Origin of the sequence: Phytomonospora sp. NPDC050363 (assembly GCF_040655735.1) — a bacterium.
GTDB lineage: Bacteria > Actinomycetota > Actinomycetes > Mycobacteriales > Micromonosporaceae > Phytomonospora.
On record NZ_JBFAKK010000006.1, the window covers coordinates 57084 to 169818 of the forward strand.

At 70.5% G+C, this 112735-nt stretch carries 107 protein-coding genes (2 of these 107 only partly in view); 33 read left to right on the top strand and 74 right to left on the bottom strand.

Features of this window, described 5'->3' with window-relative positions; translation table 11 throughout:
* Both AB0I28_RS17575 and AB0I28_RS17580 read right to left on the bottom strand, forming a co-directional pair.
* A protein-coding gene (locus tag AB0I28_RS17575) for an enoyl-CoA hydratase/isomerase family protein (RefSeq protein ID WP_357494383.1) crosses the window boundary here: on the bottom strand, positions 1 to 249 show its beginning. The gene continues 504 nt to the left of window position 1, outside the view; the window shows 249 of its 753 coding nt (coding positions 1–249); the start codon lies at positions 247 to 249; its stop codon lies beyond the left edge, outside the window.
* Between the two features lie 154 nt (positions 250 to 403).
* Entirely contained in the window at positions 404 to 631 is a 228-nt protein-coding gene (locus AB0I28_RS17580; protein WP_184786735.1) for a helix-turn-helix domain-containing protein, read from the bottom strand.
* Between the two features lie 135 nt (positions 632 to 766).
* Between AB0I28_RS17580 and AB0I28_RS17585 the strand changes: the two genes are divergently transcribed.
* Together AB0I28_RS17585 and AB0I28_RS17590 are read left to right on the top strand one after the other, a co-directional pair.
* Positions 767 to 2104, top strand: coding sequence for a hypothetical protein (locus AB0I28_RS17585; RefSeq protein WP_357494385.1), 1338 nt, complete (start codon positions 767 to 769; stop codon positions 2102 to 2104).
* A gap of 17 nt (positions 2105 to 2121) precedes the next feature.
* A complete protein-coding gene (locus AB0I28_RS17590) occupies positions 2122 to 2898 on the top strand; it encodes an endonuclease/exonuclease/phosphatase family protein (protein ID WP_357494387.1) in 777 nt (258 codons plus the stop codon).
* Between the two features lie 10 nt (positions 2899 to 2908).
* Here AB0I28_RS17590 and AB0I28_RS17595 read toward each other — a convergent pair whose 3' ends face one another.
* From AB0I28_RS17595 to AB0I28_RS17605, 3 genes are all read right to left on the bottom strand, one after another.
* The gene (locus tag AB0I28_RS17595; RefSeq protein ID WP_357494389.1) at positions 2909 to 3544 is read right to left on the bottom strand and encodes a hypothetical protein; all 636 of its coding nucleotides are present in this window, start codon (positions 3542 to 3544) and stop codon (positions 2909 to 2911) included.
* Positions 3498 to 3896 (bottom strand): hypothetical protein, encoded by a 399-nt coding sequence (locus AB0I28_RS17600; protein WP_357494391.1) that lies wholly within the window; start codon positions 3894 to 3896, stop codon positions 3498 to 3500. The genes AB0I28_RS17595 and AB0I28_RS17600 overlap by 47 nt, the downstream gene beginning before the upstream one ends.
* Positions 3897 to 4890: 994 nt before the next feature.
* Complete coding sequence (locus AB0I28_RS17605) at positions 4891 to 6516, bottom strand: ABC-F family ATP-binding cassette domain-containing protein (RefSeq protein ID WP_357494393.1); 1626 nt, start codon at positions 6514 to 6516, stop codon at positions 4891 to 4893.
* A gap of 304 nt (positions 6517 to 6820) precedes the next feature.
* On the opposite strand from AB0I28_RS17605, the gene AB0I28_RS17610 reads away from it, so the two are divergent.
* Entirely contained in the window at positions 6821 to 7678 is an 858-nt protein-coding gene (locus AB0I28_RS17610) for a M23 family metallopeptidase (protein ID WP_357494395.1), read from the top strand.
* Positions 7679 to 8305: 627 nt separating this feature from the next.
* Here the strand turns inward: AB0I28_RS17610 and AB0I28_RS17615 are convergent.
* Positions 8306 to 9109 (bottom strand): amidohydrolase family protein, encoded by an 804-nt coding sequence (locus AB0I28_RS17615; protein WP_357494397.1) that lies wholly within the window; start codon positions 9107 to 9109, stop codon positions 8306 to 8308.
* A gap of 5 nt (positions 9110 to 9114) precedes the next feature.
* A complete protein-coding gene (locus AB0I28_RS17620; RefSeq protein ID WP_357494399.1) occupies positions 9115 to 9840 on the bottom strand; it encodes an acVLRF1 family peptidyl-tRNA hydrolase in 726 nt (241 codons plus the stop codon).
* Positions 9841 to 9900: 60 nt separating this feature from the next.
* Here AB0I28_RS17620 and AB0I28_RS17625 point away from each other — a divergent pair, with 60 nt between their 5' ends.
* Positions 9901 to 10584, top strand: coding sequence for a DNA alkylation repair protein (locus AB0I28_RS17625; RefSeq protein ID WP_357494401.1), 684 nt, complete (start codon positions 9901 to 9903; stop codon positions 10582 to 10584).
* A 54-nt stretch (positions 10585 to 10638) separates the two neighbouring features.
* Here the strand turns inward: AB0I28_RS17625 and AB0I28_RS17630 are convergent, their stop codons facing one another.
* The 8 genes from AB0I28_RS17630 to AB0I28_RS17665 are packed head-to-tail and all read right to left on the bottom strand — an operon-like array spanning position 10639 to position 17350.
* A complete protein-coding gene (locus AB0I28_RS17630) occupies positions 10639 to 11022 on the bottom strand; it encodes a metal-sulfur cluster assembly factor (RefSeq protein ID WP_357494403.1) in 384 nt (127 codons plus the stop codon).
* On the bottom strand, positions 11019 to 11477 hold the full coding sequence (gene sufU / locus AB0I28_RS17635) for a Fe-S cluster assembly sulfur transfer protein SufU (protein WP_357494405.1): 459 nt from the start codon (positions 11475 to 11477) through the stop codon (positions 11019 to 11021). The genes AB0I28_RS17630 and sufU overlap by 4 nt, the downstream gene beginning before the upstream one ends.
* A complete protein-coding gene (locus AB0I28_RS17640; protein WP_357494407.1) occupies positions 11477 to 12781 on the bottom strand; it encodes a cysteine desulfurase in 1305 nt (434 codons plus the stop codon). Before AB0I28_RS17640 ends, sufU begins: the two co-directional genes overlap by 1 nt.
* A 2-nt stretch (positions 12782 to 12783) precedes the next feature.
* Positions 12784 to 13560 (bottom strand): Fe-S cluster assembly ATPase SufC, encoded by a 777-nt coding sequence (gene sufC / locus AB0I28_RS17645; protein WP_357494408.1) that lies wholly within the window; start codon positions 13558 to 13560, stop codon positions 12784 to 12786.
* 19 nt (positions 13561 to 13579) lie between these two features.
* Entirely contained in the window at positions 13580 to 13942 is a 363-nt protein-coding gene (locus AB0I28_RS17650) for a non-heme iron oxygenase ferredoxin subunit (protein WP_357494410.1), read from the bottom strand.
* Entirely contained in the window at positions 13942 to 15120 is a 1179-nt protein-coding gene (gene sufD / locus AB0I28_RS17655; RefSeq protein ID WP_357494412.1) for a Fe-S cluster assembly protein SufD, read from the bottom strand. The genes AB0I28_RS17650 and sufD overlap by 1 nt, the downstream gene beginning before the upstream one ends.
* Positions 15121 to 15179: 59 nt before the next feature.
* Positions 15180 to 16613 carry a Fe-S cluster assembly protein SufB gene (gene sufB / locus AB0I28_RS17660; RefSeq protein ID WP_357494414.1) on the bottom strand — a complete coding sequence of 478 codons (1434 nt, stop codon included), beginning with the start codon at positions 16611 to 16613 and terminating at the stop codon, positions 15180 to 15182.
* A complete protein-coding gene (locus tag AB0I28_RS17665; RefSeq protein WP_357494416.1) occupies positions 16610 to 17350 on the bottom strand; it encodes a metalloregulator ArsR/SmtB family transcription factor in 741 nt (246 codons plus the stop codon). Before AB0I28_RS17665 ends, sufB begins: the two co-directional genes overlap by 4 nt.
* A gap of 171 nt (positions 17351 to 17521) precedes the next feature.
* Between AB0I28_RS17665 and AB0I28_RS17670 the strand changes: the two genes are divergently transcribed.
* Positions 17522 to 18460: a COX15/CtaA family protein gene (locus AB0I28_RS17670; RefSeq protein ID WP_357494418.1), complete on the top strand. Its 939-nt coding sequence runs from the start codon at positions 17522 to 17524 to the stop codon at positions 18458 to 18460.
* Between the two features lie 445 nt (positions 18461 to 18905).
* Here AB0I28_RS17670 and AB0I28_RS17675 read toward each other — a convergent pair whose 3' ends face one another.
* Complete coding sequence (locus AB0I28_RS17675) at positions 18906 to 19547, bottom strand: DsbA family protein (protein WP_357494419.1); 642 nt, start codon at positions 19545 to 19547, stop codon at positions 18906 to 18908.
* 255 nt (positions 19548 to 19802) lie between these two features.
* On the opposite strand from AB0I28_RS17675, the gene AB0I28_RS17680 reads away from it, so the two are divergent.
* Positions 19803 to 20801: a hypothetical protein gene (locus AB0I28_RS17680; RefSeq protein WP_357494421.1), complete on the top strand. Its 999-nt coding sequence runs from the start codon at positions 19803 to 19805 to the stop codon at positions 20799 to 20801.
* 44 nt (positions 20802 to 20845) lie between these two features.
* Here AB0I28_RS17680 and AB0I28_RS17685 read toward each other — a convergent pair whose 3' ends face one another.
* The 14 genes from AB0I28_RS17685 to AB0I28_RS17750 form a co-directional block, all read right to left on the bottom strand.
* Positions 20846 to 22354, bottom strand: coding sequence for a DUF4246 domain-containing protein (locus AB0I28_RS17685; protein ID WP_357494423.1), 1509 nt, complete (start codon positions 22352 to 22354; stop codon positions 20846 to 20848).
* A 194-nt stretch (positions 22355 to 22548) separates the two neighbouring features.
* The gene (locus AB0I28_RS17690; RefSeq protein ID WP_357494425.1) at positions 22549 to 24444 is read right to left on the bottom strand and encodes an RICIN domain-containing protein; all 1896 of its coding nucleotides are present in this window, start codon (positions 24442 to 24444) and stop codon (positions 22549 to 22551) included.
* A 43-nt stretch (positions 24445 to 24487) separates the two neighbouring features.
* Positions 24488 to 25474, bottom strand: a complete 987-nt coding sequence (locus tag AB0I28_RS17695) for an arabinan endo-1,5-alpha-L-arabinosidase (RefSeq protein WP_357494427.1) — start codon at positions 25472 to 25474, stop codon at positions 24488 to 24490.
* Between the two features lie 44 nt (positions 25475 to 25518).
* Entirely contained in the window at positions 25519 to 26388 is an 870-nt protein-coding gene (locus AB0I28_RS17700) for a carbohydrate ABC transporter permease (RefSeq protein WP_357494429.1), read from the bottom strand.
* A 2-nt stretch (positions 26389 to 26390) separates the two neighbouring features.
* Positions 26391 to 27353 carry a sugar ABC transporter permease gene (locus AB0I28_RS17705; protein ID WP_357494431.1) on the bottom strand — a complete coding sequence of 321 codons (963 nt, stop codon included), beginning with the start codon at positions 27351 to 27353 and terminating at the stop codon, positions 26391 to 26393.
* 31 nt (positions 27354 to 27384) lie between these two features.
* Positions 27385 to 28692 (bottom strand): extracellular solute-binding protein, encoded by a 1308-nt coding sequence (locus AB0I28_RS17710; RefSeq protein WP_357494433.1) that lies wholly within the window; start codon positions 28690 to 28692, stop codon positions 27385 to 27387.
* Between the two features lie 135 nt (positions 28693 to 28827).
* Positions 28828 to 30069, bottom strand: a complete 1242-nt coding sequence (locus AB0I28_RS17715; protein WP_357494435.1) for an ROK family transcriptional regulator — start codon at positions 30067 to 30069, stop codon at positions 28828 to 28830.
* Positions 30066 to 30968 carry a PmoA family protein gene (locus AB0I28_RS17720; RefSeq protein ID WP_357494437.1) on the bottom strand — a complete coding sequence of 301 codons (903 nt, stop codon included), beginning with the start codon at positions 30966 to 30968 and terminating at the stop codon, positions 30066 to 30068. The genes AB0I28_RS17715 and AB0I28_RS17720 overlap by 4 nt, the downstream gene beginning before the upstream one ends.
* 17 nt (positions 30969 to 30985) lie before the next feature.
* Positions 30986 to 31933 carry a PmoA family protein gene (locus tag AB0I28_RS17725; RefSeq protein ID WP_357494439.1) on the bottom strand — a complete coding sequence of 316 codons (948 nt, stop codon included), beginning with the start codon at positions 31931 to 31933 and terminating at the stop codon, positions 30986 to 30988.
* Position 31934: 1 nt separating this feature from the next.
* On the bottom strand, positions 31935 to 33542 hold the full coding sequence (locus AB0I28_RS17730) for a family 43 glycosylhydrolase (protein ID WP_357494441.1): 1608 nt from the start codon (positions 33540 to 33542) through the stop codon (positions 31935 to 31937).
* 49 nt (positions 33543 to 33591) lie between these two features.
* A complete protein-coding gene (locus AB0I28_RS17735; protein ID WP_357494443.1) occupies positions 33592 to 34938 on the bottom strand; it encodes a Gfo/Idh/MocA family oxidoreductase in 1347 nt (448 codons plus the stop codon).
* A complete protein-coding gene (locus tag AB0I28_RS17740) occupies positions 34935 to 35840 on the bottom strand; it encodes a carbohydrate ABC transporter permease (protein ID WP_357494445.1) in 906 nt (301 codons plus the stop codon). The genes AB0I28_RS17735 and AB0I28_RS17740 overlap by 4 nt, the downstream gene beginning before the upstream one ends.
* Positions 35841 to 35849: 9 nt before the next feature.
* Complete coding sequence (locus AB0I28_RS17745) at positions 35850 to 36806, bottom strand: sugar ABC transporter permease (protein ID WP_357494447.1); 957 nt, start codon at positions 36804 to 36806, stop codon at positions 35850 to 35852.
* A complete protein-coding gene (locus tag AB0I28_RS17750; protein WP_357494448.1) occupies positions 36803 to 38128 on the bottom strand; it encodes an ABC transporter substrate-binding protein in 1326 nt (441 codons plus the stop codon). Before AB0I28_RS17750 ends, AB0I28_RS17745 begins: the two co-directional genes overlap by 4 nt.
* A gap of 477 nt (positions 38129 to 38605) precedes the next feature.
* Here AB0I28_RS17750 and AB0I28_RS17755 point away from each other — a divergent pair, with 477 nt between their 5' ends.
* On the top strand, positions 38606 to 39646 hold the full coding sequence (locus AB0I28_RS17755; RefSeq protein ID WP_357494450.1) for a pectinesterase family protein: 1041 nt from the start codon (positions 38606 to 38608) through the stop codon (positions 39644 to 39646).
* A gap of 47 nt (positions 39647 to 39693) precedes the next feature.
* On the top strand, positions 39694 to 41181 hold the full coding sequence (locus AB0I28_RS17760) for an RICIN domain-containing protein (RefSeq protein WP_357494452.1): 1488 nt from the start codon (positions 39694 to 39696) through the stop codon (positions 41179 to 41181).
* A gap of 86 nt (positions 41182 to 41267) precedes the next feature.
* On the opposite strand, the gene AB0I28_RS17765 is transcribed toward AB0I28_RS17760, so the two are convergent.
* Together AB0I28_RS17765 and AB0I28_RS17770 are read right to left on the bottom strand one after the other, a co-directional pair.
* Positions 41268 to 41657 carry a DUF6220 domain-containing protein gene (locus AB0I28_RS17765; RefSeq protein ID WP_357494454.1) on the bottom strand — a complete coding sequence of 130 codons (390 nt, stop codon included), beginning with the start codon at positions 41655 to 41657 and terminating at the stop codon, positions 41268 to 41270.
* A 50-nt stretch (positions 41658 to 41707) separates the two neighbouring features.
* On the bottom strand, positions 41708 to 42208 hold the full coding sequence (locus AB0I28_RS17770; protein WP_357494456.1) for a carboxymuconolactone decarboxylase family protein: 501 nt from the start codon (positions 42206 to 42208) through the stop codon (positions 41708 to 41710).
* 153 nt (positions 42209 to 42361) lie between these two features.
* Between AB0I28_RS17770 and sigJ the strand changes: the two genes are divergently transcribed.
* On the top strand, positions 42362 to 43306 hold the full coding sequence (gene sigJ / locus AB0I28_RS17775; protein ID WP_357494458.1) for an RNA polymerase sigma factor SigJ: 945 nt from the start codon (positions 42362 to 42364) through the stop codon (positions 43304 to 43306).
* 160 nt (positions 43307 to 43466) lie between these two features.
* Here the strand turns inward: sigJ and AB0I28_RS17780 are convergent, their stop codons facing one another.
* Entirely contained in the window at positions 43467 to 44246 is a 780-nt protein-coding gene (locus AB0I28_RS17780; RefSeq protein ID WP_357494460.1) for a hypothetical protein, read from the bottom strand.
* A 285-nt stretch (positions 44247 to 44531) separates the two neighbouring features.
* Between AB0I28_RS17780 and AB0I28_RS17785 the strand changes: the two genes are divergently transcribed.
* A complete protein-coding gene (locus AB0I28_RS17785; RefSeq protein WP_357494462.1) occupies positions 44532 to 45521 on the top strand; it encodes a serine hydrolase in 990 nt (329 codons plus the stop codon).
* Between the two features lie 85 nt (positions 45522 to 45606).
* Here the strand turns inward: AB0I28_RS17785 and AB0I28_RS17790 are convergent, their stop codons facing one another.
* Both AB0I28_RS17790 and AB0I28_RS17795 read right to left on the bottom strand, forming a co-directional pair.
* Positions 45607 to 46224: a cysteine hydrolase family protein gene (locus AB0I28_RS17790; protein WP_357494463.1), complete on the bottom strand. Its 618-nt coding sequence runs from the start codon at positions 46222 to 46224 to the stop codon at positions 45607 to 45609.
* Positions 46225 to 46310: 86 nt separating this feature from the next.
* Positions 46311 to 47303 (bottom strand): helix-turn-helix domain-containing protein, encoded by a 993-nt coding sequence (locus AB0I28_RS17795; RefSeq protein ID WP_357494464.1) that lies wholly within the window; start codon positions 47301 to 47303, stop codon positions 46311 to 46313.
* Between the two features lie 122 nt (positions 47304 to 47425).
* Between AB0I28_RS17795 and AB0I28_RS17800 the strand changes: the two genes are divergently transcribed.
* Genes AB0I28_RS17800 through AB0I28_RS17820 form a run of 5 tightly spaced genes read left to right on the top strand, consistent with a single transcriptional unit; the run spans position 47426 to position 50641 of the window.
* The gene (locus AB0I28_RS17800) at positions 47426 to 47797 is read left to right on the top strand and encodes an MmcQ/YjbR family DNA-binding protein (protein WP_357494466.1); all 372 of its coding nucleotides are present in this window, start codon (positions 47426 to 47428) and stop codon (positions 47795 to 47797) included.
* A gap of 51 nt (positions 47798 to 47848) precedes the next feature.
* Positions 47849 to 48943: a zinc-binding dehydrogenase gene (locus tag AB0I28_RS17805; RefSeq protein ID WP_357494468.1), complete on the top strand. Its 1095-nt coding sequence runs from the start codon at positions 47849 to 47851 to the stop codon at positions 48941 to 48943.
* A gap of 31 nt (positions 48944 to 48974) precedes the next feature.
* Complete coding sequence (fabG, locus tag AB0I28_RS17810) at positions 48975 to 49727, top strand: 3-oxoacyl-ACP reductase FabG (protein WP_357494470.1); 753 nt, start codon at positions 48975 to 48977, stop codon at positions 49725 to 49727.
* Positions 49724 to 50191: a MaoC family dehydratase gene (locus tag AB0I28_RS17815; RefSeq protein WP_357494471.1), complete on the top strand. Its 468-nt coding sequence runs from the start codon at positions 49724 to 49726 to the stop codon at positions 50189 to 50191. Before fabG ends, AB0I28_RS17815 begins: the two co-directional genes overlap by 4 nt.
* A gap of 6 nt (positions 50192 to 50197) precedes the next feature.
* Positions 50198 to 50641: a thioesterase family protein gene (locus AB0I28_RS17820; protein ID WP_357494473.1), complete on the top strand. Its 444-nt coding sequence runs from the start codon at positions 50198 to 50200 to the stop codon at positions 50639 to 50641.
* Here the strand turns inward: AB0I28_RS17820 and AB0I28_RS17825 are convergent.
* The 13 genes from AB0I28_RS17825 to AB0I28_RS17885 form a co-directional block, all read right to left on the bottom strand.
* Positions 50628 to 52217: an AMP-binding protein gene (locus AB0I28_RS17825; RefSeq protein WP_357494475.1), complete on the bottom strand. Its 1590-nt coding sequence runs from the start codon at positions 52215 to 52217 to the stop codon at positions 50628 to 50630. The two genes, AB0I28_RS17820 and AB0I28_RS17825, sit on opposite strands and share 14 nt — an antisense overlap.
* Before the next feature lie 22 nt (positions 52218 to 52239).
* Positions 52240 to 53451: an acyl-CoA dehydrogenase family protein gene (locus tag AB0I28_RS17830; RefSeq protein WP_357494477.1), complete on the bottom strand. Its 1212-nt coding sequence runs from the start codon at positions 53449 to 53451 to the stop codon at positions 52240 to 52242.
* Positions 53427 to 54491 carry a phosphotransferase family protein gene (locus AB0I28_RS17835; RefSeq protein ID WP_357494479.1) on the bottom strand — a complete coding sequence of 355 codons (1065 nt, stop codon included), beginning with the start codon at positions 54489 to 54491 and terminating at the stop codon, positions 53427 to 53429. The genes AB0I28_RS17830 and AB0I28_RS17835 overlap by 25 nt, the downstream gene beginning before the upstream one ends.
* A 37-nt stretch (positions 54492 to 54528) precedes the next feature.
* Positions 54529 to 55794, bottom strand: coding sequence for an ABC transporter substrate-binding protein (locus AB0I28_RS17840; protein WP_357494481.1), 1266 nt, complete (start codon positions 55792 to 55794; stop codon positions 54529 to 54531).
* Between the two features lie 5 nt (positions 55795 to 55799).
* Positions 55800 to 56855, bottom strand: coding sequence for a branched-chain amino acid ABC transporter permease (locus AB0I28_RS17845; RefSeq protein WP_357494483.1), 1056 nt, complete (start codon positions 56853 to 56855; stop codon positions 55800 to 55802).
* Entirely contained in the window at positions 56852 to 57730 is an 879-nt protein-coding gene (locus tag AB0I28_RS17850; protein WP_357494485.1) for a branched-chain amino acid ABC transporter permease, read from the bottom strand. Before AB0I28_RS17850 ends, AB0I28_RS17845 begins: the two co-directional genes overlap by 4 nt.
* Positions 57730 to 58446 carry an ABC transporter ATP-binding protein gene (locus AB0I28_RS17855; protein ID WP_357494487.1) on the bottom strand — a complete coding sequence of 239 codons (717 nt, stop codon included), beginning with the start codon at positions 58444 to 58446 and terminating at the stop codon, positions 57730 to 57732. The genes AB0I28_RS17850 and AB0I28_RS17855 overlap by 1 nt, the downstream gene beginning before the upstream one ends.
* On the bottom strand, positions 58443 to 59189 hold the full coding sequence (locus tag AB0I28_RS17860) for an ABC transporter ATP-binding protein (RefSeq protein WP_357494488.1): 747 nt from the start codon (positions 59187 to 59189) through the stop codon (positions 58443 to 58445). Before AB0I28_RS17860 ends, AB0I28_RS17855 begins: the two co-directional genes overlap by 4 nt.
* 112 nt (positions 59190 to 59301) lie before the next feature.
* Positions 59302 to 60027: a glucose 1-dehydrogenase gene (locus AB0I28_RS17865; protein ID WP_357495126.1), complete on the bottom strand. Its 726-nt coding sequence runs from the start codon at positions 60025 to 60027 to the stop codon at positions 59302 to 59304.
* Between the two features lie 5 nt (positions 60028 to 60032).
* Positions 60033 to 61016: an NADPH:quinone oxidoreductase family protein gene (locus tag AB0I28_RS17870; RefSeq protein ID WP_357494490.1), complete on the bottom strand. Its 984-nt coding sequence runs from the start codon at positions 61014 to 61016 to the stop codon at positions 60033 to 60035.
* Positions 61013 to 61594, bottom strand: coding sequence for a TetR/AcrR family transcriptional regulator (locus tag AB0I28_RS17875; protein ID WP_357494491.1), 582 nt, complete (start codon positions 61592 to 61594; stop codon positions 61013 to 61015). The genes AB0I28_RS17870 and AB0I28_RS17875 overlap by 4 nt, the downstream gene beginning before the upstream one ends.
* Positions 61595 to 61606: 12 nt before the next feature.
* Positions 61607 to 62347: an SDR family oxidoreductase gene (locus tag AB0I28_RS17880; protein ID WP_357494493.1), complete on the bottom strand. Its 741-nt coding sequence runs from the start codon at positions 62345 to 62347 to the stop codon at positions 61607 to 61609.
* A gap of 89 nt (positions 62348 to 62436) precedes the next feature.
* Positions 62437 to 63237 (bottom strand): metallophosphoesterase family protein, encoded by an 801-nt coding sequence (locus tag AB0I28_RS17885; protein WP_357494494.1) that lies wholly within the window; start codon positions 63235 to 63237, stop codon positions 62437 to 62439.
* A gap of 306 nt (positions 63238 to 63543) precedes the next feature.
* Between AB0I28_RS17885 and AB0I28_RS17890 the strand changes: the two genes are divergently transcribed.
* Positions 63544 to 64449 (top strand): nitroreductase/quinone reductase family protein, encoded by a 906-nt coding sequence (locus AB0I28_RS17890; protein ID WP_357494495.1) that lies wholly within the window; start codon positions 63544 to 63546, stop codon positions 64447 to 64449.
* Between the two features lie 224 nt (positions 64450 to 64673).
* Here the strand turns inward: AB0I28_RS17890 and AB0I28_RS17895 are convergent, their stop codons facing one another.
* Together AB0I28_RS17895 and AB0I28_RS17900 are read right to left on the bottom strand one after the other, a co-directional pair.
* The gene (locus AB0I28_RS17895; protein ID WP_357494496.1) at positions 64674 to 65612 is read right to left on the bottom strand and encodes a superoxide dismutase; all 939 of its coding nucleotides are present in this window, start codon (positions 65610 to 65612) and stop codon (positions 64674 to 64676) included.
* 31 nt (positions 65613 to 65643) lie between these two features.
* A complete protein-coding gene (locus AB0I28_RS17900; protein ID WP_357494498.1) occupies positions 65644 to 67644 on the bottom strand; it encodes a hypothetical protein in 2001 nt (666 codons plus the stop codon).
* A gap of 128 nt (positions 67645 to 67772) precedes the next feature.
* Between AB0I28_RS17900 and AB0I28_RS17905 the strand changes: the two genes are divergently transcribed.
* Positions 67773 to 68924 (top strand): low temperature requirement protein A, encoded by a 1152-nt coding sequence (locus AB0I28_RS17905; RefSeq protein ID WP_357494500.1) that lies wholly within the window; start codon positions 67773 to 67775, stop codon positions 68922 to 68924.
* On the opposite strand, the gene AB0I28_RS17910 is transcribed toward AB0I28_RS17905, so the two are convergent.
* Complete coding sequence (locus AB0I28_RS17910; protein WP_357494501.1) at positions 68921 to 69793, bottom strand: hypothetical protein; 873 nt, start codon at positions 69791 to 69793, stop codon at positions 68921 to 68923. The two genes, AB0I28_RS17905 and AB0I28_RS17910, sit on opposite strands and share 4 nt — an antisense overlap.
* 18 nt (positions 69794 to 69811) lie before the next feature.
* Positions 69812 to 70843: a heme o synthase gene (locus AB0I28_RS17915; RefSeq protein WP_357494503.1), complete on the bottom strand. Its 1032-nt coding sequence runs from the start codon at positions 70841 to 70843 to the stop codon at positions 69812 to 69814.
* Between the two features lie 265 nt (positions 70844 to 71108).
* On the opposite strand from AB0I28_RS17915, the gene tkt reads away from it, so the two are divergent.
* The 6 genes from tkt to pgl are packed head-to-tail and all read left to right on the top strand — an operon-like array spanning position 71109 to position 79265.
* Entirely contained in the window at positions 71109 to 73196 is a 2088-nt protein-coding gene (tkt, locus tag AB0I28_RS17920) for a transketolase (protein ID WP_357494504.1), read from the top strand.
* 30 nt (positions 73197 to 73226) lie between these two features.
* Positions 73227 to 74345 (top strand): transaldolase, encoded by a 1119-nt coding sequence (tal, locus tag AB0I28_RS17925; protein WP_357494505.1) that lies wholly within the window; start codon positions 73227 to 73229, stop codon positions 74343 to 74345.
* 41 nt (positions 74346 to 74386) lie between these two features.
* Positions 74387 to 75997: a glucose-6-phosphate isomerase gene (locus AB0I28_RS17930; protein ID WP_357494507.1), complete on the top strand. Its 1611-nt coding sequence runs from the start codon at positions 74387 to 74389 to the stop codon at positions 75995 to 75997.
* A complete protein-coding gene (gene zwf / locus AB0I28_RS17935) occupies positions 75994 to 77517 on the top strand; it encodes a glucose-6-phosphate dehydrogenase (protein ID WP_357494509.1) in 1524 nt (507 codons plus the stop codon). Before AB0I28_RS17930 ends, zwf begins: the two co-directional genes overlap by 4 nt.
* Before the next feature lie 18 nt (positions 77518 to 77535).
* A complete protein-coding gene (locus AB0I28_RS17940; RefSeq protein ID WP_357494511.1) occupies positions 77536 to 78498 on the top strand; it encodes a glucose-6-phosphate dehydrogenase assembly protein OpcA in 963 nt (320 codons plus the stop codon).
* Positions 78495 to 79265 (top strand): 6-phosphogluconolactonase, encoded by a 771-nt coding sequence (pgl, locus tag AB0I28_RS17945; RefSeq protein ID WP_357494513.1) that lies wholly within the window; start codon positions 78495 to 78497, stop codon positions 79263 to 79265. Before AB0I28_RS17940 ends, pgl begins: the two co-directional genes overlap by 4 nt.
* 25 nt (positions 79266 to 79290) lie before the next feature.
* Here the strand turns inward: pgl and AB0I28_RS17950 are convergent, their stop codons facing one another.
* The 4 genes from AB0I28_RS17950 to AB0I28_RS17965 all read right to left on the bottom strand — a co-directional run bounded on the left by AB0I28_RS17950 (position 79291) and on the right by AB0I28_RS17965 (position 82532).
* On the bottom strand, positions 79291 to 80331 hold the full coding sequence (locus AB0I28_RS17950; protein ID WP_357494515.1) for a tetratricopeptide repeat protein: 1041 nt from the start codon (positions 80329 to 80331) through the stop codon (positions 79291 to 79293).
* Positions 80332 to 80356: 25 nt separating this feature from the next.
* Positions 80357 to 81577: a tetratricopeptide repeat protein gene (locus AB0I28_RS17955; protein WP_357494517.1), complete on the bottom strand. Its 1221-nt coding sequence runs from the start codon at positions 81575 to 81577 to the stop codon at positions 80357 to 80359.
* 89 nt (positions 81578 to 81666) lie between these two features.
* The gene (locus AB0I28_RS17960) at positions 81667 to 82113 is read right to left on the bottom strand and encodes a MarR family transcriptional regulator (protein WP_357494519.1); all 447 of its coding nucleotides are present in this window, start codon (positions 82111 to 82113) and stop codon (positions 81667 to 81669) included.
* On the bottom strand, positions 82110 to 82532 hold the full coding sequence (locus AB0I28_RS17965) for an SRPBCC family protein (RefSeq protein WP_357494521.1): 423 nt from the start codon (positions 82530 to 82532) through the stop codon (positions 82110 to 82112). The genes AB0I28_RS17960 and AB0I28_RS17965 overlap by 4 nt, the downstream gene beginning before the upstream one ends.
* A 186-nt stretch (positions 82533 to 82718) precedes the next feature.
* Between AB0I28_RS17965 and AB0I28_RS17970 the strand changes: the two genes are divergently transcribed.
* Positions 82719 to 83669, top strand: a complete 951-nt coding sequence (locus tag AB0I28_RS17970; protein ID WP_357494523.1) for a peptidase — start codon at positions 82719 to 82721, stop codon at positions 83667 to 83669.
* 49 nt (positions 83670 to 83718) lie between these two features.
* On the opposite strand, the gene AB0I28_RS17975 is transcribed toward AB0I28_RS17970, so the two are convergent.
* Both AB0I28_RS17975 and AB0I28_RS17980 read right to left on the bottom strand, forming a co-directional pair.
* Complete coding sequence (locus AB0I28_RS17975; RefSeq protein ID WP_357494525.1) at positions 83719 to 83949, bottom strand: helix-turn-helix transcriptional regulator; 231 nt, start codon at positions 83947 to 83949, stop codon at positions 83719 to 83721.
* On the bottom strand, positions 83949 to 84626 hold the full coding sequence (locus AB0I28_RS17980) for a DUF2975 domain-containing protein (protein ID WP_357494527.1): 678 nt from the start codon (positions 84624 to 84626) through the stop codon (positions 83949 to 83951). Before AB0I28_RS17980 ends, AB0I28_RS17975 begins: the two co-directional genes overlap by 1 nt.
* Before the next feature lie 106 nt (positions 84627 to 84732).
* On the opposite strand from AB0I28_RS17980, the gene AB0I28_RS17985 reads away from it, so the two are divergent.
* Positions 84733 to 85176 carry an SRPBCC family protein gene (locus AB0I28_RS17985; protein ID WP_357494529.1) on the top strand — a complete coding sequence of 148 codons (444 nt, stop codon included), beginning with the start codon at positions 84733 to 84735 and terminating at the stop codon, positions 85174 to 85176.
* A gap of 66 nt (positions 85177 to 85242) precedes the next feature.
* Here AB0I28_RS17985 and AB0I28_RS17990 read toward each other — a convergent pair whose 3' ends face one another.
* The 6 genes from AB0I28_RS17990 to gap form a co-directional block, all read right to left on the bottom strand.
* Positions 85243 to 85584: an RNA polymerase-binding protein RbpA gene (locus AB0I28_RS17990; RefSeq protein ID WP_357494531.1), complete on the bottom strand. Its 342-nt coding sequence runs from the start codon at positions 85582 to 85584 to the stop codon at positions 85243 to 85245.
* Between the two features lie 139 nt (positions 85585 to 85723).
* Positions 85724 to 85966, bottom strand: coding sequence for a preprotein translocase subunit SecG (secG, locus tag AB0I28_RS17995; protein WP_357494533.1), 243 nt, complete (start codon positions 85964 to 85966; stop codon positions 85724 to 85726).
* A gap of 217 nt (positions 85967 to 86183) precedes the next feature.
* A complete protein-coding gene (locus tag AB0I28_RS18000; RefSeq protein ID WP_357494535.1) occupies positions 86184 to 87944 on the bottom strand; it encodes an ABC transporter substrate-binding protein in 1761 nt (586 codons plus the stop codon).
* Positions 87945 to 88248: 304 nt separating this feature from the next.
* Positions 88249 to 89043, bottom strand: a complete 795-nt coding sequence (tpiA, locus tag AB0I28_RS18005) for a triose-phosphate isomerase (protein ID WP_357494537.1) — start codon at positions 89041 to 89043, stop codon at positions 88249 to 88251.
* Between the two features lie 98 nt (positions 89044 to 89141).
* Positions 89142 to 90344: a phosphoglycerate kinase gene (locus AB0I28_RS18010; protein WP_357494539.1), complete on the bottom strand. Its 1203-nt coding sequence runs from the start codon at positions 90342 to 90344 to the stop codon at positions 89142 to 89144.
* Positions 90345 to 90356: 12 nt separating this feature from the next.
* On the bottom strand, positions 90357 to 91379 hold the full coding sequence (gene gap, locus AB0I28_RS18015) for a type I glyceraldehyde-3-phosphate dehydrogenase (RefSeq protein ID WP_357494541.1): 1023 nt from the start codon (positions 91377 to 91379) through the stop codon (positions 90357 to 90359).
* A gap of 501 nt (positions 91380 to 91880) precedes the next feature.
* On the opposite strand from gap, the gene AB0I28_RS18020 reads away from it, so the two are divergent.
* Together AB0I28_RS18020 and AB0I28_RS18025 are read left to right on the top strand one after the other, a co-directional pair.
* A complete protein-coding gene (locus AB0I28_RS18020; RefSeq protein ID WP_357494543.1) occupies positions 91881 to 92720 on the top strand; it encodes a helix-turn-helix domain-containing protein in 840 nt (279 codons plus the stop codon).
* 66 nt (positions 92721 to 92786) lie between these two features.
* Positions 92787 to 93368, top strand: a complete 582-nt coding sequence (locus tag AB0I28_RS18025) for a dihydrofolate reductase family protein (protein ID WP_357494544.1) — start codon at positions 92787 to 92789, stop codon at positions 93366 to 93368.
* 59 nt (positions 93369 to 93427) lie between these two features.
* Here AB0I28_RS18025 and whiA read toward each other — a convergent pair whose 3' ends face one another.
* From whiA to uvrC, 5 genes are all read right to left on the bottom strand, one after another.
* A complete protein-coding gene (gene whiA, locus AB0I28_RS18030) occupies positions 93428 to 94408 on the bottom strand; it encodes a DNA-binding protein WhiA (RefSeq protein WP_184788507.1) in 981 nt (326 codons plus the stop codon).
* Positions 94408 to 95388: a uridine diphosphate-N-acetylglucosamine-binding protein YvcK gene (gene yvcK / locus AB0I28_RS18035; protein ID WP_357494547.1), complete on the bottom strand. Its 981-nt coding sequence runs from the start codon at positions 95386 to 95388 to the stop codon at positions 94408 to 94410. Before yvcK ends, whiA begins: the two co-directional genes overlap by 1 nt.
* Positions 95385 to 96308, bottom strand: coding sequence for an RNase adapter RapZ (gene rapZ / locus AB0I28_RS18040; protein ID WP_357494549.1), 924 nt, complete (start codon positions 96306 to 96308; stop codon positions 95385 to 95387). Before rapZ ends, yvcK begins: the two co-directional genes overlap by 4 nt.
* A gap of 109 nt (positions 96309 to 96417) precedes the next feature.
* Positions 96418 to 96891, bottom strand: a complete 474-nt coding sequence (locus AB0I28_RS18045; protein WP_357494551.1) for a hypothetical protein — start codon at positions 96889 to 96891, stop codon at positions 96418 to 96420.
* 45 nt (positions 96892 to 96936) lie between these two features.
* Positions 96937 to 98868, bottom strand: coding sequence for an excinuclease ABC subunit UvrC (uvrC, locus tag AB0I28_RS18050; RefSeq protein WP_357494553.1), 1932 nt, complete (start codon positions 98866 to 98868; stop codon positions 96937 to 96939).
* Positions 98869 to 99043: 175 nt separating this feature from the next.
* Here uvrC and AB0I28_RS18055 point away from each other — a divergent pair, with 175 nt between their 5' ends.
* A complete protein-coding gene (locus AB0I28_RS18055) occupies positions 99044 to 99706 on the top strand; it encodes a TRIC cation channel family protein (RefSeq protein WP_357494554.1) in 663 nt (220 codons plus the stop codon).
* Positions 99707 to 99713: 7 nt separating this feature from the next.
* Here AB0I28_RS18055 and AB0I28_RS18060 read toward each other — a convergent pair whose 3' ends face one another.
* The 3 genes from AB0I28_RS18060 to rsgA all read right to left on the bottom strand — a co-directional run bounded on the left by AB0I28_RS18060 (position 99714) and on the right by rsgA (position 104724).
* On the bottom strand, positions 99714 to 100400 hold the full coding sequence (locus AB0I28_RS18060) for a DNA alkylation repair protein (protein WP_357494556.1): 687 nt from the start codon (positions 100398 to 100400) through the stop codon (positions 99714 to 99716).
* Between the two features lie 82 nt (positions 100401 to 100482).
* Entirely contained in the window at positions 100483 to 103434 is a 2952-nt protein-coding gene (gene uvrA, locus AB0I28_RS18065; protein WP_357495128.1) for an excinuclease ABC subunit UvrA, read from the bottom strand.
* A gap of 216 nt (positions 103435 to 103650) precedes the next feature.
* The gene (rsgA, locus tag AB0I28_RS18070; RefSeq protein WP_357494558.1) at positions 103651 to 104724 is read right to left on the bottom strand and encodes a ribosome small subunit-dependent GTPase A; all 1074 of its coding nucleotides are present in this window, start codon (positions 104722 to 104724) and stop codon (positions 103651 to 103653) included.
* A 232-nt stretch (positions 104725 to 104956) separates the two neighbouring features.
* Between rsgA and AB0I28_RS18075 the strand changes: the two genes are divergently transcribed.
* Together AB0I28_RS18075 and typA are read left to right on the top strand one after the other, a co-directional pair.
* Positions 104957 to 105607 carry an MBL fold metallo-hydrolase gene (locus tag AB0I28_RS18075; RefSeq protein ID WP_357494560.1) on the top strand — a complete coding sequence of 217 codons (651 nt, stop codon included), beginning with the start codon at positions 104957 to 104959 and terminating at the stop codon, positions 105605 to 105607.
* Between the two features lie 197 nt (positions 105608 to 105804).
* The gene (gene typA / locus AB0I28_RS18080; protein WP_357494562.1) at positions 105805 to 107664 is read left to right on the top strand and encodes a translational GTPase TypA; all 1860 of its coding nucleotides are present in this window, start codon (positions 105805 to 105807) and stop codon (positions 107662 to 107664) included.
* Positions 107665 to 107718: 54 nt separating this feature from the next.
* Here the strand turns inward: typA and AB0I28_RS18085 are convergent, their stop codons facing one another.
* Positions 107719 to 108645, bottom strand: coding sequence for an aminoglycoside phosphotransferase family protein (locus AB0I28_RS18085; protein ID WP_357494564.1), 927 nt, complete (start codon positions 108643 to 108645; stop codon positions 107719 to 107721).
* A 20-nt stretch (positions 108646 to 108665) separates the two neighbouring features.
* Positions 108666 to 110852: an MMPL family transporter gene (locus AB0I28_RS18090; protein WP_357494566.1), complete on the bottom strand. Its 2187-nt coding sequence runs from the start codon at positions 110850 to 110852 to the stop codon at positions 108666 to 108668.
* A 191-nt stretch (positions 110853 to 111043) separates the two neighbouring features.
* Here AB0I28_RS18090 and AB0I28_RS18095 point away from each other — a divergent pair, with 191 nt between their 5' ends.
* The 3 genes from AB0I28_RS18095 to AB0I28_RS18105 all read left to right on the top strand — a co-directional run.
* Positions 111044 to 111604 carry a helix-turn-helix domain-containing protein gene (locus tag AB0I28_RS18095; RefSeq protein WP_357494568.1) on the top strand — a complete coding sequence of 187 codons (561 nt, stop codon included), beginning with the start codon at positions 111044 to 111046 and terminating at the stop codon, positions 111602 to 111604.
* Positions 111605 to 111638: 34 nt separating this feature from the next.
* Complete coding sequence (locus AB0I28_RS18100; RefSeq protein ID WP_357494570.1) at positions 111639 to 112484, top strand: serine hydrolase; 846 nt, start codon at positions 111639 to 111641, stop codon at positions 112482 to 112484.
* Positions 112485 to 112580: 96 nt separating this feature from the next.
* Positions 112581 to 112735 carry the beginning of an alpha/beta hydrolase gene (locus tag AB0I28_RS18105; protein WP_357494572.1) on the top strand. Its footprint extends 694 nt past the window's final position, so only the first 155 of its 849 coding nucleotides appear in the window; it begins with the start codon at positions 112581 to 112583; its stop codon lies off the right edge, out of view.

Below are 112735 nucleotides of genomic sequence, written 5' to 3' on the forward strand. Positions count from 1 at the left end.
CTCATCGGACAGTGCCGCGAGCTCGCCCGCCAGCCCTCCGGCCAGTACGGCCCGGTCGAGGCCCGCCGAGAACGACGCGCCCGCACCGGTCACCACCACACAACGAACATCACCGCGCAGCTCGCGCCCGAACTCCCGCAGACGTTCCCACATCTGCGGCGTCTGAGCGTTGAGCGACGCGGGCCGGTAGAGCTCAACTCGCGCTACCGGCCCGTCCACGGTGAAACGAACGGCCTCGATCTCAGTCACACGTAGCCTCCCCCGTAATAGAACCCGGTTTTATGCGATGACATGTAACCACACCGCAAAACCCGGGAACCAAAAAGAACACCCCAAGTTGCCACTGGGGAAAACCCCGGAAGTGCACGCTGACTGACACCAGACCGTACCGTGTGCTATCGGGCTACGCCTGCTTGCGACGGCGGGCTCCGCCGCGCTGACGCAGTTGGACACCCGACTCGGTCAGCACACGGTGCACGAACCCGTACGACCTACCGGTCGCTGACGCCAGCGCACGAATGCTTTCACCCTGGCTGTAACGCTGTACCAGGTTTCGAGCAAGGGTCGCACGCTCCGCGCCGACGATCCGGCGTCCTTTGTCGTTGGTAGTGCTGGTGTCGGTGGCTGCCATTTCTTTCCCTCACAACTCACGGTGAGCGGTTGACGGTCTCACCTATTAGACCGCGCCCGGCGATCATGCGCCAGTATTAGATTTCCGGCCAACCCATACACGGTCCTTGTCGGCAACCCGATACCGTATGAGCCCGTGACGACCGGACCGGGCGAACGTTCCCTTCCCCCAATACGCGAACAGACCGGCGCTCAGGTTCGTGACCTGGCGATCTGGCTCGGACTGGTACTCATCGGCCTACTCACCGCAGCCCTCGCCGTGGCCTACGCCGACGACCTCGGAACAGCCGCGGCCCCCTTCTTCGGCCGTTACCGAATTGCAATCAACCCGGAGAGCATTCTCGCCCCCCTCATAGCCGCCGCCGTCCTCTACGCCGCGTCACGACCCCGCCTCACCCGGGTGCGCTGGCCCGCGATCCTCACCGGCGCCTACCTCAGCGCCCTCGCCTGGACCGTCGCGCTGGCCCTCCTCGACGGCAAAGGCGGCCTCGACCACCCCCTCGCCGGCACCGACGGCTACCTCGTCAACCTCGCCGAAGTCGACGGACCCGGCGACTTCCTGGCCACCTTCACCACCCTCAACGACCAGCTCACCGCCGCCTCCGTCGGCCATCCACCCGGACCGCTGCTCCTGCTCTCCCTGCTCACGCCCCTGCTCGGCACCGGCCTCGGCCTCGGCCTCGCCCTCACCGCGCTGTCCACACTCACCATCCCCCTGGTCCTCGTCACCGCCAAGAACGCCGTCGGCGAACGGGCCGCCCGCCGCTACGCGCCCCTGATCGTGCTGGCCCCCTACGCGGTGTGGGTCGCGGTCAGCATGGACGGCATCACCGCCGCCATCCTCGCCGCCACCATGGCCGCCGGCGCCCACGCCAGCCGCCGCAGCACCCGCGGCCTGCCCGCCGTCGCGTGGGCCTTCGCGGCCGGTCTCCTCCTCGGCGCGGCCACGATGTTCTCCTACGCCGCGGCCTGGATGGGCCTGTCGCTGGTGTTCCTCAACTTCGCCAGAAGACGCCCCTTCCACAACATCGCCACCGGACTCGGCGCCCTCACCCCACTGCTGATCGCCCAGCTGTGGGGCTTCAACTGGATGACCGGCCTGCACATGGCCTACGACGACTACACCAACCGCATCGAATACCAGCGGCCCGCACTATGGTGGGCCCTCCTCAGCGTCGTCGTCCTCATCATCGTCACCGGACCGGCGATCGTGGCCAGCGCCCGCAAGATGCGCAACACCCCCGGCTGGCCCTTCCTCATCGGCGCCACCGTCGCCGTGCTGTTCTCCATCGCCGCCGGACTCACCCGCGGCGGAGTCGAACACGCCTGGCTCCCCTTCTTCCCCTGGATCACCCTGGCCGCCACCGCGCCGGCCGCACCCGGCGGACCACCCGCACGGATGCCGCTGCTCCTCGCCGCCGCCGGCGCCACCACCGGCGTAATCGTCGAAGCCGTCCTCCACTCCCCCTGGTAGCCCGCTAACCTGCGCCTATGCCCAGCCTCCGCGTCGCCACCTACAACATCCACCACGGCACCGACGACCGCGGCCGCCCCAGCCTCGACCGGATCGCCGCCGCGCTGGCCGCGCTGCGACCCGACGTCGTGGGACTCCAGGAGGTCGACTCCCGCTACGGCACCCGCTCCGCCTGGGCCGACCAGCCGGCCGAGCTCGCCGAGGTGCTCGGCGCCACCGCCTTGTTCCACCCGACCATCCCCAGCGGTGAGAACGGGTACGGCAACGCCGTCATCACCCGCTTCCCGGTCGAATCCCATCGCTTCGTCCCACTGCCCACCTTGGACACCCAGGAGGACCGCGGTGCCCTCCACGCCCTTCTGAGCACCCCGCACGGGCCGCTCCACGTCGTCAATACCCACCTCAACCACCTGCCCTGGGACGGCGCGGGCCGCTCGCGGCAACTCGCCGTGGTCAGCCGGCTGATCGAGGAAGTCCGCGCCGAGACGCCCGCGCCCCTGGTCCTCACCGGCGACTTCAACGCCCCGCCGGCGCGCTCGGAGCTCAGCGCCGTGCGCGATGTCCTCAACGACAGCTGGGCCGGTGTCCACACCGGCCCCCGCTGGCTGCGGTGGTTCACCCTCCGCGCCCCCGGCGGGACCTTCCCCTCGATCTGGCCCGTGCGCCGCATCGACTACGTCTTCGCCACCCCCGACCTGCAACCCGTCGCCACGACCATCCCCCGCGGGCGCGCCTCGGACCACCGACCCCTGGCCGTCGATCTGCGCCTCACCGGGAGCCCGAGCCCTCGGTGAGGCACCCTCGCTAGGAGACCGCCGCCGAGAACACGTGCACGGTCGAGTCGTCGGGCAGGGTCACCGCCTGCACCGTACGGCCGGGATCGACGGCGAACTCCAGGTAGTAGACCCGGTACTCCACGGTCGGGTACTGCCCCGGACCCGCCGGGGTGTTCTTGCCCTTGACCCGCACCGCCACCGGTGTCTCCCCGGTCGGCGGGCAGCACCAGTTCGGCACCGACATCGACACCGTCTCGCTAGTGCCGTCGGTGTACCGCACAGTCAGCGGCCCGCCGGCGCTGGAACCCGTCCCGGTGGCCAGCAACGCCAGGCGCGAGCCCTGACCTGGCAGCAGGATCGACTGGCCGTGACCGGTGACGTTGTCGGCCTCACCGCCGGTGGCCGCCGAGGGCCAGGTGAACACCGAACCGCCGAAGGCGAACGTCTCTCCCGGAACCAGGCCGGACGCCGCCAGGGCCTGCGCCGAGAAGCTCGACCCACCGCCGTCCAGGTCGGCCGCCGTGGTGTCGGCGTCGTCGGAGATTCCCGTCTTGTCCACCGCCGCGAGCAGGCTCGCGAACGGTAGGAGGGTGTCCGCCGAGGACTCCGCCCGGCGGTCACGCCCGCCGGGCTCGTAGTCCGCGACGGCGACCACCGTCGGCATAGCCCCTGGTCAGGCCGTGGACTCCGTAGTCGACGGTGCTCATGTAGTAGGGCGAGGCGTTGGGGACGTCGCCGTCCTCCCAGCCGTCGGGGTTGGTGATGCGGATGGTGGTGTCGCGGAAGGCGTCGTCCGTTTCGGCGTGGAAGACCGACGGGGCCGGGTAGTCGGTCTTGACCACGATGTTCGCGGCGGGTGCCTGCGGATCCCCGGGCGGGGCGTTCGCCGGGTCGGTGAAGACGCCGTCCGGCGCGACCTGCAGCCGGAACCGGTCGTCGAGGGAGAACACGACGCGGGCCTTGGCCGCACCGCTGTCGGAGGTGAAGGCCGGGCCGTCGGCGCTGAAGCAGGTCACCGCGCCGAGGGCGCCGTCATCGGGAGCCTCGGACGCCTTGGCGGCCGTCGGGAGGAGCAGTACGGCGGCACGGGCGGGGCCGCGCGCGGAGTAAACGTGCCATCGGGTACCACCGTTTCCACGTGGATGAACAGGGGTTCTTGCCGGAACGGTTGTATCGCGGCGACGGCGGGAGGCCTAGGACCGCGCGGGGAGTGCGCGCGTTGGCGAGGGGGAAGGGCATGCGGGAGTGCGCGTTCGGGACTGAACGCGCAGGGGTGGGATGGGGACGGGGGTAGGGCAGGGCGCGCGGCGGAGGTGGGAGGGAGCGTGGGGCGGTGGGGCGGTGGGAGGTGGAGCGCGCGGCGGGAGGGACTGGGCGAGGGACGGTGCGGCGGCGGGATGCCGCGGCTGGACGCTGGGTAAGAAGAGCGGGGCCGCGCGGGACGCCGGGCAGACGAGGCTGGGCGGGACTGAGCGGCCCGCACGGCCGCCAGGCCGGGCGGCGGGGAGGCCTTGCCAGGCTGAGCGGCGGCGCGCGAGGGCGGGCGGAGCTGAGCGGTGCAAACCCAAACCTCGAGATGCGGACCCGCCACGGTCCAGTAGCGCGCTGGGATAGCGGGCGGGCTGAGCAGGGCAAAGCCATGCGGCGCGCGTTCGAGCGAATCGCGCGCTCCCCCGTTCACCCCAAAGGGGCCCCAAAACGGGAGCCGCACCCAGCACCGGGACGATCTCAACGCCAAGGCCGTCGTCGCAATTCCAAGTTGGTCCCGCGCATCCTCTTTCATAGCTGCTCTGACCAGTGCTCTTACTCCCCGCCCGAGCCGTCACTGACATAACTAACCCGTTATCGCCCAACACAAACCACGCCACCATGCCTCAACCCCGATGCCCCGCCTACGTGCCCACCCATGCCCGCTTCCCCACCCCACAGCGAAGCGCCGGGGCATCCGCCCCGGCGCTTCGCTTCACCGCCTCATCAGCGCGCCCGCTCCCCGGCCGCGCCCGCCCTCGCTCAAGCCAGTTCGACGAGCTCCAGCAGATCCTCGCTCCACGTGTCCTCCACGCCTTCGGGCAGGATGATCGCGCGTTCGGGCCGCAGCGCCTGCACCGCGCCCGGGTCGTGCGTGACCAGCACGATCGCGCCCGGGAAGCGCCCGATCGCGTCGAGCACCTGCTCGCGACTGGCGGGGTCGAGGTTGTTCGTCGGCTCGTCGAGCAGCAGCACGTTCGCGCCCGAGCAGACCAGCGTCGACAACGCCAGCCGCGTCTTCTCCCCGCCCGACAGGACCCCGGCCGGCTTGTCGACGTCATCGCCGGTGAACAGGAACGCGCCGAGAATCTTCCGCAGCTCGGTGTCGGGCAGGTCGCTCCCGGCCGTCGAGGCCGCCGACCGCATCAACTGCAGCACGGTCCGGTCGACGTCGAGAGTCTCGTGCTCCTGCGCGTAGTAGCCGATCCGCAGGCCGTGCCCCGGGATGACCTTGCCGGTGTCGGGCTCGACCTGCCCCGCCAGCATCCGCAGCAGAGTCGTCTTCCCCGCACCGTTGAGGCCGAGGATCACGACCCGCGAACCCCGGTCGACGGCCAGGTCGACGTCCATGAACACCTCCAGCGAACCGTAGGACTTCGACAGTCCCTCGGCCGTCAGCGGCGTCTTTCCGCAGGGTGCGGGCTGGGGCAGGCGGACCTTCGCGACGCGGTCGGCGACGCGCACGTCCTCCAACCCCGCGGTCAGGCGCTCGGCCCGGCGCAGCATGTTCTGCGCCGCGACGGCCTTGGTCGCCTTGGCCCGCATCTTCTCGGCCTGCGCGGTCAGCGCCGACGCCTTCTTCTCGGCGTTGGCCCGTTCGCGGCGGCGACGGTGCTCGTCGGCCTCGCGCTGCTCCAGGTACTTCTTCCAGCCGACGTTGTAGATGTCGACCGTCCCCCGGTTGGCGTCGAGGTACCAGACCTTGTTGACGACGGCCTGGAGCAGGTCGCCGTCGTGGCTGATGACGATGAGCCCGCCCTTGTGGCCGGCCAAGAAGTCCCGCAGCCAGGCGATGGAGTCGGCGTCGAGGTGGTTGGTGGGTTCGTCGAGCAGGAGCGTGCCGTCGCCGTCGGCGGTGTCGGCGAACAGGATCCGGGCCAGCTCCACGCGCCGCCGCTGACCGCCCGACAGGGTGCCGAGAGGCTGGGCGAGGATCCGGTCGGGCAGGCCGAGGTTGGCGCAGATGCGCGCCGCCTGCGACTCGGCCGCGTAACCGCCGATCGCCGCGAAGCGGTCCTCCAGGTTGCCGTACTTGCGCAGGAGCTTGTCGCGCTCGCTGTCGTCGACGACCTCGGCCAGGCCGGTCTCGGCCTTCTTCATGTCGGCCATGAGGGTGTCCAGGCCGCGGGCGGACAGGACCCGGTCGCGCGCGGAGACACCGAGGTCGCCGGTGCGCGGGTCCTGCGGGAGGTAGCCGAAGGGACCGCGCCGCTCGAAGCTTCCGGCGTAGGGGGTCCCCTCCCCCGCCATCGCCTTGAGGGTGGTGGTCTTGCCGGCGCCGTTGCGGCCGACCAGGCCGATGCGGTCGCCGGGCTGCACCCGCAGGCTGACGTCTTCGAGGAGGATGCGGGCGCCGGCCCGCAGTTCTAGGCCGGTGACGGAGATCATGGAAAGTGCTCACTTTCGGACGAATGGGACTGACCGTGGACGCGAGACATCTGCCGACCGCGTGGAGCAGGGCTCAACACGTGATGACGGTCGGCTGGGGTCGGTCAGTCTTCGCAACGGTGGAGCATTCGTCGAGTGTAACCAGAGCGCCGAAGGTGCCACCAACGTCCACCGGGTCGGAGGACTTCTAAGACCCGACCGTACCGAGAATTCCCAGCGTGCGGCCCTTTGATGCCGGGTCTCGACCCTTGATCCACTTCGTGTCCGGTTCCCCGCGCCGGCCCGTCGCTACGTTCACCGGGTTATGACTTTTGATCCCGAACACCTCGCAAGGAAGCTGAGCGGTGCGCTCGGCGTCATGAAGCAGCGCGGCGAGCTCGCCCTGGCGAAACTGGGCGACGTGCTCGGCGTCGTCCGGCAGCGTGCCACCCCCGGCCTCATGAAGCTGAGCGATTCACTCCGCCACACCCCCAAGGGTCGTCTCGATGGCCGCCGGGTCACGTTCGCCGCACTCCTCGTCGCGGCGATCGTCCTCACCGGCTTCAACGTGGCCACGACGGACGGCAGCGGTACGGACGACGGTTACGACTCGACCGCTATCGACAGCACGCGCGACCTCGACGACCAGGCCGCTCGTGACAAGGAGCGGGGCCTGGACAACGCCTCCGACCAGGCCGTGGACAAGGCCGCCAAGGAGCAGGAGCAGGCGGAGAAGGAGGCGGCCGAGCGCAAGGCCGCCGAGGAGAAGGCGAAGAAGGAGGCGGCCGAGCCGAAGTGGACGCTGCCGTCGAAGGCGCTCATCAGTGACGTCTTCGGCCCGCGCGCCTGGCGCGCCGGCGTCCAGCACGACGGCACCGACTTCGCCGCCGACGAGGGTGAGGACAACTACGCGGCCTTCGACGGCACCGTGGTGCAGGCGGGCCCCAACGGCGGCTACGGCAACTTCGTGCTGATCGAGCACGGCGATGGTGTCGAGACCTGGTACGGCCACTTCTCCGACATCGACGTGGAGGTCGGCCAGAAGGTCGAGTCGGGCCAGGTCCTGGGTCAGGCCGGTTCCACCGGTGACGTGACCGGACCGCACCTGCACTTCGAGGTTCACGTTGATGGCAATCCGGTCGACCCGGTCCCCTTCCTGCAGAAGCACGGCGTCGACCTCTGACCACAGGAATTCTCGGCTTTCCCGCGATCTCGCATTGAATGAGCGGCGGCACCCAACGGGTGCCGCCGCTAATCCTTTGGCCACGAGCATTTGCGGACCATACGTCGGTTTGCGATCAACAGATACTGATTCTGCACTGTTCTAGGTAATGCCGCGAAAGGCGCGCGGCCCGGTTTCGACGATCCACTGGGGACTCCCCGGGGCCATTGCACGGAAACGAACGAGGGCTCGACCCGTCTCATGATCACCGTAAGTGATTGCGGACGGGGAAACGGTATACCGACCGTGACGCAGTGGCGAAGCGACAACAAAGTGATGGACTTCGATATGCGGTCCGGGGCGCAATTGTCGCTGCCGCGAAAATACGAGCGACCACTCCAGAGCACGCCATAGGGCCTCTTCGCAACGGATCACCCCCTCCGTAAGGCTTCAAAGGACACACGCCCCGCCCCCTCACGCCGCGCGGAGCCACTGCGCCTGATCACCGACCAGCAGCAGTGGCCTTCAGCCGCAAGCCCGGCGCCGACCCCTTCTCCGCCGGGTCCGTGGGGCGTCGAAGGCCCTGAGCATCCCGACGGGGCTGATCGGCACGGCGATGGTCCCGACGGCGGCGATGCCGGCCAGGGCTCACAGGCCGAGCAGAGCCTTGGCGTTGTCGTGGAGGATCGCCTTCTCCTCGTCCTGGGTCAGTCCGAGGGCGAGGACGGCGTCGAGGGACGCCTTCGGGTCGCAGACCGGCCAGTCGCTGCCATAGAGGATCTTGTCGACACCGACCTTGCGCATGACCCACACGAACTGCTCGGCGTAGGGGCTGCCGGCCAGCAGTTCGGCGATCGCCGAGACGTCGAAGTGGACGTTGTGCTTCCAGAAGGGGTAGCGCGCGGCGATCTCGAAGACCATCAGCTTGGCGAAGTCCAGTCCGCCGAAGTGGGCGACGATGAAGTGGCTGTGCTGGTGGGCCATGGCCAGTTTCAGGAACTTGCCGGGCTGGTCGCCGTCGAAGGGGTTCCAGCCGTCGAAGAGCGTCACGATGCCGTGGTCCCCGGCCCGGCCGACGACGGCGGCGACGCGTTCGTCGGCGACGTCGAAGGCCTGCGTGTTGGGGTGCAGCTTGAGCATCCTGGCGCCCTTGGCGGCGGCCCGGTCGAGTTCGGCGAGCGCGGCCTCGCCGTCGTGGGGGTGGACCGAGACGACGGGGATGATGAATCCGGCGGTGGCCTCGGCGGCGGCGAGGACCTGGTCGTTGCGCCGGGTGGTGGCCTCGGGCTCGCCCGCGCGGGCCATGACGATCGCGGTGCTGTGCTCGACGCGGTCGAGTCCGACTCCGGCGCGCAGCGCGTCGGCGCCGATGCCGTGGTTCTCGGTGGCCTGCTCGTCGGGTGTGAACGCGATGTGCGCGTGGATGTCGATGATCGGTCCGCTGTACGTCATGCGCGTCAGCGTAGGCCGGGTTCGTCCTGAGTGGACTCGGCTGTTTCGGGGGGCTCGTCGCGCGGTTCGGGTTCGGTCAGGTGGATCTGGACCGCGCGGAACTGCCGGGGGGTGTCCTTCAAGGTCGCCAGTCTCGGTTCGCCGACCTCCATGGTGAGCGGGACCATCTTGTGCCGCAGCGCTTCGAGCCGCTTGTCGGCGAGGACGTCGGCGACGGTGCGGCGGTCGCCGCCGGCCACGACGTGTTCGATGTCGTGGAGGTGGGGCATCAGGACGCGGGCGGCGGCGTCGGTGGCCTTCTTGAGGGCCTGCTTGGCCTGCTTCTCGCGGCGGCGGGCGTAGCGCTGCTGCGACCAGCCGCCGGCGGCGGTGCGGCCCTGGACGTAGGTGGTGTCGACTTTCGAGACGAGCAGCTTCGGGCCCTGGAAGACGCCGATGGCGAAGGCACCCTTGCGAACGACGAGGACCGCGACGGTCCGTTCGGTCTCGGCGCGTTCCATGAAGGTCTCGACGAGGTCTTCGAGTTCGGTCTCCTCCTCGAAGCGCTCGCCGAGGGGAAGCGCGCAGGCGGCGACGGCGCCGTCGGCGGCGGTCAGGGTGATGCCGTCGAGGCTCTGTTCGACGGTGCTCGGGCCGTGACGGCCGATGAAGCCGTTGAGCCAGCGCACCACGCGTTCGGGCGCGACGCTGATCACGCGCCCGCCGCCGGTGGCCGGGCGGGAGTTCGACATCGCCTGCCCGCCTTTCCGCTTCGTGGGGGTCGTGTCGTACGGCTCAGCGAGGATAGCGGTATGGGAGCACCCGGCACCAACGCATTGATCGAACGGCTCCAGGAGGTCTTCACGGCCTCGGCCGATCCCGCGCTCGGCGCCGCGATGAGGTCCTACATGCGCGACATGTTCCCCTTCCTCGGGATGAAGACCCCCGAGCGGCGCGCGGCGTCCCGGAAGGTGCTGGCCGGCGCCCCGGCCTTCGGCGAGGAAGCCCTCGCCGAGATCGCGGAGGCCTGCTGGGAGCTGCCCGAACGCGAGTACCAGTACTTCGCGTGCGATCTGCTGGTGCGGAACGCCAAGAGGCTGAGCGCGGACTTCGTCCCGGTTCTTCGGCGCCTGGTGGTCGCCAAGTCCTGGTGGGACACCGTCGACCCGCTCGCGGCGAGGGTGGCCGGGGGTCTCGTGCGGGCCGAGCCGGCGCTGGTGCGGGTCATGGACGAGTGGATCGAGGAGGAGGACCTCTGGCTGGTCCGCGTGGCGCTCCTGCACCAGCTCCTCTACCGTGCCGAGACCGACGCCGGGCGCCTGTTCCGGTACTGCGAGCGGCGGGCCGGCGAGTCGTTCTTCTTCGTCCGCAAGGCCATCGGCTGGGCGCTGCGGGAGTACGCCAAGAGCGATCCGGCGGCGGTGCGCGCCTTCGTCACCCGTACCGAGCTGTCGCCGCTGTCGAGGCGGGAGGCGCTCAAGCACCTCGGGGAGTGATGCGGAAAGGGCCTCCCGGCGAGTGCCGGGAGGCCCTTGGTGATCTCGTTCGCCTCAGACGTTGAAGCCGAGCGCGCGAAGCTGGTCGCGGCCGTCGTCGGTGATCTTGTCGGGGCCCCACGGCGGGATCCACACCCAGTTGATCCGCATGTCGTTCACCAGACCGCCGCCGGGGCCGGTGCACAGCGCCGAGCGGGTCTGGTCCTCGATCACGTCGGTCAGCGGGCAGGCCGCCGAGGTCAGCGTCATGTCCAGGGTCGCGACGTTCTCGTCGTCGATGTGGACCCCGTAGACGAGGCCCAGGTCGACGACGTTGATGCCCAGCTCGGGGTCGACGACGTCCTTCATGGCCTCGGTGACGTCCTCGGGGGACGCCTTCTTCGCGGCACCCTCCGGGGCCGGCGCCGAGGCGGTCTGGTCGAGCACTTCCTCACTCATGAACTCTCTCCGCTCTCGTCGGCCGCGGTCGCCCGGGCGGCCGCGTCTTTGAACGCCATCCAGGACAGCAGGGCGCACTTGACGCGCGCCGGGTACTTCGCCACACCGGCGAAGGCCACCGCGTCCTCCAGCACGTCCTCGTCGGGTTCGACCTCTCCCTTACCCACCATCAGCTCGGTGAACGCCTCAAGGGTCGTCATCGCCTCGGTGAGGGCCTTGCCGTTGAGCAGGTCGAACAGCACGCTCGCCGAGGCCTGCGAGATGGAGCAGCCGACCCCGTCGTAGGAGACGTCGGCGACCTTCCCGCCGTCGAGGTGCACCCGCACGGTGATCTCGTCACCGCAGGTCGGGTTGACGTGGTGCGCCTCGGCCTCGAACGGCTCGCGGAGTCCGCGGCCGTGCGGGCGCTTGTAATGGTCGAGGATGATCTCCTTGTAGAGGTCGTCGAGCAGCATCAGCCAAAGACCTTCCGTACCTTCTCCAACGCCGTGATGAGGGCGTCCACCTCGTCGGTGGTGTTGTACAGGTAGAACGACGCACGGGTGGTCGACGGTACCCCGAAACGCGAACATGTCGGCTTTGCGCAGTGATGTCCGACTCGAACCTCTACGCCCTCGGAGTCGAGGACCTGCCCGACGTCGTGCGGGTGGACGCCTTCGAGATGGAAGGAGATGCAGCCGCCGCGCCCGACGGCGACCTCCGGGCCGATCACCCGAAGACCGGGGACCGACGTCAGGGCGTCGAGGGCGTAGGCGGTCAGTTCCTTCTCGTGCCGCCGGATCGCGTCCATCCCGACGCGGTTGAGGTAGTCCACCGCCACGCCCAGGCCGTAGGCCTCGGTGATCGGCGGTGTGCCGGCCTCGAACTTCGCCGGTGGCGGCGCGTAGGTCGACCCGGTCATGGCGACCGTCTCGATCATCGAACCGCCGCCGAGGAACGGGGGCATCGCCTCGAGCAGTTCGAGCTTGGCGTAGAGCGCGCCGATCCCGGTCGGGCCGAGCATCTTGTGCCCGGTGAAGACCAGGAAGTCCACGTCGAGGTCGACCACGTCGACCGGCATGTGCGGCACCGACTGGGACGCGTCGAGCATCAGCAGCGCGCCGACCTCGCGGACCCGGTTGGCCACCGCGGCCGTCGGGTTGATCGTGCCGAGCAGGTTCGACTGGTGCACGTAGGACACCAGCTTCGTGCGCTCGGTGACCAGCTCGTCGAGGTTCGACAGGTCGAGGCGGCCGTGATCGGTGATCCCGAGCCACTTCAGGGTCGCGCCGGTCCGCTCGCACAGCAGCTGCCAGGGGACGATGTTGGAGTGGTGCTCCATCTCGGAGATCACCACCTCGTCGCCGGGGCCCAGCCGCAGTCGCGGGTCGGCCTTCGGGTCGAGGGAGGCCGCCAGCATCGCGTAGGCGACCAGGTTGACCGACTCGGTGGTGTTCTTGGTGAACACCAGCTCCTCGGGCCGGGCCGCGCCGACGAAGTCGGCGACCTTGACCCGCGCGCCCTCGTAGCCCTCGGTCGCCTCGGCGCCGAGAGTGTGCACCGAACGGGACACGTTGGCGTTGTGCGTCAACGCGAAGTCCCGCATGGCCTCGACGACCTGGAGCGGCTTCTGCGAGGTCGCGGCGGAGTCGAGGTAGACCAGCCGGTGCCCGTTGACCTCCCGATCGAGGATCGGGAAGTCCGCGCGGATCGCCGCGACGTCGAGCTGCGGCGTGTCACCGGTCCGCTCGGCCTCGACCGCCGCTCCGGAAGTGGTCATGGTCAGGCTCCGACCTTCGCGGCGCCCGCGCCCTTGACGTAGCGGTCGTAGCCTTCGGCCTCGAGCTGCTCGGCGAGCTCCGGGCCGCCCTCCTCGACGATCTTGCCGGCGACGAAGACGTGCACGAAGTCGGGCTTCACGTAGCGCAGGATGCGCGTGTAGTGCGTGATCAGCAGGACGCCGAGGTCGTTGTTCTCCTTGACCCGGTTGATGCCCTCGCTGACGATGCGCAGCGCGTCGATGTCGAGGCCGGAGTCGGTCTCGTCGAGGATCGCCATCTTCGGCTTGAGCAGTTCGAGCTGCATGATCTCGTGGCGCTTCTTCTCACCGCCGGAGAAGCCCTCGTTGACGCTGCGGGTGGCGAACTCGGGGTCCATCTCCAGGTCGCTCATGGCCTTCTGGAGGTCCTTGACCCAGGTGCGCAGCTTGGGGGCCTCGCCGTCGATGGCGGTCTTGGCGGTGCGCAGGAAGTTCGACACGGAGACGCCGGGGACCTCGACGGGGTACTGCATCGCCAGGAACAGGCCCGCGCGGGCGCGCTCGTCGACGGTCATCTCCAGGACGTCCTCGCCGTCGAGCAGGACGCTGCCGCCGGTGATGGTGTACTTCGGGTGACCGGCGATCGAGTAGGCCAGGGTCGACTTGCCCGACCCGTTGGGGCCCATGATGGCGTGGGTCTCGCCCGACCTGACCGTGAGGTTGACACCGGCCAGGATCGACTTGTCCTCTTCGCCGGTGTTGACCGACACCTGGAGGTCGCGGATCTCAAGGGTGCTCATGTGTTAGTGCTCCTGTTGACTACTTGTCGCCCGCGGCGGCGGGGCCGTTGTGTGGAACCGTGCTCAGGTAAACGTCTCCGTCGCGGATCTCCACCGGGTAAACCTGGACGGGGATCGTGGCGGGCAGGCCGGTCGGTTCACCGGTCCGCAGGTCGAAGCGGGAGCCGTGCAGCCAGCACTCGAGAGTGCAGCCTTCGACCTCCCCTTCGGACAGTGCCACCGCGGCGTGTGAGCACTCGTCGTAGATCGCGAAGACTTCTTCGGTGTCGGTGTGGACCAGCGCGATCGGCGTGTCGTCGATCTCGGCGCGCACGGCCGTCCCGACGGGGAGGTCGCTCAGGGCGCAGACCCTGATGAACTCGGTGGTGTCCGTGGTGTCCATCAGACGCCCACCTTGGACAGTCGCTCCTCGATCGTCTCGGTGAGACGGTCGCGGATCGCCACGACGGGGATCTTGTGCAGCAGTTCGGCGAAGAAGCCGCGGACGACCAGGCGCCGCGCCTCGTCCTCGGGGATGCCCCGGGACTGGAGGTAGAACAGCTGCTCGTCGTCGAAGCGGCCGGTGGCGCTGGCGTGGCCGGCGCTGACGATCTCGCCGGTCTCGATCTCGAGGTTGGGCACCGAGTCGGCGCGGGCGCCGTCGGTGAGCACCAGGTTCCGGTTGATCTCGTAGGTCTCGGTGCCGGTGGCGACGTCCTGGATGAGCACGTCGCCGACCCACACGGTGTGCGCGTCGGTGCCCTGCAGCGCGCCCTTGTAGTTGACGTTGCTGCGGCAGTCGGGGACGCCGTGGTCCATGAGCAGCCGGTGCTCAAGGTGCTGGCCGCCGTCGGCGATGTAGACGCCGTAGGCGTCGATCGAGGCGTTCGGGCCGGCGAACTCGGCGGAGACGTACTGGCGGACCAGGTCGCCGCCGACGCTCACGGAGATGTGCGTCAGGCTCGCGTCGCGGCCGAGGCGGGCCTTCTGGTGCTGGACCTGCACGGAGTCGGGCGCCCAGTCGGCGACGCTCACGACCGTGACCTTGGCGTTGGCGCCCACGGCGATCTCGACGTTGTCGGCCAGCGTGACCGAACCGACGTGGTCGAGGACGATGGTCACCTCGGCGGACTCGCCGATCTCCAGGAAGGTGTGGCCGAAGGAGACGCCATCGGCGCCGCCGCCGACCACGCGGATGACCACGGGCTCGGTGACGACGGCGTTGCGCGCCACGGAGACGACCAGCGCCTCCTCGGCGGCGGTGAACGCCTGCGCGCTGACCCGGTCGAACGGGGTCAGCACGCTGCCCAGACGCGGGTCGCCCTTGGCCACACTCGCGATGGTCACGCCCTCGGGCGCCGCGCCGTACTCGTGGGCGGGAGCCGTCCCGGCCGGACTCCAGGTCCCGTCGTGCAGGTGGCGCAGGCGCCGCAGCGGCGTGAACCGCCAGTCCTCCTCACGCCCGTTGAGCGTGGGGAAGTCGGCGACGTCGAAGGATCGCAGCAGCTGCGACTTGGTCTTCGGCGGCGCTTCGGCAACCTGGCCGTGCGAATGTGGCCGCGCAGGCGCGTTCGTGGTCATGCTCGTGTCTACTCCGGTCGGTGTTTCTTGAGACGAGGACGGGGATGGCGGTGCGGGCGTCAGCCGACCGCCCCTTCCATCTGGAGCTCGATCAGGCGGTTGAGTTCGAGGGCGTACTCCATCGGCAGCTCCTTGGCGATCGGCTCGATGAACCCGCGGACGATCATGGCCATCGCCTCGTCCTCGGTCAGGCCGCGGCTCATCAGGTAGAACAGCTGGTCGTCGCTGATCTTGGAGACGGTGGCCTCATGGCCCATCTGCACGTCGTCCTCGCGGACGTCGACGTACGGGTAGGTGTCGGAGCGCGAGATCGTGTCGACCAGGAGCGCGTCGCACTTGACGGTGCTCTTGGAGTGGTGCGCGCCCTCGTTGACCTGGACCAGGCCCCGGTATGAGGTGCGCCCGCCGCCCCGCGCGATCGACTTGGAGATGATCGAGGAGGAGGTGTGCGGCGCGGCGTGCGTCATCTTCGCGCCGGCGTCCTGGTGCTGCCCCTCGCCGGCCATCGCCACCGAGAGGACCTCGCCCTTGGCGTGCTCGCCGGTCATGACGACCGCCGGGTACTTCATGGTCACCTTGGAGCCGATGTTGCCGTCGACCCACTCCATCGTCGCGCCCGCCTCGGCGACCGCGCGCTTGGTGACCAGGTTGTAGACGTTGTTCGACCAGTTCTGGATGGTCGTGTAGCGGCAGCGGCCGCCCTTCTTCACGATGATCTCCACGACCGCCGAGTGCAGCGAGTCGGAGCTGTAGATCGGCGCGGTGCAGCCTTCGACGTAGTGCACGTAGGCGCCCTCGTCGACGATGATCAGGGTCCGCTCGAACTGGCCCATGTTCTCGGTGTTGATCCGGAAGTAGGCCTGCAGCGGGATGTCGACGTGCACGCCCGGCGGGACGTAGATGAACGAGCCGCCCGACCAGACCGAGGTGTTCAGCGCGGCGAACTTGTTGTCGCCGACCGGGATCACCGTGCCGAAGTACTCCTTGAAGAGCTCCGGGTGCTCCTTGAGGGCGGTGTCGGTGTCGAGGAAGACGACACCCTGCTCCTCAAGGTCCTCACGGATCTTGTGGTAGACCACCTCGGACTCGTACTGGGCGGCCACACCGGCCACGAGGCGCTGCTTCTCGGCCTCGGGGATGCCGAGACGGTCGTAGGTGTTCTTGATGTCCTCGGGCAGGTCCTCCCAGGACTCGGCCTGCTTCTCGGTGGAGCGCACGAAGTACTTGATGTTGTCGAAGTCGATCCCCGACAGGTCGGAGCCCCAGTTCGGCATCGGCTTGCGACCGAAGAGCTTGAGGCCCTTCAGACGCAGGTCGAGCATCCACTGCGGTTCGCTCTTCTTCGCGGAAATGTCGCGGACCACCGCTTCGGACAGGCCGCGCTGCGCCGAGGCGCCGGCGGTGTCGTTGTCGGCCCAGCCGTACTCGTAGTTACCGAGTGAGGCCAGCACCTCGTCCTGGCTCAGCGGGGCCTGGCTGGTCGTCTCCGTCATGATTCTCGCGTCCTCAAGTTGTCGACACTGGATTTGCCTGTGACCGGCCGGTTCGTCTGGCGGGCCGGTATGTGCGTGGTGCAGACGCCGTCACCGTTGGCGATCGTGGCCAGGCGCTGCACATGGGTGCCCACCAGACGGCCGATCACCTCGGTCTCGGCCTCGCACAGCTGCGGGAACTCCGCGGCGACGTGCGCGACCGGGCAGTGGTGCTGGCACAGCTGCCCGCCGGTGGCGATCGCCGAGGCGGAGGCAGCGTACCCCTCGGCCGAGAGCGCTTCGGCGAGGGCGGTGGCTCTGGCCAGGGGCTCCTCGCCGGCGCCGTCCATGGCGGTCCGGCAGCGCTCTTCGAGCCGGGCGGTCTGCTCGGCGGCGAACGCGCCGACGGCGGCGGGCCCGGCGTGCCGGGAGATCCACCGCAGGGCGTCGGCGGCGAGGTTGTCATAGGTGTGCGGGAACGTGTCGCGCGCCGCGTCGGTGAGGCGGTACGCCTTGGCGGGGCGTCCTCGGCCGCGACCGGCGGTCGCGGCGGGCTCACGCGTCTCGACGAGACCTTCGACGGCCAGCGCGTCGAGGTGCTTGCGCACCGCGTGCGTGGTCAGGCCGAGGACCGCGGCGAGTTCGGCGGCCGTGGCGTGCCCTCTTTCGAGGAGCAGCTGGGCGACACGCTGGCGCGTTCGACCGTCGGGGACGGCGCAGCCGCTCCCGGTCCGTTCGATCGCCAGGTCGAATTCCACAACCCAAGTGTTACCTATTTAGCCGGAGCGCGCCATGCAGGGGTGCCGTGAAGGCGATCACGAAGGGCACCCTTACCGGCCCTGACCTCGACCTGCGGTTTCGACCGAACGTAGAAGTTGGCCGGTACCCGCGCTCGGACCCGCGCGCGGCGCCCCGTAGCCTGTGCCCTTGTGTCACCTACGTGGGTCCGGCGGATCGCGCTGATCAACATCATCGCCAATGTCGCCATCGTCATCACCGGCGGGGCCGTTCGTCTGACCGGTTCGGGCCTCGGCTGCCCGAGCTGGCCGAACTGCTCCCCCGACTCGTTCCACACCACGGCCGCGCTCGGCATCAACGGCGCCATCGAATGGGGCAACCGGCTCTTCGGCGTCGTCGTGGGGTTCATCGCCGTCGTGGGACTGTTCGCCGCCTGGCGCAGGCGACCCCGCCGCACCTCGCTGGTGAAGATGGCCGCGCTCCTGCTGGTGGCCATCCTCGCGCAGGGCGGCATCGGCGCGATGACCGTGATCACCGGGCTCAACCCGTGGTCGGTGAGCCTGCACTTCCTCGTCAGCGTCGGCGCGCTCGCCGTGGCGGTCGCCTTCTGGGTCCGCTCCGGAGAGCCCGACGGCCCCGTCCGCGTCATCGTGCCCCGCCCCGTGCGGCTGCTGGCATGGGCGATCATCGCCGCGGCGCTCGCGACGGTCGCCATCGGCACCATGGTGACCGGCAGCGGCCCCCACGCAGGTGACCCCGAGACCCCCCGCCTCGACCTCGACGGGCACCTGATCACGCAGCTGCACGCCGACGCCGCCTTCCTGCTGATCGGCCTCACCGCGGCGATGCTGCTGACCCTGAAGGCCGTCAAGGCGCCACCCGTGACCATGCGGGCGGCGTGGTGGCTGGCCGGAGTGCTGCTGGCACAGGGCGCGATCGGGTACGTGCAGTACTTCACGAACCTGCCGGCGATCCTCGTCGGCGCGCACATGCTCGGCGCGTCGGTGCTGTGGATCGCGGCGCTGCTGGTGCTGTACCGCACCCGCGTGCGCGACCTCGCCGACGACCCGCAGGCGAAGGTCCCCGACCCGCGGCCCGCGACGACGCCGGCAGAGTTGGCGGTCGGGTAGGGAGTGGGGCGAGCCCCACGCCCCACGCCCCACGCCCCACGCCCCACGCCCCACGCCCCACGCCCCACGCCCCACGCCCCACGCCCCACGCCCCACGCCCCACGCCCGCGAGGATGCCGGTGACGTCCAGTAGCCGAGGCGTTCGCGCACGAGCCGCTCCCCCTGTTCTTTGACGCGCTGCCGCGCGCGGACCCGCCGCCCGCGGACGTATCCACCGAGCGCACTCGCCACGCCGCAGCACCACCGGTGCGTGGCGGACCGCACTGGAGCCAGCCCCGGGAGGAAGGCGACCGCTTCCCCTCCGCGAAGTCGGCGAGCGCCTGAGATCGAGTTCGGCCGGCCACCACGCCGCTGCCCGACCCCACCAAAGCGGCGGCGCGAGTGCGTTTCCGCACCCGCGCCGCCGTCGGTCGTCGGTCGCCGAGTCGGTCGGCCGCGCCGTCGATCAGTCGAAGATGGGCCCTTGCGTGCGGGTCCGCTTGATCTCGTAGAAGCCGGGAATCCCCGCCACGAGCAGCGTGCCGTCCCACAACCGCAGCGCCTCCTCGCCCTTCGGTGCCGGAGTCACGACCGGCCCGAAGAACGCGACACGCTCCCCGTCGGCGCCGGCCACGGCGATCACCGGCGTGCCGACGTCCTGCCCCACCAGCCCGATGCCCTCGGCGTGGGAGGCGCGCACCGCCTCATCGTGGGCGTCGGTGAAGGCGGCGTCGGCGAGTTCGGTGGGCAGGCCCACGTCGGAGAGGGCGCCTTCGAGCATCTCGCGGCCCAGCTCCTCCTTCTTGAGGTGGATGCGGGTGCCCATGGCGGTGTAGAGGTCGCCGAGGATCTCGTCGCCGTGCTTCTTCGCCGCCGCGATGAGGACGCGGACGGGGTACCAGCCGCGCACGAGGACGGCCTCGCGGTACTCCTCGGGGAGGTCCTTGCCCTCGTTGAGGACGGCGAGGCTCATGACGTGCCAGTTCACGGTGATCTCGGGGCGCTGGCGCTTGACCTCGTGGACCCAGCGGGAGGTCATCCACGCCCACGGGCAGAGGGGGTCGAACCAGAAGTCGGCGACTTGGTCGCGGGTTTCATGCACAGACATGGAATGGAGACTACGCCAACGGTGTGTCCGCGCTCCCGACCCGTCGTCATAGGTGGTGTTGTTCGCTCCGCTATCGGATCACCAGAATGTCCGCCGGCTCGTGCTCCGAAATGCCGGTCGGTTCGATGAGCACCTCGCGGGCCAGCCTCCGGACCCTGGCCCACCCCGGGTCCTCGGTCAGGGCGATCGTCGTCCATCGCCGAGCCTGCTCCTGCCGCTCTCTGTGAGCGTTGTGTCGACCACTAGGTTCTGGCCATGGCGTACTACGGGTCGATCGTGCTGAGTCGTTCCGACTCCCACTTGACCGTGCTCCCCGACATGGACGCGATCGGCTATCAACACCGGCGACTGCGCGAACTGGGTGAGGGCTGGCAGGTGCTGGAGACGGCCGGCTTGGACGACCCGCCCGACATGGCCGAGGCCGTCGGGCGCCTCGCCGGGCTGTGGGCGAGCCCCGTCCTGGCCGCCCACGTTTCGGGGAGCCACTGCGCTCAGCTGCACGGCGCGCTGCCCGGTGAAGCCGCGTGGTCGACGCACCTTCCCTACCCGGCCGACGCCGACTGCGGGTACCGGCACAGGCCCGTCACCGAACCCGGCGGGTCGATCCAGCAGGCGCGCGAGGCGATCACCGGCTGGGCCGAGGGGGCCGGACTTCCGGCATCGCGGGCGCGACTCGACCGGATCCTCCGGCAGGACGGGCCGCCGACCGATGTCGACCGCGCCTACAGCCCGATCTCGCCCCAGGACCTGGTCTTCGAACTACTTCGGGCGCTCGGCTTCCGCGACATGCCGGCCCCTCGCCCCTACGATTTCGACCCGGACGAGGAGCCCTACAACGCGGTCGTCGCCGGATGGTGGGGCCTGGCGGACCGGGCACGGTCCGCCGCCGCCCATCGCGTCGTCGGCGACAACGCGGAACCTCCCGTCTGGCAGACCGAGGCGATCCGGCTCCAGTGCGACATCTACTCGTCCCTCTACGGAGGAGCCCACTCCCCCGAGGAACTCGCGGCCAGGGCCGAGTGGGTCACCCAAGCCCACCGTGCGGCCGAGGAAGGCACCGAACCCCCGCCGCGCACCATCCTGCTCGGCGGCCGACCGGCGACCAACATCCAGCACGTACTCCGCACCAGCGCCGCCGGGGCCATCGGTTCGGCCCTCACCGTCCACCGCGCCAACCTGGGCGGCGACGCTCCCAACGGCGTCTACTGGGGTGACTCCGCCGAAGGCGAAGGGCGCTGGCCCGACCTCCCCTGACCAGCTCCCCCACCTCCGGACGTCCCAGCCGCCCGCTCCCGACCTCAGTGCTCGCAGAGGGAGAACTCGCGCTCGTAGAGCTGCTCGTTGTGTTCGTCGACGAAGAACTTGCGCTCCTGCATGAGCTGCTCGCGGAAGCCCTTCGCCTGCTCCAGGGTCATGGTGGAGGTGCCGGACCACGGCTGCTGCGGCGGGATGTCGGCTGTCGACACGATCTTCTCCGACGGGTCGACCAGGAAGAACGCGAGGATCTTGCGGTGTCCCGGGCGGGTGGGGTCCGCCAGACGGAACGAGCCGACGCGATGTTGCAGGACGTTCGGAAACGCCAGGCAGCGGCCCACCGAGGTCGTCACCGCTCCGAACTCCTGGTTGAGGGCGTCCTCGTTCTCCAGGCCGTAGACCTCGCGCAGACCGTTGTCGTCGCTCTGCTCGTAGTCCGGATCGTCGAGCGCCGTCCGGAAGCTCAGCGTGCTCTCGGTGATGTTCTCGCAGTCCCAGTAGTAGATGCCCGTCGAAACGATCCGCTCGTTCACCATCCCCTCGACATGCCAGGAACCGCCGCGGTACTCGGGCCGGTCGGGGGTGAGGTGGATGCTCGCGACCTTGACGATGACCTGGAGCCGGCGGCCGCGCAGGTCGACCCGCTTGGCCTCGTCGGGCGGCTCGGGCGGAGTGAAGTCCGGGGCGTCGGGCACGACGGGACTGCGGTTCTCCCACCAGTCGCGGTCGGCGTCCTCCCATGCGCTGACCGCTTCCTCGAACGCCTTATCGTCGTCGAAGGCCGCCCGGTCCGGGTGCTCCGGCTCCGAGTCGTACCATCCGTACGGGTCGGCCTCGATCCGCAGGGGCCGCGGATTCCGCAGGTCGGTCAGCACGTTCTCCCACAGCGGGAGCAGGCGCGCGAAGAGGTCCGGCAGGACGGCGGCGAGGTCGCGATGGGTCTCGGGGTGGACGTTGTTGACATACGAGGCGAAGACGGCTTCGCCCTCGGGGCTGACGTCGACGTCGGTGGGCAGCCACTGGAACTTCTCCGAGAACTCGTACCGCGAGTAGCGGTCGGTCGGGTTCTGCCAGGCGCGCTCGGGCGCTCCGCTCACCTCGCGCACCAGGCAGAACAGAGAGGGATGGACCAGGTCGAGCACCTGGCCGTCGGATCCCGGGTGCCAGTCCCGTTCGTGCTCGGGGACCTGCTCCAGAACCTGCACGGCGTCGCGCAGCCGGGTCCTGAGCTCGTCGTCGACCAGCGTGTCCGACTGCCACACCCCGTCGACGGCGGACACCTCGATGCCGGTCGGCCCGTCTCGCAGCGCGGCGTAGTGCGCGAGCTCGGCGAGCACGTAGCGGACCTGTGCCTCGGTAAGGCCCTGGGCGAGCGCTTCCCGCGTCCACCTGGCGACGATCTCGGCGTCGTTCATCTTGTCGAACCATCCCGGCTTCGCCCGGATATGGGCGCTGCACCGCATCATCTGGAGTTCCCGCAGTGTTCGGGGCGCCGCGTACCACATGGAGCGGGAGGCATGGAAGGGCAGTGGAAACGCGGACAGGGTGGTCAACTCTCGGTCCTCTCGGGTGATGTGCGGTGGCGGAAGGATACTGCGGCGGTCCGACAAGACCGCCGTCGTCCCGTCATCGCCGCAATCCTCAATGGACTGTCCGATGTCGACGCTGGGAGCCCATGAACCCCGCGGATCACCCCGGCCGACAGCGCACCGTCGGCCGGGGTGATCGGCTCCGCATGACGCCGGGATCACGCCGTGCGCAGGCGGAAACGCTGGCAGGTGTTGTCGAGCCAGGACCACTGGGCGATGTTCGTGCCGTCACCCAGTCCGCAGCCGGCCAGGTCGACGGCCTTGCCGCTGTGGCGTGCGACGAACCGCGTCGAACCGTCGGGCAGTGGCTCCGGCCTGAACTGGGAGTTGCCACCGGTACACGCGCCGAGGGCGATGTTCGCCCCATCGGCGGTGGACGAGCCCGCGACCGACAGGCACAGGCCGGTGGCGTTCTGCGGCGACAGCCGGTAGTAGCCGTTGTCGGTGTGGGTGAAGGTCCACTTCTGGCAGGCGTTGTTCAGGTAGGCCCACTGGCGGACGTTCGTGCCCGACGCGGTGGCGCAGTCGGCGACGTCGAGCACGCGTCCACTCTGGACGCTCGTGACCGTCTGCGCGCCGACGGGCTGGAACCGCCACTGCTGGCACGCCGCCCCCGACCAGGTCCACTGCCGGATCTCGGCGCCGGCCGCCGCACCGCAGTCGGCGACGTCCAGGGCCTTCCCGCTGTTGCGGTTCTGGAGCCGGAACCAGCCGTCGCCGGCCGGTATCACCTGCCACTGCTGGCAGGTGTTGTCCAGCCAGGCGAACTGGCGGACGTCGGTGCCGTCGGCCGTACCGCAGTCGGCGACGTCGAGGCTCTTGCCGCTGGAAGGGTTCACCAGCCGGTAGTAGCCGTCCCCGGTGGCATCGAGGACCCAGCCCGCCGCGCCGCCGGAGCACGCGTACTGGGCAACGTTCGCGCCGTCGGTGGTCGAACCGCCCGCGACGGCCGCGCACAGACCGCTGTTGCGGTTGACCACCTGGTAGGCCGTTCCCTCGACGGCCGCGGTGATCGGGCCGCGCTCACCGGAGGGGACGTTGAGGACCGTCGAGGTCGACACCGGCGCGCCGAAGTTCGGTGTGCCGTCGCCGTTCCAGGTGAACGGCTGCGCCCGCGTCGAACGCGTCTGCCCGCAGCCCTGGGAGGTCGAGGCGTTGCCGTGGTAGACGATCCAGCTCTGCGTCCCGTCGGGGGACGTGAAGAAGCCGTTGTGCCCGGGCCCGTACACGCCGTTGGCCGCCGAGAACACCGGGTTCGGCGACTTCGTCCACGAGGAGGCGCTGAGCGGGTCGCTCCCGGTCAGCGCGAGCAGCCCGAGCTTGTAGTACTGGGTGGAGCAGGCGCTGGCCGAGTAGACGATGAACGTGCGTCCATTACGTTGCAGTGGTTCGGGGCCCTCGTTGACGCGTCCTCCCTGTAGCTCCCAGCCCAGCGTCGGCCGGGAGATGAGGACCCGGGAACCGGTGACCGTCCACGGGTTGGTCATCCGCGCGATCCACAGACTCTGGTCGGCGCCGGAGAACTCCGACCACAGCAAGTACAGCTGGCCGTTGACGGTGAGGTAGCTGCCGTCGATGTTCCACGACGCGCCCATCGGCGAGCCCCGGTCGGTGTAGGGGCCCATCGGGTCGTCGCCGGCGCTCTCCAGGACGCTCAGGTGCTGGTAGTCGAGGGTGCCCGAGCGGCCCGAGACGTAGAGCATGTACCAGCGGGTGCCGTTGGGGCCATTGAGGCGGTGGAACTCCGGTGCCCAGTGGGTGCAGCAGCGCTCGGTGGACGTGTCCGACCAGATGGCGGCCGGGGTCGCGGAGCCCAGGCCCGCCAGTGTGGGCGACTTTCGCATGGTCACCTGCTGGTTCCAGGTCGTGACCGCGAGGTAGTAGTTCCCGTCGTGGAACTGGAGCCAGGGATCGGCGCCGTCGGCGAGAAGCGGGTTGCGGAAGGTCGTCTCGCCGACTGCCTCCGCGGCGGTCGACGGGATGGTCAGCAGCGCCAGGCACATCAGCAGCGCTGCGAGTAAGCGGGAGGCGGGTGTCCGCGTTCGGCGGCTCATGGATGTCTCCTATGTGAATGGTGGAAGCTCGGCCGGCCGATGCTCAGGAACTCAGGTACGGCCAGCCGTCGGCGGTCCACGAGACCCACTCGATCCCCAGACGGAAGCCGTAGCCCCCGTAGGAGTGGTAGCCGATCCAGCCCGCGGACAGGGACTGACCGCCCGCGGCGACATCGGAGCCCCGGCGCGCGAGGATCACCGTCCCTCCACCCTGGAGCAACTGCCGGCCACCGCGGTCGACGTAGGGACCGGTCACCGAGGTCGACCGCCCCACGGCGATCTTGTAGGTGCTGTCGGCGCCCGCGCAGCACACGTCGAAGGACGTGAAGAGGTAGTAGTACCCACCCCGCCGGACGATGTAGGGCGCCTCCACCGCGCTCGTACCGGCGGGCCTGCGGTCGGCCAGGTGCACCGGCTGCGCCCCCGCCGCCGGCTTGCCGTTCGAGCCGAGCCTGATCGCGTAGATGCCGCTCCACCAGGACCCGAAGGACATCCAGCGGACGCCGTCGGCCTCGATGATGCCCGGATCGATGGCGTTGTACGGGTTGCCGTTGAAGGACTCGAAGACCTTCCCCTGGTCGACCCAGCGGTAGGCGGGATCGGCCGGATCGAGGGTCGTGTTGGTCGCCAGCCCGATCAGCGAGCGCTGCGAGCCGAAGGTCGAGGCGCTGTAGTACATGTGGTAGACCCCGCCGGCGAGGAAGATCTCGGGCGCCCAGAGGTTGCTCACGCCCGGAATCGCCTGGGGGATCCAGGACGGCTTCGAGTTCCAGATGGTGCCGCGGTAGGTCCAGTCGCGGCCGTCGGGTGACGAGCGGACGGTTATCGTGCCGCCCCCTGCTCCCCCTCCGGTGGCGAAGACGTACCAGGGGCGGCCGGCGGTGCCCACGACGAGCGCGGGGTCGTGCGCGCCGAGGTCGCCGGTGAGCCGGAGCGGCGCGGCCGCCGCGGTGCCCGGGTTGACGAGTAAGGAGAGGGTCAGCAGCGCACAGGCGAGCAGCGCCGCCGCGGTCCGGTTGTTCTTCGGCATGACTGTTCTCTTCCGTTCCTTCGCCGGGGTGGCCTCGGCCGAGGTCAGCCCTTGATTCCGGCGCCGGCGATCCCCGTGACGATCCGGCGCTGGAAGACCATGAAGACGACCAGCAGCGGCACCGCGCTGATCACCGCGGCGGCCATGTTCTGCGCGTAGGCGATCCCGTAGACGCTCTGCACGACGCCCAGCCCGACGGGCAGGGTCATGATCGAGGGGTCGGTGGTCGCCACGAACGGCCACAGGAAGTTGTTCCAGGAGCCGATGAAGGTGAAGATGCCCACCGCGGCCAGGATCGGCCGGGACAGGGGCAGGATCACGCTCCACAGGATCCGCAGGTGCCCGGCGCCGTCGATGCGCGCGGCCTCCTCGTAATCGCGTGGGATGGCGTCGAAGAAGCGCTTGAGGATGAACACCATCACCGGTGCCACGACCTGGGGCAGGGCGATTCCCCAGTAGGTGTCCACGAGCCCGAGGGTGGACATCTGCGTGAACAGCGGCACGATCAGGACCTGCGGGGGGACGAGGATCCCGGCGATGATGATCGCGAAGAACCAGCTCCGGCCGGGGAAGCGGGTCTTGGAGAAGCCGTAGGCGGCCAGTGAGCACAGCGCGAGCGTCAGGGCCGTGACGAGCACCGAGACGATGGTGCTGTTGACGATCCAGCGCGGGATGTCCCCGACCGCCCACACCTCGCGGTACGCGGCGAAGGTCGGGTTCTCCGACAGCCACGCGAGCGGCACGAGGGTCGTCTCGGCCTCGGGTTTGATCGAGGTCGCCGCCGCCCACAGCAGCGGCGCGAGCCAGAAGACCGCCGCCCAGAACGCCGCGAAGTACACCAGTGCCGCGGCCGGGGAGATGACGAGCCTCCTGGGGCGCGCCCGGACCGCCGGCGCGTTCGCCTCAACGGACATCGCTAGACCTCCTCGCGCGAGAACAGGCGGAACTGCACGACCGAGAACACGATGATCACCGCGAACAGCAGGTAGGAGATCGCCGAGGCGTAGCCGATGCGGAAGCCGGTGAAACCGGACTCGTAGATGTACTGGATCAGTGGCCGGGTGGCGAAGTTCGGGCCGCCGCGCGTCATGAGGTAGACCTGGTCGAAGATCTTCAGGGAGGCGACGAGCTGGAGCACGAGCACCAGCACGGTGGTGCGCCGCAGCAGCGGCAGGGTGATGCTCCAGAGTTTGCGTCCACCGGAGGCGCCGTCGACGTCGGCGGCCTCGTAAATCTCGCGCGGGATCCCTTGCAGGGCCGCGAGGTAGAGCAGGTAGTTGAAGCCGACGGTCCACCACAGGGTCGTGACGACCACCGAGATCATCGCGACGCGTTCGTCGGCGAGCCAGCCGACCTCGGTGAGGCCGAGCCCGGTGAGCGTGTCGTTGACCAGCCCGAATCCCGGCTGGTACAACCAGACCCAGATCATCGTGACGACCGCGACGGGCAGTACGAACGGCGCGAAGAAGGAGAAGCGCAGAAACCAGCCGAGGCGGCGCGCCCGCGCGGTCAGCAGAGCCAGGCCGAGCCCGGCGAGGACCAGGGGCGGTGTGCTCAAACCGGTGAACACCAGCGTGTTCCACAGGGACGACCACACGGCGGGATCGGTGAGGCTCTCGGTCCAGTTCGACCAGCCGATGTAGCCGGCGGGCGCGCCGGTGAGGCTGCGGTCGGTGAAGGTGTAGGCGAAGCCGGTGATGGTGGGCCACAGCAGGAAAACGGCGAAGAGGACCGCGAACGGCAGGACGAACCACAGGCCCGCCCAGGAGACCGGCCGCGACCGGATCGCGGGCGGCGGTGCCTCCACCGGCGGATCACTGTCCTCAGTGGACGTACGGACGCCGGAGTCTTCTCGTGCTCCGGCCGTTGAGCGGGCCATGGCTGCACTCCTTGCCGAGAGGCGGGCGGACTCAGGTGGGGTCGGGGATCCGCAGCAAGGTGCGGAGGATGTCGGTGAACCCGGCGAGCGCCGTCTCGGGTGTCTGGGTGCCGGCGTAGAGGCCCTGGAACACGGCGTTGGCGTCGTCCTGCATCCGGGCGCCGGAGCCGCTGAACCAGATGTCGGGGTCGAACTGCACGTTCGCGGCGGCGTCCCGGTACTCCGACTGCGGCAGCATCGTCAGGTACTGGGCGCTCTCGGCGACGGGAAGGTAGGCGGGGATGTGGCCGCCGCCGGCCCAGGTGATGCCGTTGCGCAGCATCCACGCGATGTAGGCGAGGCTCTCGTCGAGGCGCGCCTGGTGGCGGTCGCGCCGGTGCGGCAGGACGTAGGCGTGGCTGTCGCCCTGGGTGCGGTGGTTGCCGAAGAAGTCGGGGAACTGGGCGACGCCGAAGTCGAGGCCGGCCTTCTGGTAGACCGGGATCTCCCAGTTGCCGACCTGCACGACGCCGCCGAGGCCGTTGACGAAGTTCGCCGAGGTCGCCGCCCCGTTGGAGTCGCGCGGCGCCAGGCCCTCGTCGGCCAGCCGCCGCATCACGTCGAAGGCGGCCAGCGCCTTGGACTCGTCGAGCTGGAAGTCGCCGTCGCCGAAGAGGAGTTCGCCGTCCTGCTGGCGGTAGAGGGCCCAGAAGGGGCGCCAGCCGGCGTTGGTGTCGAGCGAGGTGCCGAAGGTGCCGGTGACGGCCTTGACCTCCTTGAGCAGGGCGACGTATTCGTCGACGCCGTGCGTCTCGCGGAGGTGGCCCTCGGCGTCGAGGACGCCGGCGGCGGCGCAGATCTCGCGGTTGTAGTAGTTGACCAGGACGTGGGTGTCCATCGGAACGGCGTACAGCTCGCCGTCGACGAAGCACTTGTCCCAGACCGTTCGCTCCATGTCGCTCGCGGCGAGCCCGGCGGACGACAGGGCGCGGGCGTCGATCGCGTCGAGCAGCCTTCCTGGTGCCAGGCCCTTGAGGCGGGAGACGTGGACGGTGGCGACGGCGGCGCCTCGGCCGCCCGCGGCGCCCATCGCGAGCTTGGTGTAGAAGGGCGGGCCCCACGCGTAGGTGGTGGCGCGCAGGTCGACGCCGGGATGCTCGGCCGCGTACCGCTGGTGCATCTCGATCATCCGGGCGCCGTCGCCGCCGCCGAACAGGTTCCACTGGTCGAGTGCGACGCGCTCCCCGACGTCGTCGACCGAACCGCAGGCCGTTGCCCCGGATCCGGCGACCGCCAGTGTTATCGCTAACAGAGCGCGGCGACTGACGGTGGGCGGCTGGGGTGTCTCGTGATGCCTCATTACTGTCTTCTTCCTGCCTGTTCGGTGTTCGACACATGTCGTTTACCGGGCGGAGATCCGACCATGCACCATTGTTAGCGCTCACATGGAGGCGGGTCAAGAGGTGCGGATGAGCAAATCCGCATGGCGCGGCGGTCACGTCGCCGCCTGGATCGTCTCCTTCATCAGCCACACCGCGGGGTGCCGGCGGATCTGGTCGATGGACACCAGCGCGGCTCCGATGACCGCCGCGTCCGGGCCGAGCACCGCCGGGCGGACGGTGACCGGCGCCCAGTCGGCGCTGAGGACCCGCTGGGCGATCTCGGCCTTCGCGTTCGCCAGGAGCCACGACGAGAGGAGCGCGAAACTGCCGCCGAGCAGGACCGTGTCGATGTCGAGGACGTTGATCGCGTCCGACAGCGCGATCCCGAGCGCACGCCCCGCCGAATCCAGAGCCGCCAGCATGACCGGGTCGGAGCTCTCGGCGCGTGCGGTGACCGCCGCGTCCGGCGTGACACCCGGCCGCACCGGCTCGTCACCGAGAATCGCCTGCACGCTCGCATAGGTCTGCAGGCAACCGCGGGAGCCGCAGGAGCACGGCTTCCCGTCGGGATGGACGGTGACATGGCCGAGCTCACCGCCCCAGCCGCGCGCGCCGCGCATCAGGCGGCCGTTGAGGACGATGCCCGCGCCGATACCGAGCCCGCCCGACACGTAGATGAAGCTGTCGAGGGTGTCGCTGCCGGCGTAGAGCTCCCCGAGGGCGGCGAGGTTCGCCTCGTTGTCCACGGCCATCGGCAGATCGAGCGGGTCGGCGGTGCTTCTGAGCAGCGCCCCGGCGTCGACGTTGCGCCACCCCAGCGCCGGTGCCGACCGGATCAGGCCGTGGTCGACGGCGCCGGGAACGGCGAGGGTCGCGGTGACCACGGTGAGATCCTCGGAACCGATCGCCTCGATCGCGGCGCGGGCCATGTCCGCGACGTCGGCGAGCACGTCGGCCGCACCGCGGTCGGCGTACGCGGCGGGCGCGAAGGCCAGGTGGCGGACGGTGCCGGTGAGGTCGACGACGCACGCGGCGAGGCCGTCGGAGCGGATGTCGAGTCCGAGACCCGCCGGCCCTTTCCGCGACAGGGTCAGCGCGACGCGGGGACGCCCGGCACGCCCGTCGTGGGTGCGGCCCGCCTCGGTGATGAGCCGTCCGGCGAGCAGTTCCTCGACGATGCGGGTGATGGTCGGCCGGGTCAGCCCGGTCACGGCGGCCAGTTCGGTGCGCGAGATCGGCTGGGCGGCACCGAGTATCTGCCGGAAGACGAGTTCGAGGTTGCGGGTGCGCAGGCTCTCCTGCCGCGCGGGTTCGTCGCTCGGCCGCGGCCGGCTCGGCCGGATGGGCGGCGTCACCGCGCCGACCTGGCCGTGGCGGCGAGCTCGGCGGCTGTCGCGGCGGACACGGCGCCGTCGGCGATCACCGCTGCGATGTGCCGCTCGATCGACTCTCCGGGGGCCAGTGTCAGCGGCGACTCCCAGGTCAGCGATGAGCCGACGCCGAGGTAGTCGCGGGCTCGCACGAACCATCTGTCCCGGGCGGTGCCCTCGTCGGCTGGTGCGAACAGGACGGTCCAGTCGCCGTCTTCGCCGCCGGCGCAGGTGACCGCCGTCCAGGCGGCGGTGCGGCCGTGCACGGAGGCGACGCCGTTGCCGAGCGGGCTGAGGATCGCGATCGTTCCGGTGATCGCCGGGCCGCGCCAGAAGAACCCGCCGTAGCCGGCGCCGGGGCGGCCGAGGGCGGCGGGGCTGCGGATCGTCAGCGGTCGCTCGGTCACGTTCGTCAGGCGGCTTCGGGTGCTCAGGGTCCAGGCGGTGTCGCTGAGCGGGCGGCAGGCGAGGGATCGCGTCTCGTGGAGCAGGTCGCGCTGATCGCCGCTCACCCATCGCAGGGTGTGCGCGAGTCCGCCGGAGGTGTGGTGCAGCCAGCGCTGGTGTCGCTGGCTGCCGTGGTTGTCCAGCCACGCCGGGCCGTGGTCGGCGACGAAGGTGCGCCCGCCCCAGAAGTTGCTTCCGTCGATGTCGGGTGCGGCGATGCTGATGCCGAACTGGTGGCGGTGGGAGTCGGGGCCGGCTTCGGTCACGACGAGTCCCGCGAGCGTGCGCACGGGATGCAGGTAGGGCCGTGGGGAATTGCCAAGGGCGACCTGCGGGTTCCACACGTATTCGGCGACGTCACGGCCGGCGGCCCGAAGCGGCAGGACCTCGGGGGGATCCTCGGCGAGCGCGGGGCCCCGTGCGCCGGAAGTCGCCATGATCGCCTCGCCGCCTCTCATCGCATGGCCCGCGTGTGCCCGGCCGGCCGGCGGGCAGGGCGGCCGGACCGGGTGGCCGCTGCGGCGGGCGTCGCGGGCCGGCTGCCCGGCGTGTCCGCGGTGACGGCTCCGACGAGGCCGGCGACCTGGTCGGAGCGTAGCCTGCCGTCGGCGACCACAGTGATGATACGACGGCCGACCTCGGCGCCCGGGGCCAAGACGAGGGGCCGGTCCCAGGCGAGGGAGGAGCCGACACCGGCGTAGTCGCCGGTGCGGACGAACCATGGGTCGGTGTCGGGTCCACTGTGGATGAATATCAGTGTCCAGGGGGCGCCGTGGTTTCCGCTGATCGCCATCCAGGGCGTGTGGCGACCGTGGAGGGCCTGGGCGCCGGTCAGACCGGGGCCGAGGACCTGGATCCGGCCGCTCCCGCGCCTGGCCCGCCAGAAGAAGCCCCCGTAACCGGCTCCGGGCCGGCCGTTGGCGGCGGGGCTGGCGAGGGCCAGCGGTGCCTGGACCACATTGGACAATCTAAAGGAGAAGTCCAGTGCCCAGGCACCCGAGTCGATCGGCAGCGCGGCGATGTGGCGCCGTTCGCGCAGCAGCTCGTCCCCGCCGGGACCTGCCCAGCTCAGGTCCTGCGTGAGCGTGGACGCCGTCCGGTCGGCCCAGCCCTCGTGGCGCTGTGTCCCGTGATTGGGCAGGTGCATCGAACCGCGACCCGACACGAAGGTGCGCCCGCCCCAGAAGTTGGCACCGGCGACGTCGGCCACGGCGACGCTCACACCGAGGTGGTGCCGGTGGTCGTCCGGCATCGACTCGGTGACCTCGGTCCCGGTGAGCGTGCGGACGGGGTGCAGGAAGGGCCGCGGGGAGACCGTGCCGGGCAGACTCGGCCGCCACACGTAGTCGGCGACCTGCCGTCCGGTCACACTCAGGCTCGCCGTCCGCGAAGGCGCGGTCACGTCAACCACGGTCGGTTCCCCGCGTCGCATCCGTCCGCTGTGGACTGCGGCCGGTGACCTCGAAGGCCGACATGCGCGCGGTCGCCGCGGTTTCGCGGCCCGTCGGCGCGGTGGCGAAGACGCCGAGGGTGGCGCCGACCCAATGCCCGGCCGTCGATGTGAACGGTTCCCCGAACGGACGGGGGGCCGCACCGTCGATGGCGGCGAAGAATCCGCAGCGACCGTCGGGGTCGACGTCCACGCCGACGGCGACCGTCACGCTCGTCCCGTCCGCGTCGACGGGCACGAGAACGGGTGGTGCCGCCTCCCGCTCGGCTTCACCGGCCATCGCCGTGCGGTGCACGAGGTGGACGCCGTCCACGGTGCTCACGAGACCGATCCACGCGTAGGTGCGCCCGACGACGGCCAGCCCGGCTCGCGCGCCGATGGTGTCCGCGCCGGTCAGGCGCATCGTCGTCGCGGCACGGAAGCGGTCGGAGGGCAGACGCTGCCCGAGGAGGTTCGGCAGTCGGCGAAGATCACCGTCGACGTCGGACGCCGCGCACTTCAGCTCCGGCCCCTCCCCCGGGCGCACGCTGAGCCAGCCCGGCCGCGGGTTGGCCGCCCATGACCACTGCGGACCGACTCCGGTACCGGCGAAATCGTCACCGTCGGCCGGAGCGCCCGGCGCCGAGGGCGAGGCGACCGCGGGCTTCGCGTGCGAGGGCACGGGCGCGCCCGACGCGCCGATCACGGGCCATCCGTCGGGCTGCCAGCGCAGAGGCTGGAGATGCACCACACGACCGAACGGGCCTTTGTCCTGGAAGTGCAGGAACCAGTCCTGGCCTTCGGCCGTGGTGACCCATGCGCCCTGGTGCGGGCCGTTGACGGGAGTGTCGCCCTGCGCGAGGACGACGCGCTCCTCGTAAGGGCCGAAGACCTCGCGGGAGCGGAAGACCGATTGCCAGCCGTCGGCCACGCCGCCCGCGGGAGCGAAGATGTAGTACCAGCCGTCACGTCGGTAGAACTTCGGTCCCTCCAGAGTCCGATAGCCCGGCAGGGAGTCGCCGTCGATGACGGTGCGGCCCTCGTCGAGCAGCTCGGTGGCGTCGGAACTCATCCGGTGGCAGGTGAGCCGGTTGTTGAAGCCCGCCCGGCTCTTCGCCCAGGCGTGGACCAGGTAGGCCGAGCCGTCCTCGTCCCACAGCGGGCAGGGATCGATGAGGCCGCGGCCTCCTTTCAGCAGGGACGGCCGGCTCCACTCACCCGCGGGATCGCGCGCCGTGGTGACGAAGATGCCCCGGTCGGGGTCCGGGTAGAAGATCCAGAAGCGGTCGTCGTGGTGTCGCAGCGCCGGCGCCCACACCCCGCAGCCGGGCTGCGGAGTCCCGAAGACGTCATCGGGTTCCAGGCTCGGCAGCGCGTGGCCGAGGATCGACCAGTTCACCAGGTCGCGGCTGTGCAGCAAGGGCAGGCCCGGTGCGCGGTGGAAGCTGGAGGCCACGAGGTAGAAGTCCCGGCCGGCGCGGACGACGTCCGGATCGGACCAGTCGGCGTGCAGGACCGGGTTGCGGTAGGTGCCGTCGCCGTTGTCGGCTGCCCATGCCGGGGTCCGGGCGGTGGGGATCATCGGTGGTGCCTCTCGTTTCGGCGTCGGAACCTGCGGGGACGTGCTCGGCTCACCGGCCACCGGTCGCGGTCGGCGGCGGAAGCAGGCCGTCGAGTCGAACGGCCTCGCCGGTGCGCAGCGACTCGTTGCCGGCGATACCGACCAGGACGCTGGCGGCGCCGTCACCGAAACCGGCGCTGCGGCGCAGCGGGTCGGCGCCGGGACCGCGAAAGACGTCGTCGAGGAGCATTCCGTCGCCGCCGCCGTGCGAACCGCGGCCTTCACCGATCGCGATCTCGCGCGCCGGTTCCCAATGCCGCTGCAACGTCAGTCGCGAGCCCTGGGAACGCGACCCGGCGGCCTCGGCGCCCGAGATCCGGTCCGCGCTGGGATCGAGCACCGACGCGTTCGCCGGCCGGACCTGCCCGCGTTCGACCACGTCGAGTTCGATGCGGCCTTCGGTGCCGTTGACCGCCACCCGGTAGCCCTCCCACGGGCTGTGCGCGTGCAAGGTGTAGGACATCGAGGCACCTCGCCGGTAGCCGACCACCACGTTGAGGTTGTCCTCGATCGTGATGCCTTCGGAGAAGACGTCGCGGTCACGGATGTAGCCGTCCAGGTGCTCACCGTCGCGGTACAGCAGGCGCAGTCTCTCGTCGGCGCCCAGATCGAAGGCGAAAGGATCGCCGGCGTCGACGTTGCGGGCCCGCTCCGGCCGGTTCTCCAGGCCGCGCCGGCGCGCGTTCTGCGCGCCGTAGAAGAAGAGCCCGCCCCGGGCGAAGACGACCTCCGGCCGGTCGTCGAGCCACCAGTTGACCAGATCGAAGTGATGGGTCGACTTGTGGACCAGCAACCCGCCGGAGGTGGCCTTGTCGCGGTGCCACCGGCGGAAGTAGTCGGCGCCGTGGAGCGTGTCGAGGCACCACTCGAAGTTCACCGAGGTCACCTCGCCGACGGCGCCCTCCGCGATGAGCTCGCGCACCAGGGTGTTGCGCGGCGAATAGCGGTAGTTGAAGGTGACGACGAGCTCCCCGTCGCTCCTGCCGACGGCGTCCTGGATGCGCCGCACCCCCGCGAGGTCGGTGGTCATCGGCTTCTCGACCACCACGTCGGCGCCGTGCTCCAAGGCGCGCGCGACGTATTCGGCGTGGGTGGCGTCCGGCGAGGTGATCACGACGGTGTCGGGCCGCTCGTCGGCCAGCATCCGGCCGAAGTCGGCGGGCGCGTAGTGCCCGACCCGCAGATCCGGCCGGACCGCGGCGACCAGCCGGTCGTGGTAGGACATCCGCACCTCGTTGGTGTCGCAGAACGCGACCGGGTGCCCGACGTCGGCGTGGCCGTCGAGCAGGGAGGCGAGGTACATCTGGGCGCGGTGGCCGGTGCCGACGAAGGCGTAACGCCTCTGCTGACCGGTCATTTCAGGCCCGTGGTGGCGATGCCCTTGACCAGGTACTTCTGGCCGGCGATGAAGAATCCGATCACCGGTGCCAGCGACAGGAACGACATGGCGAACATCTGCCCCCACTGGGACTGCCCCTCGGAGTCGATGAACTGCCGCAGCGCCAGCGGCACGGTGTACAGCTCGGAGTCGGTCAGGTAGAGCAGTGGCCCGAAGAACTCGTTCCACACCGAGATGAAGGTGAAGATGGCGGTGGTGGCGAAGGCGGGCATGCACAGCGGCATGATCACGCTCCAGAAGGTGCGGAAGGGACCGGCGCCGTCGATGCGGGCCGCGTCGTCGAGTTCCTTGGGCAGGGAGCGCATGAACTGCACCATCAGGAAGATGTAGAAGGCGTTGGTGGCCAGGAAGTTCGGGACCAGCAGCGGGTAGTAGGTGTTGAGCCAGTCCAGCTTGGCGAAGACGATGTACTGCGGCACGAGCAGCACATGGCCGGGCAGCATCATGGTCCCGAGCATCAGGGTGAAGAACAGCTTGCGGCCGGTGAAGTTGAGCCGGGCGAAGCCGTAGGCGGCCAGCGAGCACGACAGGAGGTTCCCCACGATGCTCAGCACCACGATCACCGCCGAGTTGATCAGGTAGACGCTGAAAGGCTGCTCCAGGGCCGTCCAGCCCTCGGCGTAGTTGCCCCAGTCCCACTCGGAGGGCCACAGCGACAGGTCGGTGAACACCAGCCGGCTCGGCTTGAGGGAACTGGAGATCATCCACATCAAGGGGTAGAGCATGACCGCCCCGGCGACGCACAGCAGTACGTGGCGCAGGAAGCGGCGGCGGCGGGTGCTGCCCTGGCGTTCCAGGTAGCTGTCCTCGGTCTCCTTCGGTTTCACGCCGGGCGGCGGCTCTTTCACGGTGATCGACATGGCGTGACCTCAGTTGTCGTAGAAGACCCAGTACTTGGCGGTGAAGAAGTTGAGCGCGGTGAAGGCCCCGATGATCACCAGCAGGAACCAGGCCATCGCCGAGGCGTAACCCATCCGGAACTGCGAGAAGCCCTGCTGATAGAGGTAGAGGTTGTAGAACAGGGTCGACTCGGCCGGACCGCCCGTGCCGCCGCTCATGATGAAGCCCTGCGTGAAGGTCTGGAACGACGAGATCAGCGACTGGATCAGGTTGAAGAAGATGATCGGACTGAGCAGCGGCAGGGTGATCCTGCGAAACTGCTGCCACTTCGAGGCGCCGTCGAGCGCGGCGGCCTCGTAGTACATCGCGGGGATCTGCCGCAGGCCGGCCAGGAAGATGACCATCGGCGAACCGAAGGTCCAGACGTGCAGGATGATCAGCGTGGTCAGCGCGTAGTCGGGATCGGAGGTCCAGCCGGGTCCGGTGAGGCCGAACCAGCCGATGAAGCCGTTGACGATCCCGTCCAGGCCGAAGACGTACTTCCACAGCAGGACCACCGCGACGCTTCCGCCCAGCAGCGACGGCAGGTAGAACACCGCGCGGTAGACAGGCAGTCCCTTGACCCCCCGGTTGAGCAGCATCGCCACGCCGAGCGCGACCACCAGCGACAGCGGCACCGACACGAACGTGTAGACGAAGGTGACCTTCAGGGACTGGTGCAGGACCGGGTCGTCGAGCATGTCCCGGAAATTGTCCAGCCCGGTCCACTGCGGAGGGTTGATCAGGTTGTAGTCGGTGAAGGCCAGGTACAACGAGGCGAAGAAGGGGACGACGGTCAGCAGCATCCCGATGAACCACGGCAGCAGGAAGAGGTAGCCGGCGCGGTCCTGGCGCGGTTTGCCCTTCCCCCTCGGCGACGGCGGGGTGTGGGCGGCCGGGTCCGCGTGCGATACGGACCCGGCCGAGGCGGTGGTGACGGCCGTCATGCGCCGAGCGCCTTTCGGCCGGCCTCAAGGAACTCCTTGGCCGCGTCCCGCGGACTCTGCCGTTTGAACTCGACCTCGGTGGCGATGGTCGCCAGGGTCGAGGCGATCGTGCTGGAACCGGGCGGGTAGACGAAGGACGGTGGCAGCTGCTCGCCCTGAAGGCCGGTGAGGTAGTCGGTGGCGAGCTGGTCGTCGGGTGCGAGGGCCGGTTTGATCTCCTCGGCGACCTTGCCGTTGGCCGGGACGCCTCGCGTGGTGCCCGTCGCCTTCGACGCCTCTACGTCGTTGATGAGGAAGTCGAGCAGCTTCAGGGCCTCGGTCGGGTGCTTCGACTGCGACGCGATCGACCACAGCGCCGGCGTGTCGATCGACTGGCCGCGTCGCGTCTCCGTGGTCTCCCCGGGCATTCGGAGGAGGACGAGGTCGCCGCCGGCCGCGGCGTTGTAACCGAGGAGGTTGTTGGTCGGGATGATCTGGGAGGCCAGCTTGCCCTTGGCCAGGTAGGACTGGTCGGGCGAGGAACCGACGTTCTCGAAGAAGCCGGCCGGCGGGAAACCGCCGGCGGAGCGCATCGCCTCGATCATCTCGAACCACTCCACGACCGTGGCCTCGCTGATGCCCAGCGAGCCCTCGGCGGTGTAGAAGTCCTCCCCGCGCTGACGGGTGAAGACGATGACGTTGGCCAGGGTCGCCGGCTCGAAGCCGGTGCCGTAGACCTCGCCGCCGCTGGCCCGCCCGATCTCGCGGGAGAAGGCCGCCAGGTCTTCCCAGCTCCACGTGTCCCCGTCGGGGACCTCCACCCCGAACTTGTCGGTGAGGGTCTTGTTGACCACGAAGCCGATGCTGTTCAGGCCGGACGGGATGCCGTAGTTCTTGCCGTCGACGGTCGCCAGGGTCCGCGCGTTGTCGCTGAGCCCGGACACGTCGATCAGGTCAGCGTGCTCGTTGAGGTCGAGCAGCGCTCCTCGGTCGGCGTACTCGCGGAGGCTGTCCATCCGCATCGCCATCAGGTCCGGAGGGTCGCCCGCCGCGAAGCGCGTCGCGAGCTTGTCCTTGTACGGGCCGCTGTCCTGGTATTCGGTCCTGACGGTGATCCCGGGGTTCTTCGCCTGGAAGGCGTCGAGGGCGGCCTGCGTCTTCTCGGCGCGTGAGGCGTCGCCCCACCAGACCATGTTGAGCTGGATCCCGTCACCTTCGGCGTCGTCGCCGCCGAAGCCTCGACAGGCGCTTAAGCCGAATCCGAGACCGGTCAGCCCGGCCATTCTCATGATGTCGCGGCGGCTGAGTCCAGCCCGGATGCCTCTTGCGGGTCGGTCGGTCATGGCAGCGGTCGTCCTTTGTGTCGAAGCGCCGACGAGGGGCGGCGTCACGTGTGTGGAGGTGTGGGGTGGTGGGTGTCGGCTCGTGCGGCGCCTTGTGGGCGAGCGTCTCGTCGGGCTCTCGACGTGCGCGGGTCTCCGGGGCGAAACCGGCGCCGGGACGCCGCTCCCGCGAGGTCTGCGCACCTCATCGGAAGACGTCGCCACTGCGTGCGGCCCTGATGCCGGGTGAGGTTACTACTGCGAAACCAGTTAGGTCAACCCATGAAACAAATCGATTCGAGATTAGCGAAAGCCATTGACTCTAATGTGGAGCCTCCCTAGAGTGAGCCCCCACGACCGCCCCGCCGCGCCGGGCGTCCCAGGAGTTTCGCGCGGCGGCCGGGGCGACCGCGGCGGGGCATCTCGCCTCGACCACACCCGGCCCGCGTTCACGGGCCGGGGAATCCGGCCGAATCCCCACTCCCGAAGGACCATCCGATGAGACCTTCCACGCCATTCCTGCGCGGCCGCTTAGGGCTCGCCGCCTCGGCGGGGCTTCTCCCGCTGTTCGCCATGGCACCCATCGCAACGGCGAGCGCGGCCTCGCCCGACTCCGCCGTCGCCGCGACGATCACGGTCGCCGCCGACGGGTCCGGCGACTTCCGGACCGTTCAGCAGGCGATCGACGCGGTCCCGGGCGGCACCGCGACCACGATCCGGATAAAACCCGGCACCTACCGGGGCGCGATCACCGTTCCCTCGACCAAGAGCGACGTGCGCATGGAGGGGCTCGGCGCCGAACCGTCGGCGGTGACCATCGTCGAGAACCACTCGGCGGGAACCCTGAAACCCGACGGGACGACGTACGGAACCTCGGGCAGTGCGACCGCGACCGTCAACGGGCGCGGGTTCGTCGCGACGAACCTGACCATCGCCAACGACTTCGACGAGGCGGCGCACGCCGGCGAGCCCGGGCACCAGGCCGTCGCCCTCAACATCTCCTCCGACCGGTCCCAGCTGCTCAACGTGCGGCTACTGGGCAACCAGGACACGTTCTACGTCAAGGACGCGGCCCGCGTCTACGTGAAGGGCGCCCACATCGAAGGCGACGTCGACTTCATCTTCGGCGGCGGCATCGCCGTCTTCCACAACACCCGTGTCCACACGACACGGCGTTCCGGCAGCAGCATCACCGCGGCGAGCACCCCGGCCGAACGGCCTTACGGGTTCCTGTTCTTCCAGTGCCAGATCAGCGGCGACGCGCCGGCGGCGTCCACCACCCTCGGGCGTCCGTGGCGTCCCGACGGGTCGGTTGTCGTGCGCAACTCCGTGCTCGGCGCGCACATCAGGGCCGCCCAGCCGTGGACGGACATGTCGGGGAACCCGTGGACCGGGGCCCGTTTCTTCGAGTACCGCAACACCGGGGCGGGTGCCGGGAGCAACGGCAACCGGCCTCAGCTGACCAATGCCCAGGCCCTCGACCACACGGTGCAGCGCTATCTGGCCGGCGCCGACGGCTGGAACCCGGCGGCACCGTGATCCCGGCCGCCCGGCACACCGGCAACCTCGAGAAAGGGGAAAGAACCGTGCGTACCTTTCAGCCGTTACACGGCCGCGCCCGAGTCGTCTTCACCGCGACCGCGACCGCCCTGCTGGCCCTGGCCGCCGGCGCCGTGATCGCCACGGCCACACCGGCCGCCGCCGACACCACCGGGGTGACACCCGTCGTCGGCGGCACCTATCGCATCGTCGGCACGCAGAGCGGCAAGTGCTTCGACGTCAAGGACCACAGCACCGTCAACGGCGGTGTCCTGCAGCAGTGGTCGTGCGGGTCGGCCGCGACCTGGCAGCGGTTCCGGGTCAGCGCGGCCACCGGCGGCGGCGTCAATCTCGTCAACGTCAACAGCGGCCGCTGCCTCGACGTGCCCTCCGGCGCCGCCACTCTCGGTCTGGTCGTCCAGCAGTGGGGTTGCGGGACCGCGGACAAGCCGAACCAGCGCTTCACCATCACGAGTCCGGCCGCCGGGGTCCAGCAGATCAAGACGGCCAACGGCCTGTGCCTCACCCTGACCGGGGCGTCCGCCGCGGACGGGACCCCGATCAGTCAGAACACCTGCGGTTCCGGTGCCGAGCAGCGCTGGGCGTTCCAGTCGACGACGGCCCCGCCGTCGAACACACCGGACGGGTTCGCGTCACTGCCCGGCATGGGCCGCGGCCCCACGACGGGTGGAGCGGCGGGTCAGACGGTCACCGTCACGACGCAGGCGGCCCTGAACCAGTACGTCACGGCCGCCGAGCCGTACGTCGTCCGCGTCGCCGCGACGATCGACATCAATCCCAAGGGGACGGAGCTGCGGGTCGCGTCGAACAAGACGATCATCGGCGTCGGCACCAGCGGGGTGATCGTCGGCGGCGGGTTCTTCCTCGGCACGGGAGTGCACAACGTGATCATCCGCAACCTGACGATCCGCGACACCCGCATGCCCGACGACGATCCCGGCGACGACGCCTACGACTACGACGCCATCCAGCTCGACACCGCCGACCACATCTGGATCGACCACAACCGGCTCACCAGGATGAACGACGGGCTCATCGACAGCAGGAAGGACACCAGCTACCTGACGGTGTCCTGGAACCATCTGGTCGACAACAACAAGACCTTCGGCATCGGGTGGACCGACAACGTGACCTCACTGATCACGATCCACCACAACTGGTTCCAGAACACCAACTCGCGCAATCCCAGCGCCGACAACATCGCCGCCTGCCACCTGTACAACAACTACCTGCAGGACGTCACCGGCTACGGGCACTTCGCGCGCGGCCTCACCAAGGCGGTCGTCGAGAACAGCTACTTCGACTCCGTCCGCGACCCTTACTACGTTGAGGCCGGGGAACTGGTCCAGCGCGGCAACATCGTGGTCGACAGCACCTGGAGCGACGGGCGGGTCAGGGAGAAGGGCAGCGCGTTCGATCCGAGCGCCCACTACGCCTACACCCTCGATCCCGCCGCGGCGGTACCGGCTCTGCTGACCGCCTCGGCCGGCCCGCAGCCGAACATCGGCGTCTGAGAGACGGTGAGTGCCGGACGGCGTACGCGGCGCCGTCCGGCACGGCGAGACGGCGCGCGATCTCGGCATCTCGGCGAGCGGCGTGCTCATTCAGGAGCAGGCCCGCCTTGCGCGACCTTCCGCCGTTTGCGCGCCTCCCGCAGGATCAGCCACGCCACCGCCAGGATCGCCAGTCCGCCGACCGCGTGCAGCCCGAAGACGTACTCCCCCGCCGGGCCGCCGAGGCCTCTGGCGAGCGACGCGACGAGGACCTGAACCGACGTCAGCCCGGCGACCAGCAGCGACAGCCAGACCGGCCGCGCGCCCAGTCGGCCCAGTCCCGCGACGATCGCCATCACGACCGGCAGGCTGAAGATCACATACCCCAGCACGTGGTGCGGCCGGTAACTCCCGAACACACCCGAGGCGGAGAAGTAGAACTGCGCCAGGACGATGAGCATCAGCGTGGCGGCGAGCAGAGCGAAGAGTCTGCGCATGGATCACTCCTTGAGGGAGCGGGGGCGCCGGGCGCCCCCGCGAGAGGCGGCTACTTGCTGTAGTTCTTCCCGGGCGCCTTACCGGGGATGGGCTTGGCGATCGCGGCGACGGGGATGAAGAAGCTGATCTGTCCGATGACCACGATCAGCCGCCACATGGCGTCGAGGTCGTAGTGCTCGGACGCCCTGGCGAATAGTTCGTCGGACACGCGCTCGCCGTGCGCGTTGTGGGTCAAGACCGCTTCGACGAGTTCGAGCGCGACCAGCTCGGCGTCGGTGAAGTAGGGCGCGTCGCGCCAGGAGGCCACGGCGGTGACGCGCTCCTCCGACTCGCCGGCCTTGCGGAGCAGGTCGGTCTGGCGGATGGTGTGATAGGTGCTGCCGGCGATCTGGGCAGCCCGCAGCTGGACCAGGTGCACCGTGGTGCGGGCGATGGATCCGCCGTAGACGATCTTGGTCATGGATCCGGCGATGGCCATCATCTCGTCGGCGAAGCCCTGGTACTCGGGCAGTCGCGACTGGAGATCATCCTGTGCGATGGTCTTGGACATGTGGGTGGCGTCCCTTCGAGGTTTCCGCGGTGTTCGTCATCGGTCCGACGACGCAGCCGCCGGGAACGTGAGGCGGGGAGGCGGGCCTCACATTCCGGTGAGCCGTTTCGTCGGAGGAGTGAAGGCGTCGACGATCGAGGAGACCGCGAGACCATGAGCACCCCATCCGATCCCGGTCTGAGCGCGATCATGAGCGAGCGCCGGCAGCTGATCAATCTCGGCTACCGGCTCCTGGGCTCCCTGGCCGAGGCCGAGGACGTCGTCCAGGAGACCTACGCGCGCTGGTACGCCATGTCCGAGGAGCAACGCGCGCGGATCGAGTCGCCGGGCGCCTGGCTGACGAGGGTGGCCGGCCGCGTCTGTCTGGACCTGCTGGGCTCCGCGAGGGCGCGGCGGGAGCGCTATGTCGGGGAGTGGATACCCGAGCCGCTACCCGCTCGCTCCGAATGGATCAGCGGACGCCCGGGCGGCGACACGGCAGACCCCGCCGACCGCGTCACCCTCGACGAGTCGGTCAACATGGCCTTCCTCGTCATCCTCGAATCCATGACCCCCGCCGAACGCGTCACCTTCATCCTCCACGACATCTTCTGCCACCCCTTCACCGAAATCGCCCACATCATCGGCCGCACCCCCGCCGCCTGCCGACAACTCGCCACCTCCGCCCGCCGCCGCATCCACACCGCACGCGCTCCCGCGGCTCCGGCTCCAACGCTCGCGCACAAGGCTGCCCTGGTCCGCGACTTCAAACACGCCTGGGAGGCCAAGGACATCAACGCCCTCATCAACCTCCTCGACCCCAACGCCACCGCCACCGCCGACGGCGGCGGAGTCGTCAGCGCCATACTCGAACCGATCGAAGGCGCCACCGAGATCGCGCGTTACACGATCGGGATAACCGCGGTGGTCCCGGAGATGACGCTCCTGGAGCGGACCGTCAACGGTCAGCCCGGCCTGGTCGGCCAGCGCGACGGAGTGACCGTGGTGGTGGTCGCCTTCGACATCGCCGGCGACCGCATCAGGCGGATCTGGGGTGTGCGCAACCCCGAGAAGCTGCGGACCTGGACACTGGGGCCCTCGGGCCAGGACACGCCCTAGGGTGTGTCCTGGTGGTCTTGTGGGTGCGAGGCGAGGCTCGTTTTTCTTCTGGCAAGCCGTTCTTTCGCCCTGGTACCGGTGTTGTACCTGGGCGAAGGAACGGTGCCGCCAGGGGGAGAACGAGTCCGCCGCAGCCCCGCAGTGATCACCAGGACACGCCCTAGGTGCCCGTGACGCTCACGTGCGCGGAGGTGGCGCGGGCGGTGATCGCGTGCGCCGAGGCGGGGTTCTCGTCGACGCCGGTGACGCTGTGGTCGCCGGAGCTGATCACGAAGTCGAGGCGGTACCCGTCCGGGGAACGGGGGACGGTGATGGTCAGGTCGCCGGAGTTCACCGTGCTGTCCAGCGTGGACGGCGGGACGGTGAAGTCGAGGGCTGCGTGGGCCGAGGTGGCCTCGGCGCGGACGTCGGCGGAGCCCAGACGGGTGGCGATCAGCTCGCCGGACTCAACGGTGAGCCGCTGCGGGCCCGTGACGTCGTCGACGAGGAGGCGGCCGGAGGCGACGTGCGCGGTGACCGCGCCGCCCACGCCCGAGATGTCGACGGTGGCCGACGTGGCGGTCACCGAAACGGCGGTGCCGGCCGGAACGGTGATCAGGTACGCGGCGTCGCAGGCGCCTTCACAGCGGCCGTCCACCAGCAGGACCGTCCCGTCCCAGGTCTGCCCGGCGACGGTGTCGCCGGTACCCCACGCGAGGCTCCGCTCGATGTGGACGCGGTCGTCCTCGCTGGGCCGGATGGTGACCGTGCCGGAGTCGGCGCGGACGTCGAGGGCGGTGACGTCCTCGTCGTAGGTCATCTCGTCGACGCTCGACGCGACCGGCTCGTCACCGACGCGCCCGTCGCGGGGCGAGTCGGCGATCACGACGATCACGAGCAGTGCGATGCCGACGAGGATGACCGCGACAACGGTGGTCACGGCCTTCTGGGCGGTCGTCATCCGCGACAGGAAACGCATGCCCCTGAGTTCCCCGTTCACCGAATGCGTTAAACGAGTGCCTGGAAGGGGCGGTGTTCGGGCGGTGCCGTGCCGGTGGTGTTCGGGCGCGCTGCGGCGAAGGAGTCGGCGCCCGCGCGTATCGGGACAGCGGGCGCGCGGCCCGTGCGGCACACTCCACTGTGGCCGGTCGGCAAGATCCGCACCGGGGGCAACTCATTCGGGGCTCCCGAGCGTCTTTACCGGCGAAGCCCTAGACCCACGGGAGATTTCACGCATATGACAGCCATGAAGCGACGCACCGTCCTCACCGCGATCGGCGCCGGCACGGTGGCGGGCATCGCTGTCCCGGTGGCCGCGTCGGCGGCCGAGGAGACCACCCCGTCCACGCCCGCCAAAGCGGCGGCCCGCATCGCCGAGATCTACCGGCAGGAGTCGGCCGAGGCGGGAGGCACCTGGCAGGCCTACATCACCGTCGCGAACACCGACGGGACGCTGATCACGGCCGTCGACGAGGAGTCGGGCAAAGTCGTCGACGCCTGGAGCACCAACAAGTTCCCCGTCGCCGCGACCGTCCTCGACCGCGTCGACAAGGGCACCGCCGACCTGCACACCGAGGTCGAGGTCGCCGACCCGTTCATCGTCTGGAGCGGCGACGGCGTCATCCCCTTCGACGGCGCCTACCCCAGCCGGATCAGCCTCGGCCACGCGATCTCCCTGCTGCTCAGCATCTCCGAGGACACCTCCTCGCGCTTGTGCTCGCAGATCGTGACCGCCGCCGAGATCAACGCCTACATGCAGACCCAGGGCCTGCCGAACACGCAGGTCGAGGTCATCCCCGGCTCACGGCGCTGGTACCTCGGCTGGACCTCGGCCCGCGAGATGCACGACCTGTGGCAAAAGCTCGTGCGCGGCCGGCTGCTCTCCGCGGCCTCGACGGAGTACCTCGTCAAGATCATGCGCTCGCCGAACGCGTTCGCCGAGGGCATCCGCTCGAAGCTCGGGACGGTCGAGCGCGGGCGCGTCGCGACCAAGGCCGGCTGGATGGACACCGGCCGGTGCGAGGCGGGCGTCATCTACGACGCCGCGGGCGCGCCCGTGGTCACGTACTCTCTGTACGCCGACCACCCCGACCACCAGGACGACTACAGCGGCAACCACCCGCTGATCGCCGCGCGCGCCCGGATGGGCCGCAGGTTCGTGCGCGCCGTCGACCGCATCGCGGGCGCACCCGGCCTGGAGCTGGAGCCGGAGACGTACCGGCCGTCGAACGGCTGACGGCCGCGGCCCGGCGGCTCGTCCACACGAGAACGAACCGGGGCACACGAGGGCGGAGGCCCGCAGGCCTTCGCCCTCGTTCCTTTCAGTCCCGGAGGTCGTCGACGGTGGGCACGACGAGCCCGAACAGGTCCGTGACCGTCGCCAGCGCCGCTGCCTGAAGGGTCGCGGCGGACAGGGCCTCGCCGCCGGGAGCCGCGAGCGAGCGGGTGGCGGTGGCCTCGGCGACGACCGTCGGCCGGTAGCCGAGGTTGAAGGCGCCCTGGGCGGTGAAGGTGACGCACATGTGCGTCATGAACCCGGCCAGCACGAGATCGGCTCCGGCCGCCACGCCCAGGTCGTGCAGGGTCTTCTCCAGGCCGGTCTCGTAGAAGGCGTTCGGGAGACCCTTGACCACGACCGGTTCGCCGTCGGCCGGGGCGAGCTCGTCGCTGATGGATCCGATGCGGGCGCGAATGTCGTAGGGGGTGTTCTCACCGCCGTCGTTGACGATGTGGACGACGGGGATCCCGGCCGCGCGGGCGCGGGCCAGCAGGCGGCCTCCGGCGGCCACGGCCTCCTCGGCGCCTTCGAGCGCCATGACGCCCGACCGGTAGGTGTTCTGGAAGTCGATCATGATCAGGGCCGACTGGTCCAGCCTCGGCGCGGTGTCGTTCAGGCCGACGACCTCGCGCAGGGTCTTCGACGGGTTGCTGGTGCTCATCTCGATACCTCTCATGGTGGGAGAAGGGCATGGCGGAGGCGTCCGCCTCGCGGACATGCCAGGAGATGGAAAGGTCGTGTAGCGGGTCAGGCGGCCCGCGTGCGGAACCGGCGGCGGTAGGCCGCCGGAGTGGTGGCGAGTTGCCGCCGGAACGCCCGGTGCAGGGTCTCGGCCGAGCCGAGTCCGGCCGCCGCGGCGACCTGTTCGAGCGGATCGTCGGTGGTCTCCAGCAGCCGCCGCGCCGCCTCCGTGCGAGCCGCTTCGACGTAGGCGGCCGGACCGGCTCCCGTCTCCTGCTTGAAGACGCGGGCGAAGTGGCGTTCGCTGAGGCACATCCGCGCGGCCAGGACCGGTGCCGACAGGTCGGCGTCGAGGTGGTCGGCGATCCACAGCTGGAGCTCGTCGATGTCGCGCCGCGCGGCCGCGGGCCGGCGCAGCGGCACGGAGAACTGGCTCTGCCCACCCTGCCGCTTGAGGTAGACGACGAGCTGCCGCGCCACCGCCAGCGCCGTGCGCTCGCCGAGGTCCTCGGCGACCAGGGCGAGTGTCAGGTCGAGGCAGGCGCTGATCCCGGCGCCGGTCCACAGCCTGCCCCGGTCGGCGCGCACGAAGATCGGGTCGGGGTCGACGGTCACGTCCGGATGCTCGGCGGCGAGCTGGGCGGCCGTCGACCAGTGGGTGGTCGCCGTGCGCCCGCTGAGCAGGCCGGCGGCCGCCAGCAGGTGCGCGCCGACGCACACCGACGCCACCCGGCGGGCGTGTGGGGCCGTGCGCCTCAGCCAGTCCACGACCTCGTCGTCGATCCGGGCGACCGGGCCCTCGGCGGACATGTCGACCGCTCCGGGCACCAGCAGGGTGTCGACCTGGTCGCCGACGTCGTCGAAGGACACGTCGGTGAGCAGCCGCACGCCGGCCGAGGTTCTGACCTCGCCGACGGTCGGCCCGGCGAGCCGGACCTGGTAGCGGGCGCGACCGCCGGTCTCCCGGTCGGCCAGCGCGAAGACCTCGGCCGGTCCGGTGACGTCGAGGAGGTCGACGTCGGGGAAGGCGGCGATGACGACGCGGTGCGGGATGGACATGTACCCATCATGATCACTTCCGGCGATGGCGGCAATGACGAGTCACCGTCAGATTCGGACATGGGCCGGCGAGGCGGCCGCCCTCGCCTCCGGATGTCACCCCCTCGTAGCAGACTCCTCCCATGAGTGATCGACCCGACGTGCCCGCCACGATGATCCGGCGTCTCCAGGACGTCTTCGACGGACTTCCCGAGTGCCCGCGGACCAGCGCCTGGGTGGGTGTGGCCTGGAAGGTCCGGCAGGCGACGGTCGCGCACGTCTTCGGCGGCGAGGACGGACTGTTCCGGATCACCTTCCGGACGGAGTCCTCCGAGGTCATGGCCTTCGAGAAGCTCGGTGATCCCTACTTCCGGGCAGGCTGGGGCGGCAACGTCGTCGGCATGCTCCTCGACGAGGAAACCGACTGGGAGGAGCTGTCCGAACTGCTCACCGACTCCTACTGTCTCCAGGCTCCGGCGGGGCTCGCCGAGACGGTTCGGCAGCCGGGTAGCTAACATACCGGTCGGTCGGTATGCTGACGGGATCTCTCGACGAGGAGGCCGCCCGTGCGCATCACCGGTGCCGTTCTGGAGCGCTGCGGCGCCCCCGCGCCCTTCGCCGACTCCCGGCCGATAACCGTCGGCCCGCTCGACCTCGACCCGCCCGGGCCGGGCGAGCTCCTGGTCCGCGTGGAGTCGGCCGGCCTGTGCCACTCGGACCTGTCCGTCGTCGACGGCAACCGGGTGCGCCCGACGCCGATGCTGCTCGGCCACGAGGCCGCCGGTGTCGTGTGGGAGGCGGGACGCGACACCACGACGGCCGTCGGGCGCCGGGTGGTCATGACGTTCCTGCCGCGCTGCGGCCGGTGCGACGCGTGCGGTACCGACGGCCGGCTCCCCTGCTCGGTCGGCGGAGCCGCGAACGCCGCGGGGACGCTCGTCGGCGGGCGGGTCCGCCTGCGCCGGGACGGCGCGCCGGTCATGCACCACCTCGGGGTGAGCGCGTTCGCGACGCACGCGGTCGTCTCGGAGACCTCGGTCGTGCCCGTGGACGACGATGTGCCGCCCGACATCGCCGCGCTGCTCGGCTGCGCGGTCCTCACCGGCGGCGGCGCGGTCGTCAACGCCGGACGTCCCCGCCCCGGGGAGACCGTGGCCGTTGTCGGACTGGGCGGGGTGGGCATGGCCGCCCTGCTCGTCGCCAGGGCACTGGGGCACGAGGTCGTCGGCGTGGACGCCGTGCCCGCGAAGCTGGAGCTCGCCCGCGAGCTGGGCGCCACCGCCTACAGCCCCGCGGATGCCGCCGAGGCCGGGATCCGCGCGCCGGTCGTGGTCGAGGCCGCCGGTTCGGCCCGCGCCTTCGAGACCGCCTTTGCCGTCACCGCGCCGGGCGGGACCACCGTCACCGTGGGCCTCCCCCACCCCGACGCCCGGGCGAGCATCGCGCCGCTGACCCTCACCGCCGAGGCCCGCACCGTCGTCGGCTCCTACCTCGGTTCGGCCGTGCCGAGCCGCGACATCCCCCGCTACGTGGAACTCTGGCGGCGCGGGGAACTACCCCTCGACCGCCTGGTCTCCGACCGCATCGCCCTCGACGACCTGCCCGAGGCCCTCGACCGCCTCGCGGCGGGCGAGGCACTGCGCCAGCTCATCGACTTCTGACCGACCCCCGACACGATTTGAGGACCGATCCATGACGTCTCGCACCGCCATCGTCACCGGCGCAGCCCGGGGCATCGGGGCCGCGACGGCCCGCCGTCTCGCCGCCGACGGGCACGCCGTCGCCGTGCTCGACCTGCTGGAGGACCAGGCCCGGGCGACCGCCGACGCCATCACCGACGCCGGGGGCCGCGCCCTCGCCATCGGCGTGGACGTCGCCGACGAGGCGGCGGCCGCGGCCGCCGTGGAACGCGTCGCCGAGGAACTGGGATCGCCGGCCATCCTGGTCAACAACGCCGGGATCCTGCGCGACAACCTGCTGTTCAAGATGTCGGCCGACGACTGGGACTCCGTCATGGACGTCCACCTGCGCGGGGCGTTCCTGATGACCCGGGCGGCTCAGTCGCACATGGTCGAGGCCCGCTGGGGCCGGGTCGTGAACCTGTCGAGCACCTCGGCGCTGGGCAGTCGCGGGCAGGTCAACTACGCCGCCGCGAAGGCCGGCATGCAGGGCTTCACCAAGACCCTCGCCGTGGAGCTCGGCAAGTTCGGCGTCACCGCCAATGCCGTCGCCCCCGGGTTCATCCAGACCGAGATGACCCGCATCACGGCCGAGCGCATCGGCGTCACCTTCGACGACTTCCTCGCCGGTGCGGCCAAAGAGACGCCCGTCGGACGGGTCGGGCAGCCCGAGGACGTCGCCGCCGCGGTCGCGTTCTTCTGCTCCGAGGAGGCCGGCTTCGTCTCCGGGCAGGTGCTGTACGTGGCGGGAGGGCCGCGGTCATGAGTGCGAGCACGATCCGGGTGGACTCCCCCGCCGCGCTCGCCGGCGCCGTCGGCGAGAAGGCGACCGGCGAGTGGTTCACCATCGAGCAGGACCGCGTCGACGCCTTCGCCGACGCCACCGAGGACCACCAGTGGATCCACCTCGACGCCGAGCGGGCCGCGTCGGGACCGTTCGGGGCGACCATCGCCCACGGCTTTCTCACCCTTTCGCTGCTGCCGCACCTGGCGGCCTCGCTGGTCGAGGTGGGCAAGGTCGCCATGGCGATGAACTACGGCATGGACAAGGTGCGCTTCCTCAACCCGGTCGTCACCGGGTCGCGGGTACGCGCCACCACCGAGATCACCGGGGCGGAGACGACCGGCCTCGGCGTGCGCCTGGCCACGACGGTGACCGTCGAGATCGAGGGGGCACCGAAGCCCGCGCTGGTCGCGGTGACACTGACGCTCTATGTGCCGGAGGCCTGAGGATCCATGACGACGCCCGGCGACCGCGAGCCCGTCCGCCACCTGTTCCCCTTGCGCTGGAACGACAACGACCAGTACGGCCACATGAACAACACCGTCTACTACGAGGCGATGGACACGGCCGTGAACGCCTGGATGATCCGCGAGGCCGGACTCGAACCGGCCGGCGAGGTCATCGGGCTGTGCGCGGCCTCGCGGTGCCGCTTCCTGGAGGCGGCCTCCTTCCCGGAGGAACTGGAGGTCGACATCGCCGTGGAGCGTCTCGGCCGGACCAGCCTCACCTGGGATCTGGCGATCCTGCGCCGGGGTGCTCCCGACCGCATCGGCCCGCTCGCACTCGGCTCGTTCACGCACGTGTTCGTGGACCGGGCGGCGCGCCGCCCGGTCCCGATCCCGGAGTCCGTCCGCGCGGCGGTGTCCGCGCGGCTGACGGTCGCTACCGGTTCTTGAAAAGCTCGACGAGCTCCCGCTTGAGGACCTTGCCGCTGCCCCCGATCGGGAGCTCGTCGACGACGTGCACGACCCGCGGGTACTTGTAGCTCGCGACGGTCGCCTTCATGAACTCCACGACCTCGGCGGGCACGACCGTCTCGCCTTCGGCGGGCACCACGGCGGCGTGGATCTCCTGCCCGTGCACCTCGTGCGGCAGCCCGAACACCGCGCCCAGCGCGACTCCGGGGTATCTGGCCAAGACGGCCTCGACCTCGGTCGGGTACACGTTGTAGCCGTTGCGGATGATCATGTCCTTCTTGCGGTCGACGATGGTGATGATGCCCTCGGCGTCGATCGTGCCGAGGTCGCCGGTGCGAAACCAGCCGTCCACCACCGCGGCGGCCGTCGCCTCGGGCCGCCCGAGGTACCCCTTCATGAGGTTGTGGCCGCGCACCACGATCTCACCGAGGGCGGCGGGCTCGTCGAGCAGCTCGATGCGGCCCTCGACCTCGGCCTCGGCGACCGCGACGTCGACGCCCCACATGGGACGGCCGACCGTACCGGGCCGGATCGGCTCGGACATGGGGTTGAAGCTGCACGACGGCGCCGTCTCGGTCAGGCCGTAGCCCTCATGGACCTCGGCGCCGTAGGCCTTCTCGAACGCCTCCAGCAGCGCCGGCGGCAGCGACGCCCCACCCGACACCGCGAAGCGCAGCGGCGGCCGCTCGGGGTTGTTCGCGGCGGCGGCGACCATCCCGGCGAACATCGTGGGCACGGCGGTGAACACGGTCGCCTTGTGCCGTACCAGGAGGGCGAGCGCCTCGTCGGGATCGAAGCGGGGCTGGAGGATGATCGCCGCGCCGCGCCGGAAGCCGATGTTGAGCACGGCCATCTGCCCGAAGGAGTGGAAGAGGGGCAGGCCGCCGAAGATGACGTCGTCGACGACCATGTCGAAGGAGTCGATGAGGGAGCAGTGGACCTGTTCGATCATCGCCAGGTGGGAGCCGACGGCGCCTTTGGGGGTGCCGGTGGTGCCGCTCGTGTAGAGCACGGTCGCGGCGGCGAGGGGGTTGACCGGCACGTGCCGTTCGATGGGCGTGGCGACGGCGGCCTCGGCCTCCAGGCGGGGCACGGGCGCGCCGCCGATCGCGAGTCCCTCGGGTGCCAGGACGGTCACCAGCGGGACTCCGGTCCGGGCGGCGGCGGGGGCTGCCTCGGCGAGCAGGGGCGCGGCGACCACGAGGAGTTCGGCGCCGGAGTCTTCGAGGACGTAGGCGATCTCGTCGGTCTTGAGCAGCAGGTGCACGGGGATGACGACGGCGCCGAGGGCGAGGGCGGCGTAGTAGACGCGGGGGAAGTCGGGGACGTTGGGCACGACCATCGCCACCCGTGATCCGACACCGATCCCGCGTGCGGCGAGGGCTCCCGCGTAGGCGCGGGTCTGCTCCCAGAGGGCGCCGTAGGTGATGGTCTGTCCCATGAAGTGCAGGGCGGGGCGGGCGGGCTTGCGGCGGGCGGTCTCGGCGAGGATGTTCGCGATCGAGAGGGTGCCGTGGCCGGCGCCGTCCATGGCGGGGTCGGGCGGGTGGTGCATGGCTCGTTCCTTCCGGGAGGGGTCAGCGCCGCAGTTCGGCCTTGCCGAGCGCGGCCAGGTGGACCTCGTCGGGGCCGTCGGCCAGCCGCAGGGAGCGGGCGGCGGCGAACATCCCGGCGAGTGGGGTGTCCTGGGAGAGTCCGGCGCCCCCGAAGAGCTGGATCGCGCGGTCGAGGATGCGTTCGACGGCTCGGGGGACGGCGACCTTGATGGCCTGGATCTCGGTCATGGCGGCCTTGTTGCCGACGGTGTCCATGAGCCAGGCGGTCTTGAGCACGAGCAGGCGCAGGGCCTCGACGTCGATGCGGGATTCGGCGGCCCAGGTGCGCACGACGCCCTTCTCGGCGAGGGTCCCGCCGAAGGCGACGCGTTCGTTGGCGCGGGCGCGGACGAGGTCGAGGGCGCGTTCGGCCATGCCGAGGGCGCGCATGCAGTGGTGGACGCGCCCGGGGCCGAGGCGTGCCTGCGCGATGGCGAAGCCGTCGCCTTCACCGCCGATGAGGGCGTCGGCGGGCACCCGGACGTTTTCGAAGAGGACTTCGGCGTGGCCGCCGTGGTCCCGGTCGTCGTAGCCGAGCACGGTCATGGGGCGTACGACGGTGACGCCGGGGGTGGCGCGCGGGACGAGCACCATGGACTGCTGGCGGTGGCGGTCGGCGCCGGGGTCGGTCTTGCCCATGACGATGAAGATCGCGCAGTCGGGGTTCATGGCGCCGGTGGCGAACCACTTGCGGCCGGAGATGACGTAGTCGGCGCCGTCGCGGCGGATCTCGGTCTCGATGCGGGTGGCGTCGGAGGAGGCGACGGCGGGTTCGGTCATGCAGAAGGCCGAGCGGATCCGGCAGTCGAGGAGTGGTTCGAGCCATTCCTCGCGTTGGGCGGGTGTGCCGAACTGGGCGAGCAGTTCCATGTTCCCGGTGTCCGGCGCGGCGCAGTTCATGGCGATGGGCGCCAGTCTCGGGCTGCGGCCGGTGAGTTCGGCGACCGGCGCATACTGGAGGTTGGTCAGCCCGCCCTCGACGCCGTGCGGGCCGGGAGGCAGGAACAGGTTCCACAGTCCCCGGTCGCGGGCCTTCTTCTGGAGTGACCGCACGATCGGGCGGGTGGTCCATTCGCCAGGGGTGGCGGCCACCTCCTCCTCGAGTGCCGGCTCAGCCGGCAGGACGTGCTCGTCGATGAAGGCCCGCACCTCCTCGGAGCGCGCCCGGGTCACCTCGTCCGGCTGGAAATCCACAGCCCCTCCTCGGCCAGCGGCGCCACCAGGGCGCCGATCTTGTCGAATCCCTCGCCGACGGTCTGCCCGCCGGTGTAGCGGAAGTGGATCCCCTCGAGGATCACCGCGAGCTTGTAGCAGGCGAAGGCCCGGTACCAGGCCAGGTCGGGGACGGTGATCCCCGCGCGGGCGGCGTAGGCGTCGACGACCTCGCCGAACTCCGGGTAGCCCGCGCCGGGCACGATCGAGCCCGAGGCGACCTGGCCGCCGGCCAGTTCGCCGATGTGCCAGTACATGCCGAGCATCCCGAGGTCGACCAGCGGGTCGCCGAGGGTGGCCATCTCCCAGTCGAGCACCGCGGCGATGCGCGGCTCCCCGGGCGGGCCGGCGACGAGCATGTTGTCGATCCGGTAGTCGCCGTGCACGACGCCGGTGCGCCCGCCGTCGTCGGGGACCGACGCGGCCAGACGCTCCTGGAGGGAGTCGAGGGCTGGCTGCTCCCGGGACCTGGAGGCGTCGTACTGACGCCTCCAGGTCTTCATCTGCCGGGCGAGGTAGCCCTCAGGCCGGCCGAAGTCGGCCAGCCCGACCTCGGCCGGGTCGACAGCGTGGAGATCGGCCAGCACCTCGGCGATCTCGATGCTCAGCCGGTGCAGACCGCCCGGCGTCCAGCCGGCGTTCTTGTCCGGGTGGGACAGCACTTCTCCCGGCACGTGCTCCATGACGAAAAAGACCGTTCCGGTGACCTCGCCGGCCTCGGTGTCGTCGACGACGTCGACGGTGGGTGGCACGGGGATGATCCCCCGCAGAACCGAGATGACGCGATGCTCGCGGCGCATGTCGTGCGCCGTGGAGAGCACGTGGCCCAGTGGCGGGCGCCGCACGACCAGTGGCACGCGGGCGCCGTCGACCCGGTAGGTGAGGTTGCTGCGCCCGCCGTCGATCAGCGCCGCCGTCAGCGGGCCGCCGCCGGACAGGCCCGGGTGCTCCCGGGCCAGCCATCGGCCGAGCCCGTTCACGTCGAGCCCCGGGACCTCGTTCGCTTCGTTCACCTCGGTCATGGACCGCCCTTTCGTCGTGCCGGTCGAGCGTGCGGTGTCACTTACCCGGAATACCGCCGTTCACCGGCGGGGCGGGCTTCGCCTCCACGGGTGTCACGGCGCCGTCGGCGACGCTGTACGTGGTGCCCTCATAGTCCTGCACTCCCTTGCCGACCAGGGTGATCCCGACGGAACGGAAGGCGGAGTGGTCGGTGGCGCTGTAGGACAGCGGCACGATGCCGTTGCCCACCAGGGATCCCGACTCCAGGGCCGCGATGAGCGATTCGCGCGTCGGGTCCTGTCCGGCGGCGGCGAGCGCCTCGGCGAACAGGTAGCCGACGCTCATGCCGTAGACGGTGTTCCCGGTGAAAGGGGCACCGCCGTTGTACTTGGTGTTGATCTCGGTGAAGAGGGTGACCCATTCGCCGCCGGGGCTGAAGGGCAGGTAGTTGGCGCTGACCATGCCTTCGAGGAGGGCGGGGCCGACCTCTTCGCCGAGGTAGCCGACGAGGGTCGGGTAGTCGCCGCCGGAGGAGGAGACGTGCCAGCGGGGGAACCATTCGAGCTGGGCGGCGGTACCGATCGCGCGGGCGGTGAAGCCGTTGATGGTGCCGAGGATGTTGACCTCGCAGCCGGCCTCCTTCATGGCGCCGATCTGGGCGGTGACGTCCTCACTGGAGGTGGAGTAGGTCTGGGCGGAGGTGACGCCCTCGGCGCCGACGACCGACTCGACGCCGCTGAGGATGCCCTCGCCGAAGTCGTCGTCCTGGCCGAACACGCAGACCTTCGCCTCGGGGTTCTTCTCGACGGCGTACTTGGCCAGGGCGGCGCCCTCGGTGACGTAGTCGGCGTTGAAGCCGAAGGTGTTGGGGTACTTGTCGGGCTGGTTCCAGGTGAGGGAGCCCGAGGCGACGAACAGGTCCGGGACGTTCTGCTGGGAGAGGTAGTCGAGGACGGTGGAGTGGGTGGGCGTGCCCAGTCCGTTGACGATGGCGAAGACCTTGTCCTCGCCGACGAGCTGGCGGACCACCGTCTGGGTGTTGGCGGGGTTGTAGCCGTCGTCCTTGACGATGTACTCGATCTTGCGGCCCTTGACGCCGCCGTTGTCGTTGACGTACTGGAAGTAGGCGTTGGTGGCGGCCGAGATCGACGCGTATCCCGCGGCGGCGGGGCCGGTCAGCGGCTGGTGGCTGCCGATGGTGACCTTGTCCTTGGTGACGCCTGGGACTTCGGCGTCGTCGGGGGTGGAGCAGGCGGTGAGGCCGGAGACGGCCAGGGCGCCTGTGACGGCCAGCAGGGCCGTCCTCTTCAAGGGGGCGTGCATTCCGATCACCTCTCTGTGTTCTGGACGGGCACGGGGGGCTCGGCGGTCCTCGCCGGCCATGGCAGGCGGTGTCGCAGGTGGGCGAGGCCGCCCGGCCACGCGGCGGTGACCGCGATGACGACGACGCCGAAGAGCAGGACGGCGAGGGTGCCGTTGAGGCGCTGGCCGAAACCGGCCGGGAGCGCGCTGGTGAGCTGGTCGACCAGCCAGGGCAGGACGACCACGAGCGCCGACCCGGCCGCGGCGCCGCCGATGCTGCCGAGACCGCCGACGACGGCGGCGACCACGAGCAGCAGGGAGAAGCCGAGACCGTAGGCGCCGGGGCTGACCGACTGGGTCGCGATCGCCAGTACGGCGCCGCCGAGCCCGGCCGACAGGGCGCTCGCGGTGAACGCGCCGGTCTTGACGCGTCTCGGGTCGACGCCGGCGAGGCGGGCGGCGGTCTCGTCGCCGAGGACCGAGCGCATGCGCAGTCCGGCGCGCCCGCCGCGCAGGACGACCAGAGGTGTCACGGCGACGGCAGCGACGACGATCGCCAGCCAGGCGTGCCACTGCTCGACCACGATGAGCGCCGAGAGCGCGTCGGGGACGCCGAAGAAGGGCGCGCTTCGCCCTTGGTGGCCTGACAGGGCCGGGATCACGTTGGCCGCCGAGGGCAGCGCGATGACCAGGGCCAGCGTCAGGCCGGCGAGGTAGGGGCCGCGCAGCCGTGCGGCGGCGAGACCGAGGAGGAGCCCGAGGACGCCGGCGGCGAGCGCGGCACCGGCGAGGCCGGCCAGGAGCGGGATGACGCCCGACTCGGCGAGGGACTCCGGGAGCGCTTCGGCGGCCGCCGTCGCGGCGATGGCGTAACCGTAGCCGCCGGCGGCCATGAGTACGGCGTGGCCGAGGGAGAGCTGTCCGGTGAGGCCGACCAGGACGGTCAGTCCGGCGACGGCGGCGAAGCAGCCCGCGGCGACGGCGAGCTGGTAGTTGCGGAAGGGGTCGAGGCCGAAGGTGGCGGCGATGGCGAGGAGGGTCAGCGCGAGGGCGCGCAGGGTGGTCTTGGCGGTGGGGCTCATCCGGTTCGTGCCTCCCTCGCGGCGAAGATTCCGCCGGGGCGCACGAGCAGGACGACGGTGAGCAGTGCCAGGACCGCCAGCGGCGCGGCGGAGGCCGAGACGTAGCCGGTCACGAGGCTGCCGAGGACGCCGACGATGATCCCGGCGACCAGCGCGCCGACGGGTGAGTCGAGTCCGCCGACGACGGCGACCGCGAAGGCGTCGACGAACAGCAGGTCGGCGGCGTGCGGGTTGAGGCCGAGCTCGGTGGGGACGAGCAGGAGCGCGGCGAGGGCGGCGGTGGCGACCGAGAGCATCCAGCCGACGGTCACCAGGCGCGGGACCCGCACGCCCAGCAGGCGGGAGGTTTCGGGGGCGAAGGCCGCGGCCCGCAGTCGCAGCCCGAGCGAGGTCTTGGTGAAGAGCAGGGCGAGCACGGTCATCACGACGGCGGCGACCGCGAGGACGAACAGGTCGTAGGGGGACAGCACGGGGACGTCGCCGAGCAGGAAGGGGCGCTGTGAGAAGGGCGCGTGCATGGGCCGGTGGTCGGGTCCGAAGCCGATGGCCAGTCCGGACTGCAGGACCATGACCAGTCCGATCGCGACGATCATGCCGGGTAGCGGGGTGTCGTGCGGGACCAACCGCATCGGCCCGCGCTCCACGAGGGCGCCGAGGACGGCTCCGGCGGTCAGCGCGCCGAGGAGTCCGAGCCAGTAGGAGCCCGAGGCGGCGGTGATCGCGAAGGCGGCGTACACCGCGACGATCGCCATCGCGGCCTGCGCGAAGTTCACCACGCGGGCCGAGCGCCACACGATCACCAGGGAGAGCGCGAAGAGGGCCAGGACGGCCCCGCGGGCCAGGCCGGTGGACAGGAGGAAGACGAGTCGGTCCATCAGAACCCCAGGTAGGCGTGCCGGAGGGCGGGATCGGCGGCGAGTTCGGCGGCGGGCCGGTCGGCGACCACCTCGCCGAGGGAGAGCACAACGCCGCGGTCGGCGACCGAGAGGGCGCCGGTGACGTTCTGCTCGGCGAGCAGGACGGTCAGGCCGGTGCGGGCGGCGGTGTCGCGCAGGACGCCGAGCAGTTGCGCGACCACGAGCGGCGCGAGGCCGAGCGAGGGCTCGTCGAGCAGGAGGACGTCGGGCCGGGAGACGAGCGCGCGGGCGAGGGCGAGCATCTGGCGCTCGCCGCCGGAGAGGGTGTGGCCGACGGCGTCGCGCCGCCGCGCCAGCGGCTCGAAGAGTTCGTACATCTCGGCGACGGCGGTGCGGCGGGCGGGCCCGCGGTGGCGCCACAGGGCGCCGAGGCGGAGGTTCTCGTCGACGGTGAGTTCGACGACGACGCTGCGTCCTTCCGGTACGAGCGAGAGTCCGCGCCGGACGCGTTCCTCGGTGCGCAGGCCGGTCAGGTCGGCGCCGCCGATGGTCACGCGGCCGGCGCGGGCGGGAACGAGTCCGGTCAGTGCGCGCAGGAGCGTCGTCTTGCCCGCGCCGTTCGCGCCGAGCAGGGCGAGGACGGCGCCGTCGGGCACGTCGAGGCTCAGACCGTCGAGGACGGGGGCGCCGTCGCCGTAGCCGACGGTCAGGCGCTCGATGGTCAGGTTGCTCACGAGCTCGCCTCCAGCCCGAGGTAGGCGGCCTCGACGGCGGGGTCGCCGCGGACCTCGTCGGGGGTGCCGGAGGCGATGACCCGGCCGAAGTCGAGGACGACGACGCGGTCGGCGATGTCCATGACGAAGTCGACGTGGTGCTCGACGAGCAGGACCGCGCAGCCGCCGCCGGAGACTTCGCGGACCGTGGCGGCGAGGGACTCGATGTCGGCGGCGCCGAGCCCGCCCGCGGGCTCGTCCAGCAGGAGCAGTCCGGGCGCGGTGGCGAGTGCTCGTGCCAAGGCGACGCGTTTGCGCTCGGGGTAGGGCAGTGTCCCGGCGGGGCGGGCGGCCAGCGGGGCGAGTTCGAGGCGGGCGAGGACCTCGCGGGCCTTCTCCGCCCGCTCGGCGGCGGGTGCGCGGAGACTGGAGAGCGGGACGAGGACGTTCTCCAGTACCGACATCCGCTCGAAGAGGCCGAGTCCCTGGAGGGTGCGGGAGACGCCGGCGGCCAGGAGGCCGGTGGCCGAGGAGGGCGCGGGCCGCCCGGCGATGCGGACGGTTCCCTTGCGGGGCCGGACGAGGGCGCACACGGCGTTGAAGGCCGTGGTCTTGCCGGCGCCGTTGGGGCCGATGAGGGCGACGGTCTCACCATCGCCGACGGTGAACGACACGTCGTCGAGGGCGGTCAGTCCCCCGAAGGCGACTTCGAGGCCGCTCACCTCTAGCCGGGGCACCGCGTCGGGCGGTGATGTCGTCGTCATACTCGGCACCTCTTCGTGTCGGAGTAGGGTCACTGTAGCGGAGATACCGACCGGACGGTATGTTCGCGGCCCGGGAATCCGGGAAGAATCCCCGGTCCGGTGTGCGCGCTGGTCAGGCGTGCGGAATGGCCGTCGTCATGCCCCCGTCGACGACGATCTCCGTACCGGTCACATACGCCGAGGCGTCACTGGCGAGGAACAGCAGCGCACCGGTGAGGTCGCCGACGGCCCCCGGCCGCCCCAGCGGTACGGCGAGCCGCTCGGGATCGATGCGCGTGGTCATCTCGGTGCGGATCATGCCGGGGTGAATCGAGTTCACCCGGATCCCCGAGGGCCCCAGCTCGACGGCGAGGGACTTGGTCAGCCCCCGCACCGCGAACTTCGAGGCCGTGTACCCGTGCAGCCGGACGCTTCCGCGCAGCCCTTCAACGGACGAGATGTTGACGATCGAGCCGCGCCCGGCGGCCTTCATCGTCGGCACGACGGCGCGGCAGCCGAGGAAAGTCCCGGTGAGGTTCACCGCGATCACGGCGTTCCACTTCTCCAGCGTGAAGTGCTCGATCGGCGCGGAGTTGGCGATCCCGGCGTTGTTGACGAGCACGTCGACGGTCCCGAACGAGGCGACGGTCTCGGCGACCGCGTCGCTCCACGCCTCCTCACCGGTCACGTCGAGCTCCCGGAAACGGGCGCCCTCGCCCAGCTCGGCGGCCAGCGCCTCACCGGCCTCGACCAGGACGTCGGCGATCACGACGCGGGCGCCCGCCGCGTGCAACGCGCGCACGTAGGCCTCGCCGATGCCGCGCGAACCGCCCGTCACCATCGCCACGCGCCCGCGCATGTCGGTCACCCGGCGACCCGCACGACAACGCGGCCGGTCGTCGTCCCGTCGGCGAGCCGCTGGACCGCCGAGGGCGCCTGCTCGAAGGGCACGACATCGCCGACGACGGGCCGGACGACGCCCTCGTCGACGAGCCGGACCAGTTCGGCGTGCGCCTCCTCGACGAGTTCGGGGTTCCGCTGCTGGTAGAGACCCCAGTGCAGGCCGAGGACGCCGTAGTTCTTGACCAGCACGTGGTCGGCGCGGATCCGGGGCAGGTCCCCGCCGGCGAAGCCGACCACGACGATGCGGCCCTCGAATCCGACGCAGCGCGCCGAGCCCTCGAAGGCCGCGCCGCCGACCGGGTCGAAGACCACGTCGACGGACCCGTGCGTCCGCTTGATCTCGGCGACCCAGTCCTGGTCGCGCAGGTAGACCTCCGCGGCACCGGCGGCCTTGGCGACCTCGACCTTGGCGGCGCTGCCGACCACGCCGATCACCTTCGCGCCGGCGGCGGCGCCGAGCTGGCAGGCGGCGGTGCCGACTCCGCCCGCGGCGGCGTGCACGAGCAGGGTCTCCCCCGGCCGGATCGCGGCTCGGCGATGGAGGCCGAACCACGCCGTCTGGTAGGCGATGATCAGCGACGCGGCGGCCGCGTCGTCGAGTCCGGCGGGCGCGGGGTGCACGGCGGCGGCCGGGACGGACGCGTACTCCGCGAGCACGCCGATCTTGGAGCCGACGACCCGGTCCCCCACCGCGACGCCCGCGGCGCCCTCACCGAGCTTGACGACATCGCCGCACAGCTCGACCCCCGGCGTGAACGGCGGCTCGGGCCGCACCTGGTACTGGCCGCGCGCGAGGAGCACGTCGGGGAAGTTGACCGCGACCGTCCTGACCCGGATCAGGACCTCACCGGGGCCGGGAGTGGGAACGTCGACGTCGTGGAGGGCGAGGACCTTCTCGGGTTCGCCGTGCGCGGTCACCCGCCAGGCTCGCATCGTCTGGCTCATGTTTCCTTCCGGATGCTTCGCAGGAACAGCTCGGTGAGCTGCCGGGCCACCTCGGTCTTGTCCTCGGGCCCGTCGGAGGAGTACCAGTGGGACAGGTAGTGCACGTCGGAGAAGAAATGCGCGATGAGGACCGACACCGGGACGTCGTCGCGGAAGGAGCCCTCGGCCTGGCCGCGGACCAGGAGGGCGGCGAACTCGTCGTGGTACTCCCGCCGGCGCCGCTTGACCTCCTTCTGCCGCTCCGGGGTCAGCATGTGCTGGCTGCGGAAGAAGACGGTCCCCTCGGGCAGGAAGTCGATGGACGTGACCACCACGTCTTCGCACACGGCCCGCACGACGTCGACGGCGGCACCGCCCCGCGCGGTGATCTCGTCGAGGCGCGCCTTCTGCAGCGACAGCATCCGCTCGTAGATCGCGAAGAGCAGGTCGTCCTTGGAGGTGAAGTAGTGGTACAGCGCGCCCTTCGTGACACCGGCGGCCGACACGATCTGCTGCACGCTCGTGGTGGCGTACCCCTGGGTCGAGAAAAGGTCCAGCGCGGCCTTGAGCACCTGGTCGGCGACGTTAGTGGTCTTCATGGCACCCATCTTTCACCCAGTGGGCCGCAGCGCGGCGCCGCCGTCGACGAGGATCGTCTGCCCGGTGATCCAGGCGGCGTCGTCGGAGAGCAGGAACGCGGTGGGCCCGGCGACGTCGTCGGGCTCGCCGAGGCGGCCGAGCGGATAGGCCTTGACGACCTTGTCCTCGCGCCCTTCGTAGAGCGCCTTCGACAGCCTCGTCTTGACCACGGCGGGCGCGAGCGCGTTGACCCGGACGGCGGGTGCCAGTTCGGCGGCGAACTGGACCGTCAGGTTGATCAGCGCGGCCTTGGAGACACCGTAGAAGGCGATGTTGCCGCCGGCGTTGGTGCCGGCGATCGAGGACATGTTCACCACCGACCGCAGGGTTCCGGCGGCGAGGGCGTCGCGGGTCCACTCCAGCGCGGCGAGGACGTTGACCTCGAAGATCTTGCGGGCGGCCGCCGGGTCGAGGCCCGTCAGGGGGCCCCACACCGGGTTGATGCCGGCGTTGTTGACCAGGTGATCGAGACGTCCGAAGCGTTCCACGGCGTGCGCGACGGCCTCGGCGCGATGCTCGGCGTCGTCGGCTCGTCCGGCCACTCCCGAGGCGTTCGCCTCGCCGAGTCCGGCGACCGCCTCCCGCAAGGTCTCCTCGTCGCGGCCGGTGATGACCACCGATCCGCCCTCCGCCACCAGCCGGCGCGCGATCGCCAGACCGATGCCCCGGCTCGCTCCCGTGATCAGACCGACCCTGCCCTCGAACCTGCGCACGCGACCTCCATACCGTCCAGTCGGTTTGTCGTTGGACGGTAGCACGGAAGCACGCTCGGCACGAGACTCGAACCGTCGGGCGAAGCGGTCTACGAGGCGGCCGGCTCCCGCCGGTGGTAGGCGGGCACCGCGCCGGAGGCGAAGTCGCGCCGGTAGATCCCGTGGCGCAGTTCGGCCTCGTAGCCGTCGAACTGCGGCATGCCGGCCGACTTGGCGAAGGCGAGCTCGGCGTCCACGTCGTAGGGGACGCGCACGAACTGGATGGAGAACGGCGCCTCGGCCATGGAGTCGACGGCGCCTTCGAGGATCACGTACACGGGTGTGGGATCTTCGAGGCTGTTGCCGACGCTGCCGGTGTTGAACAGGGTGCGGCGCTCACGGTCGACCTCGTAATAGGGGTCATGGGTGTCGCCGTAGCCGACGACAGTGGGGACGGGGCCGTCGCCGGTCGCGGGGGTGTTGGTGAACATCTCCAGGAACTCCGCCTCGTGGTGGTCGAAGTGGACGCGGCGGTGCACGGTGGTCGGCGAGGCGTGAAAAAGGCGGATCCGGCGTCCGCTGACCACGAAATCGTGACTGAAGGGCAGGGAGCGCAGCCACTCCCCCTGTCCTTCGGAGAGCTGGGCCAGCCACCAGGCCAGGGACTCGCTGTCGAAGTCGCGCCCGGGGTCGGGCAGGAAGTCGTCCCAGTTGCCGAGGATGTTGACCTCGCAGCGCTCACGGCAGACGTCGATGACCTCCCGGCCGCGCGGTCCCTTCCCGACGTAGTCGCCGAGGTTGAAGATCCGGGTGATGCCCCGGGCCCCGATGTCGGCGAGGACGGCTTCGAGGGCGGTCAGGTTGCCGTGCACGTCGGAGATCAGCGCGATGCGTTCGAGACGGGGATGCATCGCGACATGGTCCCACCGCGGCGCGGCGCCGCCGGAGTCGACCTTGCCGCGCCCACTCGGCGCATGCTATTGTTCCGCCGAGCTCGCACCCTTTCCGCCATGCGGAAACGGTGGGGCGGAGTGGGTTTGGAGGTATTGCTTCACCGGCACTGAGATCGACGCGTTTCGACGTCTCTCGTGTTCGGGGTACCCACATATCCAGGGCAAGGTGCCCTTCTTTCACCGGTCACGATAACTCTTGACACACATGTGCGCCTCTTCGCGAGGCGTCCTTGAGTGACCCCTTTTCACCTTTGAAAGGAATACATGTCTGCTCGGATCAATGATTTCCAGGCCTGGGTCATCGACGAGTTCCGCGCCAACGGCGGACGCGTCGGCGGCATGTTCGAAGGCTCCACGCTGGCGCTGCTGACGACGATCGGCGCCAAAACCGGCCTGCGGCGCACCACCCCGCTGGGCTACCTGCACGTCGGCGGCAGGCCCGTCGTCGTGGCCTCGGCCATGGGCGCCGACAGCCATCCCGGCTGGTACCACAACATCCGCCGCAACCCCGTGGTGACCGTCGAGACGGGAACCGAGACCTACCAGGCGATCGCCGCCGTGCCCTCGGTCGTCGAGCGCGAACCCTTGTGGGAGCAGGTGCTCCGGCAGGCCCCCGGCTACGCCGACTACCAGGCCGGGACCAGCAGGATCATCCCGGTGGTGGTCCTGCACCGGATCGACGACTCGCCCGGCGCCGACCGGGTCCGCGGGCTCGGCGACTTCATCGTCGAGGGCCACGACTGGCTGCGCGCCGAACTCGCCGATCTGCGACGCCAGGCCGACGCGCTCGCCGAAGGCGGCGAGGGCGGCCTCACCGGCGGGACGCCCGACCTCGGCCGACGGATGCGCACCCACTGCCTCGACTTCTGCGCGGCATTGAAGCAGCACCACACCGGCGAGGACCGCGGCGGGTTCCCCGCGCTGGCGGCGCGCTTCCCGGATCTGGCCGGCCCTCTGGAAAGGCTCGGCGAGGAGCACAAGGTCGTCGCGAGCATTCAGGAGCGCATCGCCGAACTCGTCGAGGGATACACGCCGGGAGAGACCGATCCGGCGGAACTCCGCGAGCAACTCGACGTGCTCGCCACCCGCCTCGAATCGCATTTCGACTATGAGGAATGGACCATCGTCGACGCTCTGAACACCCTGGGACCCGCACCGCAGATCCCTTGAGTCGATAGGGCCGTTTCGCCGTTTCGCCGGAATTGACGAAACGGCGATTCGGCGTGCCCGAGATCGGCACCGACGACCGCCACGGCCAAGGCCGTCCCCTGCGACCCAGGACGCCCACCGTCGGCAGGTGCCGCCATGGTCACCATCGGCCGAAGAGACCGCCCTCCGCCCACCTGCCCCGGCGGCCGAACCGCCGTCTCCTCGGCAACGGCTCGGCCGGCCGCTCAGCGGTCGACGGCCACCACGTTGTAGGTGGTCTGCGGGGTCGGCGGCGTGTCGAAGCGGGCGTTGACGAAGTAGATCCGGTCGCGGTGGCGAGCGGCGGTCGTCAGCACGTCGAAACGCTCGTCGGTGATCGTGCGCAGCAGGTCGGCCTCGTTTCCGCTGTGGTCGAGTCGCAGGACGAGGACCTCGTTGGCCCGGTTGCGGATGGCGTAGAGGGTCCGCCCGTCCCGCAGTAGCCCGTCGCCCATGGTCAGCCCGCTGCCGCCGGTGTCGACGGTGCGCGAGAGCCCGTCGCGTCCGACCCGGTACAGCAGGCCCTTGTTGGACTGCACGATCAGCAGGGCACGCCCGTCGGGCGTGGTGGTTATGCCGTTGGCGTTGAAACCGGTGTCGTAGACGAAGTCGCCGGTGATGGGGACGCGCCGGACCCGCTCGGGAGCGGGGAGCCGGCCGTGCGGCCCGAAGGGCAGCTCGTAGAAGAACGGCGAGACCGAGTCGGTGAAGTAGGCCGCCCACGGGGTGACCACGACGTCGTTGACGAAGGTCGCCGTGCTCGCCGCGAGCGCGTAGGTGGCGAGCGTGCGACCGGTGGCGGCGTCGAAGACGCGGCCCTCTCCGGTGGCGCCGCCGGCACCGAAGAGCCGCCCGCGCCGGTCGAGGTGGAGGCCGACCACACCCGTGCCGGGCCCGTCGACGTGCACGCGCCCCTCACCGGTGCGCAGGTCGGCGCGGTAGACGGAGCCGTCGGCGAGGGAGCCCACGTAGGCGTGGTGGCCGCCGATGGCGATGCCCTCGGGCCGCCAGCCGTCGGGCAGGGCGATCGTCTCGGGGTGCCGTCCGCCCGCCTGTGCGGGCCCGGAGCCGAGCAGCACGGCCGCGGGTGCCGCCGTGGCGGCGCAGATGAGGGTGCGTCGGGTCAGTGAGCGGTCGTCGGTCACGGTGTCCAGCCTTCCGTTTCGGGTGCCGGTGTCAGCCGACGGGCGCGGCGGCGCAGGGCCGCCCGCCGCAGACGTCGACGACGAGTCCGTATTTGAGGAACCAGGCTTTCTGCACCCGGGCGGCGGCGTCGGCGCGCGGGTCTTCGTGGGAGTCCTCGCCGGCGTACGGCGGGGTGTTCGTGGTCGGCGGTGCCGGTGCTCCGCTGTCCCACATGACGATCGCCGACCCGGTGTGCGGCCACCACGGCAGCGGGCGCAGTCCCCAGAAGGGTTCGGCGTCCGGACTGCGTCCCGGGGCGAGTGCCGGCGTGTGAAGGCGGGCGCCGATGGTGCGGGCCTCGACTTCGGCGGCGACCGTGGCGACCTGGTGGTCGCCGAAGGCGACGTGCATGAGGACGCGGTGGCGCGGTGTGCCGGGGAGCGGGTCGGTGGTGAGGTGGTTGGCGTAGCCGTTGCCCTCGCCTCGGTCCCAGAGCATCTGCAGGAGCGCGAAGATCAGCTGCTGGTCGAGTTTGTCGGGGTAGGCGAGGTCCATGATCTGCTGGAAGGGCTGGAAGTCGACGGAGCGGTTGAGCAGGGTCGAGTAGTTCATGCCCGGGACGCCGAGGACTCCGCGTTCGACGTCGGTGGAGACGGCGACCAGGGCGCCGCCGGCGATGCCGCCTTGGCTGTTGCCGTCGAAGGTGACGCCTTTGCGGCGGTCGAAGACGGGCCGGTCCTCGGCGTTGCGGAACGCGGGGTGGGCGGCGAGGCCGTCGCGGTGGGCGAGCGCGCGGGCGAGGAACAGGAAGGCGAGCATGCCCTGCTGGAGGCGGTCGGGGACGGCCGCGAAGTGGGAGAGGTCGCCGAAGACGCCGGCGACGAAGGGGATGTCCTCGTCGGCCATGCCGATCCAGCGGGTGGCGCAGAAGACGAAGCCGTGTTCGGCGGCCATGGCCTTGACGTTGCCGGCGCGGACCTCGGTGTCGCGGCCGAGGAGTCCGTGGCCGTAGAGGGAGGCCTGTGCGGGCTTGGTGAGGGCGGTGTGCGGGATGACGCAGAGGAAGCGGGCCTTGACGAAGTCGCCGGGGTTTCGCTGCGGGACGCCGGCGGCGTCGAGGCGGAGGGTCGAGCCGGGCGGCCCGCCGGGCTGGGAGAGGTAGTTGGGGACGGGCAGTTCGCCGCTGATCTCGCGGGCGATGCGCGGGTCCTCTTCGGGGGTGTGTTCGACGACGGAGGTGACGGTGAAGGCCGGTGCCCCGCCGTTGAGGCCGGCGAGGGCCTCGTCGCGCATGTGGGTGAGGCGGCCGGTGGTGGACTCGGTCGAAGCGACGGTGAAGTCCCATGCCAGGTGCAGGCCCTGGGTGCTCACGCCGGCGCGGGAGAGGTCGCGCAGGACGGGCTTGAGGGCGCGCTGGCGGTCGTGGAGGGGGTCGTCCTTCGGGAGGGTGCGGCCGGTGAGCCGGGTGAAGGTCTCGCCGGGCGCGATGGGCGACTCGTCGGCGGCGCGCAGGTCGCGCAGGGCGACGACGTAGCGGTGGCCGTCGGCGAGGTTCTTCGCGGGCCGCACGATCAGCGACCGCCTCTCGGCGGTGGCGTTGGCGTCGAGTTCGGCCCAGTACGGGTGGCGGCGGCCGGTGTCGGCGTCGAGGAGGACGATCGGCGCGTCGCGGTCGAGGGAGCGGCCGATGTCGGTGACGGGGGCGGCACCGGTCGCGGGCAGGTCGAGGCCGGGCACGCGGGCGAGGATCATCGAGCCGGGCGAGAAGCCGTCGGAGAGGTTCCAGGCAGCCGGGTCGATGGCCTTGCCGAGCGCGTTGCGCGGCGTCGCCTCGGGTGAGAGCGCGACGCGGCGGCCGGTGGGAGTGTCGGCGGGGACGGTGAACCAGTCGTTGGGGAACGGCAAAAGGCAGGCGGCGGGGTCGATCGGGTCGCAGCCGGGCGCCGCCGCGGCCGGCTCGGCGAGAGCCTCGGGCGCGGCGCCGGGGGCCACCAGGAGCGCGGCGGCGAGGGCGAGCACGGTGACGGCGGTCCGCAGGGGGCGTAAAGGCATGGGTGAGGTCTATCGGACCTCGGGGGCCTGCGTCAACGGGCACACGCGGCCTCCGCCCCAAGATCACTCTGGGTGCTCGGCCCGTCCGGGGATTTGCCGAAAGCCCACCGGCGTCACAGAATTCCCCGGTGACCGATGCCCCCACCCCGGCCGGCGACACCGCCGAGGCTCCCGCCGCCGACGAACGCCGCGCCTCCACCCTCGAACTGTTCTTCGACCTGGTGTTCGTCTTCGCGTTCACCCAGGTCACCGCGATGCTCGCGGACAACGCCACCTTGCAGGGCCTGTCGCACGCGGTGCTGCTGCTGATGGCGATGTGGTGGGCGTGGGGCTCCTACTCCTGGCTCACCAACGCCGTCTCCACCGACTACCTGCTCCCCCGACTGGTGCTACTGGGCGCGATGGCCTCGTTCACGGTCGTGGCGCTGTCGGTTCCCCACGCGTTCGAGGCCTCCGCCGTCGCCTTCGCCGTCGGCAACCTGATCGTGGTCCTGCTGCACTCGGTGCTGTACGCCTCCGCCGGCGGGACGCTCAACCGCAGGGCGATCCTGCGCCTGGCGCCGACGAACCTCATCGGCGCGCTGGTGTTCCTGATCGCCGCCTTCGTGCCCACCGAGGTCCGTGCGTGGCTGTGGCTGCTCGCGGTGGCGATCTACTACGCCGGTCCCTACATCCGCAGCATGGAGGGGTTCAGCGTCCACCCCTCGCACCTCGCCGAGCGCCACCACCTGATCGTGATCATCGCCTTCGGGGAGTCGATCATCGCGATCGGCGTCGGCGCGACCGCCGACGGCTCCAGCCTCACCGGGCTCGAACTCGCCGCGGGCCTGATGACCATCGTGCTCGTGTGCGCCATGTGGTGGCGCTATTTCGACTCCGAGGCCGAGCGGGGCGAGCACGCCCTGGTCGAGGCGCGGGGCCTCGCCCGCGCGCACCTCGCGCGCGACGCCTTCAGCTACCTGCACATGCCGCTGGTCGGGTCGATCGTGCTGATGGCGGTCGGCATCAAGAAGACCGTCGGGCATCCCGAGACCTACCTCAAGCCGCTTCCGGCGATCCTGCTGTGCGGTGGCGCGGCGCTGTTCCTGCTCGTGCTCGCCGCGATCCGGCTGCGGCGCCACGAGCGGGTCGGCTGGTCCACCCCCGCGGGGATCGTGTGGTGCCTGGCGGTCACACCCGTCGCCATGTACGGCTCTGGGCTGGCCGCCATGGCCGCCCTGGCCGTCGGCTACGTCACGATCGTGGTCGTCGACATGCGCGCGAAGTACCGGGGTTTCTAGAGCAGCGACACGACGGCGTCGGCGAACCTCTCGGCGGCGCCGTCGTGGTGTGCGAGGAACAGTGACGGCTCGGTCAGCTCCAGCTCCAGCAGCGTCGGTTCGCCGTCCTCGCCCGGGATGAGGTCGACCCGCGCGTACAGCGCGGACTCGGCCCCGCCGGGGATGGCGGCGAGGACCTTCCGCGCGGTGGCCAGTTCGGCCGCCGACGGCTCGCGCGGGGTGATCTCCTCGATGAGGTAGAGGCCGGTGGCATCGAGCTGGTTGCCGTTGAGCAGCGCGCCCTTGCGGATGGCGTGGCTGAACTCGCCGCGGAAGAACAGCAGGGCCGTCTCGCCGGCGGTGTCGACCGCCGAGAGGTACGGCTGGACCATCGCGGTCCGCCCCGCGCTGTGCATGCGCGCGACGTGGGCGCCGGCGTTGGCGCGCTTCTGCGGCCAGGAGAGGTCGTAGCGCTCGGTGTCCTGGCTGCCCGCCGAGACGGTCGGTTTGACGACCCAGACGCCCTCGGAAGCCAGGCGCGGCACCTCGCCGGGGGCGTACCAGTCGGTGGGGGTGGTCGTGACGCCCGCATCGGCGAGTTCGGCGAGGTAGCGCTTGTCGGTGTTCCACTCGATCAGCGACGCCGGGTTCGCCAGGCGCGGGACCTCGCGGGCCCAGGCGACGAACTCCCGGTAGTGGGACGGGTAGTCCCAGGTGTTGCGCACGACCGTCAGGTCGAAGGCGTCCCAGTCCACCGACGGGTCGTTCCAGACGGCGGCGGTCACGGTCACCCCGCGCGCGGCGAGCGGCTCGATGAGCAGCCTGTCGTCGGCGTCGAGTCCGGGGATCTGCGCGCAGGTGGCCAGCGCGATGTGAGTAGATCTCGGCACGTGCGGACCCTACCCGACTCAGATCAGGAAGGTGTCCACGGCGAGGGCCACGAACAGCAGCGTCAGGTAGGTCGTCGACCAGTGGAACAGCCGCATCGGCTTGAGGTCCTCGTCGCGGCGGGCACGTGCGTACATGCGGTGCGCTTCGAGGCAGAACAGGCCGCCGGTGACCAGGGCGACACCCGCGTACAGCGGCGTCGCGGCCAGGGGCCACAGGACCAGCGAGGACGCCAGGGTCAGCCACGCGTAGATGACCGACTCGAGCCCCACCCGGCGCAGGGTCGCCACGACCGGGAGCATCGGGATGCCGACGGCGGCGTAGTCGTCGCGGTACTTGACCGCCAGCGCCCAGAAGTGCGGCGGCTGCCAGAAGAAGACGACCGCGAACAGCACCCACGCCTCCCAGCTCAGGTCGCCGGTGATGGCGGCCCAGCCGATGAGGACCGGCGCCGCGCCGCAGACCCCGCCGAGGACGGTGTTCTGCGCGGTGCGCCGCTTCAGCCACAGCGTGTAGACGAGGTCGTAGTAGGCGATCGCGCCGAGCGTCAGCAGCGCCGCGAGGGCGTTGGTCGTCGCCCAGATCAGCGCGACCGAGACCACCGCGAGCACCAGGCCGAAGACCAGCGCGTTGCGCGGCGAGACGGTGTGCTGCGGCAGCGGCCGGCGCGAGGTCCGGCGCATCAGCTGGTCGATGTCGCGGTCGATGTAGCAGTTCAGCGCGTTGGCGGCACCCGCCGCGAGCGCGCCGCCGATGACGACGGTCAGCACGACGCCCAGCGACGGCAGGCCGTCGTGGTGGAGGCGCGCCGCCAGCATCATCGCCGGCACCGTGGTGATCAGGAGCAGCTCGACGATGCGCAGCTTCATCAGCGAGGCGTACGCCGCGATGACCCCCTTGGCCGACGTCCGCTCCTGGCCGGTGGGCTCGGTGGCGGTGGACGGCGACGGGTCCGTGGCGGTACCAGCAGCGGGCTCGGCGCTGGCGACGGGCGGATCGGAGAGGAGACTCATCCGGAGGCCGCCGGGTTCAGCCGTGACATGTCTACGCATCGTAGAGGAGAGTATGTGGGACGCCGCGCGGTGGCGGCGATGGGGGCCGGTCGATGTCGCCCACCACATGTTCCGAGGTGCTCACCCCGTCCACCGAACGGCCCTGTGAGCGCCCCCGCGTGGCCTGAAACACCCATCCCGGGGCGGTACTAAGGGATAGGTTCACGGCGGGCGGTGGTTCTATAGGAAACGTCGGCGGCAATAATTACCACCGCGTCGCCGGGGGTGCACCCGGCCTGTCCGTCAAAATGAAGGAGCTAGCGCTGTGTCCGAGCCCCGCCTCGACTGGTCCGAACTCGACTCACGCGCGGTGGACACCGCCAGGGTGCTCGCCGCGGACGCGGTGGAGAAGGCGACGAACGGCCACCCGGGTACGGCGATGAGCCTCGCGCCCGCCGCCTACCTCCTGTTCCAGAAGGTGATGCGCCACGACCCGAGCGACGCCGACTGGACCGGTCGCGACCGCTTCGTTCTCTCCTGTGGACACTCCAGCCTCACCCTGTACGTGCAGCTCTACCTCGCGGGCTACGGCCTCGAACTCGAGGACCTCAAGTCGCTGCGCCAGTGGGGCTCGCTGACCCCCGGCCACCCCGAGCACGGGCACACCAGGGGCGTCGAGGTCACCACCGGCCCCCTCGGGCAGGGTCTCGCCAACGCCGTGGGCATGGCGATGGCCGCCCGCCGCGAGCGCGGCCTGTTCGACCCGGAGGCCCCGCAGGGCGAGTCGCCCTTCGACCACAGCATTTTCGTCCTCTGCTCCGACGGTGACATCGAGGAGGGCGTGACCCACGAGGCGAGCGCGCTCGCCGGGGTTCAGCAGCTGGGCAACCTGGTCGTCATCTACGACGAGAACCAGATCTCCATCGAGGACGACACCCGCATCGCCCTGTCGGAGGACGTCAGCGCGCGCTACGCCGCCTACGGCTGGCACACGCAGACCGTCGACTGGCGCGCGGGCGGCGAGTACCACGAGGACATCGAGCAGCTCTACGCCGCGATCGCGGCCGCCAAGGCCGTCACCGACAAGCCGTCCTTCATCGCGCTGAAGACCATCATCGGCTGGCCGGCCCCGAACAAGCAGAACACCGGCGGCGCCCACGGCTCGGCGCTCGGTGCCGAAGAGGTCGCCGCCACCAAGCGCGTCCTCGGCTTCGACCCGGAGAAGTCCTTCGACGTCGACGACGCCGTCCTGGCCCACGTCCGCAGCGTCGGCGAGCGCGGCAAGAGCGCCCGCGCCGAGTGGCAGAAGGCGGTCGACGCGTGGTCGCAGGCCAACCCCGAGCGCGCCTCGGAGTTCGCCCGCATCTCGGCCCGCACCCTCCCCGGTGGCTGGACCGACGCGCTGCCGGAGTTCCCCGCCGACGCCAAGGGCGTGGCGACGCGCGTGGCGTCGGGCAAGGTGCTGTCAGCGCTGGCGCCGGTGCTGCCCGAGCTCTGGGGCGGTTCGGCCGACCTCGCCGGCAGCAACAACACCACGATGGACGGTGAGGCGTCGTTCCTGCCCGAGGACCGCTCGACCAAGAAGTTCCCCGGCAACCCCTACGGGCGCACCCTGCACTTCGGGATCCGCGAGCACGCGATGGGCTCGATCCTCAACGGCATCACGCTGCACGGCGGGACCCGCCCCTACGGCGGCACCTTCCTGGTCTTCAGCGACTACATGCGCCCGGCCGTTCGCCTGGCGGCGCTGATGAAGCAGCCGGTCGTCTACGTCTGGACGCACGACTCGATCGGCCTCGGCGAGGACGGCCCGACGCACCAGCCGGTCGAGCACCTCTCGACGCTGCGCGCGATCCCCGGCCTCGACGTGGTTCGTCCCGCCGACGCCAACGAGACCGTGTGGGCGTGGCGCAAGGCACTGGAGCACACCGACCGGCCGACCGCCCTGGCGCTGAGCCGCCAGAACCTGCCGACCTTCGACCGCACCGAGTTCGCCCCGGCCGAGAACACGGCCAAGGGCGCCTACGTCCTGGCCGAGGCCGAGGGCGGCACACCGCAGGTCATCCTGATGGCCACCGGCTCCGAGGTCAGCCTCGCCGTCGACGCCCGCGCCGCGCTCCAGGCCGAGGGCATCGCCACCCGCGTGGTGTCGGTCCCCTGCCGCGAGTGGTTCGACGAGCAGGACGAGGCCTACCGCGCCGAGGTCCTGCCGAAGTCGGTGAAGGCGCGCGTGAGCGTCGAGGCCGGCATCGCGATGTCGTGGCGCGACCTGATCGGCGACGCCGGCGAGGCCGTCAGCCTCGAACACTTCGGCGCCAGCGCTCCCTACCAGAAGATCTTCGAGGAGTTCGGCTTCACCGTCGACAACGTCGTGGCCGCGGCCAAGCGGAGCCTGGCGAAAGCTCAGGACTGACCGGGCCATTCGAGACAAAGGATTACCGCCATGACCCAGAACAGCAACGACAGGCTCGGTGCGCTCTCCGCCGCCGGCGTGGCCGTATGGCTCGACGACCTGTCCCGCGAGCGGATCAACACCGGCAACCTGGACGCGCTGCGCCGTGAGCAGCACGTCGTCGGCGTGACCACGAACCCGTCGATCTTCGCCAACGCCCTGTCCAAGGGAGAGGCCTACGCCGAGCAGCTGGCCGACCTCGCGCGCCGCAAGGTGACCGTCGACGAGGCCGCTCGCTCGCTGACGACCTTCGACGTGCGCGCCGCCTGCGACGTGCTCCGTCCCGTCTACGACGGCACCGACGGCGTCGACGGCCGCGTGTCCATCGAGGTCGACCCCCGTCTGGCCTTCGACACCGAGTCGACCGTTGCCGAGGCGAAGGCCCTGTGGTGGGCCGTTGACCGCCCGAACCTGTACATCAAGATCCCGGCGACCGTCGAAGGCCTTCCGGCGATCAGCGCGGTCCTCGCCGAGGGCATCAGCGTCAACGTGACCCTGATCTTCGGGCTCGACCGGTACAAGGCCGTCATGGACGCGTTCTTCACCGGCCTCGAGGGCGCCAAGGCCAACGGGCACGACCTGTCGAAGATCGAGTCGGTGGCGTCGTTCTTCGTGTCCCGAGTGGACACCGAGATCGACAAGCGCCTCGAGAAGCTCGGTGGCGAGGAAGCCCTCGCGCTGCGCGGCAAGGCCGCCGTGGCCAACGCCCGCCTGGCCTACCAGGCCTACGAAGAGGCCTTCGGCGGTTCCCGCTGGCAGGCCCTCGCCGACGCGGGCGCCCGCCCGCAGCGTCCCCTGTGGGCGTCGACCGGCGTGAAGAACCCCGACTACTCCGACGTCCTCTACGTCGAGGAACTCGTCGCCCCCGGCATCGTCAACACGATGCCCGAGGCGACCCTGCGCGCCTTCGAAGACCACGGCGAGACCCGCGGCGACACCGTCACGGGCACCTACGCCGAGTCGCGCGAAATCCTCGACGCGCTCGCCGCCGCCGGGATCGACTACGACGACGTCATCGCCGTCCTGGAGCGTGAGGGCGTGGAGAAGTTCGAGGTGAGCTGGAACGAACTTCTGGCCACGATCACGTCCGAGATGGACAAGGTCGGCTAGTAATAAGAGTTCACAGACCAACTGCATACGAACAAGATGAGGTGAACGCGGTGATACGCATGGAGGCTGCCGGGGGGCTGGCGGTTACCACCACAGTGGACACGTCAGCGAGCCGGGCTCAGCTGATCGCCGACGACACCCCCGCCCGCCTGGCCGCCAAGGACTCCACACTGTGGGGTCCGGCGGCCGAGGCGGAGGCGGCGGTACGACTCGGCTGGGTGGACACGCACGAACGCAGCCGGGATCTCGTACCCCGCCTGGCTGACCTGCGCAGCAAGCTGCGGGACAAGGGACTCACCCGCGTGGTGCTGGCCGGGATGGGCGGCTCCTCGCTGGCGCCCGAGGTCATCACCCGCACCCTGGACGTCCCGCTGACGGTCCTCGACACCACCGACCCGGGCCAGATCCTGGCCGCGCTGGGCGAGGACCTGGAGAACACCGTGGTGGTGGTCTCCAGCAAGTCCGGCGGGACGGTCGAGACCGACAGCCACCGCCGCGCCTTCTGGCAGGCCTTCGAGGACCACGGCCTGTCCGACGTCGGCGGCCGTTTCGTCATCGTCACCGACCCCGGCTCGCCGCTGGAGGCCACCGGCCGCGAGATGGGCGCCGAGGTCATCCTCGCCGACCCCGACGTCGGCGGGCGCTACTCGGCACTGACCGCGTTCGGCCTGGTGCCCTCGGCACTGGCCGGCGTCGACATCGCCGAACTGCTCGACCAGGCGGAGGACTTCGCCGAGTCGATCACCGACGAGAAGGACAACCCGGCGCTGGCGCTGGGCGCGGCGCTCGCCTCGGCGAAGACCGTGACCATCGCGCCGGACGGCTCCGGCATCGTCGGCCTCGGCGACTGGGCCGAGCAGCTGATCGCCGAGTCGACCGGCAAGGACGGCCTCGGGATCCTGCCCGTGGTCGTCGACTCGCCCTCCTCCCCCGGATTCGACGGCCGAGACGTGCTGCCCGTGACCGTCGGCGGCTCCGCTGTCGGCAACCTCTCCAGCAGCGGGCACCTGGAACTGGCGGCCGTGGCCGTCAACGGGCCTCTCGGCGCGCAGTTCCTCGCCTGGGAGCTGGCCACCGCCTACGCCGGCAAGCTGATCGGGATCGATCCGTTCAACCAGCCGAACGTGACGGAGAGCAAGAACAACACCAACGCCATCCTCGAAGGGGGCCTGCCCGACGAGGAGCCGTCCTTCACCGAGGGCGACGTCGAGGTCTACGGCGGCGAGGGCGACACGCTCGCCTCGGTGCTGCGCAACCTCATCGGCTCGATCGGCGACGAGGGCTACCTCGCGGTCATGGCCTACCTCGACCGGGTCGGCGACGCCCCGGCCGAAGGGCTGCGCGACCTGCTCGCCGTCGTGACACCGGCCCCCGTCACCTTCGGGTGGGGTCCGCGATTCCTGCACTCGACCGGGCAGTTCCACAAGGGCGGCCGGCTCACCGGCGCGTTCCTCCAGATCACCGGGGCCGTCCGCGACGACCTCGACGTGCCCGGCCGGCCCTACACCTTCGGCGACCTCCAGGCCGCGCAGGCCGCCGGGGACCGCCAGGCGATCGACAAGCGCTCGCGCCCGCTGCTGCGACTCCACCTCACCGACCGGAGCGCCGGGATCGGCCAGATCGTCGCCGCCGTCAAGGAGAGCACGACATGACCGTCCCCAATCCGCTTCGCGATCCGCAGGACCGGCGGCTCCCGCGGATCCCCGAGCCCTGCGCGCTGGTGATCTTCGGGGTCACCGGCGACCTGGCCCGCAAGAAGCTGATCCCGGCCGTCTACGACCTCGCCAACCGAGGGCTGCTGCCGGCGGCCTTCGTGATCCTCGGCTTCGCCCGCCGCGACTGGGGCGACGGCGACTTCGAGGACCTCGCGCGCGAGGCCGCCAAGAAGCACGCGCGTACGCCGTGGCGTGAAGAGGTGTGGACGCGCCTGGCTGGCAACTTCAAGTTCGTCGGCGGCTCCTTCGACGACGACGAGGCCTTCGACACGCTGTCGTCGACCCTCGACGACCTGCGTGCCTCGCACGCGATCCAGGGCAACGCGGCCTTCTACTTCTCGATCCCGCCGGGCGCGTTCCCGCTGGTCCTGAAGCAGCTGGAGCGCACCGGCGCGGCCGACAACACCGCCAGCGGCGGGTGGCGGCGCGTCGTCGTGGAGAAGCCCTTCGGCAACGACCTCGAGTCGGCGCGCGAGCTCGACGACCTCGTCGACGACGTGTTCACCGGCGAGGACGTCTACCGGATCGACCACTACCTGGGCAAGGAGACCGTCCAGAACATCCTGGCACTGCGCTTCGCCAACGCGCTGTTCGAGCCGGTGTGGAACTCCAACTACGTCGACTCGGTGCAGATCACCATGGCCGAGGACGTCGGGATCGGGTCCCGCGCGGGCTTCTACGACAGCGCGGGCGCGGCCCGCGACGTGCTCCAGAACCACCTCCTGCAGCTCCTGGCGCTGACCGCGATGGAGGAGCCCGTCGGATACTCCCCCGACGAGATCCGCACCGAGAAGCTGAAGGTGCTGCGCGCGATCACGCTGCCGCAGGACCTGGAGACCTTCGCTGTGCGCGGCCAGTACTCCGAGGGCTGGGTCGCCGGCGAGAGGGTCGACGGCTACCTGTCGGAGGACAACATCCCGGCCGGCTCGACCACCGAGACCTATGTGGGCGTCAAACTCGGCATCCAGAACCGCCGGTGGGCGGGTGTGCCGTTCTACCTGCGGACGGGCAAGCGCCTGCCGCGCCGGGTCACCGAGATCGCGGTGCTGTTCAAGAAGGCGCCGCACCTGCCGTTCCACGCCTACGACACCGAGACGCTCGGCCACAACCAGCTCGTCATCCGGGTGCAGCCCGACGAGGGCGTCACGGTGAAGTTCGGGTCGAAGGTCCCGGGCACCGGCATGGAGCTGCGCGACATCTCCATGGACTTCCTCTACGGCGAGGCTTTCACCGAGTCGAGCCCCGAGGCCTACGAGCGCCTCATCCGCGACGTGCTCATCGGCGACAAGACCCTCTTCCCCGACGCCGCCGAGGTCGAGGCGAGCTGGGCGGTCATCGACCCGTTGGAGGCGTTCTGGGCGGGCCGCAAGCCGCACCAGTACGCCGCGGGCGGCTGGGGTCCGGCCGCCGCCGACGAGATGCTCGCCCGCGACGGCCGCACCTGGCGCCGTGCCTGACGTTTCAAGGAGACAGTTGTGATCGCGTTGTGGGACACCACCGCCACCGATGTCGTCAAGGCCCTGGCCTCCGAGCGGCACAGCTCCGGAGGCCTCACCAGCGGGCTGGCGCTCAACCTGGTGGTGATCGTCGACGAGAAGGGCGAGCGCGAGGCCGAGGCGGCTCTCACGCACGCCGCCCAGCAGCACCCGTGCCGTCTGCTCATCGTGGTCCGCCGCGACAGTGAGCAGACCGCGCCGCGTCTGGACGCCGAGATCGTCGTGGGGGGCCGCCTCGGTCCCTGCGAGGCCGTCGTGATGCGCGTGTACGGGCCGCTGGTGGAGCACGCCGAGTCGGTGGTCATGCCGCTTCTGGCGCCGGACGTGCCGGTGGTGACGTGCTGGTTCGTGTCTCCACCGGTGCACACCGCGGCCGACCCGCTGGGCGCGTTCGCCGATCGCCGGATCACCTACAGCGCGCGTTCGGCGGACCCGATCGCGTCGCTGCGCGGCCGGGCGGTGGACTACTCGCCGGGCGACACCGACATCTCGTGGACCCGGATCACCTTCTGGCGGTCGCTGATCGCCAGTGCCTTCGACACCGCGACGGCTCCGGCCGCGTCGGTGACGATCACCGCGAAGCAGACCGACCCGAGCGCCGTACTGATGTCGGGCTGGCTGGCCGGCCGGCTGGGGATCAAGCCGACGATCGACGACACCGACGTGGTCCGCGACAGCGAGCACCTGCCGGCGATCAAGGCGGTGGCGATCACGCTGGAGAACGGCCACGAGATCGCCATCACCCGTGACGAGGGCGGTAACACGCTGCTTCGCCGGACGGGCTTCCCCGACCGGACGCAGTCCATCAAGGGCCGCACGCTGGGTGAGCTGCTCGCCGAGGAGCTGCGCCACCTCGACCCCGACCAGCCCTACGAGGCCGCGCTGGGGCAGTGCACGGGACGACTGGACCTGTGCGCCGACGCCGAGAGCGCCGCGGCATGAGTTCGTCCAGTGTGGTCGTCCACCGTGACGCCGAGGTTCTGGCGCAGGCGGTCGCCGCGCGTCTGATCGTGCGGCTGATCGACGCGCAGGCGAACCGCGGTTCGGCCTCGGTGGTGCTTACCGGCGGGCGGATCGCGGCGCGCATCCACGCGGCGGTGCGCGACAGCGCCGCGCGGGACGCCGTCGACTGGTCGGCGGTGGACTTCTGGTGGGGGGACGAGCGTTTCCTCGCCGCCGGTGATCCCGAGCGCAACGAGACGCAGGCACGCGAGTCGATGCTCGACGCCCTGCCGGTCGATCCGGCTCGCGTGCACGCGATGCCGGCCGTCGACGGTCCCGACGGCGACGACCCGGAGGCCGCGGCGGCGCGTTACGCGGCCGAGCTGGCCGATCGCGCCACGGGTGATCTGGATCTGCCGACCTTCGACGTGGTGATGCTCGGGGTCGGCGAGGACGGGCACGTCGCCTCGGTCTTCCCCGGTCATCCGGCCGTCTACGACGAGCGCAACGTGGTGGCCGTGCGTGGCGCCCCGAAGCCGCCGCCGGTGCGGATCTCGCTGACCCAGCGGGCGATCAACACCGGGCGCGAGGTGTGGTTGTTCGGTTCGGGCTTCGGCAAGTCCGGTCCGGTGAAGCTCGCCCTGTCGGGCGGCGGTCCGGTGCAGATACCGGCCGCCGGTGTGCACGGCACCTCGGCGACGCGGTGGCTGCTGGACGCCGACGCGGCGATCGAGCTGCCGCAGAGGTTCCACAGCCTCAACAAGTGACGTACACGGAAGGGCGCTCCTCTCTTTAGAGGAGCGCCCTTCTGCGTGTCACGAGCGCGGTCACCGCGCCGATGAGCGCCACCGGGTAGCCGAAGGAGCCGGGGACGTCCCCGGGGACGGCAGCGGCAACGGCGAGCGCGAGGGTGGCGACGGCGAGGCCCTTGACGACCCAGGTTCCGCGCAGCACGTTCCAGCCGAAGCGCCGCACGTCCGGTGAGGTGCGCAGGAGCCGGACGGCCGGTTGCAGCCAGCACGCGAGGACGGCCACGGCCGAGAAGACCACTCGGCTGGTGTGGTCGATGGGGTCGTCACCGAAGAGCGATGCGAGCCAGAACAGCGTGAGGACCAGTCCGGCGATGCCGAGGTTGCGCACCGGTCCCCACGAGGTGAAGACGGCCAGTTCGCGCAGGCGGCCGGCGGTGTTGCGGCGGTGCGGGTCGAGGCGCAGGGCGCGGGCGAAGTGCGCGGCGCCGATCCGGTCGCGGTCGGCGTGGTACTCGAACTCGCCGTAGGCGTGCCAGGTGTTGGCGTCGTTGGGATCGAGGCGGACGGCCTCCTCGAACACCGCGCGGGCGGCCGCGCGGTCCTTGAACTCGCCGTGGATCATCGCGAGGATGCGGTGCGCGTCGGGTTCGCCCGGGTCGAGGCGGACCGCCTCGGCGGCCGCGGCGCGGCCCTCGCCGAGCAGGTGCCAGGAGTCGGCCCGCCGGTGCAGGGCCAGGGTCGACCGCGCGAACTCGAAGTGCGTGCGCCAGGTGCCCGGGCGCAAGGCGACGCCTTCGCGTGCGGCGGCGAGGGCCTCTTCGAGACGGCCGAGCTGTAGCAGCGCGTCACAGCGCTGTAGGTGCGCGGCGGCCGGATCGTGCCACAGGACGACGGCGCGCTCGGCGGCGGCGAGCGCCTCGGTGTGCTCACCGAGTTTGTTGAGCGCGAAGGCCAGGGACAGCCAGGCGCCGCCGTTGTCGGGGTCGGTGGTCACGGCCTGGACGGCGTATTCGCGGGCCTCGGCGGGGCGGCCGGCGTCGAGGAGGGCGTCGGCGCGGCGCTCGGCGAGGTCGTCGCTCACCGGCCGGCCCGTCCGGTGCGGGGGTTTACCACTTGCGTTGCTTCTTCATGTAGGCGACGAGGTCGTCGTAGACGCCGCCCTCGTTGGCGAACATGGCGACGTTGCGGGCGGTCTCGAACCAGGGGCCGGTGCTGGGTCTGACCTCGGTGAGGGCGGCGGTGAGGTCGCGCATCTCGATCATGCGGACCTCTCCGGCGCGGATGGAGTCGAGGATGGCCTTCTCGGCGGCGGTGTCGCACAGGTGGACCAGGTCGGCACCGGAGAAGCCGTCGGTGGCCGCGACTACGGAGGGGAGGTCGATGCCGGCGATGGGGCGGTCGGCGAGCGCCGAGCGGAGCAGCGCCTCGCGGGCCGGGGCGTCGGGCGGGAGGACGAGGAGGGTCCGGTCGAGGCGGCCGGGGCGGCGCAGGGCGCTGTCGATGTCCCAGGGGTGGTTGGTGGCGGCGAGGACGAAGACGCCGTCGTTGTCGGCGGCGACGGAGTCGAGCTCGGTGAGCAGCTGGGTGACGGTGTTGCGGATGCCGGAGGCGTGCATGCGTGCGCGTTTGCCGCCGAGGCCGTCGAGTTCGTCGAAGAAGAGGACGCAGGGCTTGTCGCGGCGCGCGGCGGCGAAGATCTCGGCGAGGCTCTTCTCGCTGTTGCCGATCCACATGTCGAGAACGTCGGCGATGGACACGCTCATGAAGCGGGCGCCGAGTTCGCCGGCGACGGCACGGGCGATGAAGGTCTTGCCGCAGCCGGGCGGGCCGTAGAGGAGCAGTCCGCCGCGCAGGCTCTTGCCGAACAGGCGGCGCAGCTTCTCGTTGCGCATGGGGGCCAGGAAGGCCGCGTGGAGGCGTTCCTTGACCTGCTCCATGCCCGCGACGTCGGACAGGCGGACGGTCTCGCCGCCGGTGTCGGCGAGTTCCTCGCCGGGGCCCGCGCCGCCTTCGGTGAAGGGCTGCGGGATCGCACCGAACTCCTCTTCGGCGCGGCTCCAGTCGAAGCGCCCTTCGCCGGGACCGGTCGCGGGTGCGCCGGTGGGCCCGGGTTCGGTGTCGCCGCCGAGGACGCGGGCCATCAGCGCGCGTGCCTCGCCCGAACCGGGCTCGCGCTGGAGCACGGCTCCGATGTGGGCGGTCGCCTCGTCGGGGCGTCCGGCCGCCAGCAGCCGCTCGGCGACGTGGAGGCGCAGCGGCACGTCGTCGGGGGCCGCATCGACGGCGGCCAGGAGGCTGCGGAGCAGGGGCGAGTCGGGGGTGCTCATGGTGATCGAGGATAGGCGTCCGGCGCGTCCCGGACATCGGACGGAGGGTCAGTCGGCGACCGCGGGGAACCCTGGATCCGGGGCGGGAGTCACGTCCGGTGTGGAGGGTCGTCGGTGCCCGCCAGGCCGCGCAGGAGCCGCAGGAGGCCGGCGTGGTCACCGGCTTCGGCGAAGAACCGGCGGTCGACCGCCTCGACGACCTCGACGACCCTGGGCGTGAGTTCGGCGCCCGCCTCGGTGAGCTCCGGCCGCTTCATGCGGGTGTCGGCCTCGTCGGCGACGCGCGTCAGCAGGCCCTTGGCCTCCAGCCTCCGCACGACCTGGGAGGTCATCTTCACGTCGGTGCCGGCCGCCCGCGCCAGCCGGAGCTGGTTGGGGCGCTCGCCTCGGCCGTGCAGCCACCACGTCGTGGCGAGGAGCACGAACTGCACGTGGGTGAGGTCGTGCGGGGCGAGGGCGGCGGCGATGTCGCGCTGCCAGCGCAGGGTCGCGTGCCACAGCAGGAATCCCGGGCTGTCGCCGGGACCGGCGGTCACCGCTCCCCCGCGGCGGCCAGTGCGGCGAGACGGCTCATCGCCTCGGGCATCCCGGCGGCGATGCCGCGTCCGATGACGCGCCGGAACAGCCAGGCGAGCGGGCCGTCGAAGGTAACGGTGTGGGTGAAGCGGGCACCGCGCCCGTGCGGTTCGACGTCGTGGGCGAAGGTCAGCCGGGTCAGCGGGAGGCGGGCCACGTCGGTGAAGGACCGCTGCGGTGTGACCTCGGTGAGCTCGAAGTGGACGCGCGGGCCACCGATGGGCTTGAGCGTGCCGGTCGTGCCGGCGGAGAAGGGCCCGTCGACGGTGACCTCGGCGGTGTCGGGATCCCAGCGCGGCCACGAGGGCGGGTCGGCGTAGTGCTCCCACAGCCGCGCCGGTGTGGCGGTGGTGGTCTCGGTGTGCGAAAAGGTCCACATGGGAGGCTCCGAGGCTCGAATGGTCTTCGCAGAGACTATCTTCGCGAAGACTGACTGTCGAGTGCCGTTCGGTTACCAAGGGGTAGCGCAGGCCTTCCAATTGCTCCTAACATGACCCTCAGCCATCCATACCGGACAGTTGCGCCGACCCGGCGTACACGGTCCCTTCCGAGAAAGAGGATCGACATGCGATCGACAAGGCTCGTACTCCTCTCCCTCTTAAGCGGCGCGCTCCTGGCGGCGACCCCGTCGGTGGCGTCCGCCGGCGACACCGGCGCCTCCCCCACCTCCCACGACGGCGCGGTCTCGGCCTCGCAGCAGTCGGACGTCACCGAGTTCTGGACCGCCGAGCGCATGCGCCAGGCCGAACCGCTCGACGTCATCACGGTCGACGCGGTACCCGGCACGTCGACCGCGGTTCCCGAGGGCTCCCCGCGGACCATCGCCCCGATGTCCCCGACCAACGGCGGCAGCGCCTGGACCGGCGGCGGAGCGGCGGTCAAGACATCCGGCCGCGTCTTCTTCACCTACGGCGGGCGCACCGCCTCCTGCTCCGGCAACGCCGTCACCAGCGCCAACAAGAGCACCGTCATGACGGCCGGCCACTGCGTGAAGCTCGACGGCGCCTGGCACACCGACTGGGTCTTCGTGCCCGGCTACAACAACGGCAACCGCCCCTACGGCACGTGGACGGCCCGTCAGACGCTGTCGACGCCACAGTGGACGGCCAGCGAGGACATCAACTTCGACATCGGCGCGGCCGTGGTCAACCAGCTCAACGGCCAGTACCTGACCGACGTGGTCGGCTCGCAGGGCATCGCCTTCAACCAGCCCCGGGGCGAGCAGGTCTACGACTTCGGCTTCCCGGCGGCCTCCCCCTACAACGGGGAGACCCTGATCTACTGCAGCGGCCGGACCATCAACGACTTCCTGCTGAGCAACGGCATCGGCCTGGCCTGCAACATGACCGGCGGTTCCAGCGGCGGCCCGTGGTTTCGGACCTTCAACGAGGCCACCGGAGTCGGCGTGCAGACCTCGGTGAACAGCTTCAAGTACAACTTCCTGCCGACCTACATGTTCGGGCCGTACTTCGGCACCGACGCGCAGAACCTGTACGGCTCGGCCCAGTCCGCCTGAGCCTGACTCCTCCACGGCGGTGGGGCCCGACTCTGCCGGGCCCCACCGCTCATTCGCCTCCGGCCGGTTCCACGCGCAGGATGTCGCCCGGCGCGCAGTCGAGGGCGTCGCACAAGGCCGTGAGCGTCGAGAAGCGGATCGCCCTGGCCCGACCGTTCTTGAGCACCGAGAGGTTGGCCAGGGTCAGGTCGACCCTTTTGGACAGTTCGGTGAGGGTCATGCCTCGGGCGGCGAGCACTTCATCGAGGTGAACGCTGACGCGGTGCTCGGGATCGACCATCACACGAGACCGTCCAGGTCCCTGCGCATCGCGATGCCGCGGGAGAAGACCGAGGCGATCGCCAGCAGTGCGACACCGACGGCGAACCAGACCCACGGCAACCCGAAGACGAGATCCCTGAGGGAGTACGGCGCCCATACCCACATCTCGTCGTCCGCGGTGACGTTCTGCGTCGGGGAGGCCAGGAGCGCCAGACCGTGCCCGGCGCGCTCGACCGAGCCCGCCAGAAAGCCGCCGACGGCCGCGATCCAACCGGCACGGCGCAGGCGTCGGGCGGTGTCGGAGTGGAAGGGGTCGGTGCGGCGGGCGTGTCGCACGATGTCGCGCAGGAGGAAGAGCAGGACCGTGGCCAGGGCAAGGCTCGGCAGCCAGGTGAGCACGTCGAAGATCTGCATCCGCACACCTTCGGGGTTGCCCAGCCGAACCTCCCTCACCGGGCCTCCGTCGGCCGGAAACTCGTAACCGAGTCCGGCTTCGTCGCCTTCGACGCGCCCGGTGATGTACCCGAGCGGGTTGTCGTCGTCGCTGAGGCGGGCGTACACACTCGCGGTGGCGGTGAGCACCACCGCGAGGGCTCCCAGCACCGATAGAACCGTCAGCCCTCTTTGAAGTCGCCGCAGCCAGTCCGGCGACGGCAACGGGCCCGCATCGACCCGGGCCGCCGTGTCAGCACTCATGTCCACTCTCCGAATATCGTTTATCGATGTGTCGATTATCGATAACTATATCGGCGCCGTCAAGCCCGCCACGCACGGGACGTGAAGCCGTTGCCAGGATTGAGGCATGCCGAGAACCAAGGACATCGACGAGAGCGCCGAGACCGCGGCCTCTCCGTCCACCGTGTACGCGCTGCTCCGGGACGGCTCGACCTGGCCGGCCTGGTCCCCCATCGATTCCTTCGAACTCGCCGAACCCGCCACCGACGAGCCCGAGGGCGTCGGCGCCGTCCGGCACTTCCGCACCGGCGGCGTCGACAGCCGCGACCAGATCGTGGAGCTCCTGCCCGACCGGCGCTTCAGCCACACCCTCGTCGACGGACCGCCCCTCAACGACTACCGCGCCGACATCGACATCACGCCACTGCCCGGCGGCTGCCGCATCCGCTGGCACGCCACCTACACCGCCGGCCGCTTCGGCACAGGGTGGTTCCGCCACCGCAGACTGCGCGAATCCATCGCCGCCAGTGTGCGCGGACTGGCCGCGCACGCGGCCCGCGTCGAGCACTGAACACGCACAAGGCTCCGCGGGTGGTGACGGCCGTCACCACCCGCGGAGCCTAAAAAAATAACCCTGCTACTCCCCGCGCCGTCGGCGCAGGTTGGCCAGGGCCTCCTCTAGCAGAGCCGCGCCGTCGGCCTCGGAGCGTCGCTCCATGACGTAGGCGATGTGTGTCTTGAAGGGTTTCGCGTGCGGCTTGTCCGGAGGAGCCTCACGGTCGGGTCCCGAAGGGAGCCCGCACCTCGTGCAGTCCCAGGTTTCCGGTGGTTGGACGTCCATGGCGAACGACGGACGGGTCTCATGATCGTTCGCACACCAGTAACTGATGAACTGCCGCGGTGCCGGTTCTCCACGTTCGATGAACCTTGCCGGTCCGGAGCCGATCCGGGTACCACGAATGGCGTTGCCACTTGCCACGTTCCGCTCCTGTCACAGGGGGGCTGCTGTGCGGGGCGCACTGCCGGAAGACAGCGAAGACGCAGTATGCACAATGCGCGCGGCCCGAATTGGGGCCGCGCGCATGAGTCTAAGATGATTCGCGCTCAGATGGAAGACCTCAGCTACCGCCGGACTTGAGCAGTACACCGAAGGCCACAATGCACGCGAGCCACAGGATGCCGATGACGACCGTGATGCGGTCCAGGTTCTTCTCCGCGACCGACGAGCCGCTCAGGTTGGAGGAGACACCGCCACCGAACATGCTGGAGAGACCACCGCCCTTGCCCTTGTGCAGCAAGACGAGCACGATCAGCAGCACACTGGTGAGCATCAGGCCGCCGACGAGCGAGTAGGCCAACATGTAGTCAGTTCCTTCCTTAGGCACGATCCGAGCCAGCTTAGCCGACGAACGCGGGACAGGATAGCCGTGGGCAGGGGGTTGATCGCGGGCGGTCGGCACCCTGTCGGCGCCACCTCTGCGCCCAGTGTGACGCGTGAGGGCCCTGGTGCCGCCGAGGCCCGCGCGCACGGTGATCCCCAAGAGCGCCGAGGGGTCCGGTGAGGCGCCGGAACCTCCGCTAGGCCACCGTTGCGACACCGAGCGCCGAAACGCCCGCCATGCCGAACTGAGGGTGCATCACGGCCCCGCGCACGTTCCTCCCCATCAGCTGCACGGCCTTGCCCCAACTGATCGGGACCGTCGGCGCCTCACGGGCGATGCGCTCGTCGAGCTCGCCCCACAGGCTGTACTGCTCGGCGAGGTCCGGCTCCTGCGAGGCCTGGTCGATGAGGGTGTTGATCTCGGTGACGTTGAGCTGCGCGAGGTTCAGGTTGCTCCCGTCGACGATCGAGTCGCCGTGGTAGAGCGTCGGGATCGTCCCGGAGCCGTTGGGCCAGTCGGCGACCCAGGCGGCCAGCGTGAGATCGCCCTGCTTCCCGGTCTGCTGGATCGTCGGGAAGTACTCGTCGGCCGGGATGGGGTTGGCCTTCACCTTGATCCCGAGCTTGCCGTAGGTGTCGACGATGGTCTGCGCCGCCCGCTTCAGCTGCGGAGTGTCGGCGTGGTCGAGGGTCAGGCGGTCGGGGCATTCCTCGGTCCACAGCTCGCGCGCCCGCTCGAGGTCACCGTCGGGGTTGTCCTTGGCCCGGTAGACGTCGAACTCGCGATAGGCCGGCGACTGGGGCGAGATCATCGTCGAGGCGTAGTCGCCGAAGACCGTGCCCCCGTAGACACTGAGGAACTTGCGCCGGTCGAAGGCGTAGACCAGCGCCTGCCGGCACGACAGGTCGTCGACCTTGGCGGTGTTGATGGCCAGGTAGCGCACCGAGTTCGTGTACCCGGTCAGCGCCTGGGCGTACAGCGCCGGGTCGGCCAGGACCTGCTGGATGAAGTTCGCCGGGACGTTCGAGCCGAGGAACACCGCGTTGTCGTACTCGCGGTCCCCGGCGAGCATCCGCTGCGTCGCCGCCTCACGGTCGATCCCGTACCGCACCTCGATGCGATCGGGGTAGGCCGGCCGAGCCGGGTCGGTCGTGGCGTCCCAGTAGGCGTTGCGGCCCAGGATGAGCCGGCCCGGCTGGCCGTTGTCCGGGTCGGGCGCCTTGCCCTCGACGATCTTGTACGGGCCGTTGGCCAGCGGACTGCGGTCGAAGGCGCTCTCCTTCTCGACGCCCAGCGGCCGCACCGGCGAGAACACCGGCAGCGTCAGCATGTACGGGAAGTCGCCGACCGCGTGCTTGAGATGGAAGCGCACCGTCCAGTCGTCGGCGCACTCGACCGCGCCGAAGTCGGCGTCGGGCTGCGTGTACGGGCCGGTGTAGTCCTCGTCGACGTCGAGGACCTGCCGCGGATAGGTCGGACCGCCCTGCACGACCGCCTCGGCGCCGTTGCGCGCGTCGAAGGACCGAGCCACACCGTGCCGCACCTGCTCACAGGTGATCTCCTGCCCGTCCTCCCACTTGAGGCCGCGCCGGAGACTGAACTCCCAGGTGCGGTTGTCGTCGGAGGGCCGGCCGAGGTCGGTGGCCAGATCGGGCGTCAACTCGGGCTCGGCGCCCGGCGCGACCTTCATCGTCACCAGCGTGCGGTAGATCAGCGTGCTCAGGTTGAGCTGGTTGAGGACGTAGACCTCTTGCGGGTCGAGGGTGTCGTAGAACGGGGCCTCGTCGAGCAGGACCAGCGTCCCGCCCTTTACCGGCGGGCTGGAGATGCCCTCGGCCGGCGGCGGTTCCTCGGCGGTGCAGGCGACGCCCGAGGCGGCGACCGCCAGCGCGATGACCCCGGCGGCGACCGCCCGCCGGGCGGCCCTGCGTCGTGGGGTGAAGCCGGACTCGGGCATCGTCGGAGATCCATCTGTCGGGGGCAGGCATAGGGATCGGTCGATGGTAACCGACTGATCCCCATGCGTCGCTCGATGAAACTCTCTTGATATTCAACCGTATTGCGAAAGCCGCGCTTGTCCCTTTTGGACACCCTGAGCGGGCGTTTCGGCCAGGAAAGCTGCTTGTCCAAACAGGTACCGCGAACAGATGAGCCGAACGAGACCCCGGGCTTGACCTTCCCGGAGCACCACCGCACGACCTCAGGAACGCTGCACGTGCTCCGGACCCTGCTTCAACTTCCCGGAGCACCACCGCACGACCTCAGGAACGCTGCACGTGCTCCGGGAAGCGGCACAGCGCCGAGAACTCCTCGCCGTCGAGGCTCGCGCCGCCGACGAGGGCGCCGTCGACGTCGGCCTTGGCCATGATCGAGGCGACGTTCGTCGACTTGACCGAACCGCCGTACAGGATCCGCACCTGGGTGGCGGTGGCGTCGCCGTAGCGCTCGGCGAGGCGGCCGCGGAGAGCGCCGATGACCTCCTGGGCGTCCTCGGGCGTCGCGGTCCGGCCGGTGCCGATGGCCCACACGGGCTCGTAGGCGACGACGATGCGGGCGACGTCCTCGGCCTTGAGACCGTCGAGGGCGCCGTCGAGCTGGGTGTGGCAGTGCTCGATGTGGCCGGCGGCCTCGCGCACGTCGAGCTTCTCGCCGACGCACAGGATCGGGGTCAGCTCGACCTCTAGGGCCGCCTTGACCTTGCGGTTGACCAGCGCGTCGTCCTCGTGGTGGTACTCGCGGCGCTCGGAGTGGCCGATGACCACGTAGGAGCAGCCGAGCTTGGCGAGCATCGAGCCGGCGATCTCACCGGTGTAGGCGCCGGACTTGTGCTCGGAGATGTCCTGAGCGCCGTAGCCGATGAGGAGCTTGTCGCCGTCGACGAGGGTCTGGACGCTGCGCAGGTCGGTGAACGGCGGAAGGACCACGACCTCGACGTCCGACAGCTGCTTCTCGTCGAGGCTGAAGGCGAGCTTCTGGACGAGGGCGAGCGCCTCGAAGTGGTTGAGGTTCATCTTCCAGTTGCCGGCGATGAGCGGCCGGCGGGTGCTGTTGGTCATTGTGTCCACTTCCGGGAGCGTTGGTCTGCGGTGATGCGGGTGGCGGCGCCGACCGGCGGGCCGCGCGTGCGGCTCGCCGGTCGGCGGACGGTTCCCGGTCAGTCCTGGAGGGCCGCGATGCCCGGCAGCGTCTTGCCCTCGAGGTATTCGAGGGAGGCGCCGCCACCGGTCGAGATGTGCCCGAAGGAGGTCTCGTCCAGGCCGAGCGCCCGCACGGCCGCGGCGGAGTCGCCGCCGCCGACGACGCTGAGGCCGTCGACCTTCGCGACGGCTTCGGCGACGCCCCGGGTTCCGGCCGCGTACGGCGCGTACTCGAAGACGCCCATGGGACCGTTCCAGAACACGGTGTGGGCCTCACCGATAGCGCCGGCGAACAACGCGACGGACTCGGGGCCGATGTCGAGGCCCTTCTGCCCGGCGGGGATCGCGTCGGCGGCGACGGTGGAGGTGGCCGCGTCGTCGCTGAACTCGGTGCCGACGACGACGTCGGTCGGCAGGACGAGCTTGTCGCCGGCGTCGGCGAGCAGCTTTTTGCAGGTGTCGATCTGGTCGGACTCCAGCAGCGAGTCGCCGACCTCGTGGCCCTGGGCCGCGAGGAAGGTGAAGCACATGCCGCCGCCGATGACCAGCTTGTCGACCTTCGGCAGGAGCGCGTTGATGACGCCGAGCTTGTCGGAGACCTTGGCACCGCCGAGGACCACGGCGTATGGCCGCTTGGGGTCGTCGGTGAGGCCGCGCAGGACCTCCAGCTCGCGCACGATGAGCCGGCCCGCCACGTGCGGGAGCAGCTTCGGCACGTCGTAGACCGACGCGTGCTTGCGGTGCACGGCACCGAAGGCGTCGTCGACGTAGGCCTCGGCGAGCGTGGCGAGCCGCTCGGCGAACGCGGTGCGCTCGGCGTCGTCCTTGCTGGTCTCACCGGCGTTGAAGCGCAGGTTCTCCAGGAGCGCGACCTCGCCGGAGGCGAGCCCGCCGACCACTTCGGACGCCGAGTCGCCGACGGTGTCGGTGGCGTAGGCGACCGGCGCGTCGAGGAGTTCGGCCATGCGCTCGGCGACCGGCGCGAGCGTGTACTTGGGATCCGGGGCGCCCTTGGGGCGGCCCAGGTGGGAGCAGACGATGACCTTGGCGCCGGCTTCGCGCAGCATCGTCAGGGTCGGCAGGACCGCGCGGATGCGGCCGTCGTCGGCGATGCGGCGGTTGCCGTCGTCGTCGGTGCCCAACGGGACGTTGAGGTCGGCGCGCACGAGCACGCGCCGACCCCGCACACCCTCACTGAGCAGGTCGGAGAGAGTACGCATGTTTCGGTTCCCCTAGAGACGCGCGCCGACGAACTTGGCCAGGTCCACCAGACGGTGGGAGTAGCCGGCCTCGTTGTCGTACCAGCCGACGATCTTGACCTGGTTGCCCTGGACCATCGTGCAGCCCGAGTCGAAGGTGCAGCTGGCCGGGTGGCCGACGATGTCGGAGGAGACGATCGGGTCCTCGGTGTAGTACAGGAGATCCTTCAGCGGTCCTTCGGCGGCGGCCTTGAACGCGGCGTTGACCTCTTCGACGCTGGTCTCGCGGCCGACGTTGACGACCAGGTCGGTGACCGAGCCGGTCGGGACCGGGACGCGGAAGGCCATGCCGTCGATCTTGCCCTTGAGCTCGGGGAGGACGAGGCTGGTCGCCTTGGCCGCACCGGTGGTCGAGGGGATCAGGTTCAGCGCGGCGGCGCGGACCTTGCGCAGGTCGAGGGTGCCCTTGCGGGACACGGCGACCTGGTCCAGGAGCTGCTGGTCGGTCGTGTACGCGTGGATCGTGGTCATGAAGCCCTTCTCGAACCCGAAGGTGTCGGAGAGGACCTTGGCCATCGGGGCGACACAGTTCGTGGTGCACGACGCGTTCGAGATGATGTTGTGGTTCGCCGGGTCGTAGGTGTTGTCGTTGACACCCATGACGACGGTCAGGTCCTCGCCCTTGGCCGGGGCGGAGATGATGACCTTCTTGGCGCCGGCCTTGATGTGCTTGCCCGCGTCCTCGGCGTTGGTGAAACGGCCGGTCGACTCGATGACGATGTCGGCGCCCAGCTCGCCCCACGGCAGCGCCGCCGGGTCGGTCTCGGCGGAGACCTTGAAGCTCTTGCCGTTGACGGTGATCGAGTCGGCGTCGTAGCTGACGTCGGCGTCGAGGCGGCCCATCACCGAGTCGTACTTGAGCATGTGGGTCAGCACGTCCGAACCCGCGAGGTCGTTGACCCCCACGATCTGGATGTCGTCGCCGGCCTTGAGGGCGGCCCGAAGGAAGTTACGTCCGATACGGCCAAAGCCGTTGATACCTACTCGGATGGTCACTCGACCCATCTCCTCGCCAGAAAAGCGCCAGCCGGCAGCGACTGGTCGCCTGAAGGTGATCTCGGCTCGCCGCCCCCAGAACGGTCCGGCGGGCCCAGCTTTCAAGCTGTCGGCCTCGTCGCCGCCATGCTTTGCGAACGTTACATCGGCATTGCCTGCCGATCACCAAGGACCCTACCCAAGGCCCGTGAAGTGGGAGGCCAGGGGCGTGGAAGTTCGGCTGGTGCCAGAGTAGGCCGGAGGGCGGGGTGTGGCGGGGGTGGGTGGGGGTGAGCAGGAGACGGCCGCCGAAGTGTGAACCGCCGGGCGGGGAGAGCTGGGCCCGGTCTCACCGCCCGGCGGCGAAAGCGGCGGAGCCCCGGCTCGTGTGCCGAAGCCGGGGAGTGCGGCTCGCGGATGGCTGCCGTGGGTCACGGCGTGAGGGGCGCCGCGGCCTGGCGGCGACACGGGCTCTCACCACGCAGGGTGTACGCGGGGCGGCACGTCGGCGATGCTGTGGGCGTGGAGTACGTGTCCAGAGTGCCGCGACCCCCGCTGGACGGGCTGATCGACGACCTTTACTACCTGGAGGGTGCGTCGCCGTACGCCCGGCTGACGCTGCCGCCGATGCCCGCGGCGTTGCTCATCGTCAACCTCGGGTCGCCGTTTCGCATCCGCGCCGGCACCGACATCGAGACGGCCGAGTACGCCGACGGCTGCGTGGTCACCATGCCCACCCGCTCGCTGGAGTTCGGCTACCCGCCGCGGACCCGGTCCGTCGGCGTGCACTTCAAGCCGTGGGGGCCGGCGCCGTTCCTGCCGATGCCCGCGACCGAGCTGTGCGACCGGCCGGTGACGGTGGAGCAGGTGTGGGGCCGGCCGGCCGTCGCCGAGCTGCGAGACCGGCTGGCCACGGCCGAGGGACCGCACGAGATGCTGACACTGCTGGAGGAGGAGCTGATGCGACGGTTGTGCGAGACCGCCGGCCTGGGTCTGGTCCGCCGTACGAGCGGCGTCATCGCGGCGACGGGCGGAGCGGTGACGATCGGCGAGCTGACGGTCTCCGCCGGTGTCAGCGGCACCCATCTGGCACAGCGGTTCAAGGAGCTCATCGGCGTCACGCCGAAGCGGCTGGCCCGCATCCACCGCTTCGCCACCACCGTGCTGTCGATCGACCCCGCCGAGCCGATCGACTGGGCCGGCCTCGCCAGCAGCGCCGGCTACTTCGATCAGGCCCACTTCGGCCACGATTTCCGGGCCTTCACCGGGCTCACACCGACACGATGGGTCGAAGTCCGGCGGCGCTTCATGCGCGAACACCCCAGCCACGTCCTGGACAGCTGGGCGCTGCCGGCCGATTGATTTCTTACAAGAGCGACAGCTCACGAGACTCTAATCTGAGGGCGTCGGCCAAGCAGAGGAGCACCCGTGGGCAAGGTAGTCATGTACGGCTCGGTGTCGGTGGACGGGTTCATCGCGGACGAGAACGACCAGCCCGGACCGCTGTTCGACTGGTTGCTCAGCGGTGACGTGCCGTTGGACGAGAGCGGCGAGTTGAAGGTGTCCCAGGCGTCCCACGACTACACCCGGGCGTACTGGGACCAGCTCGGGGCGACTGTCGTCGGCCGCCACGTCTTCGACCTGACGGGCGGCTGGGACGGGAAGCCTCCGGGCGGGATCGACCACCTGGTCGTCGTGACGCACCGGCCGCAGCCAGAGGACTGGGACCCCGCGGCGCCGTTTCACTTCGTCGACGGCGTCGAGGCGGCCGTGGCCAAGGCGAAGGAGCTCGCCGGTGACCGCATGGTCGAGGTCGCCGCCGGCGACGTCGGCGGCCAGGCACTCGCCGCGCGTCTGGTCGACGAGGTGCGCATGGACGTCGCACCGGTCGTGCTCGGGTCCGGCAAGCGCTACTTCGGGTCGGTCCACGCGCAGCACCTGCTGGAGGATCCTGACGTGGTGATCCAGGGCGACCGGGTGCTTCACCTGCGCTTTCGCGTGCGCGGTTGACCGATCCGGGCGGTTGCGCCGCACCGACCGGTCTCCCGTTCCGCTTGCCCTGCCCCGCGCTATGACACCAGCATCTCCGGCGTCACCGCCGACTCCGTGTCGGGCACGCCCAGCTCGCGCGCACGCCGGTCGGCCAGCGACAGCAGACGCCTTATGCGCCCGGCGATCGCGTCCTTCGTGAGCTGCGGGTCGGCCATCGCACCCAACTCCTCCAGGGAGGCCTGCCGGTTGGCCAGCCGCAGCTTCCCGGCCTCGACGAGGTGCCCCGGCGCCTCCTCGCCCAGCAGCTCCAGCGCCCTGGTGACCCGGGCGGCGGCCGCGACGGCCGCTCGCGCCGAGCGGCGGAGGTTGGCGTCGTCGAAGTTGGCCAGGCGGTTGGCGGTGGCGCGGACCTCGCGGCGGACCCGCCGCTCCTCCCACGTCAGCACCGAGGCGTGGGCGCCCAGGCGGGTGAGCAGCTCGCGGATCGCGTCGCCGTCCTTGATGACGACGCGGTCGATACCGCGCACGTCGCGGGCCTTGGCGATCACGCCGATCCGGCGGGCCACGCCGACCAGCGCCAGCGCCGACTCGGGCCCAGGGCAGGTCACTTCGAGGGCGCAGGAGCGCCCGGGTTCGGTCAGGGACCCGTGTGCCAGGAAGGCACCGCGCCAGGCCGCCACCGCACAGCACACCGACCCGCCGACGACATGCGAGGGAAGTCCCCGCACAGGTCGTCCGCGCACGTCCAGCAGGCCGGTCTGCCGGGCGAGGGTCTCGCCGTTCTCGGCGACCCGCACGACGTAGTGGGTGCTGCGCCGCAACCCGCCGGCCGACAGCACGTAGATGTCACTGGCGTAGCCGTACACCTCGGCGATGTCGCGGCGGAGACGGCGCGCCGCGCTGCCCGTGTCGAGTTCGGCCTCGACGACGATGCGCTGCGCCACCAGGTGGAGACCACCGGCGAAACGCAGCACGGCGGTCATCTCGGCCCGGCGGCAGCACTGCTTGGTCACCTCGACGCGACTGAGCTCATCCTTGACGGCCGCGGTCATCGCCATTACTCGCCAGCACTCCTTCGTGGTGTTTCGATGGTCTCGGGCTCGGCCGGGTCTTCTGCTTCCAGGAGCAGTCGCCGCAGCGCGGCCGCGAGGGCGTCCGGGTCGTGTCGAGGGGTCCCGTCGGTCCGGGCGACCCGGGCGAGGACGAGCCTCGCTCCAAGGGATTCTGCCGCACTCGCGACCGGATCGGGGTATCCCACGGCGCGTGCGTCGGCGATTACCGCGTCTATTGTCACCCCGTCGGCGTATCTCTCGAAGGCGCCGAGGTGCCCGGCGAGCGACAGACCGGCGGTCTCGGTGTCCTCGGAGAGGTTGAGGGTGATCAGCCGGCGCGCCGCGCTCTTTCCGATCGCCTCACGCAAACGGGGGGTCAGCAGGTGCGGGAGAACGCTGGTGTACCAGGATCCGGGCCCGAAGATGAGCCAGTCCGCGTCGGCCACGGCCGACAGGACCTCCGGCGCCACCGGCGGGTCGGCGGGGTCGAGCCGCACGTCGGTGACGGTCCCCCGGCAGATGGCGACGTTGTGCTGGCCGCTGACGACGATCGAGCCGCCGTGGTCGTCGAGGACGTCGGCCTCGATGCGCAGGGGCACGGCGGCCATCGGCAGGACACGACCGTGGGCGCGCATGAGGCGCGCGGCCTCGTCGAGCGCCGCGACCGGGTCGGCGTGCATCTCCAGCAGCCCGACGAGCATGAGGTTGCCGACCGTGTGCCCCGACAGCGCGTCGTCGCCGTCGTAGCGGTGCTGGATGAGGCGGGCGGCGGCCTCGTCACCGGCGAGCGCGGCGAGCGCCTGGCGCAGGTCGCCGGGCGGGAGGGCGTCGCGGTCGGTGCGGAGCCTGCCGCTGGAGCCGCCGTCATCGGCGACGGTGACGACGGCGGTGATGTCGGCGTCGAGGCACCTCAGTGCGCGCAGGGCGACCGAGAGTCCCTTGCCGCCGCCGAAGGCCACGACGCGCGGCCGCTTGGGGCCGCTCATTCGCGCCCCAGGTCGCGGTGGTGCGCGTAGGCCGACAGGCCCGCGTCGCGCAGGCGCAGGGCGAGCGCCTCGGCGATGGCGACACTGCGGTGTTTGCCGCCTGTGCAGCCGATGGCGACGGTGACGTAGCGCTTGCCCTCGCGTTCGAAGCCGGGTGTCGCGCGGCGGATGAGGTCGGCGTAGTCGTCGACGAAGTTGTTGGCGCCGGGCTGGCCGAGGACGAACTCGCTGACCTCGGCCTCGCGGCCGGTGTGGTCGCGCAGTTCGGGCACCCAGAAGGGGTTGGGCAGGAAGCGGGCGTCGAGGACGAAGTCGGCGTCCTGCGGGAGGCCGTACTTGAAGCCGAAGGAGAGCACGGTCACGCGCAGGCTGCGGGAGCTGGCGACGGCGAAGAGTTCCTCGACGCGGGAGCGGAGCTGGTTGACGTTGAGGTGGCTGGTGTCGATGACCACGTCGGCCTCGTCGCGCGCGTCGGTGAGCAGTTCGCGCTCGGCGACGATGCCGTCGAGGAGACGGCCGGAGCCTTGGAGGGGGTGGGCGCGCCGGACGCTCTCGAAGCGGCGGATGAGCACGTCGTCCTGGGCGTCGAGGAACACCACGCGCGGGCGGAAGCCGCGGGCGCGCAGTTCCTTGACGGCGCCGGTGAGGTCGACGGAGAAGGCGTGGCTGCGCACGTCGAGGACCATGGCGGTGCGCCGGGTGACCTCGGCGGAGGATTCGAAGGCCAGTTCGGCCATCGTCACCATCAGCGCCTGGGGCAGGTTGTCGACGACGTAGTACCCGACGTTCTCCAGTGCCCGGGCCACGGTGCTGCGGCCCCCGCCGGAGACCCCGGTGATGATCACCAGGTCCAGGTCGGCGCGGCTCGGTGAGGAGGCCGGGGACTCGGCGTCATCGTGTGGTGTCGGCGTGTCCGGCATGTTGTCAGTGTCTCTCATGGGCGGTCGGAGGGCGTCCGCGCGGTCGTTTCGCCGACGGTGGTCCTGGCCACGTGCGTCCCGCGCGGTGCCGGGGCGGCGTGGTCCGGTATCAGCGGTGATGCCGGAGATGGGGCAGCAGCTTCTCGTCGGCGGGTCCGTGGAGGCGCCAGAGCAGCACGCGCAGGTCCGGGCGTGCGCGCCAGGCGGCCACGGCGCGGTGGGCGCCGTCGAGGAGGAGGGTGTCGCCGTTGACGGTGTAGGCGGGCAGCACGAGGCGCACGGGCCCGATCGCGGCGGCGAAGTCGCGCACGTATTCGGCGAGTCGTTCGGTCCGGCGGGCGTCGTGGTTCTGGAGAGCGCCTGCCTCGCGGACGCGCAGCGGCCGGGCGCCGGGTGCGTCCCAGACGGTGGCGGCCCCGCCGGCGTCGGCGTACCAGGTGGTGTGGCACTCCCCCAGTTCGGCGGCGGAGCGGCCGACCTCGATGGTGGCTGTGCAGCCGGCTTCGGCGAGGCGGTCCCAGGCGAGCGGGACGCGCAGGTCCCCGCCCCGGAAGAATGCCTCGAAGTCGGCCGGTCCGCCCATGCTCCGAGGGTATGCGTCCTTCTCGCCGGCGTACGGCGCTCCGCCCTACTCGCCCGAGGTCTCCTTCGCCGCCGCGCTCGCGTCGGGTTCGGGGTTGAGCGCGCGCCGCACGGCCTCGGCGGTCGAGCGGCCGATGCCCTGGACGCTGGCGATCTCCTCGACGTTGGCGGCGCGCAGGCGTTTGAGGGACCCGAAGTGGCGCAGGAGCGCCTTGCGGCGGATCTCGCCGAGGCCGGGGATCTCGTCGAGGGCCGATGCGGTCATGCGGTTCGAACGGCGTTTGCGGTGGTGGCTGATGGCGAAGCGGTGCGCCTCGTCGCGCAGCCGCTGGAGGAGGAACAGTCCTTCGCTGCGGCGCGGGAGGATCACCGGGAACTCCTCGTCGGGCAGCCACACCTCTTCGAGGCGCTTGGCGAGGCCGATGACGGGGACGTCGCCGGCTCCGGCCTCGTCGAGGGCCGCCGCGGCGGCGTTGACCTGCGGGAGGCCGCCGTCGACGACGATGAGCTGCGGCGGGTAGGCGAAGCGGCGTTTGCGGCCGTTCTCGTCGCCTTCGACGGGCTGGGTCGGGTCGGCCGGCTCGACGGGTTCGGGCGTCTTGCCGTGCGCGAAGCGGCGGAGCAGCACCTCCGACATCGCGGCGGTGTCGTCGACCTGCTCGCCTTTGACGATGAAGCGGCGGTACTCGGACTTGCGGGCGAGGCCGTCTTCGAACACGACCATGCTGCCGACGACGTCGGTGCCCTGGATATGGGAGATGTCGTAGCACTCGATGCGCAGGGGCGCCGTCGGCAGGTCGAGGGCCTCGGCGAGTTCTTCGAGGGAACGGCTGCGGGCGGTGAGGTCGCCGACCCTGCGCATCTTGTGCTGGACGAGGGACTGCTGGGCGTTGCGCTGGACGGTCTCGGCGAGGGCGCGCTTGTCGCCGCGCTGGGGCACGCGGATCGACACCTTCCCGCCGCGCATCTGGCTCAGCCAGGCCGTGAGGGCCTCGGTGTCGGGCGGGAGCTCGGGTACCAGGACCTCGCGCGGCACGTCGGCGTCACGGGCCTCTCCGTAGACCTGGGAGCAGAAGTCGTGCACGAGTTCGCCGATGGACATCTCGACGGCCTTCTCGACGACGTAGCCGCGTTGGCCCCGGACGCGTCCGCCGCGGACGTGGAAGACCTGCACGGCGGCTTCTAGGGGGTCGTCGGCGAAGGCGACGACGTCGGCGTCGGTGCCGTCGGCGAGGACGACGACCTGCTTCTCCAGCGCCCGGCGCAGGGCGACGAGGTCGTCGCGCAGGCGGGCGGCGCGTTCGAAGTCGAGGTCCTCGGAGGCGGCGAGCATCTCGTTCTCGAGCCGCTTGATGAGCTGTTCACCGCGCCCGGCCATGAAGTCGCAGAACTCGTCGACGATGCCGCGGTGCTCTTCGGGGGTGACGCGGCCGACGCAGGGGGCGGCGCACTTGCCGATGTCGCCGAGCAGGCAGGGGCGGCCGGTGCGCTGTGCGCGGTTGAAGGTCGTGGTGTTGCAGGTGCGGGCCGGGAAGACGCGCAGGAGAAGGTCGAGGGTCTCCCGGATGGCCCACGCGTGGGAGTAGGGCCCGAAGTAGCGCACGCCCTTGCGCTTGGCCCCGCGCATGACCTGGAGGCGCGGGAACTCCTCGCCGACTGTCACGGCCAGGTAGGGGTAGCTCTTGTCGTCGCGGTACTTGACGTTGAAGCGCGGGTCGAACTCCTTGATCCAGGAGTATTCGAGCTGGAGGGCCTCGACCTCGGTGCTGACGGTGATCCAGTCGACCGAGGTGGCGGTGTGCACCATCTGGTACGTGCGCGGGTGGAGCGTGGCCGGGTCGGCGAAGTAGGACGACAGCCGCGACCGCAGGTTCTTGGCCTTGCCGACGTAGATGACCCGCCCGTCGGGGTCGCGGAAGCGGTAGACCCCGGGGTCGGTGGGAATAGTGCCGGTCGCCGGCCGGTAGTCCAATGCCACGAGCGTGAGCCTAACTCCAGACCCCGACATTCCACCTGTTGCGGGGTCGCGGGCCTCCCACGGCGGGATGATCGATCTATTTCCGTACGTTCAGTGACTTTTGTGGACTAGCGTGACTTTCAACCCCGCCGCGTCCGACCGTCCCCACCCCCGACGGCAGCCGCCCGGAGGAGCCATGCTCGACGACGTCGTCTCCGTCCCGCTCTGGGTGGACCTCACCGCCGTCGGCGTCACCTCGGCGCAGGGCGCGCTGGTCGCGGGCCAGGATCCCGGCCGCGACCGCCTCGACTTCATCGGCGTCATCTTCATCGGCATCGCGGCCGGACTCGGCGGCGGGCTGATCCGCGACATCCTCCTCTCACGGGTCCCCGCGGCGCTGACCACGAACTCATACCTGGCCACCGCCATCCTCGCCGCGCTCGTGGGAATGCTCTTCGCCGCGCCCGTGCGCCGGCTGGCGCCGGTCATCGTCCTGGTCGACGCCTTCGCGCTCGGCCTCTACCTCATCGTCGGCATGACCACGGCGGCCGGAGCCGGTCTCGGGACCATCCCGATGATCTTCATCGGGGTGCTGGCCTCGACCGGCGGCGGACTGGTCCGCGACCTGCTCAGCGGCGCGCCCATCGCGCTCGTGCAGGGCGGTTCCTTCTACGTCACGGCGGCGCTCGGCGGGGCGTTGCTCTTCCTCGCGGTCAAGCCCTTCACCAACATCGGGGCTGCGTCGGTGTGCGCGCTGACCGCGACGTTGCTGCTGCGGGTCGCCTCGCTGTGGTTCGGGTGGAACTCACCGCGCCCGCAGACCCTGCCGGTGGACCTGCGCTTCAGGAAACCCGGCTGAGGACGGTCTACTTCTCCGCCTGGCGGCGGACCATCTCGTTGATCCAGATCGGCGCGTACGGGGACGTGCAGCCGGGCGGGGTCGGGTAGTCCTTGAGGACTTCGAGGCTCTCCCCGATGCCGACGGCGCGAGCGCGGTGCTCGGGGTGGTGGATGCCGATGGTGGCCAGGCACTCGTTCATGGCCCACTGCAAGCGGTCGGGAGCGTCCTTCATGTGCGTCTCGACGAGGTCGAGCAGGCCGGACAGGTCGAGACCCTCGGCTTCCTTGGCCACACGGGTACTGGTCAGCGCCCACCCGGCACTGGCGACCACCGGGTCGGCGTCGGCGAACCAGGCGGTGCGGAGCTCCTCGGCGTGCGGGCTCTTCTTGACGACGTAGTTGACGAGCCAGTCGTGCGCCTTGGGCACACGGGCCTCGCGGAGCATGGCGTCCAGCTCCGGCCCGGTGTACGACTTCGGGCGGCTGATCAGGATGGCGACGAGGCGGGCCGCGGTGTCGCCGGTCTCCCAGAGCCGGCCGGCCAGTTCGTGGCGGGTCTTGAGGCCCTTGGCGACCGCGCGAAGCCTGGTCAGGTTGACGCCGTGGTCGTCGCCGTGGCGTTCGTTGACCGCACGGATCTTCGGGTCCTCCAGGGCCGCCAGATCCGCCATCACCTCGGCGACGGTGGGCTCGGGCGGTGAAGCGCTCGCCACGGCGATCTCCTCTGGTCTGGTGAGGTCCTGACGGGCCGCCGCGCCCGCGGACCGGGGTGCCGGTCCGCGGGCGCGGCGTCCGCTACTTCTTGGCCTTGGCCGTCGCCTTCTTCGCGACGGCCTTCTTGGCGGTCTTCTTCGCGGCCGGCTTGGTGCCGTTGGCCTTCGCCGGGGCCTTCTTCGGCGCCGCGACGATCTCGCCGTCGATCTCGAGGACCTTCCGGAGGAACTGGCCGGTGTAGCTCTCCGGAACCAGCGCGACATCCTCCGGGGTGCCGGTGGCGATGATGGTCCCGCCGCCGGAGCCGCCCTCGGGGCCCATGTCGATGATCCAGTCGGAGGTCTTGATGACGTCCAGGTTGTGCTCGATCACGATGATCGTGTTGCCCTTGTCCACCAGGCCCTCGAGCACCTTGAGGAGCTTGCGGATGTCCTCGAAGTGGAGACCGGTGGTCGGCTCGTCGAGAACGTAGACCGTGCGCCCGGTGGAGCGCTTCTGCAGCTCGCTGGCGAGCTTGACGCGCTGCGCCTCGCCGCCCGAGAGGGTCGGCGCGGGCTGCCCGAGGCGAACATAGCCGAGACCGACGTCGACGAGGGTCTTGAGGTGCCGGTGGATGGCGGTGATCGGCTCGAAGAACTCCGCGCCCTCCTCGATCGGCATGTCGAGGACCTCGGCGATCGTCTTGCCCTTGTAGTGGACCTCCAGGGTCTCCCGGTTGTACCGGGCGCCGTGGCAGACCTCGCAGGGCACGTAGACGTCGGGCAGGAAGTTCATCTCGATCTTGAGCGTGCCGTCGCCCGAGCAGGCCTCGCAGCGCCCGCCCTTGACGTTGAAGGAGAAGCGGCCGGGCTGGTAGCCGCGGACCTTCGCCTCGGTCGTCTCGGCGAAGAGCTTGCGGATCCGGTCGAACACGCCGGTGTAGGTCGCCGGGTTGGACCGCGGGGTCCGCCCGATCGGCGACTGGTCGACGCCGACGACCTTGTCGACCTCGTCGAGGCCGTCAACACGGCGGTGGCGGCCCGGCACGACCTTGGCACCGTTGATGCGGCTGGCCAGCACGCCGTAGAGGATGTCGTTGACCAGGGTCGACTTGCCCGAACCGGACACGCCCGTGATCGACACCAGGCAGCCCAGCGGGAAGCTCGCGTCGACGTTCTTCAGGTTGTGCTCGCGCGCACCGCGCACGACCAGCTCCCGGCCCGGCTGCGGCTGGCGCCGGACCATCGGAGTGGGGATCACCGAACGGCCCGACAGGTAGGCACCGGTCAGCGACTCCTCGTTGGCGAGCAGCCCTTCGAGCGTCCCGGAGTGCACGATCTTGCCGCCGTGCTCGCCGGCGCCCGGGCCGATGTCGACGATCCAGTCGGCGGTGCGGACGGTGTCCTCGTCGTGCTCGACGACGATGAGCGTGTTGCCCAGGTCCCGCAGGCGGACCAGCGTCTCGATCAGGCGGTGGTTGTCGCGCTGGTGCAGCCCGATCGAGGGCTCGTCGAGGACGTAGAGCACGCCGACGAGTCCCGCGCCGATCTGGGTCGCCAGGCGGATGCGCTGCGCCTCGCCGCCGGAGAGGGTCGCCGCGGTGCGGTCCAGCGAGAGGTAGTCGAGGCCGACGTCGAGGAGGAAGCGCAGGCGCGCGTTGATCTCCTTGACGACGCGCTCGGCGATCATCGCCTCCCGCTCGGACAGCTCCAGGCCGGCGAGCAGCTTGGCGCACTCCGACACCGACAGCGCGCAGATCTCGGCGATGTTGCGTCCGGTCACGGTGACCGCGAGGACCTCCGGCTTGAGCCGGGTGCCGCCGCAGTCCCCGCAGGGGACCTCGCGCATGTAGCCCTCGTAGCGCTCCCGGCTGCCCTCGGAGTCGGTGTCGGCGTGGCGGCGCTCCAGCCACGGGATGACGCCCTCGAAGTTGGCGTAGTACGAGCGCTGCCGCCCGTGCCGGTTGCGGTAGCTGACGTGCACCTGCTCCTGGACGCCGTGCAGGATCGCCTTCTGCGCCCGCGACGGCAGCGCCTGCCACTCGGTGTCGATGTCGAAGCCGAGCTGGTCGGCGAGGCCGCCGAGGAGCTGGATGAAGTAGCCGAGCATGTGGTTGCCCGCCCATGGCGCCACGGCACCGTCGCGCAGGGTGCGCTCCGGGTCCGGGATGAGCAGCTCGGGGTCCACCTCCATGCGCACGCCCAGGCCCATGCAGGTCGTGCAGGCGCCATAGGGGGTGTTGAAGGAGAAGGAGCGCGGCTCCAGGTCGTCGAGCGCGAGCGGGTGGTCGTTGGGGCAGGCCAGGTGCTCGGAGTAGCGGCGCTCCCGGTGCGGGTCGCCCTCGGGGAGGTCGACGAACTCCAGCAGCACGATCCCGCCGGCCAGCCGCAGCGCCGACTCGACCGAGTCGGTCAGGCGCTGCTTGGCGGTGGCCTTCACCGTCAAGCGGTCGACGACCACCTCGATGGAGTGCTTCTCCTGCTTCTTGAGCTTCGGCGGCTCGGTCAGCTGGTGCACGACGCCGTCGACGCGCGCGCGGGCGTAGCCCTTCGACTGGAGCTCGGCGAACAGGTCGACGTACTCGCCCTTGCGGTCGCGGACGACGGGCGCGAGGACCTGGAACTTGGTCCCCTCCTCCATCGCCAGGACGCGGTCGACGATCTGCTGCGGGGTCTGCTTGGTGACCGCCTCGCCGCAGACCGGGCAGTGCGGCTGGCCGATGCGGGCGAACAGCAGGCGGAGGTAGTCGTAGACCTCCGTGATGGTGCCGACCGTCGACCGCGGGTTGCGGGAGGTCGACTTCTGGTCGATGGACACCGCCGGGGACAGTCCCTCGATGAAGTCCACGTCGGGCTTGTCCATCTGCCCGAGGAACTGCCGGGCGTAGGCCGACAGCGATTCGACGTAACGGCGCTGGCCCTCGGCGAAGATCGTGTCGAAGGCGAGGCTGGACTTGCCGGAGCCGGACAGCCCGGTGAACACGATCAGCGAGTCGCGCGGAAGGTCGAGGTTGACGTTGCGCAGGTTGTGCTCGCGCGCTCCCCTGATGGAGATGCGCCCGCTGGAAGGCCGGTCCGCACCGGGCCCGGCCGTCTGGACAGACGGAGGCCGGGCCGAGTTGATCTTGCCGGAGGTTGGAGTCTGGGTCACGCGCGCACCCTATCGGTGGGGTCTGACAAAACCGTGTAAGCGCAGCTCACCCGTTCGACAGTACGGCGCGTGGAGCCCACCGGCGAGGCGGGCTCCACGAACCGGGATGCGATTCGCGCCTCACCCGTCTCTGCGGCGGGCGGCCGCCTGGCGCTTTCGGTCCTTGTCGCGCTGAACGGCGCGCATGCGGGCGTCGACCCGGCGGCGCTCGAAGACGAGCTCGCGCTGGAGTTTGCGCCAGTTGTCGTAGCGCCTGGCCGACAGTGTCCCGATTTCGAGCGCCTCGCGGACGGCGCAGTCGGGCTCGGTCTCGTGACGGCAGTCGCTGAAGCGGCAGGCCGCCACCATCTCCTCCACGTCGGCGAAGGCCCGGCCGAGACCGTCGCCCTCACCGCTGGTGCGGTCGAAGAGGCCCACACTTCGCAACCCTGGTGTGTCGAGGATGACCCCGCCCCCCGGGATGGGGACCAGCGCCCGGTAGGACGTGGTGTGGCGCCCGCGACCGTCGGCGCGCAGGGCGCGCGTCACCATCACCTCGGCTCCGGCGAGCGCGTTGACCAGCGAAGACTTCCCGGCACCGGAGGGCCCCACGAGCGCGAGGGTCCGGCCGCTGGGAACGTACTCGGCGACCACCTCGACTCCCTCCCCGCTGATGGTGCTGACCGGGATGATCGGGACGCCGGGGGCCGCGTCGGCGAAGGAGAGGGCGAGCGCGGCGGGGTCGCCGACCGCGTCTGCCTTCGTGAGCAGGAGGATCGGGCTGGCGCCGGAGTCCCAGGCCAGGGTCATCAGACGCTCGATGCGCCCCGGGTCGGGGTCGGGGTCGAGCGGCTCGACGACGGCGATGGTGTCGATGTTCGTGGCGATCATCTGTCCGGTGGCGGCCTTGCCGGCGCCGGCGCGGACGATCGAGGTCTTGCGGGGAAGGACCGCCTCAAGGGTGGTCCGGTCGTCGGGCCACTGCCGGACGACGACCCAGTCACCGGCGCAGGGGCCGCTGGTCGGGTCGGCGGCGAGGTCGCCGAGCATGCGCCCGGACAGGCTCGCACGGACCGTGCCGTCGGCGGTGAGGACCGTGCAGATGCCGCGGTCGACGCGGGCTACCCGTCCCGGTCGCTGGCCGCGCCGCTCGTGGCGCCGGTAGGCGTCACGGAGCCGGTCGTCCCATCCGAGGGACGGCATGGACAGATTCATTTCTGGCACCTTCAGCTCAGCTGTGTCCGCGCCATGCTTCAGGTTCGGGGCGTGGCGCACACATGCAGGGATGGTTCGGGCTCCGTACGTGCACATACCCGTACAGGGCCTGGACTTCGAAGTCCGCTTACACGCATCGGGTCACCTCCTCACCACTCACGCGCGTCGGTACGCACGAAGTTAAGACCATGGAGGGCCGCTTGGCAAGCCGGTTTGCGGAAGGATTGGCGGGGTGACTTATACCGGAGACGTGCGCCCCGGCGGGCCCCCCGCGACCCGCGACCTCGACGGCCTCTCGATCACCAAGATCTCGGTGGGGCCGATGGACAACAACGCCTACCTGCTGCGGTGTCATCGCACCGGCGACCAGTTGATGATCGACGCGGCGGCCGATGCCGAGCGCCTGTTCGGGGTGATCGGGGCGGCGGGGTTGTCGACGATCGTGACCACGCACCGGCATGCCGACCACTGGCAGGCGCTGTCGGAGTTGCTGCGGGCCACGGGGGCGGTGTCGTTCGCGCACGAGGCCGACGCGGAGCACATTCCGGAGGTGGACCGGATGCTCGCCGATGGGGACACGATCGCCTGCGGGCGGGTGGCGCTGGAGGTCGTGCACCTCGTCGGGCACACGCCGGGGTCGATCGCACTGCTATATGAGGACCGCGCGGGTGTGCCGCACGTGTTCACCGGGGACTCTCTCTTTCCCGGGGGCGTCGGCAAGACCGCGGGGCGGGCCGACTTCGACTCGCTGTTCGCCGACGTGCGCTCGAAGCTCTTCGACCGGCTTCCCGACGAGACGTGGGTCTATCCCGGACATGGGCGCGACACGACGCTGGGCGCCGAGCGGCCCGCGCTGGCGGAGTGGTTCGAGCGCGGCTGGTGACCCGCGTCTGTGGCGCGCGCCACGCCGGGAGCGCCCGTCCGTCCACCCGCGACACGCTCCGGGTTCACCGCGAAGCCGTCATTTTGACGTCTTCGCAGCTCAAAACCGCATGGGCGGGTGGGCGCGGGGGTGGCGGCGGCCCCAAATCACCCGGCCCGCCGCGATCAATCGACCGAGGGTAAGGAACCATAGACGACATGGCCCTTCGTTCCGACCTACGTAATGTCGCGATCATCGCGCACGTCGACCACGGCAAGACCACCCTCGTCGACGCCATGCTGAAGCAAGGCGGCGCCTTCAGGCAGGGCGCGAACGTCGACGACCGGGTGATGGACTCGATGGACCTGGAACGTGAAAAGGGCATCACCATCCTCGCCAAGAACACCGGCGTGCACTACCTCAACGCCGCGGGCGAGTCGATCACGATCAACATCATCGACACCCCCGGCCACGCCGACTTCGGCGGAGAGGTCGAGCGCGGTCTGACCATGGTCGACGGCGTGGTACTGCTCGTCGACGCCTCCGAGGGCCCGCTGCCGCAGACGCGGTTCGTGCTCCGCAAGGCGCTCGCGGCGAAGCTCCCGATCGTCCTGGTCATCAACAAGGTCGACCGCTCCGACGCGCGCATCAAGGAGGTCGTCGACGAGACCTACGAGCTCTTCCTCGACCTCGACGCCGACGAGTCGCAGATCGACTTCCCCATCGTCTACGCCTGCGCGCGCGACGGCATCGCCACCCTGGAGATGCCCGCCGACGGCACCGTCCCGACCGACAGCACCAGCCTGGAGCCGCTGTTCCACACGCTGCTGGACACCGTCCCGGCCCCCTCCTTCGACGAGGGGGCGCCGCTCCAGGCGCACGTGACGAACCTCGACGCCTCGCCGTTCCTCGGCCGCCTGGCGCTGTGCCGGGTCCACCAGGGCACGATCAAGAAGGGCCAGACGGTCGCCTGGTGCCGCACCGACGGCACCGTCGAGCGCACCCGCGTCGTCGAGCTGCTGATGACCGACGGTCTCGAGCGCAAGCCCGCGACCGAGGCCGGGCCCGGCGACATCATCGCCGTCGCCGGCTTCCCCAACATCATGATCGGCGAGACCCTCGCCGACGTCGAGAACCCGGTGGCGCTTCCGCTCATCACCGTCGACGAGCCCGCCATCTCGATGACCCTGGGCACCAACACCTCGCCGCTGACCGGCCGGGTCAAGGGCTCCAAGGTCACCGCGCGCATGGTGAAGGACCGTCTCGACAAGGAACTCGTCGGCAACGTCTCGCTGCGGATCCTCGACACCGAGCGCCCCGACGCGTGGGAGGTCCAGGGCCGAGGCGAACTCGCCCTGGCGATCCTGGTCGAGCAGATGCGTCGCGAGTCCTTCGAACTGACCGTCGGCAAGCCGCAGGTGGTCACCAAGGACATCAACGGCAAGCGTCACGAGCCCGTCGAGCGTTTGACCATCGACTCCCCCGAGGAGTACCTCGGCGCGATCACGCAGCTCCTGGCGACCCGCAAGGGCCGCATGGAGCAGCTGGTCAACCACGGCACCGGCTGGATCCGGATGGAGTGGCTGGTCCCCGCGCGCGGGCTGATCGGCTTCCGCACGGAGTTCCTGACCGAGACGCGCGGCACGGGCATCGCCCACCACGTGTTCGAGAGCTACGAGCCGTGGTTCGGCGAGCTGCGCACGCGCCAGAACGGTTCGCTGGTCTCCGACCGTACGGGTGTGGCGACGACCTACGCGATGTTCAACCTCCAGGAGCGCGGTTCGCTGTTCGTCGAGCCGGGCACCGAGGTCTACGAGGGCATGCTGGTCGGTGAGAACTCCCGTGAAGACGACATGGACGTCAACATCACCAAGGAGAAGAAGCTCACCAACGTGCGCTCGGCGACCAGTGAGGTCCTCGAGCGGCTGATCCCGCCGCGCCGGCTGTCGCTGGAGCAGGCGCTGGAGTTCTGCCGCGAGGACGAGTGCGTCGAGGTGACCCCCGAGGCGATCCGGATCCGCAAGGTGATCCTGGACGCCGCGCAGCGGGGCCGGGCGCGCCGCCTGGGTTCGCGCTAGATCGACCTTTGACAGGGCCGCCACGGTTTCCGTGGCGGCCCTTTTCGCGTGCGCTCAGCCGTGGCGGTGGTCGAGGATCGCCTGCCCGATGATCCTGCGCTCGGGGTCGATGCGGTCGAAGCCGTCCTCGACGTTCCACAGCGCGTCCTGGAGCACGCGGCCGAGGGTCCAGCCGGCCGCGCGGTCCCGGTCGAGGCCGAGGCCGTCGGTCATCCGGTCGAAGCGACGCAAGGCGGCCTTGGCGGGGTCGCCGGTGGCCACCATCTCCTCCCAGCGGTTGCTCAGAGCCGGGAGCAGGTCGAAGCCGACGTCGCCGGCGAGCGGCTTGGGGTCGATGGCCAGCCACGCCTCGCGCCCGGAGCCGGGCAGCGGGGCGAGGACGTTCTGGTAGTGCAGGTCCCAGTGCAGGAGCCGGTCGCCCGACTCGCCGACGAGTTCGGCGACGGCGGCCGCGCCGGCCGCGACGAGCGCGCGCTCGTCGGGGTCGGCGAGCGCGGGGAGCGCGGCCGGGACGTCGGCGAGCATCTGGCCGGCGATGTCGGACAGGCGGCGCAGTCCGGGCGGGGCCGGGGCGGAGGTGAGCCTCGCGAGCAGGCCGGTGACGATGTCGAGGGCTTCTTCGTCGTCGAGGACGAGGAGGTCGCGGGAGGCGTCGAGCGCTTCGAGAAGGAGGGCACCGGTAGCGGGGTCCTCATCGAGGAGGCGCACCGATCCGTCGCCGTTCCAGATCCGCAGGCCGACGGCCTCGCCGACGGTCTCGTCGTCGACGGGCTGGAGTTTGAGCATGGCAGGGACGCCGTCGGCGCGTTCGACGGGCACGACCAGCGAACCCATTCCGGCCATGGGGACCCCGGTCTGCCGCAGGTCCCACTCCCCGGCGTACCGGTCGATCTGGTCGGGCAGGGAGGCGAGCCATCCCCGGCCCTCCTCGTCACGTCCGCGGGTATCGAGGAGGGTCGGGGGGATCGTCAGTTCCGGCATCGGTCCATGATCGGGTGCGATCAGCCTTTGGCGCCAACGCTTTCCGCTTCCCGCACGGCCGGTCGCGACAGCTTCTCGCCCTCGACGTCCACATTGGGCAGGAGCCGGTCGAGCGGGCGCGGCAGCCACCAGGCGGACCGGCCGAGGAGCGCCATGACCGCCGGGACGATGGTCATGCGCACCACGAACGCGTCGACGAGGACACCGAAGGCCAGCGCGAAGCCGATGGAGCGGATGAGCGACTCGTCGGCGAAGATGAAGCCGCCGAAGACGCTGATCATGATGACCGCGGCGGCGACCACGACCCTGGCGCCATGCCGGAAGCCGGTCACGATCGCCTCCTTCGGCGGCGCGCCGTGCACGAAGTCCTCGCGCATGCGGGTCACCAGGAACACCTGGTAGTCCATGGCCAGTCCGAAGAGGATGCCGATGAGCAGGATCGGCAGGAGGCTCATGATCGGGCCGGGTTCGTCGACGCCGAACAGGAAGTCGAGCCAGCCCCACTGGAAGACCGCGACGACGGCGCCGAAGGTCGCCACCACGCTCAGCAGGAAGCCGAGAGTCGCCTTGAGCGGGACGAGGATCGAGCGGAACACCAGCATCAGCAGCAGAAAGGCCAGACCGACGACGATGGCGAGGTAGGGCAGCATCGCGTCGAACATCTTCTGGCTGACGTCGATGTTCATCGCGGTGAGGCCGGTGACCGAGACCTCGGCGCCGGTGCTGTCGTGGAGCTGCGCCTGCAGGTCGCGGATGGAGTGGACCAGGTCCGTGGTGGCCTGGTCGGTGGGGCCGCTGGCGGGGATGACGGTCAGCAGCGAGGTCGTCCCGTCGGGGGCCGGGGTGGGCGGCAGGACGGTGATGTTCTCGCCCAGTCCGGTGATGCGCTCGCCGATCTGCGCGGCGGCCGCGGCGGGGTCGGAGCTTCCCGACCCGTCGACGACGACGGTCAGCGGGCCGTTCACGCCGGGACCGAAGCCCTCGGAGATCGAGTCGTAGGCCTTGCGCTGCGTGGTGTCGGAGGCGGCCATGCCGTCGTCGGGGAGGCCGAGGCGCAGGTCGAGCGCGGGGACCGCGATGGCGCCCAGGCCGAGCAGCGCCACGATGAGGACGGGGACGCGGAAGCGGACCACGAAACGCGCCCACTTCTCCCCCATCGGCACGCGAGTGCGGGTGTCGGTCCCCTTGCGGTCGCGGCGGCCGAGAACACGGCGTCCGGCGAACCCGAGCAGCGCCGGAAGCAGGGTCAGGGCGACCAGGACGGCGATCGCGACGGTCGCGGCGGCCGCCAGGCCCATCGCCATGAGCAGCGGGATGCCGATCACCGACAGTCCGGCCAGGGCGATGATCACGGTGAGCCCGGCGAACACGACGGCCGAGCCCGCCGTGCCCACGGCGTGGCCGGCGGCCTCCTCGCCGTTTCCGCGCACCTTGAGTTCGTGGCGGTAGCGGGACACGATGAACAGCGCGTAGTCGATGCCGACGGCCAGGCCCAGCATCAGCGCCAGGATCGTGGTGTTGGAGTTGAGGTCGATGAAGCCCGAGGCCGTGGTGATGCCGGCGATGCCGACACCGACGCCGATGAGGGCGGTCAGCAGCGGAAGACCGGCGGCGATGAGCGCACCGAAGGTGATCACCAGAACCAGCGCCGCGATGCCCACACCGATGACCTCGGTGATGCCGGTCTGCGGCATCCCCTGCAGCGCGTCCCCGCCGAACTCGACGGTCAGGCCGGCGTCGGTCGCGGCCGTGGCGCTCGACTTGAGCGCGTCACGGTCGTCGTCGGTGAGGTCGAAGCCCTGCACCTCGTAGGTGACCTGGGAGTAGGCGTAGTGGCCGTCGGGCGAGACGGCACCGACGGTGAAGGGGTCGGTCGCCTGCGCGACCTTCCCGAGATCGTTGAGCTCGGCGACCGTGGCGGCGATGGCCGCCTGGCCCGCGGGGTCCTCGGTGAGGTTCGTCCCCTCAGGTGCGGCGAACACCACGCGTGCCGTGGCCCCGCCGGCGTTGGCCTGCGGGAAGGTTTCGGCGAGGTGGTCGAGGGCCTCCTGCGACTCGGTGCCCGGAATGCTCACCGAGCTCGTCGTCTTCCCGGCGAGCGTGGCCGCGCCCAGTCCGGCGAGCGCCAGAACAGCGAGCCAGACGAGCAGCACGAGACCGCGCCGGCGGAAGGAGAACCGGCCGAGCCGGTAGAGGACTGTGGCCACGGACAACGCTCCAGCCTGTGCGAGGGCACCCCCGACAGGCGCCATGATCATCAAAAACGCTAGCCGATCGGCAAGGCGACGCCAAGCCGATCGGCTAGTGAGTAGCCTTACAATCGGCAAGGTGTAACCTTGCCGAACGACAGGCCGGCGAGACAGCGCGCCGACGCGGCGGCAGGGCAGAAATGAGCACCATGACCAGCGAGAACACCCGTACGCGACTGCTCGCCGCGGCGCGGCACCTCTTCGCGCTGCAGAGCTTCGCCGGCACCTCGCTGCAGATGATCGCCGACCGGCTCGGGGTCACCAAGGCGGCCGTATATCACCACTTCAAGACCCGCGACGAGATCCTCGAAGCCGTCCTCGAACCCGCCCTCGACGAGATGCGCGCGCTCATCGCCGACGCCGAGGCCCAGCGCGGCTTCACCGCCCGCGCCGACCGGATGCTCACCGGCTTCGTCGAACTGACCGTGCGCCACCGCGACCTGATCCTGCTGCTGGCCAACGATCCCGGCGTCGGCAACGCGCTGCGCTCCAGCGAGGACGTCGCCGACCTCCTCGCCCGCCCCGCCGACCTGCTCGCCCGCGACCGGCTCGATCCGGCCGACCGCGTCCGCGCCAGCGTCGCCCTGGCCGGCATCGCCACGTCCGCGGGCTCAGTGCTGCTCACCGACGTCGACGACGAGACGCTGCGCGCCACCCTGATCGACACCGGGCGGCGCATACTCGGACTGCGGCGCCGACCGGCGCACTGATCCACTGTCGCAATCAGACGGTATGGTCGGCGCCATGGCCGCGAACGATGCTTTCCAGGCGCTCGAACCCGCTATCTCCGCGCTCCCGGGGACGGTCTCCGTCTGGTGCGGGCGACTGGAGGGCGAACCCGCCTACACCCGGCTCGCCGATGAACCCCACTACCCGGCGAGCACGATGAAGGTCGGCGTGATGGCGGCGGCCTACCGGCTGGCCGACGCGCGGGAACTGGACCTGGACGCGCCGATCGACGTGCACTCCGACTTCGCCAGCCAGTCCCCCAAGGGCGGCCGCTTCGAGATGACCGAGTCCTACGACAGCGACCTCGCCGTGTGGGCCAAGCGCGGGTCGACGGCCCCCCTGCGGTGGCTGCTGCGGAGAATGATCGTGCGCTCGTCGAACCTGGCGACGAACCTCGCGCTGGAGGCCGTCGGGTACGACGCGGCCGACGCTCTGTGGGAGACCGTCGGCGCCACGGGCAGCCGTACGCGCCGGGGCATGGAGGACTTCGCCGCACGCGACGCCGGTGTCGACAACGTCATCACCGCCGGAGACCTGGCGGTGCTGTTTCGGGCCATCGCGAACGGGACGGCCGCCTCGGAGCGCTCGTCGCTGGAGATGATCGACGTCCTGCGGGCGCAGGAGTTCCAGGTGGACCTGGCACGCGGTCTGCCCGAGGGAACGCCGACGGCGCTCAAGAACGGCTGGATCGACGGGATCCGGCACTCCACGGCGATCATCTACCCCGACGACGCCCCGGCCTACATCCTGTCGGTGTGCGTCACGAGCCCCGCGGCGCACTCGCAGCGCGGCGAGGACGAGGCCTGCGCGCTGCTGGCGACGATCGCGGCGACCAGCTGGGAGGCACGGCACAGCCTTTAGGGCTCGGCGCCTCCTTCAACGCGGGCCGCCGTCGCCTTCGGTCATCTGGGTCACACCATGTTCCGGACAGAGGCGGCGGTCCGCATTCTTATGCACATGCACACTTTCGCTTCCTATGACGGCACCGAGATCGCCTACCGGCGCTCCGGTGACGGACCACCGCTGATCGTCGCGCCCGGCGGCCCCGCACGGGCCTCGGAATACCTCGGGGACCTCGGCGGGCTCGACCGGACCCGCGAGCTGATCATCTT

Bases quoted from the DNA above. Each gene is read 5' to 3' on its own strand.
- AB0I28_RS17580 (WP_184786735.1), bottom strand. From the start codon at position 631: ATGGCAGCCACCGACACCAGCACTACCAACGACAAAGGACGCCGGATC.
- AB0I28_RS17590 (WP_357494387.1), top strand. From the start codon at position 2,122: ATGCCCAGCCTCCGCGTCGCCACCTACAACATCCACCACGGCACCGAC.
- AB0I28_RS17595 (WP_357494389.1), bottom strand. From the start codon at position 3,544: ATGCCGACGGTGGTCGCCGTCGCGGACTACGAGCCCGGCGGGCGTGAC.
- AB0I28_RS17605 (WP_357494393.1), bottom strand. From the start codon at position 6,516: ATGATCTCCGTCACCGGCCTAGAACTGCGGGCCGGCGCCCGCATCCTC.
- AB0I28_RS17610 (WP_357494395.1), top strand. From the start codon at position 6,821: ATGACTTTTGATCCCGAACACCTCGCAAGGAAGCTGAGCGGTGCGCTC.
- AB0I28_RS17615 (WP_357494397.1), bottom strand. From the start codon at position 9,109: ATGACGTACAGCGGACCGATCATCGACATCCACGCGCACATCGCGTTC.
- AB0I28_RS17620 (WP_357494399.1), bottom strand. From the start codon at position 9,840: ATGTCGAACTCCCGCCCGGCCACCGGCGGCGGGCGCGTGATCAGCGTC.
- AB0I28_RS17625 (WP_357494401.1), top strand. From the start codon at position 9,901: ATGGGAGCACCCGGCACCAACGCATTGATCGAACGGCTCCAGGAGGTC.
- AB0I28_RS17630 (WP_357494403.1), bottom strand. From the start codon at position 11,022: ATGAGTGAGGAAGTGCTCGACCAGACCGCCTCGGCGCCGGCCCCGGAG.
- sufU (WP_357494405.1), bottom strand. From the start codon at position 11,477: ATGCTGCTCGACGACCTCTACAAGGAGATCATCCTCGACCATTACAAG.
- AB0I28_RS17640 (WP_357494407.1), bottom strand. From the start codon at position 12,781: ATGACCACTTCCGGAGCGGCGGTCGAGGCCGAGCGGACCGGTGACACG.
- sufC (WP_357494408.1), bottom strand. From the start codon at position 13,560: ATGAGCACCCTTGAGATCCGCGACCTCCAGGTGTCGGTCAACACCGGC.
- AB0I28_RS17650 (WP_357494410.1), bottom strand. From the start codon at position 13,942: ATGGACACCACGGACACCACCGAGTTCATCAGGGTCTGCGCCCTGAGC.
- sufD (WP_357494412.1), bottom strand. From the start codon at position 15,120: ATGACCACGAACGCGCCTGCGCGGCCACATTCGCACGGCCAGGTTGCC.
- sufB (WP_357494414.1), bottom strand. From the start codon at position 16,613: ATGACGGAGACGACCAGCCAGGCCCCGCTGAGCCAGGACGAGGTGCTG.
- AB0I28_RS17675 (WP_357494419.1), bottom strand. From the start codon at position 19,547: ATGTCTGTGCATGAAACCCGCGACCAAGTCGCCGACTTCTGGTTCGAC.
- AB0I28_RS17680 (WP_357494421.1), top strand. From the start codon at position 19,803: ATGGCGTACTACGGGTCGATCGTGCTGAGTCGTTCCGACTCCCACTTG.
- AB0I28_RS17690 (WP_357494425.1), bottom strand. From the start codon at position 24,444: ATGAGCCGCCGAACGCGGACACCCGCCTCCCGCTTACTCGCAGCGCTG.
- AB0I28_RS17695 (WP_357494427.1), bottom strand. From the start codon at position 25,474: ATGCCGAAGAACAACCGGACCGCGGCGGCGCTGCTCGCCTGTGCGCTG.
- AB0I28_RS17700 (WP_357494429.1), bottom strand. From the start codon at position 26,388: ATGTCCGTTGAGGCGAACGCGCCGGCGGTCCGGGCGCGCCCCAGGAGG.
- AB0I28_RS17705 (WP_357494431.1), bottom strand. From the start codon at position 27,353: ATGGCCCGCTCAACGGCCGGAGCACGAGAAGACTCCGGCGTCCGTACG.
- AB0I28_RS17710 (WP_357494433.1), bottom strand. From the start codon at position 28,692: ATGAGGCATCACGAGACACCCCAGCCGCCCACCGTCAGTCGCCGCGCT.
- AB0I28_RS17720 (WP_357494437.1), bottom strand. From the start codon at position 30,968: ATGGCGACTTCCGGCGCACGGGGCCCCGCGCTCGCCGAGGATCCCCCC.
- AB0I28_RS17730 (WP_357494441.1), bottom strand. From the start codon at position 33,542: ATGATCCCCACCGCCCGGACCCCGGCATGGGCAGCCGACAACGGCGAC.
- AB0I28_RS17735 (WP_357494443.1), bottom strand. From the start codon at position 34,938: ATGACCGGTCAGCAGAGGCGTTACGCCTTCGTCGGCACCGGCCACCGC.
- AB0I28_RS17740 (WP_357494445.1), bottom strand. From the start codon at position 35,840: ATGTCGATCACCGTGAAAGAGCCGCCGCCCGGCGTGAAACCGAAGGAG.
- AB0I28_RS17745 (WP_357494447.1), bottom strand. From the start codon at position 36,806: ATGACGGCCGTCACCACCGCCTCGGCCGGGTCCGTATCGCACGCGGAC.
- AB0I28_RS17750 (WP_357494448.1), bottom strand. From the start codon at position 38,128: ATGACCGACCGACCCGCAAGAGGCATCCGGGCTGGACTCAGCCGCCGC.
- AB0I28_RS17755 (WP_357494450.1), top strand. From the start codon at position 38,606: ATGAGACCTTCCACGCCATTCCTGCGCGGCCGCTTAGGGCTCGCCGCC.
- AB0I28_RS17765 (WP_357494454.1), bottom strand. From the start codon at position 41,657: ATGCGCAGACTCTTCGCTCTGCTCGCCGCCACGCTGATGCTCATCGTC.
- AB0I28_RS17770 (WP_357494456.1), bottom strand. From the start codon at position 42,208: ATGTCCAAGACCATCGCACAGGATGATCTCCAGTCGCGACTGCCCGAG.
- sigJ (WP_357494458.1), top strand. From the start codon at position 42,362: ATGAGCACCCCATCCGATCCCGGTCTGAGCGCGATCATGAGCGAGCGC.
- AB0I28_RS17780 (WP_357494460.1), bottom strand. From the start codon at position 44,246: ATGACGACCGCCCAGAAGGCCGTGACCACCGTTGTCGCGGTCATCCTC.
- AB0I28_RS17785 (WP_357494462.1), top strand. From the start codon at position 44,532: ATGAAGCGACGCACCGTCCTCACCGCGATCGGCGCCGGCACGGTGGCG.
- AB0I28_RS17790 (WP_357494463.1), bottom strand. From the start codon at position 46,224: ATGAGCACCAGCAACCCGTCGAAGACCCTGCGCGAGGTCGTCGGCCTG.
- AB0I28_RS17795 (WP_357494464.1), bottom strand. From the start codon at position 47,303: ATGTCCATCCCGCACCGCGTCGTCATCGCCGCCTTCCCCGACGTCGAC.
- AB0I28_RS17800 (WP_357494466.1), top strand. From the start codon at position 47,426: ATGAGTGATCGACCCGACGTGCCCGCCACGATGATCCGGCGTCTCCAG.
- fabG (WP_357494470.1), top strand. From the start codon at position 48,975: ATGACGTCTCGCACCGCCATCGTCACCGGCGCAGCCCGGGGCATCGGG.
- AB0I28_RS17815 (WP_357494471.1), top strand. From the start codon at position 49,724: ATGAGTGCGAGCACGATCCGGGTGGACTCCCCCGCCGCGCTCGCCGGC.
- AB0I28_RS17820 (WP_357494473.1), top strand. From the start codon at position 50,198: ATGACGACGCCCGGCGACCGCGAGCCCGTCCGCCACCTGTTCCCCTTG.
- AB0I28_RS17825 (WP_357494475.1), bottom strand. From the start codon at position 52,217: ATGCACCACCCGCCCGACCCCGCCATGGACGGCGCCGGCCACGGCACC.
- AB0I28_RS17835 (WP_357494479.1), bottom strand. From the start codon at position 54,491: ATGACCGAGGTGAACGAAGCGAACGAGGTCCCGGGGCTCGACGTGAAC.
- AB0I28_RS17840 (WP_357494481.1), bottom strand. From the start codon at position 55,794: ATGCACGCCCCCTTGAAGAGGACGGCCCTGCTGGCCGTCACAGGCGCC.
- AB0I28_RS17845 (WP_357494483.1), bottom strand. From the start codon at position 56,855: ATGAGCCCCACCGCCAAGACCACCCTGCGCGCCCTCGCGCTGACCCTC.
- AB0I28_RS17850 (WP_357494485.1), bottom strand. From the start codon at position 57,730: ATGGACCGACTCGTCTTCCTCCTGTCCACCGGCCTGGCCCGCGGGGCC.
- AB0I28_RS17860 (WP_357494488.1), bottom strand. From the start codon at position 59,189: ATGACGACGACATCACCGCCCGACGCGGTGCCCCGGCTAGAGGTGAGC.
- AB0I28_RS17865 (WP_357495126.1), bottom strand. From the start codon at position 60,027: ATGCGCGGGCGCGTGGCGATGGTGACGGGCGGTTCGCGCGGCATCGGC.
- AB0I28_RS17870 (WP_357494490.1), bottom strand. From the start codon at position 61,016: ATGAGCCAGACGATGCGAGCCTGGCGGGTGACCGCGCACGGCGAACCC.
- AB0I28_RS17875 (WP_357494491.1), bottom strand. From the start codon at position 61,594: ATGAAGACCACTAACGTCGCCGACCAGGTGCTCAAGGCCGCGCTGGAC.
- AB0I28_RS17885 (WP_357494494.1), bottom strand. From the start codon at position 63,237: ATGCATCCCCGTCTCGAACGCATCGCGCTGATCTCCGACGTGCACGGC.
- AB0I28_RS17890 (WP_357494495.1), top strand. From the start codon at position 63,544: ATGTCTGCTCGGATCAATGATTTCCAGGCCTGGGTCATCGACGAGTTC.
- AB0I28_RS17900 (WP_357494498.1), bottom strand. From the start codon at position 67,644: ATGCCTTTACGCCCCCTGCGGACCGCCGTCACCGTGCTCGCCCTCGCC.
- AB0I28_RS17915 (WP_357494503.1), bottom strand. From the start codon at position 70,843: ATGCGTAGACATGTCACGGCTGAACCCGGCGGCCTCCGGATGAGTCTC.
- tal (WP_357494505.1), top strand. From the start codon at position 73,227: ATGACCCAGAACAGCAACGACAGGCTCGGTGCGCTCTCCGCCGCCGGC.
- zwf (WP_357494509.1), top strand. From the start codon at position 75,994: ATGACCGTCCCCAATCCGCTTCGCGATCCGCAGGACCGGCGGCTCCCG.
- pgl (WP_357494513.1), top strand. From the start codon at position 78,495: ATGAGTTCGTCCAGTGTGGTCGTCCACCGTGACGCCGAGGTTCTGGCG.
- AB0I28_RS17955 (WP_357494517.1), bottom strand. From the start codon at position 81,577: ATGAGCACCCCCGACTCGCCCCTGCTCCGCAGCCTCCTGGCCGCCGTC.
- AB0I28_RS17965 (WP_357494521.1), bottom strand. From the start codon at position 82,532: ATGTGGACCTTTTCGCACACCGAGACCACCACCGCCACACCGGCGCGG.
- AB0I28_RS17970 (WP_357494523.1), top strand. From the start codon at position 82,719: ATGCGATCGACAAGGCTCGTACTCCTCTCCCTCTTAAGCGGCGCGCTC.
- AB0I28_RS17975 (WP_357494525.1), bottom strand. From the start codon at position 83,949: ATGGTCGATCCCGAGCACCGCGTCAGCGTTCACCTCGATGAAGTGCTC.
- AB0I28_RS17980 (WP_357494527.1), bottom strand. From the start codon at position 84,626: ATGAGTGCTGACACGGCGGCCCGGGTCGATGCGGGCCCGTTGCCGTCG.
- AB0I28_RS17985 (WP_357494529.1), top strand. From the start codon at position 84,733: ATGCCGAGAACCAAGGACATCGACGAGAGCGCCGAGACCGCGGCCTCT.
- secG (WP_357494533.1), bottom strand. From the start codon at position 85,966: ATGTTGGCCTACTCGCTCGTCGGCGGCCTGATGCTCACCAGTGTGCTG.
- AB0I28_RS18000 (WP_357494535.1), bottom strand. From the start codon at position 87,944: ATGCCCGAGTCCGGCTTCACCCCACGACGCAGGGCCGCCCGGCGGGCG.
- tpiA (WP_357494537.1), bottom strand. From the start codon at position 89,043: ATGACCAACAGCACCCGCCGGCCGCTCATCGCCGGCAACTGGAAGATG.
- AB0I28_RS18010 (WP_357494539.1), bottom strand. From the start codon at position 90,344: ATGCGTACTCTCTCCGACCTGCTCAGTGAGGGTGTGCGGGGTCGGCGC.
- whiA (WP_184788507.1), bottom strand. From the start codon at position 94,408: ATGGCGATGACCGCGGCCGTCAAGGATGAGCTCAGTCGCGTCGAGGTG.
- yvcK (WP_357494547.1), bottom strand. From the start codon at position 95,388: ATGAGCGGCCCCAAGCGGCCGCGCGTCGTGGCCTTCGGCGGCGGCAAG.
- rapZ (WP_357494549.1), bottom strand. From the start codon at position 96,308: ATGCCGGACACGCCGACACCACACGATGACGCCGAGTCCCCGGCCTCC.
- AB0I28_RS18045 (WP_357494551.1), bottom strand. From the start codon at position 96,891: ATGGGCGGACCGGCCGACTTCGAGGCATTCTTCCGGGGCGGGGACCTG.
- AB0I28_RS18055 (WP_357494554.1), top strand. From the start codon at position 99,044: ATGCTCGACGACGTCGTCTCCGTCCCGCTCTGGGTGGACCTCACCGCC.
- rsgA (WP_357494558.1), bottom strand. From the start codon at position 104,724: ATGAATCTGTCCATGCCGTCCCTCGGATGGGACGACCGGCTCCGTGAC.
- typA (WP_357494562.1), top strand. From the start codon at position 105,805: ATGGCCCTTCGTTCCGACCTACGTAATGTCGCGATCATCGCGCACGTC.
- AB0I28_RS18085 (WP_357494564.1), bottom strand. From the start codon at position 108,645: ATGCCGGAACTGACGATCCCCCCGACCCTCCTCGATACCCGCGGACGT.
- AB0I28_RS18095 (WP_357494568.1), top strand. From the start codon at position 111,044: ATGACCAGCGAGAACACCCGTACGCGACTGCTCGCCGCGGCGCGGCAC.
- AB0I28_RS18100 (WP_357494570.1), top strand. From the start codon at position 111,639: ATGGCCGCGAACGATGCTTTCCAGGCGCTCGAACCCGCTATCTCCGCG.